This is a genomic window from Alsobacter ponti, assembly GCF_024294805.1.
GTDB classification, from domain to species: domain Bacteria; phylum Pseudomonadota; class Alphaproteobacteria; order Rhizobiales; family Beijerinckiaceae; genus Alsobacter; species Alsobacter ponti.
Window position 1 is genome coordinate 390,747 of record NZ_JANCLU010000001.1, and the last position, 85,934, is coordinate 476,680.

Genomic DNA, 85,934 nt, shown 5'->3' on the forward strand with positions numbered 1-85,934 from the left:
ATCAGGTTCCCCCTAACGATCCCCGCGGGCCCGACCCGGCGCACCGCCCGGGCCAGCCGGGGAGCGAAGACGAGGATCGCGCGCGCGGCGGGGTGCCTTCCCATGTCCCGTCTCACGCCCCGCAATCCGGCCCCTCGGGCGGCGATCGCCGGCCCCGGTCCTCGTGAGCGGGCGCTCCCCGTGACGTTTCGCCGATTTCGATGGAAACGCCGTCCAGGCGGGCTCGCCTTTCGCGCGAAAAACCGTATGGTGCCGCGCATGACATGCACTTCCCCCGCCCGGAGGCGTCGATGACGTCCGGCGCGTCCTTCACCGTATTGCTCGTCGAGGACGAGCCGCTGATCGCGCTGACGCTGGTCGACATCCTCGAGGAGCTCGGCCACGAGACGGTCGAGGCGATGACGGCGCGCGAAGCCGCCAACGCATTCGCGTCCCGCGACGACATCGACCTGCTGATCACGGATATCGGCCTTCCCGACCTGCCCGGCGACCAGCTCGCCGACCAGTTGCGGGGCCTCAGGCCTGACCTGCCGGTCGTCTTTGCGACGGGTCACATCGGCCGGGGCGGCGCGCAGGAGCCGGTTGGCGATCCGCCGACCGCAAGGCTCCCCAAGCCGTTTCAGCTCGACGAATTGAACTCTCTGATCGACCGGTTGATGCAGGGACGCCGGCCGCGCGGGGGGCAGGGCGCCTCAGGCTGAAGAGGCGATGGCGTCGTGCGCGTCGTGCGCCGCGGCGTGGGTCAGCCCCTCGCCGTCGGGCGCAATGCGCAGCACCACCTCTCCGCCGTGGCGGGTATTCCACTCCAGGCGAATGCCGACCTGCCGCGCCAGACTCTCCACAAGGCGCAAGCCGATACCCGTACGGTCGAGCAGAGTCTCCGGGTCGAAGCCCGGACCCGTATCCTGAATCCGGACCGCGACTTCGCCGTCCGGGGTGGCGCCGACGTCGATCGTCACCGTGCCGCCGCCATTGGCGAACGCGTGCCCGAAGCAGTTGGACATCAGCTCTGCGATGATCAGCCCGACGCTCCCGGCGCGGCTCATCTCGATGGTCTCGTTGCGACCCGTAACGCGAATGTCGATGTGCTCGCACTGATGCAGGCGCGCGAGCGAGGGCGAGAGCCGCTCGATATAGGACTTGAGATCGATCCGGCTGACGTCACGGTCCTCGTGCAGCTCCTGCTGCACGAAGGCGAGCGTCTGGATGCGGCGGGCGATGGATTCGAGTTCCTTGCGGCTCGATTCGAGCCCGACCGTGCGGCTGCGCAGCCCGAGAAGGCTGAGGATCACCTGAAGATTGTTCTTCACGCGGTGATGCACCTCGGCCAGCAGCACATCGCGCTGGCGTAGCGCGCGGGTGGCCTCCTCCAGCGCGGAGCGCGCGCGCATCTCGGCCTCCTTGCGCTCGGTGATATCGACGCAGGAGCCGAGATAACCGCCGAACTCGCCGTCCGCGATGTAGATCGGGCGGCCATTGTCGACGAACCAGCGATATTCGCCATCGTGGCGGCGCAGCCGGAAATCCCGCGCGAATGTCGCGCGCTCCTCGAAGGCGGCCGCGAAAATGACCTGCGCGCGTTCGAGATCGTCAGGATGAATGATGGAGGTCCAGCCGTCCCCCAGTTCGTCGTCCAGCGATCGGCCGGTGAATTCGAGCCAGGACTGGTTGACCCAGTTACAGCGCCGATCGGTGCCCGCCCTCCAGATCAGGACAGGCGCGGCGTTCGCCAACTCGTGGAAGTGCTTCCCACTATCCATTTGAAACGTTCGTTCCCGCCGCAGACGTCGCAAGCGGGGCCCCACTCGCGTCTCAGCTCGATGTAACGCGCGGAAACACTTCTGGTTCCAACGTGCGGCGAAATAGCGCGCCAGTCGTTTCAAACAGAACGGGCCCGGCGGAGACCGCCGGGCCCAGAAACTCCGATCCGAAGAGGATCAGAACTTGTAGTTCAGGCCGACGCGAACGACGCCGAACTCGTTGTTGCCGGACTGGCGGGCGACGCCGACCGCGGTCGGGGTCGTGTCGTAGATCGTCCGCGTCCCGGTGCCGCGGTCGAGGCTGACGTAGAGGCCTTCGATCTTGGCGGTCCAGTTGTTCGTGAAGGCGTATTCGAGACCGCCGCCGAGCGTCCAGCCGACATTGGTGTCGTTGCCGCCGAGCTGCTCGCCGACGTTGCCGTAGGCCAGACCGCCCGTCACGTAGAGCAGGGCGCGGTCGAAGGCGTAGCCGACGCGGCCGCGCACGGTGCCGAAGTAGTTGCCGTGGTCCGTCGCGAAGGCGTACGGGCCGAAGCTGGTGGCGTAGGTGCGGTTCTTGCCGAAGTCGGCGTACTGGATGTCGGTCTCGAGGCCGAAGACGATCTGGCCGTACTGCATGTTGTAGCCGAGCTGGCCACCGCCGGTGAACCCGCCGTTGTCGCCCGTGCTGAAGATGTCGACGACGTTGCCGTCGGTCGCGGTGATGTTGTTGCTGTTGGTCCAGCCGTAGCCGGCGTTCAGACCGACATAGAAGCCCGTCCAGGTGAAGACCGGGAGGTAGGTGGTGGCCACCGGAGCCGCCGGAGCCATCGTGCGGCTCGGAAGGTCGGCCGCGAAGGCCGGGGCGGAGACCGCGACGAGAGCCGTCGCGGCGAGGAGAGCGTTACGCATGTGACAATCCTTTGTGTCGTTGGCGAACCGAGAGGCTGGAACCTAAGCCCCACGAAACACTCTCACAACCCGGGTAAAAGAAAAACGAAGCATCGTACATTCAGAAAAGCCTGTATGTGCCTGATCTGCAACAATTGAGGCCATGTTATCGCCATAAGTTGGCTAAGCTCTGGCTTCAATTGCGGCATGAATGCGGTGCCATGAAGGCGATATAGAGCGGCAAGACTGTTTGGGTTGCGATGGTTCGCAGTCGACGGTCTGTGAATTGACTTACATCATCTTTACAGATTCGTGAGAAGGGGCATTTCTCTGCCCGTGGCCTACGCGGGATGACGCGACATGCCGCCCTGACGGACAGGAACGTTGCAGAAGCGCTCGCGTTTGCGAGTCCGGACCCCCGGGCCGGCTGCGTTCACGCGGCGCCCCTGTCGCGAGCGACCCGGGAGCGTCGGTCCGCTGGAGGGTGCCATGGCCCCGCGCGCCAATTGGAAAGGCTATCTGAAGCTCTCGCTCGTCTCCTGCGCCGTGGCGCTGTACCCGGCCGCGAAATCGTCGGCCAGGGTCGCGTTCCACACGCTCAATCGCGCCACCGGCCATCGCCTGAGACGGCAGATGTTCGATCCCGAAACGGGCGACGTCGTCGAGACCGAGGACCAGGTGAAGGGCTACGAGGTCGCGAAGGGCGAGTACGTGATGGTCGAGGACGAGGAAATCGACGCCATCGCCATCGAGAGCACGCACACGATCGACATCGAGCGGTTCGTGCCTCGTTCGGAGATCGACGAGCTCTATCTCGATGCGCCTTATTATCTCGCGCCGGAGGACCGCGTCGCCGAAGAAGCCTTCGCGGTGATCCGCGAGGCGATGCGGAAAACCGGCATGGTCGGGCTGGCGCGCCTGGTGCTGTATCGGCGCGAGCGCATCGTCATGCTCGAGCCGCGCGGAAAAGGCCTGTTCGCCGCGATCCTGCGCTATCCTTACGAGGTTCGCGAGGACAAGCCTTACTTCGAGGAGATCCCGGACGTGACCATTCCGCCGGAGATGCTGGATCTCGCGCAGCACATCATCTCGAAGATGGAAGGTCATTTCGAGCCGGAGACCTTCGAGGACCGGTACGAGAACGCGATGATCGAGCTGGTGAAGGCCAAGCAGAGCGGGCGCGAGGCGGCGCTTCCCGCGCCCGCGGCCCGCCCCAGCAATGTCGTCAACCTGATGGACGCATTGCGCCGCAGCGTGCAGGCGGACGCGGGCGAGCCCGCGCCTTCGTCGTCCTCGCGCGCGAAGCCGCCGGCTCCCGCCAAGTCGAGCAAGCGGGGCGCCGCGCCCTCCGCTAGCAAGTCGGCCAACAGCGCCGCCCGGAGCAAGAAGCCGGCGGCCGCGCCGGCGTCGTCGTCGAAATCGCGGACAGGCAAGCCGGCCGCGCCCGCCGGCAAGGGCGCGGCGGCCAAAAGCGCCGCCGCGAAATCGGCCCCGCAGCGCGGCGGCCGGCTGCGCAAGGTGGGGTGAGCCGTGGCCGAACTCGACGTCTATCGCGCCAAGCGAAACTTCCGCAGCACCAGCGAGCCCGCGGGGGCCAAGCGCCCGACGCGAGCGAAGGGACTGGCGTTCGTCATCCAGAAGCACGCCGCCACAAGGCTGCACTACGACCTGCGGCTCGAACTCGACGGCGTGCTGAAGAGCTGGGCCGTCACGCGCGGCCCGAGCCTTGTGCCCGGCGAGAAGCGGCTGGCGGTCCACGTCGAGGACCACCCGATGGACTATGGCTCGTTCGAGGGCCAGATTCCGGAGGGGAATTACGGCGCCGGCGAAGTGATCGTGTGGGACCGGGGCGAATGGATCCCCGAGGGCGACCCGCACAAGGGCTACGCGAAGGGGCACCTCGACTTCACGCTCAAGGGCGAGAAGCTGTCGGGTGGCTGGCACCTCGTCCGCATCCGCGGAAAGAGCGGCGAAAAGCGCGAGAACTGGCTGCTCATCAAGTCGCGCGACGAGGCCTCGCGCGAGGTCGGCGACCCTGAAATCGTCGACGAGGCGCCCCGCTCGGTAATCAGCGGCCGCACGGTGGAGGACGTGGCCGGGCCGGGCGGAAAGGCCGGGCGTGGCGCGAAGGCCGCCGCCCGCCGCGAGCAGGCCGAGGCCGCGCGCGCGACGCCCGCCCCGAAGAAGGCCCCCGCCAAGGCGGCGACGTCCAAGGCGGCGACGTCCAGGGCCGCGGAGAAGCCCCGGGCGCGCGCGGCGCGCCCCGCCGCGCGCAAGCCGTCCGCTACGAAGGAGGAGGAGGAGTCAGGCGGTGGCACGCTGCCTGCGTTCATCGCGCCCTGTCTGGCGGAACTGCGCAAGGAGACGCCCGACGGGGACTCGTGGGTGCACGAGATCAAGTTCGACGGCTATCGCATGCAGGCCCGCGTCGATCGCGGCCGGGTTGCGCTGAAGACCCGCAGCGGCCTCGACTGGACGGACAAGTTCGGTCGCGCCGAGGCGTTGCGCGAGCTCGCCGCGCTGCCGTGCAAGACGGCGCTCATCGACGGCGAACTGGTGGTGGAGGCCGAATCCGGCGCGTCGGATTTCTCGGCGCTGCAGGCGGACCTCGGCTCCGGCCGCGCCGATCGCCTCGTGTATTTCGCCTTCGACCTGCTGCACCTCGATGGCGTCGACCTCACGCGCCAGAAGCTGCTCGCCCGCAAGGCCAAGCTGGAAGAGTTGCTGGGGCAAGGCCGCGCCGGCGCTCTGCGCTACAGCGAGCACATGGAGGAGGGCGGTCCGACGCTGCTGCGCCATGCCTGCCGGCTCAGCCTGGAGGGCGTGGTGTCGAAGCGCCGCGACGCGCCCTATCGCTCCGGCCGCACCGGCGACTGGGTCAAGTCCAAGTGCGCCGCGCGGCAGGAGTTCGTCATCGGCGGCTACACGCGGTCGACCACCGCGCGGCGCGCGGTGGGGGCGCTCGCCGTCGGGGCGTATCAGGACGGCCGCCTGGTCTACGCCGGGAAGGTCGGATCGGGCCTGTCGGAAGCGGCGTCAGTCGCCCTGTGGGATGAACTGGAGCGCCTGCGGGCCGACGCGCCTCCGTTCGCTGAGCCGCTGCCGGCCGAGGCGAAGCGCGGCGTCCGCTGGGTGCGGCCGACGCTGGTCGCCGAGGTCGAGTTTCGCGGCTGGACTGCCGGCGCCAGCCTGCGCCACCCCGTCTTCCACGGGCTGCGCCGCGACAAGCCGGCCAGCGAAGTGGTTCGCGAACTCGCGGCCGACCCGCCGGCTCCGGCCTCCGTCAATCCGGCTCCGGCCACGCGCATCCGCCTTACCCATCCGGACCGGGTGCTGTGGCCGGACGCGGGCGTGACCAAGCAGGGCCTCGCCGACTTCTATCTCGACGCGTGGCGCTGGATCGCGCCGTTCGTCGTCGATCGTCCGCTGAGCCTGGTTCGCTGCCCGGGCGGGGTCGGGGCCGAGTGCTTCTTTCAGAAACATGCCTGGGCCGGCCTCGACAAGTCGGTCGAGCGCCTGCCGGACGGGCAGGGGGACGTCGTGCTGGTGATCCGCGACGTCGACGGGCTCATGGCGCTGGTGCAGGCCGGCGTGCTGGAGATCCACCCCTGGGGCTCCCGGATCGACGCCATCGAACGGCCCGACATGCTGACCTTCGACCTCGATCCGGCGGAGGACGTCGATTGGGAGCGCGTCATCGCCGGGGCGCTCGCCGTGCGCGACCGCCTCGCGGCGCTGGGCTTGCGCAGCTTCGTCAAGACGACCGGCGGCAAGGGGCTGCACGTGGTCGTACCGATCCGTCCCGAGAACGACTGGGAGACAGCGAAGACTTTCGCGCGCTCCATCGCCGAAGGGCTGGCGAAAGACGAGCCGAACGCCTACACGGCGCAACTCGCCAAGGCGCGCCGCCAGGGGCGGATCTTCGTCGACTTCCTGCGCAACGGCAGGGGCGCCACGGCGATCGGCGCGTATTCGACCCGAGCCCGGCCGGGCGCGCCCGTCGCGACGCCGCTCGACTGGTCGGAGCTCGGGCCGGCGATCCGTCCGGACCGGTTCCGGGTCGGGAACCTGCTGAACCGGCTGGACAGCCTGCGGGCCGACCCGTGGGGCGATTTCTTCAAGGTCGACCAGGCGCTGCCGGCTCCCGGAGCGCGAGCCGCCGCCCCGCGCGGACGCGGGCGGCTCTAGGACGCCCGCGCGGCCTCAGACGAGATGGAGGTGCGGTTCGTTGCTCGACGCGCGCGGCGGGGGTGGCGTCTCGCGGTCGGCCGTCCAGCTCGGCTGCAGAACGCCGGTGTCGAGCCGCAGGCCCGCCGCGGCGAGGCGGCTGCCGAGGCGATGCGCCAGCATCAGCATGGTGCGGGACTGGATGATGTCGAGCTCCACCGCGCACTCCGCCGCGACGCGGTAGTGGCCGGTCTGCATGGCGGCGATCATGCTCAGCAGGGAGAGTTCGTCGGGCGTGGCCTGCGGCGATCCGTCGGGATTGAAACTGAACGCGCCCGACGTGCGCAGCCGCAGCTCGTTGTCGACCATGAGCGCGTCCGACATCACGCCGTCGGCGGAACGTTCGCCGAGCCGCTCGCGGACGCTGGCGTCGGCCGCGTCGAGATGCGCCTGGTCGTAGCCGTGACGGAAGCGGTCGAAGCGGCGAAACAGGTTGACGACGAACAGCGCCGTCGGCGGCAGCAGAACATGGACTTGGGGCGGGAACGCGTGAATGGACATTGTGGCCTCGGGCGACAACGCGACCCTGGGGCCGCCGACAGGCTCTCAGAACGTCATGCTTACGTCATAGTTCCCGGATCGGCCCGCCGCGCTTCGGCGGCCGCGCGGCGCCGGAACCTCGCCCGGATGGTGACGTTGCCCCAGCCCAGGGCGAGGCGCGCCGCGCGCCAAAGCCCATGCGCCAGACACGGGCAAAGAACGGGAGTGTTTCATGGACACGAACCATCAGGCTCGGCCGATCCGCGGCGCGGAGGAGCCGCAGCGAGCGAACGTCAACGAAGCCCGCCAGGCGGTCACGGGACACAACGTACGCTACGTGCTCTTCACGGCTCTCGCGCTTCTGCTTGTGGCGTTCGTCATCCTGTACTTCACCGTCGGCACCAGCTGGCGATAGAGGCCGAGAAGATCGCGCGGATCGGAACCAAGATCGCGTTTGTTCGTTGAAGAAGGCGGGAACACGACCGTTCGCCGCATGCCGCGTTCCGCCTGACAGGGCCTGTGGAGAATGAGCGACAAGAACACGGGCCGACTGGCGACCGGTCGGAGCGCGTTCCGGCTTGCGTCTGGACGGATCCCCGCAGGCGAACGGCTTCAGCTACGTTACGGCGGGCTGTTCTCGGTGATCGGAGTCCTGCTGCTGCTGCTCGCCGCCTTTGCGGTGGGCCTGGCGGTGAACGACACCAATCGGCAGATGCTCAATTTCAGCCGGGCCAACCTCGTGGGGCAGCAGGCCCTGCGCGCCGCCTCGATCCTCAACGAAATGGAAGCCGCCGAACGCGGCTACGTGCTGACCGGCGACGACGGTCTTCGCGGCTCGTTCCGCACTGCCAGCGAGGAGCTGACCCGGCTCGTCGACGGGCTGGAGCCGCTCACCATGGCCGGCGAGCAGCGTCAAAGGCTGGAGCGCCTGCAGGGCCTCGTGCGCGATCAGATCGTCCGGGCCGGACATATCGTCGCGCTGGTGGGGGAGGGCCGCAACGATACGGCGGTCGAACGCCTGCGCCAGGAAGCGCAGGCCGATCCGATGGTCGAATTGAAGGGCGTTCTGGGCGACTTCATCGCCGGCAACGAACGGTCGCGCGAGGCCGCCGAGACCGAGTACGAAACGGCCTCGCGCCGCCAGCTCTACGCGGCCATGGGCGCGGCATTCGCCATTCTCGTCTTCGGCCTCCACCAGGTCACCAACACCTACCGCTTCATGCGCCAGCTCAGTTCCAGCCAGACGCAATTGCGGCAGGCGAATATCGGCTTGGAGGACCAGGTCGCCACGCGGACCGAGGAGCTGGCGGAAACCGTGATGCGCTTCCAGGTGGCGCTGCGGGCCGCCAACGTCGTCGTGTTCTCCCAGGATGCCGAGCGACGATTCACGTGGAGCAGCCGCGACATTCTCGGCGCGTCTCCGTCCTGGGTCATCGGCAAGCGCGAGGAGGAGGTGTTCGACCCCGACGTCGCCGCCGCGGTCGCGCCGGTGAAGGAAGCCGTGCTGGCGACAGAAGAGGCGCAGGATTATCAGTACGGCGCGAGGGTCGATGGCGAGCAGCGCTGGTTCCGCTCGCGCGCCGAGCCGCTGCGCGACGAGGACGGCCGGGTGGTCGGGATCGTCGGCGCAGTGATCGACGTCACCTCCGAGCGGGAGGCCGAGCGCCGCAGCGCGGAGACCAGCCGGGAACTCGCCGAAACGTTGCGGCGTCTCGACGTAGCCATGCGCGGGGCCGACATCTTCGTTTTCACCGAGGGGCCCGACCGCCGGATCACCTTCGCGAGCCCGGATTTCCTGGGCCGACCGGCCGCTTCGCTGATCGGCCTGCGCGACGAGGACTTCCTGCCGGCAGATGTCGCCGCCCGGGTCACGGCCATCAAGGCGAGCGTCGCGCGCGACGGAGAGCCCATCGTCGCGGACCTGCCGGTGCTCCGGCTCGCCGACGGCGCTGAACGATGGATGAAGCTGCGCGTCGAGCGCCTGCGCGACGGCGGGGCCGGACAGACCACGCTCATCGGCTGCGCCGTCGATGTGACGCGCGAGAAAACCTCGGAGCATCGCCTGCGCGCGCTGACGGACGAGCTCGACCAGACCATCCAGCGGTTCCAGATCGCCTTGCGGGGAGCGGACGTCACCGTCTTCACGCAGGATCGCGACCTGCGTTTCACATGGCTCAGCTCCGACACCAAGGGCCCCGACGGCGAGTCCATCGTCGGGCGCACGGAGGACGAGATCCTGGTTCCCGAGCTTGCCTCGAGGATGCGCCAGTTCAAGATGACGGCGTTGAGTTCCGGAGAACCGCAGCACGGGGAATTCCGCTATATCCTTCCCGACGGTGACCGCTGGTATTTCGTGCGCGTCGAGGCGCAGCGCGACGAGATTGGCGAAGTGAACGGCCTGCTCGGCGCGGCGGTGGACGTCACCGAACGGCGTCAACGCGAGCTGCACAATCGCGTCCTCCTGCGCGAGCTGACGCACCGGACCAAGAACCTGCTGGCGGTGGTGCAGGCGATGGCCCGCCAGACGTTGACCGCCAGTTCGTCGGCGCGGGACTTCGAGGCCCGCTTTTCCGGCCGCCTCCTCGGACTGGCGCGGTCGCTCGACATCCTGGTCGACGAGAACTGGGAGGGCGCCCTCGTCGCGGAATTGGTCCGCTCGCAACTCGATCACTACAGCGACGTGATCGGAACGCGGATCGTGCTGGACGGGCCCGAATTGCTGCTCGAGCCGGAAGCGGCGCAGCAGATCGGCCTTGCCCTGCACGAACTGTCCACCAACTCGGCGCGGTACGGCGCGCTGTCCGACGACAAGGGCCGGGTCTTCGTCACCTGGTGGCGAACCACGGGGCCGGGCGAAGGCCGCTTCCACTTCGAGTGGGTGGAGCGCGGCGGCCCGGCGGTGCAGCGGCCAGAGCGGAAGGGTTTTGGCCATGCCGTGCTGGAGCGCCTGGTGCCGCGAGGCCTCGGCGGCGCGGCGACGCTCGACCTTGCTTCCGAGGGGCTGGTGTGGCGGCTCGAGGTGCCCGACACCTATCTGAGCAAGCCGGGCGACGCCCCGCGGCCGATGAAGATATGGGCCGGCTGAGTCAGGGGTTCGTGCTGACCGCGCCCTCGTTGGCGCGGCGTCGGGCTTCCCGCTGCTCGCGGAACTGCTCGCGGCGCTCCACGGCCCACTGATCGTCGGTGGACTCAGGCATCACCAGCGGCACGCCGAGGCACACGCTCTGGGCAGGAAGCACCGTGTTCCAGTCCTCGATGAGCTTGCGGTAGGCGCGCCCCACCGGCCGGATCTTGCGGTCGAGGTCGTAGAGGCCGAGCGGGTTGACGCGACCGTTGGGCTCCCGAAGCGCCGTGTCCCAGTCGACCTGGTCGGTCAGCGAGTACCAGGTGAAGCCCACGATGGGCACGCCGCTGTTGCGAACGCGCAGCACGTTGGCCCACTGCTTCCAAAGCCAGTTCACCGCCTCGTCGCCAAGCTTGCCCTGCGAGATGTTGGTCTCGGTGTGCATCACGGGCAGGCGGTAGCGGTCGTAGTACTGGCGGGTGATCTCGTTGTAGCCGAACACCTCCATGGCGGCGCGGGTGGAGCCGTCGGCCATCACGCGGTGCTCGTTGGTGACGTAGTAGTCGTTCCCCATGATGCAGTGATGCTTGAGGGTGTTGTTCATGAAGAACGCGTACTCGGCCCGCGTCATGCCGTTGTCGAGCAGGAACTCGTACATGTCCGAGTTGACGCGGATGCCGTAGTTCAGGTCCAGCGAGAGAAAGCGCCGGGAGTTCATCGTCTCGGCATGGGCGATGGCCGAAGGGCCTTCGGCGTGGAAATATTCCGACGACTCGCTCTGCACGAAAATCGCGTCCGGCCGCACGTCGAGGATGGCGTGCATGGCGAGCACGTTGGCCTTCACGATGGTCTTCAGCGCCGTCACGAATGGCCCGTCGCCGGTCAGCTGCTCGTTCCACCATCCATAGGCCGCCGAGAAGGTGGCGCAGATGAACATCTCGTTCACCGGCGTATAGAGCTGAACCCAAGGGTAGCGTTCCGCGAAGGCGCGGGCGTACTTGGCGAACGCGCCCGGAAAGTCGGGGTTCTGGAAATTGCCGATCCAGTCGGGCACGCCGAAGTGGCAGAGGTCGACGATCGGCACGATGCCGAGCCGGCGAATTTCCTCGAAGGCCTCGTCGGTGAAGCTCCAGTCATAGCGGTCGGCGGCGGGATTGACGCGGTAGTAGGGCGGTCCGTAGCGCAGCATCTTGACGCCGATTTCCGAAACGAGCGCAAAGTCCTCGCGCCAGTGCTCGTAATGTCCGCACTTCTCCATTTCATCGACGCGGGTGGCCCCGCCGTGGATGGTCGGCTGGCTGTTCTCGATCCCGGTCGCGAACATGAAGAAGGGGGCTACGGCCATGTCAGTCCCGCCGGCCGGCGCGCAGCGCCGCTTTCGGTCTGTCAACGGCCCAGGCCGCGCCGCGTTCCAACAGCGGGACGCGCATACAAACGGCGACAATTTGACTCACCGGGAACAGCGTTCGCGGCTCTCCGTTGTCGGGCAGGTCTCACGCGGAGCGCTTGTCATGGACGACCGGAAGAGGATCGCCCGTTTCGTCGGGATGAATTTCGGGCTGGGCGCGGTCATCGGCTTTGCCTTCGTCGCCGCCATCCTCGTGCTCGACGTGAGCGGGCTGCGCAGCATCGCGGCCACCACGGAGGGCGGCGCGATGGCGGTCATGCTCCTGCTGATGGGGTGCGTGAGCCTTGCGACCGGGGCCATGTTGTCCACCGCGCCGGCCGACGATCCGCGCCCTGTTCCCGTCCGCTCCGGGGCGCGGGACCGCCGCCGCTGAATCCAACCTGTCGGCCGAGGTCGCGCCGTCACCCGGCGCGCCGGGGCTCAGGGGTCAGGCGGCCTCCTCGTCGTTGGCGTGGGCCGCCATGCGGGCGGCCGCAAGCCCGATCAGCCGATGCAGGAGCAGCGTGGCGGTCGGATCTTCGCCGGCGCGATCGCGGAGCACCCGGAAAGTCGACGCGACGAACTTGCCCTTGCCGTAGGCGCGCTCGACCGACAGCGCGACGGGCTTGTGGATCCACCCGATGACCATGCCGGCGTGAACGCGGGAGTGGAAGTCGAGCAGGTTGCAGCCCACCATGACATGGGTGGGAATGACGCGATCGAACGTCTCATCGATCAGCGGGCCGCCGGGGAAATCCGCGAAAGCTCCGCTGCGCACCAGCCAGGCGAAGGTCGACGCCCAGTCGCCCGCCCACAGCGTGCCGTCGCGGGCCACGACCCGGACGTTCTGCCAGTGCGGGAAGAACGGGTAGAGCTGGCCCTCGCCGGTCGGCAGGTAGACGAGGCGGCCGCCCTCGCGCACCCACGCCACGATGGCGCGGTCCACTTCCGTAGCGACCACGAGTTCCGCTTCCCGCATCGAGGGGGCCAGCCGATAGCCGAGCAGGGCGAGGCGCTCGCGGATGTCGGCTTCCGGCGACCACACGACCACGTCGGCGAGCGCGCCGCCCGAAGGGCGGGGATGCAGCGCGGGCGCGATGCGGTTCTCGGCGAGAACCGTTCCCTCGTCGTCGACGAGGCGGAAGTCGAGCGCCACGCCGCGCGCCGAAGTTGCGTCGGGAAGCTGAACGCCGACCACGCCGATGTCCGCCACCTCGCCCGGCGGGAGCGCCGGCACGGCCCAGCTGCGGGCCGACTCTCCGTCAATGCTGAGCTCCACGCGGCAGCCGTCCAGCACGGGGCCGGCGCCGTGGGCGACCGTGAGGTCGATGTTCATCGTCTCGCCCGACCAGTACGACATGCGCTCCCAGCGCGGCACCACGACGGTGTCGGCGTTGATGCGCGCGAACTCGCCGTGGAAGACGCGCGGATTCCGGCGCATGTCGAGCAAGCCGTTCGACTCCCAATGGGCGTCGGTGAACTCGGTGATGACATAGCCGCCGAGCGCCGGCCGGCGGCGCATCGTCTCGATCTCGTATTTCAACGCCCGGTACTGCTGCCACTGCGCGGCCACGACGAAGCCGCGCAGGTCGCCGAACACGCGGTCGAGGCTCCAGTCGGCGAAGCGGTTCTCGATGCCGTGGGCGTACATCACGCCCTCGCCCCAGTCGTGGCCGGTCTCGAACCACCAGGGCTCGCGTCCGTCGGCGTCGCGCAGGTCGTCGGGGTGGGGCAGGCCCCAGTTGCCGAACTCCGAGCACATCAGCGGCTCGCTGCCGCGGATTACGGCGTCTCCCTCCGGGCTGTAGAGCCAGGACGCGCGGCTCGCCAGTTCGTCGACGAAGGCGTCCCAGGCCCGCCTGTTGTCGGGGAAGGCGGCGTAGAAGTGGTAGTCCGCGATGTCCGTCTCGACGTGGAAGCTGGGCGCCAGCGGCGAGTTGTCGACCACGAGGCGCGAGGGATCGTAGGCCTTCAGCCACGCATAGGTGCGCTTCAGCCAGGCGCGATGGTCGCCGTCGTGGACGAGGTCGACGCCCCAGTTCTCGTTGATGATCGTCCAGATGATGATGGAAGGGTGGTTGCCGTCCCTGTCGACAATGCCCTTCAGCAGCGTTTCCTTGCGCTGGCGGGAGCGCTCCGTCGACAGGCCGCCATTCGGCAGCTCGGTCCAGATCAGCAGGCCGATGCGGTCGGCGACCTCGTAATAGCGGGGATCGGCCGCCTTGATGTGGCAGCGCAGGCAGTTCAGGCCCAGCTCCTTCGCCTTGCGGAACTGGTCCTCGAGGAACTCCACCGAGGGGACTGTGCAGATCGTGTCGGGGTAGTAGTCCTGGTCCAGCGCGGCGCGCAGGAAGATCGGCTCGCCGTTGAGGTAGATGCGGCCGTTGCGCGTCTCGACCGTGCGGAAGCCGAAGCGGTCGCTCTTCTCGTCGAGGACCGCGCCGTCCCGGTCGAGCGACGCCTCGAGACGGTAGAGGTTCGGCTTCTCGGGCGACCAGGGGCGCACGTCGGGGACGGTCAGGACCAGCGAGAACTCCTCGTCTCCCGGCATCACCGGCTCGGACGCGGACGCCGCCACGCGGCCATCGGGTCCGACCACCCGCAGCTTCAGCGTGTGCTGGGCGGCCAGCGCGCGATGGAAGAACACGGTGGCGCGGACCTCCCCCGTTCCCAGGTCGGAAGCGATGCGCAGCCGCGACATATGGTCCGGATTGCGCCGCTGGATCGTCACCGACTGCCAGATCCCGGAGAGCGGGCCGTACCAGCTCTGCTTGCCGAACGGGATCTCCGCGAAGGGCGCTTCCGGGAACGCGGCGGGGTTGTCGGTGGGGCTCTCGACGCGGACCTTCAATTCGTTGCGGCCCTCGACGAGGTACTCGCTGACGTCGAAAGCGAAGGGCAGGAAGCCGCCGCGGTGCTCGCCGATCGGCGTGCCGTTGAGCCATGCCTTGGTATGGTGGAACACCGCCCCGAAGTGCAGGAACAGGCGGCCGGACTTGAAGCCCACCGGAACGTCGAACTCGCGCCGGTAGATGCCGATGCCGGCGCGCATGCGCAGATCCGGGAACTGCGCCTGCCAGGGGCCCGGCACGGCGATCCGGCGCACCGTCACCGGCTCCACCTGCCGGTCGTCGGCGACGTACAGGAAGTCCCACTGGCCATCGAGGCAGATTTCGGAAGTCATGAACGGATCCCGGCGGAGTGTCGTGTGCGGAAGGGGGGAGAGGCGTCGGTCGCGCGGGGCGCGTCCCTCAGGAGCGGTGGGCCTGGTAGTAGGCGTCGACCCGCACCCACCAGTCGTCGTCCATCGCCTCGTGATCCGGCAAATAGATCGGCGCGTCGCGCAGCGTCTCGCGGGGCAGGGACACGGTGATGCAGTCGCTCGAGGGGTCGTGCCGGCACGTTTCGAAAGGAATGACGCGGCAGTCGTCGCCCACGCGCGGCATGCTGCCGAAGCAGACCACGGCGAACAGGACGCGGCCGGTCGCGTCGTCGATCACGAGATCGACAAGCTTGCCCACGGCGTGACCGCCGGCGCAGCGCACCGTCTTGTTCAGGCAGGGAGGACACTCTGGCGGGAGCTCGCCGTGGCGCCAGGCCCAGTGGCCGGGCCGCCGTGCCGCAATCATCATTGCCGCCTCCTGGAAGTGCTCAACGTGTCGCAACGGCCAAGGTTCCCTTCGGTCAATCGACGAATAGCGGTCCACGGCGCTCGAGGCCATCCGTGTAAACCCGGCCAGACACAGAAATCTTGCGGCTTTTCAATGACATGGCGAAGTTCAAGCTTGCTTTGGTAAGGATGTGGACGGTCGCGATGAGGCCGTTTTTCCGCTTCGCTTTGGCCCGAGTGCGGGGCTGTTCGGCCGGGAACTTCGCTCCGGCGGCGACGTTAACTCCAAGCCCGCTCGTCCGGGATCAACGCTTCCGGCTTTCCGAGAGCTCGTAAACGCAGGCGCCGTGCGCCTGGGCGTGCAATCTTTTTTTGAATAAGGACAGTGGTCAGCCATGCATAGCGCGACACCGCCCGGTTCCAGCAGCAGCCTTTCCCTTCGTGCAATCGCCCACCCCAAGCCCCTGTTCCTTTGCTTTTCACATTTGCGATGGGATTTCGTCTGGCAGCGGCCGCAGCATCTGCTGAGCCGCGCGGCGAGGACGTACCGCGTCATCGTCTTCGAGGAGCCCATCGTGGAGGCCATCGCCGAGCCCCGGCTCGACATGGCGGCGAAGGGCGGCGGCGTCACGGTCGCGACGCCCGTGTTGCCGGAGGGCCTGAGCGAACGCGGCACGATGGCGGCGCAGCGCAAGCTGCTCGACGCCATGCTGGCCGAAACGGGCCAGCCTTCCGCGCTCTGGTATTACTCGCCGATGGCGATGGCCTTCAGCTCGCACCTCACGGCCAAGGTCGTCGTCTATGACTGCATGGACGAGCTCACCGCGTTCAAGAACGCTCCCGTCCTGCTGCCGCTGATGGAGCGGCGGCTGTTCAAGCAGGCCGATCTCGTGTTCACGGGCGGCGTCAGCCTGTACGAGGCCAAGAAGGGCCGCCACCGCAGCGTCCATGCTTTCCCGTCCAGCATCGACGCGGCCCATTTCGCCCGCGCTCGCCGCGAGGGCCGCGAAGACCCGGCCGACCAGGCTTCGATTCCGCATCCCCGTCTCGGCTTCTTCGGCGTCATCGACGAGCGCATGGATGTCGAGCTCGTGGCCGAGGCGGCGGGGCTGCGTCCGGACTGGCACTTCGTCATGCTCGGGCCGGTGGTGAAGATCGACCCGGCTTCGCTGCCCCGTCGCGACAACATTCATTGGCTCGGCGGCAAGGACTACCAGCGCCTGCCGGACTACCTCGCGGGGTGGGATGTCGGCATCATGCCGTTCGCGCTGAACGAGGCCACGCGGTTCATCAGCCCGACGAAAACGCCCGAGTTCCTGGCCGCCGGCGCGCCGGTGGTCTCCACGGCGATCCGCGACGTGGTTCGGCCCTATGGCGACAACGGCCTCGTGGAGATCGCCGACGGGCCGCGGGACTTCGTCGACAAGGCTGCGATGCTGATGGAGCGGCCACGCGAGGCGTGGCTGGCCAAGGTCGACCGGCATCTCGCGGCCGGATCGTGGGACAAGACCTGGGCTTCCATGCAGAAGATGATGCGCGACGTCGTGCTGGCCAAGAGCGCGGCCGGCGAGCGACGCGGCCAGCGTCCCGCGGCGACGGCGGAAGGCGCGGTCCATGTTTGATTGGCTGATCGTCGGCGCCGGCTTCGCGGGCAGCACGCTCGCGGAGCGCCTGGCGAAGGTGCGCGGGGACAGGGTTCTCGTCATCGACAAGCGGCCCCACATCGGCGGCAACGCCTATGACCGGCATGACGAGGCCGGGCTGCTGATCCACCAGTACGGTCCGCACATCTTCCACACCAACTCGCAGGCGATCTTCGATCACCTCTCGCAGTTCACGCAGTGGCGGTTCTACGAGCATCGCGTGCTGGCGATGGTGGACGGCCAGCTGCTGCCCATCCCCATCAACCTCGACACGGTGAACGGGCTCTACGGCCTGTCCCTCACGGAGGACCAGGTTGAGGACTTCTTCGCCTCGCGCGCCGAGCCCGCTGCGGAGGTCCGCACGTCCGAGGACGTGGTGGTCGGCCGCGTCGGCCGCGATCTCTACGAAAAGTTCTTCCGCGGCTATACGCGCAAGCAGTGGGGGCTCGACCCCTCGCAGCTCGACAAGTCGGTGACGGCGCGGGTGCCGGTGCGGACCAACCGGGACGACCGCTACTTCGGCGACACGTTCCAGTTCATGCCGCTGCACGGCTACACGCGCATGTTCGAGCGGATGCTGGATCACCCCAACATCAAGGTGATGACCCAGACGAGCTACCAGGAGATCCGCGACCTCGTGCCGCACCGCCGGGTGATCTACACCGGCCCGGTCGACGAGTTCTTCGACTTCCGGTTCGGGAAGCTTCCCTACCGGTCGCTGGAGTTCAAGCACGTCACGCTCGACCAGGAGTGGTTCCAGAAGGTGGCGGTGGTGAACTACCCGCAGACCGAGGACTACACGCGCGTCACCGAGTACAAGCACCTCACGGGCCAGAGCCATCCCAAGACGAGCCTGACCTACGAGTACCCGCGCGCGTCGGGCGATCCCTACTATCCGATCCCGATGCCGAAGAACGCCGAGCTCTACAAGCAGTACGAAGCGCTCGCGCGGGCCACTCCGGACGTCTGGTTCGTCGGGCGGTTGGCGACGTATCGCTACTACAACATGGACCAGGTGGTGGGGCAGGCGCTCGCCACGTTCCAGCGGATCCAGGCCGGCGAGCCGGCCACGCGGGAAGGAGCCATGGCGGCGGGCGGCTGACGGCCGCCGCTCAGTCCCGTCGTCTTCCCCGTCTTCTCGGCGCTCCGGGACGCGATTCGCGTCCCGGACCTCCCTGTCTTCGATCTTTTCTTGTCAGGCTTCGACGCGCATGCGGGGCACGCGCGTCAATCGTTCGCGCTCCCGGGGCGTCAGCCCCGGCTGCCGCCCTGCGGGTCGCGCCGATGCGAGGCCTCTCCGCCCTTGCGCCCCGCCTCGGCGGCGAGCTTCGGGTCGCGGGAGAAGCTGCGGGCCTCAGGGGCGACGCTGCGGCCGCCCTTGCGGCCGGCTTCGGCAGCGAGCTTCGGATCGCGCGAGAAGCTGCGCTTCTCGTTGGGCACGCTCTCACCGCCCTTGCGGGCGATTTCGCGCTGCTTGCTTTCGTCCATCGAGGCGAAGCCCCGATTGGACCTCTGCTGCTTGTCTGCCATTCGCGAGGCTCCTCTGGCTTGTAGACTTGCGCAACGCGCGGGCTTCGCCATGAGTTCCGTGGCGCTTACGCTTTGTTTTGTTTCCGCGTCGCCTCGAATTGTGGGCGTGCGCCGGCCGGCGCGGCCCGGCAACCAACGCCTGCCTCGTACGTTCCCCGGCACACGGGCTGGGGCCCGACCGCGAAGGAGGAAACTCGGATGAGGAAGATCGTGCTGGCGGCGTCTGTCGCACTCTCGCTGGGCGCGTGCGCCCAGACCGAAGCCGACAACCGGGCCCTGACGGGAGCCGCGCTGGGAGGCGCGACCGGCGCCGTCGTCGGCGGGCTGGCGACGGGCAAGGCGGGCGGCGCGCTCGCGGGCGGCGCGATCGGCGCGGCCGGCGGCGCCATCCTGGGCGCGGCGACGACGCCCCGGCGCTATGGCGACTGCTACTACGACGGCTGGGGCCGCCGCGTCTGCAATTACTACTGAGACTCGTTCGGCCGCGAGGCCGCAAGACAGCGCCGGCGCAAGTGATTGCGCCGGCGCTTTTGTTTTTGGGGTTCAGCTCCTGGGGAGATCAGCCCTTAGGGGAGATCAGCCCTTAGGGGAGATCAGCCCTTGGCCTTGGTGGCCTTGTGCGCCTTCGCGCCGGTGGTGTTGGAGGTCGACAGCTTCTGGACCGCATCGAGATGCTTCTGCAGGTCCGGAAGCAGCTTCGCGGCGAACTGCTTCAGGGGCGCGCTCTCGCCGCTCATCGAGTAGGTCTTGAACAGCGCCACGGCGTCGGTATGCGCCTTGAGCTGCGCGGCGATGTAGTCCTTGTCGAAGTTCGTCGCGGCGTTGACGCGGTTCAGCGTCGCCTCGTGCTGCGCGTCGAGCTTGGACGTGTCGGGCAGCTGCTCGTTGGCGGCCTTGACCGCCTGGACGAACTCCTGCTCGGCCTTGGTGTGATCGTCGATCATCATCTGCGCGAAGCGCTTCACGTCCTCGCGCTTCGACTTCTGCAGCGCGACGCGGCTCGATTCGATCTCGAACTTGTTGGAGTTCGCGACGGTCGAGACGAAAGCCTTGGCGTCGACCGCCGCGGCCGCCACCGCGGGCTTGGTCGCGGCGGACTGCGCCATGGCGGGGAAGGTGGAAAAGGCGATGGCCGCGACGGCGGCGGCGGACAGGATGGTTTTCACGGTTCGACTCCGGTTGACTGGATTGCGGGCCTGCCCCCCGGAACACCCGCCTCGGAGAACTCGGTGCGAGAGGGGCGGTTCCGGCGCGGCAGCCGGGGCGGCGGGCGCAAAAAAGAGGGCCGGCGCGGGTTTCCCCGGCCGGCCCCGTTCGGGTTGCGGCGCGTGTTACATGGCGTCTTCGTTGACGTCGCCTTCCGCGATTTCGGTGAGAAGACGGTCGGCGTTCTTCTCCTCGTCGAGGGTCTGTTCGAGCAGGTCGATGGCGTCGTCCATCTCCAGTTCCTCGGCCCACGCGATCAGCGTGCCGTAGCGGGAGATTTCGTAGTGCTCGACGGCCTGCGCGGCGGCCAGCATGCCGGCGTCGCGGACCTCGTCGTCCTCGATCTCCTGGATCAGCGACTCGGCTTCCTTGATGATGCCCTCGATGGCGTCGCAGCGCTCGCCCTTCACGGGCTGCTTGACGATGGCGAACACCTTCTCGAGACGCTGCACCTGTTCGCGCGTCTCCTCGAGGTGCTGCTGGAAGGCTTCCTTCAGCTCTTCCGACTGCGCCTTCTCCACCATTTTCGGGAGCGCCTTCAGGATTTGGTTCTCGGCGTAATAGATATCGCCGAGCGTATGGACAAAGAGATCCTGCATCGTTTTGACGGCCATGATGGTGCTCCTGTGAATGAGGTGCCGAGGAACGCCGCGGCGAGTACGGTGGTTCCGGTGTCCCGACCGTCGATGGGAGGAAACGTCATGGCCCTTCAGACTGTCCACGACCCGCCGCAGCGGAGCCGTCCCGGCTGGGTCCGCGCGACCCTCGCCAGCCGCAGGGCGACGCCCCCGGTCCGGACGACGCGACCGACGACATCGATCAGGAGGGCCGCGCGCCACCGCCCGCCGATCCGTCGGGGGAGGAGGGCGCGCAGCCCCGTCGCGGTGACGTCGAGCGCCCGGCTCCCGAGGGCCCGCCGCCCGATGGGCCGACGCCCAAGTCGTGAGCCCCGAATTCCGGTGGCGCTGCAGCTGCCTTCCCCGCCTGCGCGGGACCGGACGCCGTCCTCTGCATGACTTTTGTGCGAACGAGATTCGGAACCCGGCAAGGCCGCGAGCGTTGGTAGGGAGCTTCGGGGCTCACGCATTTCGACCCCTTCCGTAGCCAGGAACGCGCCCATGACATTGTCGCGACTCTTGCCGACGGCGGCCTTCGCCGTGGCGGTTTCCGCCTTCTTCGCCCCGCCGATGTTGACTGCCGCGCGCATCGGCGGCACGCCGCCGGCCCCTCAGCCGCGCCTTAGCGTCGACGTCCGGGAAACGGCGCAGCTCCCGACGGTGCGCCGGCTGACGCGCTCGGCGGATCTGTGCGCTCCGGCGCAGGCTCCGGCCGCGTCGGTTCCAGGGCCCTCCAGCCCGGCTCCGACCTCCGGCGCGCCGGACGGCATGCGCCGGGTCGTGGCGTCGCTCGCGCCGGCGGCGGGCGAGGCCGCGACGCGATAGGGGCGCCGCCGGTTTTTTCGGCGGCGTTCAGGAACCTGCCGGGCGCGGGTCCGTTCTTCTCACGCAAGGCATGGTCTGGGTGTCTGTGCCCCCTCCCGCCCGATCGGATCATGCCTTGGGACCCGCAGCGGCTCAGCCCTGCGGGTCCTTTGATTCCGCGCCCGGGAATCGCGACTTGGGCCGGATTGTGGCCCTCCAAGGAACCTTCGCTTCAGCGGCCGCGTTATCGCTTCGCTAGTGGATTGGTTTTGCTTTGAAATTCGATACGGGCCGAGCGACCGCCGCAGGGGCGGCCGGTCCGCCCGGCACAGGAGGCATCCATGACTATCGGTACTATCCTGCTCATCATCCTGATCCTGCTGCTGATCGGCGCCGTTCCGGCGTGGCCGTACAGCCGCGGCTGGGGCTATGCCCCGTCGGGCATTCTCGGCGTCGTCTTCCTGATCATCCTGATCCTGCTGCTGACCGGACGGATGTGACGGGCAGCGCCGGACGCAAAAAGGGCCGGCTCGCGCCGGCCCTTTTCGCATGGGCGTCCCGATCGATCAGGCAGTGACGGATTCGGCGCGATGCGCCTTGCGCTGGAAGAACAGCGCCTGGCTGATCACCGCCTTCACCGTGTCGGTGAGGAACGGCTTGGTGATCAGGAAAGCAGGCTCGGGGCGCATGCCGGTGAGGAACCGCTCCGGGTAGGCGGTGATGAAGATCACCGGCACTTCGAGCATGCCGAGGATCTCGTTGACCGCCTCCAGGCCCGAGCTGCCGTCGGCGAGCTGAATGTCCGCGAGAATGAGTCCCGGCGTCAGCCTGGCGATCGCGGCTACCGCTTCCTTGTGGGTGCGCGCGACGTCGACGACGCGATGGCCGAGGTCTTCCACCAGCGACTGCAGGTCGAGCGCGATCAGCGGCTCGTCCTCGATGATCAGGACGTCCGTCTTGATCTGGTTGGCGATCTCGCGCCCGGCTTCCTCGACGAGACCGTTGGCCTCATCGAGGCTGCATTCCAGAACCTTGGCGACCTCGGCGTTGGTCATGCCCTCCAGCGAGCGCAGGAGGAACGCGATGCGCGAGCGCGGCGTAACCGCGTCGAGGCTCTTCAGCGCGCCGACCTCGGCGGGGGGGAGGGCGGGGTCGACCTGGGCGTTGATCGGCACGGAGCGCCACACGTCCAGCAGGATGCGATATAACGACAGCCGCACCTCTCCCGCCGGATCGAGGCGGGACGGGTCGGCGACGATGCTCTCCAGCGCCGCCTGCACGTAGATGTCGCCGATACGTTGGTTGCCTGTGAGCGCGCGGGCGAAGCGCCGCAGATAGGGCAAATGCGGCGCAATGGCCTGTGAGATGGGCATGAAGCTCCCCCGATCACCGCGACACGCGAGTGAATTCTACCCAGCCACAACGTTAGGGCGAAAAAAAGGTTCCGTCTCCGCCGGAACTCGGCAGCTTCGGAAACGTTATGAGCCAGAGCGCCCGCACAGCTTCAGGCGGGCGGATCCCGGAGGGTGGCGATGAACCAACGCAGGAGCGCGCAGCCGACACAGCCGGCGGCGCCCAACGAAACCGAGACTGAGCGCGCCCCCCCCGCACTCCAGCCAAACGTACAAGACCACATCGGGCGCCAGCTTCGCGCCATCTACGACGACCTCCTCAGCCAACCCGTTCCCGACCGCTTTCGGGAACTGATGGAAAAGCTCGACAAGTCGACGGGAGAAAGCGAATGAGCAGCATCAGCAGCGGCATCAAGGCCGAACTGCTCGCAGCCATTCCGAGCCTCCGCGCGTTCGCGATGTCGCTGTCCGGCAACATCGATCGAGCGGACGACCTGGTGCAGGAAACGCTGGTCAAGGCGTGGAGCAACCTCGGGTCGTTCACCGAGGGCACGAACATGTCGGCGTGGCTCTTCACGATCCTGCGCAACCTGTTCTACTCCGAGTACCGCAAGCGGCGGCGCGAGGTGGCGGATCCGGAAGGGCAGATCGCGGGCCGGCTCGCTTCGGCCCCGTCCCAGAACGCCCACATGGATTTCCTCGACTTCCGCGAGGCGATGGGCCAGCTCTCGCCGGACCAGCGCGAGGCGCTGATCCTGGTCGGCGCGTCCGGCATGTCCTACGAGGAAGCCGCCGAGATCTGCGGCTGCGCCGTCGGCACCATGAAGAGCCGCGTCAACCGCGCCCGAAACCGCCTGGCCGAGTTGCTCGCCATCGCGGGGCCGAACGAGGACCTGTCCTCCGAGGCCCAGTGGCGCAGCGCCATCGGCGAACACATGCCCCTGATGCGGGCGGTCGGCGAGTAGCGGCTTCCCCGGCGCTTCCATCCGAATTTCGGCAGCTCGGCCCTGTCCGGCCGAGCGCGAACCGCGAGGGAACTCGCGCAGGCCCACCGTCGCGGCCAAGGGCCCAGCCATCGCCGCTCCGATCTGCGGAGCCGCGAGTCCTCCCCTCTTCAGCCAATCGTTCAGGCCATTCGCGGCCGTCATCGCGAGGTCTCCGCCCGGTTCGTGTCGCCAACGTCTCCTCGAAGGACCAGTTCCGTACGGAATCGCCATTAAGGCGGGATTTTGCCGCCCTGCGACGCCCTGCCGCATATGCGGCGGGAATTAGGCGAAATGCCTTCCCGGAAGGGGATTCGAAAAACCCGTTCCCACCGCCTCGCGGCTTGCACTAAAGTCCCGCATCCCCGGGAGCGGAACGGAGTCGCTGCATGTTCGGATTTGGCCAGAAGCCGCGCGTCGAGAACCTCGGCGTCGAGGACATCCGCAAGGGACTGGCGGACAACTCCATCCTGCTCGTCGACGTGCGCGAGCCCAACGAGTGGGAGGCCGGGCACATTCCCGGCTCCATCCTGATGCCGCTGTCGAGCTTCGACGCCGCCGAGTTGCCCGACGCGGCCGGCCGTCGCATCGTCTTCTCGTGCCGCTCCGGCAACCGCTCGATGAAGGCGGCCGCGCAGGCCCAGGACGCCGGCGTGCCCGTCGACGCCCATTACGCGGGGGGATTCCTGGACTGGGTCGCGCAGGGCGGTCCCGTCGAGACGGGCGCCTGACGCAGCCAGCCTTGCGCCGGCCGCATCGCCGACCGGCGCGCCGGGGCTACACGCCGCGCCCGCGCCGGCCTAGTCTCCGCTCCCGCCTAGCCGCATCTCCAGAACGCCAGAACCATAACGCAGTCGAGGAAACTCCATGTCCGTGAAGAAATTCGGGATCGGCCAGCCGATCCGCCGTGTCGAGGACCAGCGCTTCCTGACTGGCGGAGGCCGCTACACCGACGACGTCGTGCCGGAGAAGACGCTCGTCGGCGTGGTGCTGCGCAGCCCCCACGCCCACGCGCGCTTCCGCTTCACCGACCTCGACACCGCCCGCGGCATGAAGGGCGTGCGGCTTGTGCTGACGGCGGACGACCTGACCCATCTGGGCGACGTGCCCTGCCTCGCCCCGCTCGCCAATTCCGACGGGTCCCAGAGCCACGTGGCGCACATCCCGGTGCTCGCCAAGGGCGTGGTCAAGCACGTGGGCGACGCGGTGGCCTTCATCGTCGCCGACACGGCGCTCAACGCCCGCGACGCGGCCGAGGCGATCGGCGTCGACTACGAGACGCTGCCCGCCGCCGTCGACATGCGCCATGCCATCGAGAAGGGCTCGCCGGCCGTGTGGCCGCAGCAGCCGAACAATGTCGCGGTCGACCAGTCGATGGGCGACAAGGCCAAGGTCGACGCCATCTTCGCCAAGGCCGACAAGGTCGTGAAGCTCGAGATCGAGAACAACCGGCTCGTCACCAACTACATGGAGACGCGCGGCTGCATCGGCGAGTACGACGCCAAGACCAAGACCTACAAGCTCACCGCCTCCAGCCAGGGCGTGCACGGCCTGCGCGACACGCTGGCCAACCAGATCCTGAAGGTGAAGCCGGCCAAGGTCCACGTCGTCACCGGCGACGTCGGCGGCGGCTTCGGCACCAAGAGCTTCATGTACCGCGAGTACGTGCTGGCGGTGGAAGCCGCGCGCCTGCTCAAGCGGCCCGTGAAGTGGGTGGCCGACCGCTCCGAGCACTTCGTCGGCGACGCTCAGGGCCGCGACAACGTCGCGCTGGCGGAAGTGGCGATGGACCGCTCGGGCAAGTTCCTGGCGATGCGCTTCGACATCCTCGGAAATCTCGGCGCCTACGCCTCGCAGTTCGGGCCCTACATTCCCTATCTCGGGGCGACGATGATGACGGGCGTCTACAAGACGCCGGCCATCTTCGTGCGCGTGCGTTGCGTCTACACCAACACCGTCCCGGTCGACGCCTATCGCGGCGCGGGCCGGCCGGAGGCCGCCTATCTGCTCGAACGCCTGGTGGACCGGGCGGCGCGCGAGATGGGCATGAAGCCGGACGCCATCCGCCGCAAGAACTTCATCCCGCCGAGCGCGATGCCCTACACCACGCCGATCGCCGACCGGACCTACGACACGGGCGACTTCGACCAGCACATGACGCGCGCCATGGAGGCCGCCGACTGGGCCGGGTTCAAGGACCGTCTCCGGGCCGCCCGGAAGGACGGGAAGATCCGCGGCATCGGCCTCGCCACCTACATCGAATGCACGGCCTGGGGCGACGGCGAGGACGTGGAGGTGCGTCTCGAAACCGATGGCGGCGTGACGATCTTCTCGGGCACGCAGTCGAACGGGCAGGGCCACGCGACCGCCTACGCCCAGTTCGCCGCGCAGCATCTCGACCTGCCGCTCGACCGCATCCGCGTCGTGCAGGGCGACACCGCGCAGGTGAAGACCGGCCACGGCACCGGCGGCTCGCGCTCGATCCCGGTGGGCGGCGTCTCCACCTACGTCGCCGCCCGCAACCTCGCCGAGAAGCTCAAGGACCTCGCCAGCGAGAAGCTGGAGGCGTCCGTCGGCGACCTCGAAATCGTCGACGGCGCGGTGCGTGTCGCCGGCACGGACCGGCGCATCACCTTCCAGGAGATCGCCAACCTGCCGGGCGCGACGCAAGAGGCGCGCACGGGCCAGGGCGAGTTCGTGCCGCCGAACGCCACCTATCCCAACGGCACCCACATCGCCGAGGTCGAGATCGACCCCGAGACCGGCGTCACGCGGATCGTGCGCTACACGATCTGCGACGACTTCGGCATCGCGGTGAACCCGCTGCTGCTCGCCGGCCAGGTGCACGGCGGTGTGGCGCAGGGCATCGGCCAGGCGCTGCTGGAGCGCACCGTGTACGACGACGACGGGCAGCTGGTGACGGCGAGCTTCATGGACTACTGCATGCCGCGCGCCGGCGACCTGCCGTCGTTCCACTTCGAGACCAAGAACGTGCCGTCCACCACCAACCCCCTCGGCATCAAGGGGGCCGGCGAGGCGGGCTCGATCGGCTCGTGCCCCGCGGTGATGAACGCCATGGTCGACGCGCTCGACAGAGCCTACGGAGCGCGCGACCTCGACATGCCGGCGACGCCGGATCGCGTCTTCGCCGCCATCCGCGCGGCGCGGACGATCGCCGCGTGATCACGCCGCACTGACGCAAAGGTGATCTTGCCCCGGTGCAAGCTCATCTTTGCGGTGCGCGAGAACACGGCATGATGAAAGCGCGCTAGCGTGATCCGGGGGCGCCACACCCGGCGCGTTTCAGTGGGAGTGACAGTAGCATGTTGAAGACTCTTCTCGCCGCGTGCGTCGGTTGCACGATCGCGACGGTCGCCGTGGCCCAGGCGGTCCAGCCGATCGCCGAGCGCCAGGGGCTGATGAAGGCGCAGGGACGCGCGACGCGCGACGCCAACGCCATGGCGAAGGGCGAGGCGCCGTTCGACCTCGCGAAGGCGCAGTCGGTCTTCGACACCTATCTCGTCACCACCAGCAAGTTCGCCTCGCTCTTCCCGGCCGACAGCAAGACCGGCGAGACGAAGGCGGGACCGAAGATCTGGGAAGACCAGGCCGCGTTCCGCGCCGCCATCGCCAAGTTCGAGGCCGACGCCAAGGCGGCGAAGGCCTCCACGACCGACCTCGCCACGTTCCGGACGGCGTTCGGCCAGGTCACGCAGAACTGCAACTCCTGCCACGAGACGTTTCGCCTGAAATAGTCGGGGAGGGGGCGATGCGGGTCCGGAGCTGGCTCACCGGCGCGGCGGCGCTCGTCGTGCTGGGGGCGGCCGCGTTCTGGGCGCTCACTGCCCCCGCCACCTTCACCGCGTTGCGCGGTCGCGGCGACGCGCCGCGCGCCGGCGCGCCGGACCTCGACAACGGGCGGACGCTGTTCAACGCGGGAGGTTGCTCCTCCTGCCACGCGCGGCCGGGACAGGACGACCGCACCCTGCTCGGCGGCGGGCTTGAGCTGAAGTCGCCGTTCGGGTCGTTCTACCCGCCCAACATCTCGCCCGATCCGACGGACGGCATCGGCGGCTGGACGGTGGCGCAATTCATCCGCGCCATGCGCGAGGGCGTGTCGCCGGACGGGCGGCATTATTATCCGGCCTTTCCGTACACCACCTATCAGCGCCTGACGGCCGCCGACCTCGGCGACCTCTTCGCCTACATCCGCACGCTGCCGGCCACGCCGGGGCAGGTGCGGGCGCACGACCTGGCGTTCCCGTTCACCGTGCGGCGGGGGCTCGGCCTGTGGAAGCTGGCCTTCCTCGACGGCAAGCCGCTCGCGCCCGATGCCGCCCACGACGCCGAATGGAACAGGGGCCGCTATCTCGTGGAGGCCGCCGGGCACTGCGCCGAGTGCCACTCGCCCCGCAACCTCGCGGGCGCCGTCGACGCATCGCGCCGCTACGCCGGCGGGCCGAATCCCGAGGGCCGCGGCACGGTCCCCAACATCACGCCGGACGAAAGCGGCATCGGGTCGTGGTCGCGCGACGACATCGTCGAGTTGCTGAAGACCGGCTTCACGCCGGAGTTCGACTCGGTCGGCGGGTCGATGGCGGCCGTGGTGCGCAACACCGCCCAGCTGTCCGATGGCGACCGGGAGGCGATGGCCGCCTATCTGAAGAGCCTGAAGCCGCTGCCGAGCGCCGCCCCGAAGGCGAACTGAGCGCCGGGCCGGCTCAGTCCATCACCGCCGCCTTGAGGATGCAGACCATCGTCGCGTGCGCCGGCTTGTCGGAGACGTTGCGGACGATGTGGTGCCGGTCGCAGCGATAGCGCAGCGTCTCCCCGGCCTTGGCCTTCTGCACCACATCGGCGACCTGCACCTCGAACTCGCCCTCGATCACCGACAGGCTTTCGATCGAGCCGCGCTGGTGCGGGTCGGACTCCAGCACGCCGCCCGGCTCGGCGTGGACGTCGTACCATTGCAGCCATTCGACCGTCTTGATCCACCCGAAGATCGCGAGGCGCACCTTGCCGTCGTCGGAGAACAGGACGGGCGTGTCGCCCTTGGTGGTCTTGTCGATGAACGGCTCTTCGTGTCCGGCAGACAGAACGCGCTCGATCGACACGTCCAGCGCCTGGGACAGGCGCCAGATGGTCGCCAGCGTCGGATTCGTCTCGTTGCGCTCGATCTGGCTGATGATCGATTTCGCCACGCCGCTCTGCTCGGCGAGCTCCGAAAGCGAGAGATTATAGGCCTTCCGCAGCCGCTGGATGGTCTTGCCGAGCTGGCCGGAGAGGGCGTGCGCGCCCATGTCGATCGTCCTGGCCCTGTCGCGACCTTCGACGCCCATGACCATGTCTCCCCGATCGCGCCCCGAACTGTTTTGAATAACGAACGCCGCAATGTAAAGCGGGAAGCGCCGACCGGCGGTTGCATCACGCCTGGCGGTGGGAGCCGGCCTCGCGTTCGCGGCGCATCTCGATGCCGAGCTGGCGCTCGCGCCAGATGACGAACAGGCCGGCCGCCACCACCAGCCCGGCGCCGAGCAGCACCAGGGTCTGCGGCACGTCGCTGAACATCACGAAGCCGACGATGAGCGCCCAGAGCAGGGCCATGTAGTCGAACGGCGCGATCACGGAGACCGGCGCGAAGCGGTAGCTCGCCGTCAGCAGGATCTGCCCCACGCCGCCGCAGATGCCGGCCACGATCAGCAGCGTCGCCTCGCGCGGGCTGGGCGAGTTCCAGCCGAAGAAGAAGGTCGACGCGCCGAGCAGCGCGGCCGTGGAGGAGAAATAGAAGACGATGGCGCCGGTCTTCTCCACCTGCGACAGCTTGCGCACCTCGATGGACGAGATGGCCGAGAACACCGTGCCGAGCAGGCCGAACAGCGCCCCCAGCGCCGGCCCGCCGCTCCACGAGAGGGTGGGGTGTCCGGCCCCGAAATAGGGCGTCAGCATCACCAGCATGCCGATGAAGCCGACGACGAGCGCGCTCCAGCGATAGTGCCGCACCCGCTCCTTGAGCACGATGGCGGCGAGCGCTGTGGTCATCAGCGGCGTCGCGTAGCCGATAGCGGTGGCGTCCGGCAGGGGCAAATAGCCGAGCGCGGTAAAGCCGCAGAACATCGCCATCGATCCGCAGATCGAGCGGCGCAGATGTCCCCACGGGCGATGGGTGCGCACCGCCTCGATGAGGTCGCCCCGCCAGGCGAGCCAGGCGAGCAGCGGGATCAAAGCGAAGAACGAGCGGAAGAAGACGATCTGCCCCGTCGGATAGGCGTCGCTGACATATTTGATGATCGTCGCCATCGCCGTGAAGGCGAAGGTCGAGGCGACTTTCAGGAAGATGCCGAGGAGCGTGTTCACCGGAGGACGGGGGCGTGGCGGGGGAGGCGGGGCGGGCTGGGAGACCGGCGCGGCGGCGCGCCGGGAAACCAAAGACCACGATTGCCCGCGATCCGCAAAAGGGAATGTCGCGGGCCGGCGTCCCGCCGGGCGCATGACCGCCCGACGGGCCGGCCCGATTTCAAAAGGCGGACCGGAACGCGCCGCCGTCGATCAGGACGTTCTGGCCGGTGATGTAGCCGGCGTGCGCGCTGGCCAGGAAGGCGCAGAGCTTGCCGAACTCGTCCGGCTGGCCGAAGCGCCCGGCCGGCACCGAGCGCAGGCGCTCGCGCTTGGCGGTCTCGATGTCGATGCCCTGCATCTCGGCCATCTTCCTGGTGCCGCTGGAGAGGCGGTCCGTGTCGAACATGCCGGGCAGGATGGCGTTGATCGTCACGTTCGCCCCGGCCACTTCGCGCGCGACGCCGGCGAGGAAGGCGGTGAGCCCGGCGCGGGCGCCCGACGAGAGGTCGAGCCCGGTGATCGGCGTGCGCACCGAGGCGGAGGTGATGTTGACGATGCGCCCGAAGCGGCGCGCGATCATGCCGTCGATGACGCGCTGGATCAGCTCGATCGGCGTCACCATGTTCTGCACGACGCCTTCCAGCATCGCCTCGCGTCCGATCTCGCGGAAGCCCTTGGGCGGCGGGCCGCCATTGTTGTTGACCAGGATGTCGGGCTCGGGGCAGGCGGCGAGCAGGGCGTCCTGCCCGGCCCGCGTGCTCACGTCGGCGACGACGGGGATGACGCTGCGTCCGGTGGCGTCGGCGATCTCCTTCGCCGTGGCGGCCAGCACCGCCTCGTTGCGGCCGTTGACGACGACGTCGCAGCCCGCCTCGGCCAGCGCGCGGGCGCAGCCCTTGCCCAGCCCGCGGCTCGACGCGCAGACGATGGCCTTGCGGCCGGCGATTCCCAGATCCATGCGGCAGTCTCCGTTCAGCGTTCCTCGCCAGCCCGCTCGCGCCGGCGGGTCGGCCGGGCGGGCACAATGACCCGAACGGGCTCAGACGAAAAGCGCGAGTTTCTGCACGGGATCGAGCGCGTCGATGGCCGCGAACGGCTGGAGCCGCGGGTCCGCGTCCGCCTCGGCGGGACGCAAGGCGGGCGACGGCCGGGGCTCCGGCCTTGTGTCCCGCGCGGGCGGAACCGGAGCGCGCGGCAGCGCCAGCGGCGGCGGGGCGACCGCGAGGTCCTCGACGAAGACGACCCCGCCTTGCTCCTCCGGAACCAGCGCCGCCGCTTCCGCGCGCGGCGAAGCGGCGGACCCGGCCGCGTCCGGCTCGCTGATGAGCGACTGCAGCCGGCCCTCGATGAAGCGCAGCACGCCGATCAGCCTGCGCACCCGCGCGGAGTTGAGCGCGTGCTGGCTGGAGGCGCGATAGATGTCGAGCGCGCGCCGGTCGAGTTCGTCGCAGGCGGGCCCCGCCTGGCCGCTCTCGCGCAGCAACCAGGCGATCTCCTGGACGCGCTCGGCCGCGCCGAACACCTCGCGCTGCGACGCTTCCGCCGACTCGACGAGCGCGTCGTAGAGGGCGCTGCCCGGGTCCATGGCGGCCTGCCCGGCAGGGGCGAAGGTGGCGGCGATCTCGCCGCGCGTGCGCCCGATGGTGTCGGCCATCAGCCGGATTTCGCGGCGCAGCCGCATCGCGTCGCGCGCCGCGTCGCCGGAGGGGGGCGTCTGTTCGCGCACCGTGTCCTCGAGGCGCGAGATGGCGGCGAGCAGCGTCGTCGTGTCGGCGTGGCGGTTGCGCCGCGCGTACTCGGACAGGAACCAGCGCCCCCGCGCCGTCTCCATCACGGCCGCCTCGATCGCCTCGTAGTCCTGCGGCGAGAGCGGCGGCTTGCTGTCTCCATCGGTCATGGCGGGGTCCGGACGGCTCGTGCGGCCCGGCCGAATCGGCCCGGGCCCGAAGTCCAGACTAGCCAATTCGCCGCACCGCCGCGCCGGCCGGCGGCGCTTTGCTGGGGATTCAGCCCCAGAGCGCGGCGGAGGGCGGGTAGACGACGCTGCCCTCGTAGCGCAGCCCGTCCTCGCGGTCGCGCGCCAGCAGCAGCGGCGCGTCGAGGTCCACGAAGCGCGCGCCGCCGGTCAGCAGCATGGCGGGGGCCATCGCCAGCGAGGTGCCGAGCATGCAGCCGACCATGACGCCGAAGCCGAGCTCGCGCGCCTGCGCCGAGAGCTCCAGCGCCTCGGTGAGGCCGCCCGTCTTGTCGAGCTTGACGTTCACCGCGTCGTAGCGGCCGGCGAGCGAGGCGAGGCCGTGCACGCCGTGCACGCTTTCGTCGGCGCAGATGGGGATCGGATGCGGGATGTCGGCCAGCACGGCGTCGTCGTCGGCGGGCAGCGGCTGCTCGATGACTTCCACTCCGGCGGCCACGCAGGCGGCGATCTGGCGGGCGAGGTCGTCGGGCCGCCAGCCCTCGTTGGCGTCGACCAGCAGCGTCGCGTCGGGCGCGGCGGCGCGCACGGCCGCGATGCGCGCGGCGTCCTCGGCCCCGCCGCCCAGCTTCACCTTGAGGATAGGCCGCTCGGCCGCGCGCCGCGCGGCCTCGGCCATCGCCTCCGGCGCGCCGAGGCTGATCGTGAAGGCGGTGGTGGCGGGACGCACCCGGTCGATGCCCGCGAGGACGTGGGCGGGGATGCCGGCCGTCTTGGCCTCGAGGTCCCACAGCGCGCAGTCGAGGGCGTTGCGGGCCGCGCCGGGGGGCAGCACCGCCGCCAGCTCCTGGCGGGAGCCGCCGCGCTCCAGCAGCAGGCGCGCCGTCTCCATCGCCGCCGTCACCGACTCGACGCTCTCGCCGTAGCGCGGATAGGGCGTGCACTCGCCGCGCCCGCGCGCCGAGCCTTCCTCGATCGTCGCCGTGACGACCACGGCCTCGGTGCGCGAGCCGCGCGCGATCGTGAAGGCGCCCGCCACGGGCCAGCTCTCGACGGCGATGGTGAGGCTGCGCTTCATGGCCTGCCTTTCGCTGATGACGGCCCGCGAGCCTCGTCGCCGGCCGCCATCAGCCTGAAAACGCGGGCGTTCCTGTTGGTTCCCGCACGGCGCCGGTTGCCCGACTCGCGGCGGAGCTTCACGATAGAAGCGCGAGGCGACGACCTCAACCGACCATCCCTCACGGAGCCATGCCGCCCGAATGGACGACACGCCCGGGTTCTCAGTCGAGCGAAGCGACGGTGCGCTGCGCCTGTCGCTGACGGGCGCGTGGACCGCGGCCGCGGCGGAAGCCGTGGAGGAGACCGGCGATCGGCTGCCCGCCGAGGCCGGGGACGCGAAGCGCGTGGTGCTCGACCTCTCGGGCGTCAGCCGGCTCGACACGCTGGGCGCGTGGGTGGTCGACCGCGCGCGGGCGCGCCTGGCCGGGGCGGGGGCCTCGGCCGAGTACGACGCGCTGACCGAGCCACAGCGCATCCTGCTGCACGAGACGGCCTGGCACGACCTGACGCCGCAGCAGCGGGCGCGGGGCTCGGTGCTCGTCAACACGCTGTCGGACGTCGGGCAGGCGGTGGTCAATGCCGGCCGCGACGTGGTCGGCGGCGTCGCCTTCCTCGGCGCGCTGGTGGCCGCCATCGGGCGGGTGGCGACCAATCCCAAGCGCTTCCGCATGACCTCGGTGGTGTTCCACCTGGAATCGGTCGGATTCCAAAGCGTGCCGATCATCGCGCTGATCTCGTTCCTGGTCGGCTGCATCATCGCCCAGCAGGGCATCTTCCAGCTGCGGCGTTTCGGCGCGGTCGCCTTCGTCGTCGACCTCACCGGCATCCTGGTGCTGCGCGAGCTGGGCGTGCTGCTGACCTCCATCATGATCGCCGGCCGGTCCGGCTCCGCCTTCACGGCCGAGATCGGCTCGATGAAGATGCGCGAGGAGATCGACGCGCTGCGCGTCATGGGGCTGGACCCGATGGAAGTGCTGGTGCTGCCGCGCATCCTGGCGCTGGTGCTGGCGCTGCCCATGCTGACCTTCCTCGCCGACCTCGCCGCGCTTCTGGGCGGCGGGGTGGTGGCGTGGATCTATGGCGGCATCGGCAAGGAGGTGTTCCTGTCGCGGCTGCAATCGGCCATCGCGCTCAACACCTTCATGGTGGGTCTCATCAAGGCGCCGTTCATGGCGCTGGTGATCGGCGTCATCGCCTCGATCGAGGGCCTGGCGGTGAAGGGCTCGGCCGAGTCGCTCGGCCGGCACGTCACCTCGTCGGTGGTGAAGGCGATCTTCATGGTCATCGTGGTGGACGGGCTGTTCGCCATGTTCTTCGCCGCGATCAAGTATTGAGGCGCGGATGGCGGCGGAGCGCGACGAGCCGGGACGCAACGCGGAGCGGGAGCCGCTCATCAGCGTGCGCGACCTCGTCGTGGGCTTCGGCGACCGCCTGGTGCTGAACGGCCTCAACCTCGACATCATGCGGGGCGAGATCCTCGGCTTCATCGGCCCCTCGGGCTCGGGCAAGTCGGTGCTGACACGCACCGTGCTGGGGCTCACGCCGAAGCAGTCCGGCTCGATCACCACGTTCGGGGTCGACCTCGACGAGGCGTCCCGCGCCGACCGGCGCGCCGTCGAACGGCGCTGGGGCGTGCTGTTCCAGCAGGGCGCCCTGTTCTCCTCGCTCAGCGTCCTGCAGAACGTGCAGGTGCCGATGCGCGAATATCTCAAGCTGTCGGACGGGCTGATGGACGAGCTCGCCATGCTGAAGCTCGAGATGGTGGGCCTGAAGCCGGACGTCGGCGAGAAATCGCCGTCCGAGCTCTCCGGCGGCATGATCAAGCGCGTGGCGCTGGCGCGCGCTTTGGCGCTCGACCCGGACATCGTCTTCCTCGACGAGCCGACCTCCGGCCTCGACCCCATCGGAGCGCAGGACTTCGACGAGTTGATCTCGACCCTTCAGAAGACTTTGGGGCTCACCGTTTTCATGGTAACGCACGATCTCGGCAGCCTCTATTCGGTTTGCGATCGCATCGCGGCGCTTGGCGACGGCAAGATCCTGAAGGCCGGAACCATCGACGAGATGCTGGAGTCCGACGATCCGTGGCTGAAGAGCTATTTCCACGGCAAGCGGGCGCACTCGATGGCCGACGCGGAGGCACGACACTGACATGGAAACCCGCGCCAACTACGCCCTGATCGGCTTGTTCACGCTGGCGGTGGTGGCGGCGGCGTTCGGCTTCGTGTTCTGGTTCTCCGGCAAGGACGCCGGGGCGACGCTGAAGCAGTACCGCATCATCTTCACCGGCTCGGTCTCCGGCCTGCAGCGTGGCGGGCAGGTGCTCTACAACGGTTTGCAGGTGGGCTCCGTCACCAACCTCAACCTGCTCCAGGACGATCCCAGCAAGGTGGTCGCGCTGGTCGAGATCGACGCCACGACGCCGATGAACGTCGACACGCGGGCCCGGCTGGAGTTCACGGGCCTCACCGGCGTGGCCTCCATCCAGCTTACCGGCGGCGCGCCGGGCAGCCCGCCGCTGGTCAGCAAGGACCCGAAGCAGCCGCCGGTGATCCTGGCCGACCGCTCGGATTTCCAGGATCTGCTGGAGAGCGCCCAGCGCCTCGCCAAGAAGGCCGACGACGTGCTGACGCGCGCCGACCAGCTGTTCGCCGACAACGCCGGCTCGATCAGCAACACCGTGCGCAACATCGAGACGTTCTCGGACGCGCTGGCGCAGAACTCGCCGGGCATCGCGCAGTTCATGACCTCGACCGGCAACGCGGCCGACAAGATCGCTTCGCTGGCGGTCGACCTGCAGAAGCTCTCCGACAGCCTCGACCGCGTGGTCAAGGCGATCGACCCGGCCGAGGTGAGCAAGATCGTCTCGGACGTCGGCAAGGTCACCTCCTCGGTCGCCGACCAGAGCGACAAGATCGGCGACATCGTGCGCAATGCCAGCGAGCTGACCGGCCGGCTCAACGACACCTCGGTCAAGCTCGACGAACTGATCGGCGACGCCTCCGCCGCGTTCAAGGCCGTCGACCCGGACAAGGTGGCGCGCGTCGTCGACGGGCTCGACAAGTTCAGCACCACGCTGGGCGAGAACAACCAGCAGGTCGCCGAGGTGATCCGCAACGCCAACGAGCTAACCGCCAAGCTCAACAAGGCGGGCGACCGGATCGACGGCGTCCTCGCCGACGCCGGCTCGGCCCTCAAGAGCCTCGACGCGGCGCTGAAGGGCGTCGACGGGACCAAGGTGGCGCGCACCATCGACAATGTCGACCGCTTCACCACGGCGCTCGGCGCCAACTCGGACAAGGTCGACGAGATCGTCCGCAACGCGCAGGAGCTCTCCGCCAAGCTCAACCGCTCCGCCGACAAGGTGGACGAGGTGCTGACGAGCGCGCAGAACTTCCTCGGCTCCGACAAGACCCAGGGCGCGCTCAACAGCATCACCGACATGGCGAAGTCCATCCGCGTGCTGGCCGACAACCTCGACAAGCGCACCGCGGAGATCACCGCCGGCGTGTCGCGCATCACCGGCCCCGGCCTGCGCGACTTCGAGAGCCTGACCCAGGAGGGCAAGCGCACGCTGGGCGACCTCAGCCGCACATTGCGCAGCCTGGAGCGCAATCCGCAGCAGCTCATCTTCGGCGCCAAGCCCTCCATCCCCGAATATGGTGGGCGCCCGTGACGCCGACGTCCTCCCTCTCCGCGAGCCCCATCCGCGCCATGCACGAGCCGAGCCCCGCGAGCCCCATCGCAAGCCGCCCCGCCCGGGGTTCCGCCATCGCCCGCGCCGGGGCGTGCCTCGCCGGGCTGCTTCTGCTCGCCGGCTGCGCCGGCTCGGGGCCGGTCGCCACCTACGATCTGTCGCTGCCGCGCGGCGCGGCGCGGCAGGCGGCGGGCGGCGCGCAATTGCTGGTGGCCGAGCCCGTCGCGCTGCAGACGCTGGAAGGCGACCGCCTCGTCGTGCGCGGCGAGGACGGCTCGACGAGCTTCCTGGGCGGCGCGCAGTGGTCCGACCGGCTGCCGCGCCTCCTGCAAAGCCGGCTGGTGCAGAGCTTCGAGAACGCCGGCAAGGCCGTGGGCCGCGCCGGCACGGGCCTGACGGCCGACTACGTGCTGGCGGCCGACATCCGTTTCTTCGGCGTCGAGACGCGCGCCGGGGGCGCGCAGGCGGCGATCGAGATTTCCGCCAAGGTCGTCGACAACACGGGCCGCATCGTCGCCTCGCGCGTGTTTCGCGGCGCGGCGCCGCTGGCGGAGGTCGCCGGCCCGCAGGCCGCCACGACGCTCGATGGCGTGATGACGCCGATGCTCACCGAGATCGTCCGCTGGGTGGGCTCGCGCGCCTGAGCGCGGATCGCGGCCGGACCGGACCAGAACGAACCACAAAAAAGGGCGCGGAGCCCGGCTCCGCGCCCTTTTATTTGGCTGGACGCCTTGGGCTCAGCCGAGGCGGCCGCTGGCGTGGGCCAGCATGGTGAAGACCTTGCCTTCCTCCGACGTCATGACGGAGCGGAACATCGGCGAGGCGCGGTCGCCGGGGACGATCTCGTCCAGCAACTCCTCGAACTTGTCGAGATAGGCGTTTACCGTCTCGCGGAAGGCGGCGTCGCGCGCGTAGCGGCGGCGGAAGTCCTCGAAGCGGGCCGCTCCGATCTCCGTGTAGAGCTCGGACGTGAACACGTCCGGCTCGCCGCGGGCGTGGCGGGCCCACATCTGGTCGGCCATGTCCTGGCGAACCATGCCGGCGATCTCGCGCGACAGCGAGCCGAGCGACGGCACCGCGGCGCGCGCGGCGTCCGCCTCCGGCGCGGCCGGCGCGGGGTCCTCGGCCGGCACAGGCGCGGCGGACGGAGCCGAAGCGGGCGCGGGCTGCTCGGCCGGGGCCGGGCGCGCGTTCACCGTCGGCATCGGCTTCTGCTCCTCCTCGTCGCGCGAGGCGCGGGCGAGCAGTTCGGACAGCCACTTGCCGCTGCGCGGCGCGGCCGAAGCCTCGCGCGTCGGGGCGGGGCGCGGGGACGCCGGGCGGGCCGGCGCGGCCGGGGCCTCGGCCGGCTTCTCGGCAGCGCGGGCAGGGGAGGCGACAGGCGCGGGCTTCGGCGCGGCGGCCTGCGGCTCCGGCGTCTCGGACCGGGCAGGCGTGGCCTTCACCGTCACCACCGGGGGACGCGGCGAAGCGTTCGGCGTCTCCGCGCGCGGCGGCGGCGTCACCATCACGGACGGAGCGGCCTGCACGGTGATCGTCGGCTTGGCGAGCGCCGGGGCAGGCGCGATTGGGGCAGGCGCGACTTGGGTAGGCGCGATTGGGGCAGGCGCGACTTGGGCAGGCTGCGCCGCAGTCTCGACGGCCCCGCCGCCGGAGGCGGCGCGGCGCGGCTGCTCGGCCTCGGCGCGCGCCACGTCGGCGCCCGTGTCGGACCGGCGCACCAGCGCGGTGAGTTCGGAGAGCGCGCGGATCTGGTCGGCCACGACGCGGCGCATGGCGGCGGTCGTGTCCTGCGTCTCCTGCGGGATTTCCAGCACGCCCCGGCGCAGCTCGGCGCGGGTGGCGTCCAGTTCCTCCTGCACGCGGGACGTCAGCGAGCGCAGCTCGCCGGCGGCGTCGCGGAAGCGGCCGGTGGCGGCGGACAGCGCCTCGCCGGTTTCGGTGAGCGTCTGCTCCAGTACGGCGCGCAGGGCCGCGGCGGTGCGCTCGCGCTCCGCGGCGGAGGCGGTGCGCAGGTGCTCGAACTGCTCCGTGAAGCGCTCCGCGCCGGTGCGGGTCGCCTCCTCCAGCAGCGTGCCGAGCTGGCGCGCCCGCTCCTCGGCGGCGCGCAGGGCGTCGTCCATGCGGCGGCTGAAATCGGCCGACACGGCCTCGACGGTCTTGGAGCGCTCGGCGATCGCGGCCAGCATCTCCTCGAGGCCGGACCTGCGGGCCTCGAAGGTGGCCGCCACGCGGTGCTCGATCTCTTCCATCGAGGCGGTGGTGTCGGCCAGCGTGCGGGCATGATCGCGCGTCGCGAAGGCGACGGAGCGGCCCTGCTGCTCCAGCCGCTCGAACAGGTTCGCGGCCTCGCTCAGCGTGCTCTCGGAGAGGTTGCGCAGCGCCTCGACCTGGGCGGAGGCGCGTTCGGCCGTGGCGTTGGCTTCGGTGGTGACGGACGCCATCGCCTCCTGCAACGCGGCCAGGCGCTCGCCCAGCGTGCTCTCGACGAGGCCGAGATTGTCGCCGGCCCCGGTCAGCAGCGTCTCGAGCTGCTGGCTGGCCCCAACGATGCGCTCCAGGCTGCCGCCCATCTCGCCGCGCAGGCGCTCGGTGGTGGTGACGAGCCGGCCGATGGCGCGCGACGCTCCGTCTTCCATGGCGGTCTGCAACTGCGCGGTGGAGATCTCCACCGTGCCGGCCAGCGTGGCGCTGCGCTCGCGCAGGGCCTCGGACACGGCGGCGACGCGCTCTTCCAGGGTGCGCGCCAGGCCTTCGCCGGCGGTGGACAGCTCCTGCGTCGCGGCCTGGCTGGCCTCGGCGATGGAGCGGCTGGCGGCTTCGCCCAGTTCGGCGAGGTCGCGCGTCACGGCCTCGCGCGTCTCCGCCAGGCCCTGCGAGGCGGTGTCGCGCAGGGCGGTGAGGCCCAGCGTGGTCGCCTCGCCGAGTTCGGCGAAGCGGTCGGCCGCGGCGCGGCCCTGCTCGGCGATCTGCGAGACGAGGCGCTCGCCCTTTTCGGAGAACAGCGCCTCCAGAGCCTCGGCCTGCTGGCCGAAGGCGGCGCGCACGGCTTCCGTGCCGGTGGCGAGGCGGTTGGCGGCGACGCCGCTGATCGCCTGGAGGTCGCCGACGAGGCGACCGCCCTTCTGGCTGATGACGATGTCGAGCGAGCGCGTCTGTTCGGTGAGCGTCGCCCCGAGGTTCTGCGTTCCTTCCGTCACGGACGCGATCAGCGCCTGCGCCGAGGCTTCGAGCGCGGTGCCGAACTCGGCGCCGCGCTGCTGCAGCGTGGCGGCGACGTCCTGCGTGCCGCGCGCCAGCGTCTCGGAGACGCGGCGCTCGGAGTCGGCGAACAGCGAGCCGAGCTGGCCCGCGCGCTCGTCCAGCGCGCCGGAGAGGGAGGCCGCGCCGCCGTTGATCGTCTCGGCGAGACGGCGCTCGGAGTCGGCGAACAGCGAGCCGAACTGGCCCGCGCGCTCGTCCAGCGCGCCGGTGAGGGAGGTCGCGCCGCCGTTGATCGTCTCGGCCAGACGGCGCTCGGACTCCGCGAACAGCGAGCCGAACCGGCTCGCGCGCTCGTCCAGCGCGCCGCTGAGGGACGTCGCGCCGCCGTTGATCGTCTCGGCGAGACGACGCTCGGACTCGGCGAACAGCGAGCCGAGCTCGTGAGTGCGGGCCGCGAGCGCGCCGGCCATGGCCTCCGCGCCGCCGCCGATCGTCTCGCGCAGCTGCCGTTCCGAGCTGGCGAACAGGTTGCCGAACTCCGTCGTGCGCTCGCCCAGCGCGGTGACCACGGACCCCGCGCCTTCGGTGATGGTGTCGGAGAGCGCGCGGGCGCGCTCGTTGAGCGTCGCGCCGACGCTGTCGAGGCGGTTGACGACGCGCTCCTCGAAGCGGGTGACGCGGCTGTCGAGCGTCTCGGCGATGGCGCTCGCCTGGTTGCCCAGCGTGGCGTTGATCGCGTCGGCGCGCGTCGACAGCATGGAGGCCAGCGCCTCGGTGCGGGTGGCGATGGCGCGTCCCGCCTCGTCGGCCTTGGCCTCGATGGACTGGGTGAGCTCCTTGCCGCCCGTGCCCAGCAGCTGGGCGATTTCGAGCGTGCGGCCGGCCAGCGTCTCGGTGAGCATCTTGGCGCGGGTGTCGAGGCCCTGGTCGATGCGCTGGAAGATGGACTCGAGCGTGCGGGCCACCTGCTCGCCGGACTTGAGGGCGCGGCCCTCGAAACCGTCGATCTGGCTGGCCATCGCGGCGGAGGCGGCGCGCACGCGCTCCTCGACGCGCGAGGCGATGGCTTCCGCGCCTTCGCCCAGCAGCCCCTCGACCGCGCCGAGGCGGCTCTCGACCACGTTGGTGAAGGTCTGGGTGTCGGAGGAGATGCGGGCGACGAGCTCGCCGCCGCGGTCCAGCACGGCCTTTTCGAAGCCCTCCAGCCGCTCGGTGAGCTGGCTGGCGAGCTCGGAACCCTTGTCGAGGACGCCGGCCTCGAAAGTCTCCAGCGCCTTGCCGAGCGATTTCTCGACGGCGGCGGCGCGGCCTTCCAGGCTCGTCTCGAACGCGCCGAGGCGGCTGTCCAGGCTGGCGGCGCGCGCGTCGACGGCGGCGGCGATGGCCTCGGCGCGCGTTTCGAGCGTGCGCTCCAGGGCCTGCGTCTGCTGGCCGATGCCGCGCTCGAACGCGGCGGCGCCGCGCGACAGCGTGTCGGAAAGGGCGGCGGTCTGGCTCTCGATGCCGCGCGTCAGCGCGCCGGCGCGCTCCGCCATCGCGGTTTCGAAGCTGGCGATGCGCTCGGAGACAGCGCCGGTCAGCTCGCCCGCGCGGTCGGCGAGGGCGGCGTCGAGCGTGTCGGTGCGCTGGCGCAGCGCGGCGTCGAGCGCCGCGGCGCGGGCCTCGATGCGCTCGTCGATGCGCGCGGCGGCGCCGGCCAGCGTCTGCTCCAGCGCGTCGGCGCGCTCGCCCAGCGCCTGCTCCAGGCGGCCGCCACGGGCGATGACGGTGTCCTCGAAGCTGGCAAGGCGCGCGGCGAGGCCGCGGTCCAGCTCGCCGCCGCGATGCACGACGGTGGTCTCGAACGCTTCCAGCGTGCGGGCCAGCGACTGGCCGATCTCGGCGCCGCGTACGGACACCGTCTCGGCCAGGCCCTCGACGGAGGCGCGCAGCGTGGTTTCGATGCGGCCGGTCTGGGTGGTGATGTCGTCGAGCACCGCCTGGGCGTGCGTCGACAGGCGGCGCTGCGTCTCCTCGGTGCGCTCGCCGATCAGGCGGGCCGCCGTCTCGGCGCTCTCGGCGAAGGCCTCGCGGGTCGCCTCGACGCGCTCGCCCACGGACTGCGCGATGCGGTGGCCGATGGCCTCCAGCCCCTGCTCGAGGTCGCGGCCCTGCGCGCCGACCGTCTCGTTCAGGCGGTCGCCGGTCTCGGCGATGCGGCGGGCGATCTCCTCGCCACGGCCGGTGATGGTGTCGGCGACGGCGCCGCCGGTCTCCTCCAGGCGGCGCGCGACGAGGTCGCCGCGCTGTCCCAGCTCGGCGGACAGCGTCTCGCCGGTGGAGCGCAGCGTCTCGTTGACCTCCATGGCGCGGCTGGCGATGGCCTCGGCGACGCCCTGGCCGGTCTCGGCGATGGCGCGGGTGACGCGATCGGAGCCGTCGTTGAGGTTGGCGGCCAGCGTGGCGCTGGTGCGGGCGAGGTTCTCCGCGACGCTCTCGCTTACCGTGCCGAGGCGGGCGTTGACCTCTTCGCTCGTCTCGGCGAGCCGCTTGACGAGCTCGCCGCCGCGCGAGGCGATCTCGCCGACCATCTGGTCGGCGGTGCGCGACAGCTGGCCGGTGATCTCCTCGGCCTTGGTCCCGAGCGTCTGGGTGACGCGCGCTCCGGCCTCGCCGACGGCCTGGGCGATGCGCGTGGCGGCGCTGGCCAGGTCCTCGCGCAGCGTCTCGTGCGAGCCGCTGATCGAGGCCTTCACCCGGTCGGCGTTGGTGAGGATGGCCTCGCGCTGCGTGACCAGCTCGTCGATCAGCGCGCGGATGCGGATTTCGTTCTCGCCGTAGGCGCGCTCCAGCGTGGCGATCTCGGAATGGACCAGCGTCTCCAGCTCGCCGGCGCGGGCGAGGGCGCGCTCGATGCCGTCGCCCATGGCGGCGACCTCGCGGCGCACGACGTGCGACAGGCTGACGACGGCATCCGCGCCGACGCCTTCCGGCTCGGCGAGCCGGATGGCCACCTGCGTCATCGAGCGCGCGACGAGGCGCATTTCCTGGGCGCGGGTGAAGAGCTGGGCAAGCACGAAGAAGACGAGGATCGGCGCGAGCGCCGCGAAGGCGGCGACGCCCATCTCCGGGCGCGCCAGCAGCGGGGCGATGGGCTCGCCCGGCATCCAGGTGAGGCCCCAGTGACGCCAGGCGTAATAGCCGATGGCGCCGAGCCACAGCAGCGAGACGAGGAAGGCGAGGAAGAAGGGCTTGCGCGAGGGGCGAACCTGCAGCGCCTGCAGGATCTCGCCGACGGCGCGGCGGTCGTCGTTGGCCGGGCGGCCCGGGGCGGGGCGGCGCGGCTCGCCGGCGCCGTTGCCGTCGCGGCGGCGGTCGCGCGGGCGCTCCACCTTGACCTCGCCGAAGAGGGGAGCGTCCGACGCCTCGGGCAGCTTGCCCGGGCCGGCGCCCGCCTGCGATCCGCCCGAGCCGTTCCCCGCCGCCACCTCGGTGTCGGTCAGGTTGAGCGCTTCCTGGATGGCGGAGAGCGCCGCTTCGGTCGGGTCCGTCGTCTTCGTCTGGGCCATCGGAGCCTCGCATCGATACGCAACAAGCCGCCCACCGTCGGGCGTCCGCGCAGGTGGCGCGGCTTCGCTCCTCCGGTCGCCTCGGGCGGGGGAGCCGGGCGATGAAACCCGGTTAACCAAGACGCAGTGTAGTCGGGGCCGTTCCGGATTCAAACCCGCGGCCCGGCTATTCGCAAAACGTCGTTAACGGCTTGTTCAGGAGAAGTGAAGCGCGGGCTATGCACGGGGCGCGGCACACGCCAGATTGCGCGGTTATCGGCCAAAAGTCGGGGCCAAAGCCTTGCCCTGACATCTTGATCGCGCCCCAATTGCAGCGCTTATGGCAGCGACGCGAAGCCGATTTCTCGCGGGGGACAGGCATGGATTGGGTCAAGACGCCAGGATCGGCGGGAACGACCAGCCCGGTGATCGACATGGCGCTGCTGTCGCGGCACTCCATGGGCGACGACGCCGTGGTGCGCGACGTGCTCTCCCTGTTCCTGGACCAATCCGCCCGCGTGCTGCGCGCCATCTGGGACGCGCCGACCGGTCCGGCGCGCCGGGACGCCGCGCACCTGCTCGTCGGCTCGGCGATGGCGGTGGGCGCGGTGCAGGTGGCCGAGGCCGCCCGCCGGCTGGAAGCCGTCGCCTTGCAGGGGGAGGCGGTCGCCATGGACGCCATCGCGGCGCTGCACGCCGCGGTCGCCGAGGCGCGCGCCGTGGTCGCGGGGCTAATCGAAGGCGGTCCCTCGGGCGGCCTCTAGCCCGTTCGCACTCCTGTTCATCCGGCCCAACCTGTCCTAAATAGGCGCCGTTTCACCCTTCCGGGTCGCCGGCCCCCATCCGCACGGATCGTCCATGACCAAGATCACCTTCGTCGATTTCCAGGGAACGTCCCGCACCGTAGAGGCCGAGATCGGCGCGACGGTGATGGAGACGGCGGTGCGCAACGGCGTGCCCGGCATCGAGGCGGAATGCGGCGGCGCGTGCGCCTGCGCCACCTGCCATGTCTATGTCGAGGAGCAGTGGCGCTCTGCGGTCGGCGAGCCGGCGGCCATGGAGGAGGACATGCTCGACTTCGCCTCCGACGTGCGGCCGAACTCGCGCCTGTCCTGCCAGATCAAGGTGAAACCCGAGCTGGACGGCCTCGTCGTCCACACCCCCGAGCGGCAGGGTTGATTAATTACGTATAATATATGTAATTAGCCCCTATTTCCCAATACGCGTTGCTGAATTAAGAGGGGGCGCGCGGCGGCGAAAGGCCGGCGCGCCGCCGGACCCCTGAATGGCGAGCGCCGAGGATTGGACGCGAGGACATGACCGAGACCATCGAGACGGACGTCGTCATCATCGGAGCCGGCCCGGTGGGGCTTTTCGCGGTGTTCGAGCTGGGCCTGCTCGACATCAAGGCCCACCTCATCGACATCCTGCCCAAGGTGGGCGGGCAGTGCGCCGAGCTCTATCCCGAGAAGCCGATCTACGACATTCCCGGCTTCCCCATCGTCACCGGCATGGGCCTCGTCGACAATCTGATGAAGCAGATCGAGCCGTTCGGCGCGACCTTTCACCTGTCGCAAATGGTGACGGAGGTGACGCCGCTCGGCACGCCCGTCGCGCCGCGCTTCCGCGTCGTCACCGACGCCGGCACGACCTTCGAATGCAAGAGCGTGGTGGTGGCGGCCGGCGGCGGCTCCTTCCAGCCGAAGAAGCCGCCCATCGCCGGCATCGAGGAGTTCGAGGAGAAGAGCGTCTTCTACGCCGTGCGCAAGATGGAGGCGCTGCGCGACCGTTCCATCCTGATCGTCGGCGGCGGCGACAGCGCGCTCGACTGGACGCTCAACCTGCAGCCCATCGCCAGGCGCGTGACGCTGATGCACCGGCGCGACGAGTTCCGCGCCGCTCCGCACAGCGTCGAGCGGATGCGCAAGCTGGTCGAAAAGGGCGAGATGGACCTGCGCATCGGGCAGGTCTCCGGCCTTCGCGGCGCCGATGGCCGCATGGAGGCCGCGCTGTGCAAGGGCAATGACGGCTCGGTCTTCGAGATCGCCTGCGACGCCATGCTGCCCTTCTTCGGGCTGACCATGAAGCTCGGGCCGGTCGCCGAGTGGGGCCTGAACCTGCACGAGAACCTGATCCCGGTCGACACCGAGAAGTTCGAGACCTCGACCCCTGGCATCTTCGCCATCGGCGACATCAACACTTATCCCGGCAAGCTGAAGCTCATTCTGTCCGGCTTCCACGAGGCGGCGCTGGCGGCGCAGAAGGTGCACCGCTACGTCTACCCGGAGAAGAAGCTGCTGTTCCAATACACGACGTCGTCGACCAATTTGCAGAAGAAGCTCGGCGTCGCCTGAGCGCCGCCGCCGCGCCATCCGCTTTTATCGAGAGCCCGTCGCCCGTCCGGCGGCGGGCTTATTCGTGCCGGCGACCCGCGCAACCGACGGGGCGGATTTGCTTGAATGCAGGTTGACTTGCCTCAACGTCCGCCGCCCTCTGGCGTCCTAGGTTGACGCCACGGGCACAGGAGGATTCCCCCATGTTCAAGACCATTCTCGTCCCTGTCGATCTCGCCGAGCCGGAAGTCTCGTCTCCGGCGCTCAAGCGCGCCGTCGCGCTCGGGGCGATCACCGACGCCAACATCGTTCTCGTCTATGTCCGCTCCATCCTGCCCGTGACCTTCATGGAATACGTGCCGCCGTCCTTCGACGAGGAGCAGCAGTCCGACGCCGAGAAGAAGCTGGCGGAGATCGCCGCCGCGCTCACTTTCCCGAAGGAGCGCGTCTCCAGCGTGGTGCGCATGGGCTCGGTGTACAACGAGGTGCTGGCCGAGGCCGCCAAGCAGAAGGCCGACCTCATCGTCATCGGCTCGCACCACCCCGGCATGGCGACGTACCTGCTCGGTTCGAACGCCTCCACCATCGTGCGCCACGCCGACTGCTCGGTGCTGGTCGTGCGTGAGCCGGAAGCCCCGGCGGCCTGAGCCTCGCCGACGCGGCCGCCGCCCCAGCGGCGCTCATCGATCATCCTGCGCGCGGGCGGCCTTTGGGCCGCCCGTGACGTTTGTCCCCTGGCGCGCCGATCCCGCGTCGATCCTCAGCCCGACCGGCCGGGTTTCGGCAGCACCAGCGGCGGGATGGAAGGCGGCGCGAACGGCGTCGGCCGGTTGCGGCGCGCCATCGCCCAAGCCTGTCCCGCCAGCGGGACGAGGAACAAGGCGGTCAGCCCGGCCAGCGGCCATGCCGCGTTGGCCAGCGCCACGGCGAAAGCGACCGCGAGCGCCGCCACCATCGCCGCGCCGGCCAGCGCGCCCAGCGCCCAGATCCAGAACGGCCGCCCCGCCACGCAGGCGAGCTTCGGGTTCGCCGCGGCGACGCGCGCCAGCAGCTCGGTGATGAAGGCGCGATAGGCGTCGTCCTGCCGGTCGGCCTCGAAATAGGTCTTCCACGACAGGTTGCCGAGCCGCAGCGCGCGGCCGTCCTCGATCCGCAAGTCCGCGCGGTAGCCCTGCGAGGTCACGTTGGCCGGGCGGTAGGAGAGGCGGCACGCGACGATCCGCGCATAGGGGATGCGCTCCTGCTTGCGGCCGGTGTCGACGAACAGATGCGCCGGATCGAGCCGGTACGTCACCTCGAAGCCGAACGGCTTCGGGCGCTGGCGGTAGACGGGCGCGTCGGTGTCGTCTGTCATGGCGTGCGGGCTTCCGGCGGGCGCACCCTTATCCGGCCCGGGCGCGGCCTTGGCAAGCCGCGCTTGCCGCGCCTAGCCGAGGTAGTTCACCAGCGACATCTTGGAGAGCATCGAGGTCGTCTCGTAGCTGGCCTGCAAACGGTTCTGCACGGAGAGCAGGGCGGCGACGACGGTGTTGGTGTCGGGCTGCTCGATGCCCGAGAGCGCGTCCTTCAGCGTCCCCTGCGTGTCCCTGTTGCGGGCCTTCGCCGTCGCCACGCGCGCCGAGGCGATGCCGAAGTCCTGCTGAATCTCCTGGAGCGTCTGCGCGCCGGCGGGCGCCTTCGCCCGCGCCACCATCTCGCCGTAGCGCTCGACGCGGTTGGCGTCGCTCGACGGGTAGGTCTCGGTCGCCAGCACGGCGAGCTGCGCCAGCGTCTCGGCGAAGGCGGGCTCGTTGGCCTGCCCGCCGACGCCGACCGGCTGGCCCTCGTCGACGCGCGCCGTCGTCGTGGCGCGCGGATCGGCGCTGGTGTCGCCCCGGTACCAGATCACCGTGTCGGCGGCCGTGCCGGCGGTCGTCGCCGTGGCGCTGGCGAAAGGCGGCCCGACGACGCGCGTCGGGGCCGTGCCGTCGGTGCGGAAGAAGTCGCGCGCCGTCGCCATGGCCGAGGCGGCGGACAGCGCCGTGGCCGCCTTGCGGGCGATCTGCGTGTCGAGCGCGGCCTTCAGATTGGCGGCGGTGTCGGCGGGCGTCGCGCCGATGGCGAAGTCGTCGCCGACGCCGGGGTTGTCGGTGGTGCGCGCGGTCAGCACGATGTCGGTCGTGCCGCCGTCCGGCAGGTTGAAGGTGAAGGTCAGCGTGTCGCCGTCGCGCGGGTCGCCGGCCAGCGTCACGGAGGCGGAGGGCGGCGCGCCGGCGGGCGCGGTCGTCGTCGCGTTGGCGAGGTTGGAGGTGACGGACGCGAGCTTCATGCCGAAGGGCGCGGCGTCCTCCGTCACGCTCACCGTCGCGCCCGCGATGGAGGTCGCGAGGCGGCCCGTCCCCGTGCCGAGGTCCGCCTGCCGCCGCTCGTCGATCAGCGTGCGCAGCCCCGCCTGCGCGCCGACGCCGTCGAGCAGCGTCGCCATCGGCAGCACGGGCTTGGTGTCGCTGGCGCGGCCGGCGAAGAAATAGACGCCGTCGACCTGCTGGTTGAGCATGTCGATGGCCTCGCTCAGCCGGCTGCGCGCGATGTCCTGGCCGACCGTCTGGTTGCTCGACAGAAAGACGGGCCCGGAGGGCGAAAGCTCGTTGCGCAGCGACGTGCGGTTCTTGTCGATCTGGCCGATGAACTGGTCGATCAGCGTCAGGCGCGTCTGCGTCCTGGAGATCGTGTCGGACCAGGTGTCGAAATTGGCGAGGCGGGCGCGCAGGTCGAGGCTGCGGAAGCGGTCGGCCCCGAGGCCCGCCCAGGTGTCGGCGACCTGGCCGGTCGAGAGCTGGCGCTGCAAATCCTCGGCGGTCCCGCGCAATTGCGTGAACATCGAGGCGGTCTGGCGCGTGCGCACGGAATCCTGCGACACGGAGGCGGCGGTGGGCCAGAGAACGGTCATGGCGATGGCCTCACAGTCTCATCAGCACGTCCATCATCTCCTTGATGGCGCTCATGATGCGGGCGTTGGCGGCGTAGGCGTTCTGCACCTGGACGAGGCTGGAGAGTTCCTGGTCGACGCTGACGCCGCTCGCCTTGGAGAAGCGGCTTTCGATGGAGGCCTGCACGACCTGCTGGCCCTCGTTCAGCCGCTGCGCGGAGGCGGCGTTGGCGCCCTGCTGGTCGACGACGCGGCGCAGGAACGCGCCCACCGTGCCGCTGAAGGGCGCGCCCGGCGCGCCGACGCCGCCGACCGGGGCGAAGGCGAATGCGGCGCTGGCGAGCCTGTCGCGCAGCAAGGTGGGCCGAGTCGCGTCGCCCGCCGGCGTGCCGGCGGCGTAGACGACGAGGTCCTGCCCGGTCAGCCCGGCGTTGAGGCGCAGCCGCGCCGACAGGCCGGTCTTCTGCGAACCGGTTTCGAACGAGCCCGTGTAGGCGGCGCCGCCGTCGGTGAACAGCGGCAGCTCCGGCCCCGCGCCGGACGCGCCGGTGTTGGTGATGGAGGCGGAGGCGGCGTTCACGACGGACGCGCCCGCGCCGGCGATGGTGAGCACGCCGCCGGCCTGCGTGACCGTGAACCCCGCGCCCAGCGCGGCCTGGATGGCGGAAGCCGCGCCCGCCATGCCGCCGGCGAAGTCGATCGGCGTCTCGATATCGGTGGGGTCAGCCGTCGCGCCCGAAGGCAGTGCCCCGCTCGCCGCGACGAAGCTGTAGCGCTGGCTCCCGCCGGGCGTGGTGACGTCGACGGTGAGCACGTTGCCGGGCTGCACGCCGGTCATGTCGACGGTGAACCCGCCGGCGACGGGCGCGCCCGCGACGGCGCGGTTGGACAGCGCGGTGGAGAGCCCCGCGGCGAACTCGTCGAGCTGCGCCTGCGCGTCCACCAGCGTGGTGTCGCGCATCTCCAGCAGGGCGGCGATCTCGCCGGAGCGGATCAGCTTCTGCCCCGTCACGTCGGCCGTGCCGCCGCCGGGGAAGGTGGCGACGATGGCGCCGACGCCGGAGCCTGTCGCCGCGCCGAGCAGGCTCGTCGCCGACAAAGTCCCGCGCCCGTCGAAGGAGAGCTTGGTCGGGCCGCTGGCGTCGAGCAGCGTCAGGCCGGCCTGCGTGGACAGGGTGACGCCGCCGTCCGCCCCCTCGGCGACCTTCACGTCGATGAGCCGGGACAGCTCGTTGATCTGCGCGTCGCGCTGGTCGAGCAGAGCGGGGTCCTTGCCGCCGCTGGCCCGCACCTTGGCGTCGCTCGACTGGATGCCGGCCAGCAGCTCGTTGACGCGCTGCACGTCGGAGCCGATCGTCTGCTCGGCGTCCATGCGGAGCTGCTGGATGCCGTTGGCGATGGCGTTGACCGAGTCGGCGAGCGAACCCGCCGCGCTCAGCACGCGGGAGCGCGCCAGGCTGTTCGACGGATCGCCGGTGAGCGTGTCGAGCGACTGCGTGAAGGCGTTGTAGAGCGCGTCCAGCGAGGACGACGAGCCTGGCGTTCCGAAAAGCAATTGCAGCCGGTCCGCGAACGCCGCGCGGGCGGCGCTGTAGCCCGAGCCGCCGCTCTCGGCGCGCAACTCGCGCTGGAGGATCACGTCGAGCAGGCGCTGCGCCCCGCCGAGGCGCACGCCGTTGACGTCGCCGTCGGCGACGGACTCGTTGAGCACCGCGACCCGGCGGGAGTAGCCCACCGAGTCGGCGTTGGCGACGTTGCCCGAGATGATCTCCATCTGGGCCTGCGTGGCGCGCAGGCCCGAGAGGGTGCTCGACAGGGCGGAGGCGAGGCTCATCGTCGGGTTCCGGGGTCAGGCGCGGTCAGCGGATGATGTTGATCGCGTCCTGCAACATCTGCTGCGAGGTGGAGACCACGCGCGTGTTGGCCGAGTAGGCCTGCTGCGTGATGATCATCTTGGAGAACTCCTCCGCGATGTCGGTGTTGGAGCCCTCCAGCGAGCCGGAGATGAAGCTGACGCCGGCGTTGGCGTAGGTCGGCGGGCCGGACTCCAGCGTCTCCGCGAACGCGCCGCCGTCGAGGCGCTTCAGCGCGTTGTCGGCGCTGAACTGCGCCACCGCGATCTGCGCCACGGCGCGCGTCTGGCCGTTCGAGTAGGCGGCCATGATCTGCCCGGAGTCGTTGATGGTGATGCCGTCCAGCGTGCCGGCGGCGTAGCCGTCGGGCCGCACGGTGTTGGATTTGATCTGGCCGCTGATGTCGGCGAACTGCGTCAGCCCGCCCGTGCCGAAGTTCATCGTGATGTTGCCGAGCGTCGTTCCGTCGATGGTCGGCGCGGTCAGCGTCGCGGTGGAGCCGGAGGTGAGCTGGCCCGTGGAGTCGAAGGTGAAGTTGGTCCCCAGATTGGTCCACTTCGTCACCGCCGGCGCCGTGGCCGCCGTCGCGGAGCTGTCGTTCATGTAATAGACGTTCCACGTGTCGACGCCGCCATTGGCGACGCTGTCCGTCTTGCCCCAGCGCAGCTGCAGGGTGATCGGCGTGCCGAGGTCGTCGTAGACGGTCATGCTGCCGCCGGAGACCGTGCGGTCGAGGAAGGCCTGCTCGGCGTTCGAGGCCACCGTCGCCGGGGGAACGGCGGGGGGCGTCACGATCAGCTCGGAATTGGCGGTCGCCGTGCTGGCGTTGCTGGTCTTGGGATAGCTCGGCAGGTTGACCTTGTACTCGATGGAGGAGGTCGCCTTGGCCGGGAACTGGTCGTCGGTGAAGCGCAGCACGTCCGGCGCGCCGGAGCTGATGACGCCCGTGGTGGGGTCGGCGGCGTAGCCCACGAGGTAGTTGCCCGCGCCGTTGACGAGGTAGCCGTTCTTGTCGCGCTCGAAATCGCCGCGCCGCGTGTACAGGTCCTGCGCCGCGAACACCGGCACGCCGGCCGAGTAGGAGACGCGGTCGCGCACCACCACGTAGCCTTCGCCGGAGAGCGCGAAATTGGTGCCGACGCCGGTGCTGGTGATGTTGCCCGCCAGCGTGTTGGTGCCGCGCGAGAACGACATCACCGAGCCGCCGATCTGGCTGTTGAGCGGGAAATCGGGCACCAGCTCCATGAAGCTCGTGTCGACGCGCTTGTAGCCCGTCGTCTGCGAGTTCGCGATGTTGTCGGAGATGTTCTCGAGCGCGAAGGACTGCGCCCGCAGGCCGGCCACCGCCGTGTTCATGGCACCGAATACGCTCATGACGATCCTCGTGAGCCGCGCCGCGGCCCCCCTGGCCCGGACGAACGGCTTGTCGCTTGAGGCGTCGCAAGCCGCGTGCCACGAGGAATGTGCCGCGAAATCAGCGGCTTGGGTGGGCGGGGTAGGTCCGCGCGGGCGGCAGGAAGCGCCCGGCGCGCCGGCTCACCCGGCAGGTTTTGCCGGGCCCTCGCGGTCGAGCAGGAAGCCGGCGACGTCGCCGACGCCCGGCGGCTTCAGCGCCGCGAAGGGCAAAGGCCGGCACACGGCGATGGCCGACAGGCCGACGCGCGCGGTGAGCAGGCCGTTCAGCACGCCTTCGCCGAGCCGCGCCGACAGCCGCGCCGCGACGCCGTGTCCGAGCACCTGCTGCACCAGGCTGTCGCCCGCCGCGACGCCGCCGGTGACGGCGAGGTGCCCGCCCACGGCGCGCAGCAGGCGCAGGAAGCCGAGCATCCCCGGTCGTCCGCCATAGATTTCCGACACGCGGCGCACCAGCCGCAGCGCCTGCGCGGCCACGAAGATCAGGTCGATGGCGGCGCGCGGCGAGATGGCGGTGACGAGCGAGACGCGCCGCGCCGCGCCGGCCACCGCCATGCGCGCCTCGCGGTCCAGCGTCTCCATCAGCTCGCGCTCGGCGAGCCGCACGAGGTCCGCGCCGTCGATGATGTCGTCGCGCGTCTCGGCCAGCCGGCCGCGCGCCCGCGCCGTCTCGGCCCGCGCGGCGTAGAGGTCGTCGAGCGCGGCGAGCACGGCGCGGCCTTCCTCGCGGTCGTCGCTGGCCAGCGTCGCCGCGGCGCGGTCGCGCAGCGCCGCCACCGCCCGCGCGCGCCACACGCCGCGCAGCTCGCGCGCCGCCAGCGCCAGCATGGAGAGCACGGCCAGCGCGGCCAGCGCCAGCGCCAGCCAGCCCAGCGCGGGCTGGCGCACCAGCAGCTCCGACACGTAAGCCTCGACCGAGGTGACGAGCCACAGCGTGAACAGGCCGAACAGCGCGGAAAAGAGCAGCGAGGCCCAGCCGATCCCGGCGCGGCGCGGCGGCGGCGCGGCCGAGACCGGGGCGTCGAACGCGTCCGGGTCGGCCGTCTCGGTGATCACGGTGCCGCCGCGCGCCGCCTCGGCCTCGACGCCGCGCGGGGCCAGTACGACGTTGGGGTCGTCGAGGCGGAAGGCGCGGGGCGCCTTGTGGCCGCGCCCGTGGGCGGTGTCCTTGCCGGTCATGCGAGCCTGTCTCCGAGCAGGAATTCCAGCGTGCGGTCGAGGCGGATCTGCGGCAGCGGGCCGGGCTTGCCGTCGCTGGCCGGCGCGGCCACCGGCGGGCGGAAGCGCACGAAGCGCAGGCCCATCTCGGTCTCGCCCGCCTGCGCCAGCGCCTGCTCGGGATCGGCCGGCAGCTCTCCGGGGAACACGGCGGCCTCGGTCTCCCCGTCGAAACGCTGGTCGCCGATCACCTCGCCCGCGAGCGGCGTGCCGACGATGGCCGGCAGGCGCTCGCGCCCGTGCGCCACGCGGGCTTCGCGCGTCGCGCGCACCGAGGCCACGGCGGCGAGGTCGACGGCGGCGCCGAGCCCGGCGGCGCGCGACCTGGCGCGCTCGACGAGCAGGCCGAGCACCGCCTCCAGCCGGTCGTGGCTGGTGTGGTGCAGATGGTCCGCCTTGGTGGCGGCGAACAGCACGCGGTCGATGCGCGGGCTGAACAGGTGGCTGAGCAGCGAGTTGCGCCCGGTGCGGAACGCCTCCAGCACCTCCTGCAACGCCGTCTGCAAATCCTCCACGGCGGCAGGCCCGGCGTTGAGCGCCGCCAGCGCGTCGACCAGCACCACCTGCCGGTCGAGCCGCGCGAAATGGTCGCGGAAAAAGGGCCGCACGACATGGTCGCGATAGGCCTCGTAGCGACGCTCCATCATGGCGGCGAGCGAGCCGGACCGCGCGACGAAGCCCTCGGGCAGGTCGAGCGGCGCGAAGGTGAGGGCGGGCGAGCCCTCGAGGTCGCCGGGCATCAGGAAGCGGCCGGGCGGCAGGGCGGAGAACGAGAAGGGCTCGCGCCGGGCGGCGGCGAGCGAGGCCTTGAACAGCTCGGAGACGCGGCGCGCGGTCTCCTCGTCGGCTGGCCCGGCCGGGTCGACGCCGGCCAATGCCGCGACGAACTCGGAGGCCACGTCGCGCCGCGCAGGCCCGCGCGAGGCGGCCACGGTGTCGCGCGACCAGCGGGCGAAATCCTTGCCGAGCAGCGCGAGGTCGAGCAGCCATTCGCCGGGATAGTCGACGATGTCGAGAGTGAGCGTGCGCGGCCCGGCGAACCAGCCGCCGCGGCTCTCGTATTCGATCACCAGCCGCAGTTCGGCGATGCGGCGCGTCGACTCCGGCCAGCGCCGGTCCGGGCCGGCCAGCGCCGCCAGATGGTCCTCGTAGGCGAAGCGCGGCACAGCGTCGTCGGGCTGCGGCGTGAGGAAGGCGCGCCTGATGCGTCCCTCGGCGGCGGCGCGGAACACCGGCAGCCGCGCCCCGCGCGACAGCGCGTGGACGAGCGCGGTGATGAACACCGTCTTGCCCGAGCGCGACAGCCCGGTGACGCCCAGCCGCAGCGTGGGATGGCGCATGCCGGCAAGCCGATCCCCCAGCGCGCGGGCGGCGATGCGGGCGTCGTCGACGATTTCGAAGATGGGAGACAAGGACGGCGTCACTCCGGGACCAGCCTCAATCTAGGGATGCGGAGGCCGTCTGACGAGGAGGGGCCGCGACGCGGCTTCGATGCGCCTGGGTGGTGGCCCATCAACTCGGGTCGAAAGCCCGCCGCCGGCAAGACCTTGCGCCGGCCGCAATGGGCGGACGCCAGTCCGCCCGTCCCCGGAATGCCGGAGCGTGAGCGGAGGCATATCCGGGGGCCAGCGCATGGATGTTGCCGCGAAGCGGCGCTCAATCGAAAAGGCCGTAACGACGCGCTGCGCGCGACATATTGCGCTGGACCCCGGATCTGGTTCCGCTTCGCTGCACCAGTCCGGGGACGGGCGGGCCGGAGGCCCGCAACCCCAAGGGCGGGCCGGAGGCCCGTTCCACCCTTTATCGCGCCAGCTCGCGCATGGCGGCGTCGAGGCCGTCCAGCGTGAGGGGGAACATGCGGTTGGCGACGAGCTGGCGGACCATCTGGATGGAGTGGGTGTAGCCCCAGTGCGCCTGCGGCGTCGGGTTGATCCAGGCGGCGTGGGGGAAATGGGCGAGGACGCGGGCGAGCCACGTCTGGCCGGGCTCCTCGTTCCAGTGCTCCACCGAGCCGCCGGGAGCGGCCAGCTCGTAGGGGCTCATCGAGGCGTCGCCGACGAAGACGACGCGATAGTCGGCGGGGTAGGCGCGGATGATGTCCCAGGTCGGCGTCTGCTCCTCGCGCCGCCTTCGATTGGACTTCCACACGCCCTCGTAGAGGCAGTTGTGGAAATAGAAGTGCTCCAGGTATTTGAACTGCGAGCGCGCGGCCGAGAACAGCTCCTCCACCTGGCCGACATGCCAGTCCATCGAGCCGCCGACGTCGAGGAACAGCAGCACCTTCACGGCGTTGCGCCGCTCCGGCCGCAGCCGCACGTCGAGATAGCCGTGATGCGCCGTCTCGCGGATCGTGGCGTCGAGGTCGAGTTCGTCGGCCGCGCCGGTGCGGGCGAACTTGCGCAGCCGGCGCAGCGCCACCTTGATGGTGCGCGTGTTCAGCTCCACCGTGTCGTCGAGATCCTTGAACTCGCGGCGGTCCCACACCTTCACGGCGCGGAAATTGCGGTTCTTCTCCTGGCCGATGCGGATGCCCTCGGGGTTGTAGCCGTCCGCCCCGAAGGGCGACGTGCCGCCCGTGCCGATCCACTTGCTGCCGCCCTGGTGGCGGCCCTTCTGCTCGCGCAGCCGCTCGCGCAGCGTCTCCCAGAGCTTGTCCCAGCCGAGCGCCTGGATCTTCGCCTTCTCCTCGTCGGTGAGGAAGCGTTCGGCGAGCGAGCGCAGCCACTCCTCGGGGATGGCGGCGTCCTCCAGCGGATCGGTGGGCGTGTCCAGCCCCTTGAAGGTGGCGGCGAAGACGCGGTCGAACTTGTCGAGGTTGCGCTCGTCCTTCACCAGGCAGGCGCGGGCGAAAAAGTAGAAATCCTCGACGGAACGCTGCGCGCAGTCCTTCTCAAGCCCCTCGAGCAGGGTGAGATATTCCGGCAGGGTCACGGGCGCCTTGGCCTGGCGCAGATTGAGGAAGAACTGCAGAAGCATGGCGCGAGATTAGAGCACGGCGCGGCGGGGGCAAGGCAAGGCGCGGCCGAAGACCGCGCGCATCGAAGCGTCAGCGCCTGCTGCCGTCGTCCGTCCTGCCGTCGTCGATGACGCGGAAATCGCCCTCGATGACGCCGTCGCGCGCCTGGCGCTCGGCGTAGAGCGTCCGCGCCTCGCGCAGCGCCTTCCTCAGCCGCCAGCGCGCGATCAGCGCGCCGCCGATGGCGATCGGGGCGAGCACCAGCAGCAGGCCGACGCCGAGAACGAGCACGGCGAGCCCGACGGCGAGCGCCGCCGCGCCGCCGAGCGCCACGGCCCAGCCGGGCAGGCGCGCGGCGCGGACCTCCCCGTTGCGGATGTCGATGAAGCGGATCATTCCCTCGGAGGCCTCCATGTCCCTCAGGTGGTCCCGCCCGCCGCGCCTGTCAAGGTGAGGCCCCTTGGCGAGGGGCGGCCTGTGCATGCGGGGCGCGATCCTGTACAGGCTGCGGCAGGAGGCTCCATGCCCGCATCGTTTCACATCGCCGTCATCGGCGCCGGCCCGGCCGGGCTCTTCGCGGCCGAGACGCTGGCGCGCCAGGGCGGCGGCCGCTTCGCCGTCACCGTCTACGACCGCATGCCCTCGCCGGGGCGCAAGCTGCTGATCGCCGGGCGCGGCGGCCTCAACCTCACCCACGCGGAACCGCTCGACGCCTTCCTGCCGCGCTATCGCGGGCCGGCGGCGGAGGCGGTGCGCGAGGCCGTGCGCGCCTTCCCGCCCGCCGAGCTGGTGGCGTGGGCGAACGGGCTGGGGCAGGAGACCTTCGAGGGCAGCAGCGGGCGCGTGTTCCCGCGCGCCATGAAGGCCTCGCCTTTGTTGCGCGCCTGGCTGCGCCGGCTCGACGGGATGGGCGTCCGGCTCGCCCCGCGCCGGCGCTGGCTCGGCTGGGACGCGGACGGGGCGCTGCTGTTCGAGACGGAGGCGGGAGCGCGCGAGCGCGTCGCGGCCGACGCCACGCTGCTGGCGCTGGGCGGCGCGAGCTGGCCGCGGCTGGGCTCCGACGCCGCGTGGACGCCGGCGCTGGCGGAGAGGGGCGTCGCGATGTCGCCCTTCGTCCCGGCCAATTGCGGCTTCGATGTCGACTGGTCGCCGGTGTTCCGCGAGCGCTTCGCGGGCGCGCCGGTGAAGGGCGTGGCGCTCACCCACGGCCGCACGCGGCTGCGCGGCGAGTTCGTCGTCACCGCCCACGGCTTGGAGGGCGGGGCGGTGTACGCGCTCTCCGCCGACATGCGCGACGCCATCGCCGCCGCCGGCGAGGCGCGGCTCTATGTCGACCTCAAGCCGGACCTGCGCGAGGCCGAGCTGGTGGAGCGCCTCGCGGCCAGCACGGTCGGCGGCCGCCAGGGCGAGTCGCTGACCAACCGCCTGCGCAAGGCGGCGGGGCTGTCGCCGGTCGCCATCGGGCTGGTGCGCGAGGCCTGCGGCAATGCGCCGCCGCCGACGCCCAACGGCCTCGCCCGGCTCATCAAGGGCGTGATGCTGCGCTGCGTGGCGACGCGGCCGCTGGCGCGCGCCATTTCCTCCGCCGGCGGCGTGGCGGCCGGGGAGGTCGACGACGCCTTCATGCTGCGCCGCCTGCCGGGCGTGTTCGTGGCGGGGGAAATGCTGGACTGGGAGGCCCCCACCGGCGGTTATTTGCTGCAGGCCTGCTTCGCCACCGGCCACGCCGCCGCTTCGGGGATGGCGGCATGGCTCGACGCGCGCGGCGCGGCGTGACGGGCCCGTCCCCGCTTGCCGCCTTGGCCGCCCTTGCCTAACTTCGCCTCAACCCCGAAGGAGACGCCATGCGGTTCGACGGCACCTCGTCCTATGTCGCCACGGACGACCTGAAAGTCGCGGTCAACGCCGCCATCGTGCTGGAGCGTCCGCTGCTGGTGAAGGGCGAGCCCGGCACCGGCAAGTCCGTGCTGGCGGAGGAGATCGCCGCCGCGCTGGGCGCGCCGCTGATCACCTGGCACGTCAAGTCGACCACCCGCGCGGCGCAGGGCCTCTACGAGTACGACGCCGTGTCGCGCCTGCGCGACAGCCAGCTCGGCGACCCGCGCGTCTCCGACATCGCCAACTACATCAGGCGCGGCAAGCTCTGGGAGGCGTTCGCCAGCGAGGCGCGCCCGGTGCTGCTGATCGACGAGATCGACAAGGCCGACATCGAGTTCCCGAACGACCTGCTGCTCGAGCTCGACCGCATGGAGTTCCACGTCTACGAGACCGGCGAGACGGTGCGCGCCGCGAAGCGGCCGATCGTCGTCATCACCTCCAACAACGAGAAGGATCTGCCGGACGCCTTCCTGCGCCGCTGCTTCTTCCACTACATCCGCTTCCCCGACGTCGAGACGATGGAGAAGATCGTCGAGGTGCATTATCCCGGCCTCAAGAAGCGCCTCGTCGCCGAGGCGCTGCGCCTGTTCTTCGAGGTGCGCGAGGTGCCCGGGCTGAAGAAGAAGCCCTCGACCTCCGAACTGCTCGACTGGCTGAAGCTGCTGATGGCCGAGGACATCGGCCCCGAGACGCTGCGCGAGCGCGACCCGAAGAAACTCATTCCCCCGCTGCACGGCGCGCTGCTCAAGAACGAGCAGGACGTCCACCTGTTCGAGCGCATCGCCTTCATGAGCCGGCGCGAGGCCAGGTAAGAGGGGCGGACGCCGGCCCGGAGCGCCGGTGGGGAGGACACCAGCATGCGTCGTCTCATCATTTTCCGCCACGCCAAGGCCGTGCCGCACGGCGCGGCGCCGGATTTCGACCGGGCGCTGGCCCAACGCGGGCTGGACGACGCCGAGGCGATGGGCCGGATGATGGCCGAGGAGCAGTTGCTGCCCGACCTCGCGCTGGTGTCTCCCGCGCTGCGCACGCGCCAGACCTGGGAGCGCGCCGCGCCGGCGCTCGGCCCGGTCGAGACGCGCGAGGAGGCGGCGATCTACAACGCCGAGACCGACGACCTGCTGCGGCTGGTGCGCGAGGCCCCGGCCAAGGTCCGCACGCTGGTGCTGGTGGGCCACAACCCCGGTGTCTCCGACCTGGCGCGCCGCCTCGTCGGCCACGGCGACCGCTACGCCTTCGCCCGGCTGCGCAAGAAATTCCCCACCGCCGCCATCGCCGTTATCGACTTCCCGGAGGACTGGCCGTCGGTCGCCGACGGCGCCGGCCGGCTCGATCGCTTCGTCGCGCCCGAGGGCGCGGTGGACTGACGGGCAGGGGAGGCCGCTCCGCGCTTGGCGGGCCGGCCCGCCTTCGCCATGATGCGCCCGCTTCGCCCCAGAGGATTCCATGACCGTCATCGACCGCATCGCCGCCTTCCACGACGACCTCGCCGCCCTGCGGCGGGATTTCCACGCCCACCCGGAGATCGGCTTCGAGGAGCACCGCACGTCCGACATCGTGGCGGCGAAGCTCGCCGAGTACGGGGTGGAGGTGCATCGCAACATCGGCGGCACGGGCGTCGTGGGCGTGCTGCGCAACGGCAACTCGCACCGCAGCGTCGGCCTGCGTTCCGACATGGACGCGCTGCCGATCCACGAGGCCACCGGCAAGCCCTGGGCCTCGCTGAAGCCCGGCACGATGCACGCCTGCGGGCATGACGGGCACATGACCATGCTGCTCGGCGCGGCGCGCTACCTGGCCGAGACGCGGGCCTTCGACGGCACGGTGCATTTCATCTTCCAGCCGGCCGAGGAGGGCCTGGGCGGCGCGAAGGCGATGCTGGCCGACGGGCTGTTCGAGCGCTTTCCCTGCGACGCCGTGTTCGGCATGCACAACGCGCCGGGCCTGGCCAAGGGCCGCTTCTCCATCCGCCCCGGCGCGATGATGGCGGGCGGCGCGTTCTTCGACATCGACGTCGCCGGGCGCGGCGCGCACGGGGCGCGGCCGGAGGCCTCGATCGACCCGGTGCTGGCGGCGGCGCACATCGCCACGGCGATCCAGTCGATCGTGGCGCGCAACGTGCCGGCCACAGAGCACGCGGTGCTCAGCGTCACGGCGATCCACTCCGGCGACGCCTACAACGTCATTCCCGACTCGGCGCAGATGCGCGGCACGGCGCGCTGCTTCAGCCATGCCGGCATGGACGTGCTGCGCCGGGGGCTGGAGCGCGTCGCGGTCAACGTCGCGGCGGGGCTGGGCGCGACGGCGGAGGTCGACTTCCGCGAGATCTTCGCGCCGGTGGTCAACGACCCCGCCGAGACGCAGGCCATCGCCGACGTCGCCGCCTCGCTGGTGGGCGACGACGCGGTGTCGCGCGAGCAGCCGCTGATCCTCGCCTCGGAGGATTTCTCCTACATGCTGGAGGCGCGGCCCGGCGCGTTCATCAATATCGGGCACGGCGACTCGGCCCAAGTCCACAACCCGGCCTACGATTTCGACGACGCGGTGATCCCGCTCGGCGCGAGCCTGTGGGCGCGGCTGGCGGAGGCGAAGCTCGGCCGCATGCCGGGCTGAAGCGCGGGCGCGGCGCGGGAGCGGCGCGCGCCTTGCGCCGCGCCCCCCGCCGCTCACTTGTCGAAGGCGAAGATCGTCTTCCAGTCGTCCTTCATGCTCACCACCGTCCAGCGGTTGACGGCGGCGGCCTCGAGCGCTTTGGCGATGCCGCCGAACTGCGCCTGGTTATCGTAGGCGTATTCGCGTCCCGCGTCGGTGTGGTGGATGAGCATGCCCAGGCCTCGGCGGCCGGACATCGTGGCCCATTGCAGCATCTCGATGTCGCCGTCGGAGTTGCCGAAGGCGGCGATCGGTCGCGCGCCGATGCGGGCGGCGATGCCGACCGGCTTGCCGGGGCCGTCGTCGATGAACTCGACCTGCGGCAGGCGGAACAGCTCCGGCCGGCCGTCGCGCATCTGGAACCGCGTCTTGATGATCGAGCCGATCACCTGCTCGGTCGGCACGCCGTAGACGCGCTCCGTCCACGGCCGCATGAACTCCACGCCGCCGCCCGACACGATGTAGGTCTTGAAGCCGTTGGCGCGCAGATAGGCCATCAGCTCCACCATCGGCTTGTAGGCGAGGTCGGTGTAGGGCCGATCGAAGCGCGGGTGGCGGGCCTTGGCGATCCAGTCCTCGACGATGCGCGAGAACTCGGCCGCCGTCATGCCGGCGTGGCTCGCCATCAACAGCTCGACGCCGCCGCGCTCGCCGCTCGCCATCAGCGCGGCCATGTCGCCCTCCAGCACGGCCTTGAAGGGCTGCTTGTCCTTCCAGTCCGGGTTGGCGGGCGCCAGCGCCTTGATGCGGTCCAGCGCGAAGACGAGCTGGGTGTAGACGGGCTGCTCGGGCCACAGCGTGCCGTCATTGTCGAAGGTGGCGATGCGCTCGGCCGGAGGCACGAAGTCCGGGCCGCCCGGAGTGGTCACCGCGGCGACGAAGTCGACGATGGCCTTCTTGGCCGGGCCGTCGTTCCACGAGGCCAGCGGGTCGGCGGTCTGCGCCGAAGCGGGGGCCAGCGCCGCGAACGCGACGAGAGCGAGCGCAAGGCCGGCCCTGAAGATCGAACGGAACATCTCGACCCCTCCCCAGCGTCCAGGGGAGCGGCCCCGGCGCGAGGGCGGGGCCGCTTGTTGCGTCAGTTGCCGGTCGGCAGCGGGATGCGCACGCCTTCGCGCCCGAGCTGCTCGCGGACCCACTGGAACCGCTCGTACTGCGAGATCTCCACCGGGCCGCTGTAACTCTCGCTCTGCTGCTTGCGCGGCGGGTACTTGATGTAGGTCTGCATCAGCTCGCGGATGGCGCCGCTGATGGTGACCATCGTCCAGGTGCGCTCGGTGTAGTTGTTCATGAAGATGTCGTAGCGCTCCTGCGGGTCCTGCCAGAGGTCGAACACCTGCGGCACGGTGGCGACGTATTTCTGCGCGCCCTTCCAGCCGAGATTGCTGTCGACCGCCAGACCGCCGGTGGCCGCGCCGTCGTCGCCGCGCAGGTTGAACACCGCCTTGTAGTTGCCGACGCGGGCGGCGCCGGGCGTCAGCTCGTTCTCGGTGAAGTAGAACCAGCTCTTGCGCGCCGACTTGCCGGTTCCCAGCAGCACAGGGGACATGTCGAAGCTGTCGAAGATGATCGGCTCACCGGCGCGGTCCTTCTCGGGCAGCTTGAGGCCGGCGACGGAAGCGAAGGTCGCCATCAGGTCGAGCCCGCCGACGATGTCGTGGTTCCGGGTCTGCGGCTTCACCTTGCCGGGCCACACCGCGATGGCGGGAACGCGGTTGCCGCCGTCGCGCACGGTGCCCTTGGTGCCGCGGAACGGCGTGTAGCCGGCGTCGGGATACACGTCCTGCCAGGCGCCGTTGTCGGTGGTGTAGAACACCAGCGTGTTCTTATCGAGCCCGGTGGCGCGCAATTTGTCCATGATGCGGCCGATGCGCGTGTCCAGCTCGACGACGCTGTCGGCGTACTTGGACTTCGACATCGACTTCTTGTCGAACTCCGGCGCCGGCAGGTTGGGCTGGTGGACCTTCATGAAGTTGACGTTGATGAAGAAGGGCTGGCTGCCCTTCGCCGCGTCGTCGAGGAACTCCAGCGCCGCCTTCTCGACATAGCCGTCGAAGAACGGGATGCCGACCACGCCCGGCTTTCCGTCCACGGTGGGCGTGTCGACGTACTGGCCGTTGATCTTGAAGTCCTCCACCACGGGCTGTCCGGCGAGGCCGGAGAGCGCGCCCTTGGTGATGCGCTGGAACATGGCGCGCAGATCGGGGTCCATGTCGGGGAACCACGTCGCGTCGCCATAGGTGTAGGCGTTGAGGTGGTAGAGCCCGGCATACTTCATCACGTCGTAGCCCTGGGCGTTGGGCAGCGCATAGTCCGCCTCGCCCAGGTGCCACTTGCCGGTGAAGTAGGTCTTGTAGCCGCCCTGCTTGAGCACGGAGGCCAGCGTCCACTCGGCGGCGGGCAGGCCGCCGCCCTCGCCCTGGAACGCGACGGTGGTCATGCCGCTGCGGTTGGGGATGCGGCCGGTCTGCATGGCGGCGCGGCCGGGCGTGCAGCTCGGCTGGGCGTAGAACGAGAAGAAGGTCATGCCCTCGTTCGCCAGCCGGTCGATGCTGGGCGTCGGCATGCCGCGTCCCTCGCCGCCGCCATAGGGGCCGAGGTCGCCGTATCCGGTGTCGTCGGAGACGATGAGCAGGATGTTGGGCTTGGGCTGCTGCGCCCGCGCCCCGCCGGCTCCGAGAACGATGAGGCCCGCGGCCAACGCGGTCGAGAGTCTCGCGAGGGATAATGCCATCTGACGTCTCCTGTCGGGCGTGACGCCCGTCCACGACCCCGTGCACGCGCAGCCCGTCGCCCGACCGGGCCGGCGGCGCTGGGCCATTGAGCCTTCACTCGCGCGGACCGTCGTTGATATAAGTCATTCAGAACGTCGCGTTACGTAAAGTGACGTCAGCTCCCCCATCCGCCCACCGCCGGAGACATCCTCGCCCGCGGCGACCCCCGTTTCGGAAATCCCTCTCCAAGGCGACCGCCCCGGGGCGGTGACCCCTCGTCGGGGTGCTCGGCCCGGCGTGGCGCCGCGCGGCACGGGGCGGGCGGCGGGCCTGGTCGGCAGCAGGTCGTTCAGCGGTCTTGCGGCGGCGGGGCGAAGCGCCATTTAGGCGTGACGTCGCGCCGGAGGGACTTCATTGTTCCGGGGCGCTCAGCGCGCCCGGCCGGGGACGGCCACGAAACGGAGACGCCGATGTCGTTGCGGATGCCCCAGAGCCTATATGGCGGCGCGCGCCAGCAGACCGGGGTGAACGTGCTCGAGGTCGAGATCGCGCAGCAGAAGGCGCAGACCCTGGGCGACCTCGGCCGAGGCCTCGAACTGGCGCTGTCGCGCCTCGCCGCCTTCGACGCGCAGGCCGCTCCCAATGCCGAAGCGGGGCCCGCCGTCGACGCCGCCCGCGCCGCCTTGCTCGACGCCGCCGCCGACCGCGCCTGGACCTTCATGATCCAGCGCGAACTCTGCGGCCTGCGCAACTGGGACGCCGTCGTCAAATCCTACGCCATCCCCCGCGCCGTCCTGAACCGCATGGGCAAGGTGGGCCGGTAGGGGCCTCACCCCCCGCGTGGCCCCAAAGGGCGGACAAAGTCCGCCCGTCCCCGGAATGCCGGAGCGCCAGCGCAAAGGGCGGACAAAGTCCGCCCGTCCCCGGAATGCCGGAGCGCCAGCGGAGGCAGGTCCGGGGTCCAGCGCATGGATGCTGCCGCGAAGCGGCGCTTCACAAGTCTTTTCCATCAGGACGCGCTGACGCGCGACATGGTGCGCTGGGTCCCGGATCCGGTTCCGCTTCGCTGCACCGGTCCGGGAACGGGCGGGCCGGAGGCCCGCCTCGGACATCGGCCTATCAGCACACCATTCGGGGCGTCGCCCCTCCCTCACCCCCGCGCCGCGCGGCGGGAGGCGAGGGGGACGAGGGCGGTGAGGGCGGCGAGGAGGCCGAAGGCGACGGGGAGGGAGGCGGCGTGGGCGGCGAAACCCATGGCGGCCGGGCCGGCGAGGACGCCCGCATAGCCGGTGGTGGTGACCGCCGCGATGGCCATGCCGGCCGGCATCGCCGTCTGGCGGCCGGCGAGGCTGAACAGCACCGGCACGAGGTTGGACGCCCCCAGCCCGATGAGCGCGAAACCGGCCAGCGCCAGCGCCGCCACCGGCGCGGCGAGCAGCAGCGCGAAGCCCAAAACGGCCAGCAGGCCGCCCCACAGCAGCACGCGTCGATCCCCCAGCGCGGCGACCACGCGGTCTCCCGCCAGCCGGCCGAACGTCATCGCCACGGCGAACAGCATGTAGCCGAGCCCGCCCTGCGCGGCCGCGAGCAGGCCGGCCTCCACCACCAGCAGGGCGCTCCAGTCCAGCACCGCGCCCTCGACCAGGAAGCAGATCGCCGCCAGCGCCGCCAGCAGCAGCACGTGGCCGCGCGGGGCGACGAAGGCGGCGGGCTCGCCGCCGCGCGCCCGCAGCAGGCGCGGCCAGGCGACCGCCATCGCCACGCCGACCACCGCCGCGCCGCCGAGCGCCGCCGCCAAAGGCGACGCGCCCGCCGACAGCGCCAGCGTGACGCCGCCCGCGCCGACGAAGCCGCCGACGCTGAACTGCGCGTGGAAGCCGGACATCAGCGGCCGGCGCGCCGCGCGCCCCACCTCGACCGCGTGGACGTTCATCGCCACGTCGAGCGTGCCCAGCGCCGCGCCGAAGCCGAGCAGGGCGAGCGCCAGCCAGGCGGGGCCGGTCGCCGCCGCCAGCGCCGGCAAGAACAGCACCAGGCCGAAGCCGCCGGCCAGCATCATCGGCTTGCCGCCCCAGCGCGCCGCCAGCCAGCCGGTGAGCGGCATGGCGACGATGGAGCCCACGCCCAGGCACAGCAGCAGCAGGCCGAGCATGGCGTCGTCGGCCCCGACATTGGCTTTCGCGAACGGCACCAGCGGCGCCCAGCAGGCCAGCGCGAACCCGGCGGCGAAGAACGACAGCCGGGTGGCGAGGCGGGTGCTGGGACTGTCGGCGGAGGCGGTCACATTGGTCTCCGGGCTGCGGAAGGGCCGACCCTTGCAGCACGAAACGCGCGCCGCCGGAAGCCCCGGCGGGCATATGAGAGCGGCGACGGACGGGGAGCGGGAGCGGAATTCGACCGGAAGTCGCGATCGAGGCGGACGAAGGCGCGGAAGATGCGATCGAGGCGGAATTTTCGCGTGGAGTTTGGGCCTGAAGACGGCGGTTTCCGGCCGCTTCCAGTGGAACTACGCGGCGTTGCCGCGCAGGCCGGCGGCGAGGTCGCGGTTGATCTTGATGAGGATGGCGAGGCTCTGCGGGCCCGAATTGGGACCGATCGCGAAAGTCCTGTTGAAGATGAAAAGCGCCAGGTTGGCGATGTTCTCGCGGATATGCTTGGGCTGCGGATTGTCCGGCCCGGCGGCCGAGGCGGCCAGCACCGTCCACAGCTTGCGATTGTAGCTCAGTGCGGCGTCCAGGCCGGGCAGTCGGTTGTCGAAGTCGTCGGCGACGTACTGGAGTTGCGCGGCGGCCTTGATGAGAAGGCTGGCCTCCAGCTCGCGGGGAGCGATGGCCTCGCGCGAAACCTTCGCGTAGGCGCTAGCGGCGTGCTGCATAAGACATCAGCTCCAATTCATAATCGATCAATTTTTTGGTCACTTTCAATGCCTTATAGAAGTCTCCACTTAAGATCTGGTTATTGATCTCGGAGATGATCGGCAGCGCCGTGGGCGCGGCCTCGAGAAATTCCCGAACAAGGTTGAAATAGACTTCGTGGTGGGAGCCGATGTCGTCGGACAGGTACATGAGCTGCACGCTCAGGTAGATCTTCTTCGCCGGGGTGTCGGCCGTCTCGGCGGTCAGGATGTCCTTTTCGCGCAGGATCGGCGCGTGCCCGTCGATGAAGAAGCGGATGCGGCTGTCGCTGTTGGTGATGACGACGTTGCCGACGATGATGAGCTCGTGCGGCTTGAGCTCGACCTTGAGGGCCATGGCTTTCCTCTCCGCCGGCCGCGCCCGGCGGCCGAAAAAGCGAGTTATCGGAAGAGCTTGAGGACGTTCTGGTCGGCCTGGGCTGCGAGCGAGAGCGAGTTGGTGGAGAGCTCCTGGCGGGTCTGCAGGGCGAGCAGGCTGGCGCCTTCCTCGTTCTGGTCGGCCAGCGTCAGCATGTCCGCGCCAGTATTGAGCGTGAGGATCGCCTTCTTGGTGAAGTCCTGCCGCGTCTGGACGACGGTAAGATTGGCCCCGAAGGTGGAGGCCTGGGCGCGCAACTGCTTGGTAGCGGCGTTCAACTGGGCCAGCGCGGTATCGACGTCGCTGTCGGCCTGGAAACTGCGCTGCGAGGCGGAAAGGCCAAGTCCCGCGCTGTCGAGGAACACGCCGTAGAGCGTCAGGAACGAGGTGCTTTCCTCGTTGAACTCGACCTTGAGGCTCTCTCCATTGAGGAGGTTGACGCCGTTATAACCGGAATCCTTGGCCAGCTGGTCGATCTGGGCGAGCAGGTCGTCGAACTGCTTGGCGAGCGTGGTGCGGGTGGGGTTCGTCGTCGCCGCGATCACGCCGGACGCCGACGAGCCGGCGGGCACGGCGGTGCCGAACAAGTCGTTGAGAGTGTTGGCGGTTCCGCCGCCGGCATTAGTCACCCCGACGGTCAGCGCGCTGCCGCCGACGGCGTCGATGACGAGGTTGCCGCCGTCGCTCAGCGAGGCGCGCACCGTCGGCGCGCCGGTCGGGTTGAGCGTCGGGTCGATGTTGATCTTGTCGATCAGGTCGCCGATCGTGTCCCCCGCCGCGATCGCGATCGAAACCGGCCCCACACCGCCCACCGTCAGGTCCACAGTGTCCCCGGCGTCGAAGGTCGACGGCGCCGCCGTCCCGCCGGTCAGCGGCGTCGAGAGGCCGGTCGCGGCGAGGGAGACGGTCGAGGACAGCTTGGCGGTGGTGGAGGCCGACTGCTTGACCTGCCGGCAGGTCGCCTGCGCGGTTTCCACGAGCTTGAGAATGCTCGTGATTCCGTTGTTGGCGGCCTGCAGCGTCTGGACCGACTGGCCGATGCTGTCGAGCAGGCGGGAGAGGTCGTTGGCCTTGGCGGAGAAGCCCGAGGCGACGAAGTAGTTGAGGGGGTTGTCGAGCGCCGAGTTGACCTTCTTGCCGGTCGACAGGCGCTGCTGCGTTTCGCTCATCAGGCCAGCCGTGTCCTGCAACGCCAGGAGGTTCTTCCGAATGCCCGAACTCAGAACGATGTCCGACATGCGCCCTCTCCGCAAATGCACGTGCCTGGCGAAACGCCGGCCTACACCACCCAAAGTGGATGGTTAACCTTACCGGAGAGTTAACAAATGCGCGGTTAGGGCGAAAAAAGCGGTGCGAGAACCGTACGGTTGCAGTGCTTCGCCGGGACGAGGAGCGGGAACCCGAACCGGACCGCCGCCTGAAGCGAAAACGTCCCGGCGGAATGTCCGCCAGGACGTGGATGCAAAGAGTTGGAAGCGAGGAATTCGAGGTGTCGGGGATGGCCCGTCAGGCCGGGGCTTCGAGCCCTTGGGCGAGCTCGCGGTCGAGGCGCGCCAGCGGCTCGACCATCTCCCGAAGAGGCTTCGGCTCGCGGGCGTGGATGGCCTCGCAGATCTCGGCCGTCCGCTTGAGCGTGAACAGGCCCGTCGCGGTCAGCCCCTTCTGCAGGTCGGCGGGGAGCGGGCAGTCCGGCTCCTGGACGCAGGTCAGGAAGATGCGCCAGAGGTGGCGGTTGCGTTCCAGCGCGGCCACCAGCAGAGCCGGCTCGTCCGGTCCGGTCTCGACGGCGCGCAGCAGGTCGGCGGCGCAGCGGCTCAGCGCGGCGGCTTCCAGCCGGCGGGTCGGAAGGCCGGTCGCCGCGACGGCCGCGTAGGCTTTCGAGGCTTGGTTCAAGGGCGGTTTTCCCTACGAATTCTTCGAGCGGAACCTTGATCGGCCGCCGGCGAACTTCTGTGCGCCTTGGCGGGCCATTGGGGAAAAGCGGGGGAGAAGCGGGCGGGCCCTCGAACCGGGGCCCGCCTGGAGAGGTTAGCGGAGCAACTGGATGAGGCTCTGCTCGGCCTGCTTGGTGATCGCCATGTTGTTGGTGGCGAAGGACTGACGGTTCGTCAGCGTGGCGAGGTTCGCCGCTTCCAGCGTCGTATCGGCCGCCGTCATCGAGGACGCGCCGGAGGCGAGGGTCGTCTGCAACGACTTGTTGAAGTCGAGGCGCGAGGACATCGCCGTCTTGGCCGCCGCGAGAAGCGCCTGCGTCGACCTCAGAGTCTTCGCCGCCGCGTCGATCTGCGTCAGCGCGGTGGCCATGTCCGCGTCGTTGTTGAAGTTCTTGCCGGTGACGGTGGTCGAGATGTTGCCATTCGAGTCGGAGTAGCCACCGAAACCGAGGTTCAGCGGATCGACGGGCTTGCTGAGCTGAACGATCTGGCTCACGTCGCCGGTGTCGTTCATGTTCACTTTCATCTGCTCGCCGCGCAGAATGTTGGAGTAGCCAGGCAGGTAGGCGTCCTTCATCGTGTTGGCGAGGCCGTAGAGCGTCTGCTTGAACAGGATGGAGGCGTCGAGCCTGGACTGAAGGGCGATGTCGGAGCCAGCGGCGGAGCCGCCCACCGCGCCGTACACCGTCGCGCCATAGGCCGTGCCGGTCGGCGGGGTCGCGGTGCCGGTCAAGCCGGTGGCGTAGGTGATACTGTCGCCCACCGCGGTGGGCCGGGTGCCGTAGGTGGTCGCCGCGGCGTCCTGCTGGCGGCCGAACAACCCCTCGAAGTTGAACATCGCGCCGGCGTCCGTGTTGCCGGCGGGACCCACGGCTGCGTCGAGCGCCTGGAAGAAGGACGCGCTCAGATTGGTGTTCTGCAGGGCGAAGCCCAGCTTGTAGTTGGTCGGCGCGGCTGCGTTGTCCGGCGTCAGCGTCATCTTGATGTTGTCGAGACCGAACGCCCTCTGCATCTGGTCCGACAGGGACTGCAGATCGTTGAACAGCAGGGCGCCGCCGCCGTTCGGGGTGGTGCCCGTCAAGTTGGTGCCCTGGTTGGCCAGACCCGTGTTGGAGCCGTCGCCGGAGAGCCCGAGCGCGGTGGCCGGGTCGGCGGCCCTGAAGTACTTGGTGGTCTTGGCGCCCGTGGAGGCGTCGGTCATGGTGACGCCGAACGCGTCGCCGATCTGGAAGAAAGCCGCGTTGTCACGGCTCGCGAGGGCACCGGCCGCGTCCTGAACGATCTTGCCCTTGAGCGCGGGGGCCGCGCCGGCCGCGGCGACGTTCGCGTACGACATGTCGCCCTGCACGATCGCGGCCTTGACCACCGTGACCGCCTTGGCCTTGGCGTCGCTGACGACCTGCTTGATGTTCTTCAGGTCGGACTGCATGTTCTCCAGCGCCTTGTCGACGAGGTCCATATTGGCGATGGCCTGCGTGATGCCGCTGTTGACGACATTATAGTCGTCAGCCTTCTGGTTGTAGCTCTTGGCCTTGAAGTAGACGGCCATGTTGTCGGACGCCGACGCGACGGCCAGGCCCGAGTTCAACCTGTTCTGGGTTGTCGAGACAGCGTCGTTGATGCTGGTGAGCGCCACAAGGTTCGCCACCATGGACGAAGATATAGCGAGGGGCATTGGATACTCCTGGGAAGCGCCCCCGTACTGGGGAACCAGGAGACTATTCGAGCCAGAACCATAAGAACTAGTTACCATTTTAGCGGCTCCAAACGATAAAAATCGAAATATAAGATCGTCTGAATTGCAAAGATCGTCGAGAACAACCGGAAGTTATCTTGCTTCAGTCTCGCTCTTCATTCGATTCGCGGTTAGATTGCTTTGGGAGAAATCACTACCTGGGGGATGCAATCCCGGGGACCGGGACGGGAGTCCTGCATTCGTCAGGCCTCCTTTCGCGCGAGGGCGCCCGGCGCCGGGGCGGACTCGTCGAGCACCGCGCGGACATAGGCTTTGAGCCGAAGCGCCTCGGCCTCGGGGACCTGCCGCACGACGACGCCACTGTCGGGGTCGACGTACTTGACGACCGGCTCGCGCGTCGTCTCGTCGACCTCGACGTCGCGCTGGAGCTGACGCTCAGCGGCTTCCGTGACCGCCTGGATGCGGCGGCCGGTGTCGGAAATGTCGAGCTTCAGGGACGGCGCGGCGGCGGCCGGCTGGACCGTGGCGACCGCCGGCAGCTCGGTGCGCGCCGCGAGCCGCCCGGCGGCGGCGGCGTCAGGGCCGTTGGCGGGCGTGCCTGCGGCCGGTGCGAGCTTCGAGGTGAGGCCAACGTCCATCGTCGCGTTCCTTCGACTGGCGGCCAGAGTGGCGCCGGTCTTCAGCATCGCGCGGGTCGGCCTAAGGGCGCGTTGGAGATTTGTTTCAAATTTTACGGAATTGGCGCGCGGCGCCGCGGAGGCCCGGAGCGGCCCTCCAACGTCCGTGGATCCGCGGCCGAAGCCTCGGCGCGGAACAGCGGTCGAAGTTTGATTACGGCCGGTAGTTCGGCCGGAATTTCGCTCAGAGAGAGCGCGACACGGCGAGAGGCGTCGCAACGGGCCGAGTGGCGTTCTGGGCCCGTCCGGCGGCACCGTAGGTGGTGAGCGTGCGCGGGGCGGCGACCTCGGCCGCGAGGCTGCGCAGGATGCCCTCGGACACCGAGCGCGCCGTCGCGAGCACTGTCATGTTGAGGCTCACGACGTCGCCGAGCCTCGCCTGCGCGCGCCGGATCTCCCCGACGCGGTCCGGCGCCCACCGGCCCAGCGCGACGGCGTTCGCCTTGACCGGGATCAGCGCCTGCACGTAGACGCGCGCCGCCTCCGATTTCTCGGCGGAGAGCCCCAGCGCCTCCTGGAGCCGGTAGTCCTTCAACAGCGTCGTCTCGCGGTCCAGAACGTCGGCGAGACGCTGGATGGCCACGAGCACCTGCCCGCCGAGTTCGGCTGCCTGGGCGGGGGAAGCGACGTTCGGCGATGTCCTTTCGGAGGCGGTGTGGGTCATGGTCAGCGCCCCTCCTGGAGCCGCACGAGTTCACGATAGACGTTCTGGGCGATGCCGACCCCGCCGGCCGCGGTGACCGACTTGGCATATTGCTGGGACAGCATGCCGCGATAGACGTCGCCGCCGATGCCGCCTTCGCCGAGCGGCCCGTCGTCGCCGAGGCCGGAAGTGAGGTGTTCGAGCATGTTCTCGAAGAACACCGTCTCGAAATCCTGGGCCTGCTTCCAGAGCTTGTCGGCGCCGGCGGACGGCGCGGTCGCCCTCGCCGGGACGACGGAGGAGTAAGGGGCGACGCCGCTCATCACATCACCTCGATTTCGGCCTGGAGCGCGCCGGCCGCCTTGATCGCCTGGAGAATGGAGATCAGGTCGCGCGGGCCGATGCCCAAAGCGTTCAATCCGTCCACCAGCTCGCGCAGGGTGACGCCTTCCTTCACCAGCGCGAGCTTGTTGCCCGCGCCGGTGTCCACCTTGAGCCCGGTGCGGGGAACGACGACGGTCTCGCCGTTCGAGAAGGGCTGCGGCTGGCTGACGACCGGCTGCTCGGTGATGGTGACCGTGAGGTTGCCCTGCGCCAGCGCCACGGTGGAGACCCGCACGTCCTTGCCCATCACGATGACGCCCGAGCGTTCGTCGATGACGACCTTGGCGTTCTGGTCGGGCTCGACCCGCAGCTGCTCGACCTCGGTCATCAGCTGCATCATGTTGCCGGCGTAGCGCGCCGGAACCTGGATCACCACGGTGGAAGGGTCGGTCGGCTCCGCCGTATTGGCGCCCATGAAGTCGTTGATGGCCGCGGCGATCCGGCGCGATGTCGTGAAGTCCGGATTGCGCAACGCGAGACGCAGTTGCTTGAGGTTGCGGAGCTGGGTGTTGACCTCGCGCTCGATGAGCGCGCCGTTGGCGATGCGGCCGACGGTGGGCACGCCCCGCGTCATCTTCGCGGCGTCGCCCTCCGCCGTGAAGCCGGCGATGGCGACCGAGCCCTGGGCGACGGCGTAGATCTCGCCGTCCGCGCCGAGCAGCGGGGTCGCGAGCAGCGTGCCGCCTTGCAGGCTCTTGGAATCTCCCAGCGCCGAGACGGTGATGTCCATACGCGTGCCCTGCGTGGCGAAGGCGGGGAAGTTCGCCGTCACCATCACGGCGGCGGTGTTGGCTGTGCGCAGATTGGCCCCGCGCGTGTTGACGCCCAGCCGTTCCAGCATGGCCTGCAGGCTCTGCTTGGTGAACGGCGAGTTGTTCAGCGTGTCGCCGGTGCCGTTGAGGCCGACGACGAGCCCGTAGCCGATCAACTGGTTCTGCCGGACGCCCTCGACGGCGGCGAGATCCTTGATGCGCGACATCGCGGACGCGGCCGAGGCCGCGACCAGAGCGGCGGACATCGCGAGAACGATGGCGGCGAGGCGGAAGGCTGACGGTTTGCGCATGGCGGGTCCAGGATGATGTCTCGTCCCATTCAGCGAAATCCGTGCCACCGGCTAAATGATTGAAAATATGCGGCTTTGTTCCCGGGGAGGGCAGCCGGCGGGGCAGTCGCGCCGGCCCGTTCCGCGCGGGCAGGGGAAAATCCTGCCGGCCTGTTAACCGCCGGTTAACCATGACGGCGGAGCTTGAGACGCGAGCGGGGCCCACGCCATGCGTATTGAGAATCGATTTTCAGTCGGCCCCGCCCGGTCCGTCGAACGACGGGCGGGGGCGGGACATTTCAGCATCGATGCTTCCAAAGAAGCTTCGTCCGCCCAGACCGCCGCGCCGGTGACGCTGTCGGGCCTGGACGGCCTGCTCGCGTTGCAGGCGGAGGAGGATCCGCTGGCGCGCCGCCGCCGGGCGGCGAGGCGCGGCCATTCCATCCTCGACGCGCTGGACCGCCTCAAGGTCGCCATCCTGTCCGGCCGGCTGGACCCGGCGGAGCTGGGCCGCATCCGCCAGATGCTATCGGAGCGACGGGAGGCCACGGCCGACCCGGCGCTGGACGACGCGCTCGCGCAGATCGAGCTGCGGGCCAGCGTCGAACTGGCGAAGCTCGCGGCCCGGCCCGGACCCGGGGGAGCCTAAACGGCTCCGATTCGGCTCAAACTCATCCCGCACCGCGACGACGGTGGCGAAAATGCTGCGAATAACGGGCGAAATGCCCGCTTCCGTGGCATTTATTGATCGTTGCCCGCGTGTTGACGCATCGCTATAGTCCGCGCCGCCTGAGGGAAGGGACGAAGGCCATGAAAATGGCTGGGAACTTGAAAAGGCAGCAATGGCGAGCATGACCTTGGAGGCCGCTTATCGGCCGACCGACGATGAGCCTTTCATGAACGAGCGGCAGCGGGAGTATTTCCGCCGCAAGCTTCTGGCTTGGAAGGAAGAAATTCTCCGCGAAAGCCGCGAGACCCTCGCGGCCCTCCAGAACGAGAGTGAGAACCACCCGGATCTGGCGGATCGGGCGTCCTCCGAAACCGATCGCGCCATCGAGCTGCGCGCCCGCGACCGGCAACGCAAGCTGATCTCCAAGATCGACGCCGCCCTGGCGCGGATCGAAGACGGCAGCTACGGCTATTGCGAGGAGACCGGCGACCCGATCTCCCTGAAGCGCCTCGAGGCGCGTCCCATCGCGACCTTGTCCATCGAGGCGCAGGAGCGGCACGAGCGCAACGAACGCGTCTATCGCGACGACTGACGTCCAGTTGCTGGACGGGGCGGCGGACATGTCCCCCGCCCCGTCGTGAAAGGTCGCCTTCCGAGCGGGATCGGAAGGCGCTCCGGAGCGGCGGTTTGTGGGGAGCGCCCCGCCATCTCCGGAAAACGGGTCAGAACGGCAGCACGATGTCCATGACCTGCTGTCCGTAGCGCGGCTGCTGCACGTCGGTGATCTGGCCGCGCCCGCCATATGCGATGCGGGCCTGGGCGATCTTGGTCGAGTCGATGGTGTTGTCGGCCTCGATGTCCTCCGGCCGGATGACGCCCGCGACGATGAGTTCGCGAACCTCGAAGTTCACCCGGATCTCCTGCTTTCCTTCCACCACCAGATTGCCGTTCGGCAGCGCTTGGACGACCACCGCGGCGACGTTCGTCGCCAGCTCTTCCGAGCGGCGGATCGAGCCCGCGCCGGCGCTCGCCGCGTCGGACTTGGCGGCCAGCAGCGCGTCGGCCTTGGCGTTGTCCGGCAGCACGGACCCGAGCTCGGCCTCGTAGCCGAACAGGGAGCCCGCCCCGAAGTTCTCGCTGTTCTGGCGCGACCTCTTGCTCGCGTTGTCGAAGTTCGCCTTGTCGGTGAACTTGACGCGGACGGTGACGAGGTCGCCCACCTGCCGGGCGCGCTGGTCCTTGAAGAAGGCCTTGGAGCCCTGCCGCCACAGCGAGTTCGGCGCGTAGTTCACCGGCTCGGGCGTCGGCATCGGCATCTGCACGGGCTTGTAGCCCGGCGAAGCGGTCGGGTCCTCGATGGCGGAGAGGGAAGGCGCCTTGCCGACCTGCGACAGGCGGTCCGCCGCGCCGCAGGCGGCGAGAGAGCCGGCGAGCGCCGAGGCGCAGACGAGGCGGAGGGCGGTTCGGGACAGGGAAGTCGTCATGACGGGACTCCTGGAACTGGGCATCAGCGCACTGCAGCTTCGGCGGCCGCGACCCGGCCGGGTGCGGCCATCACGCTGACGATGCCGGGGCCGATGACCGTGCCCTGCAAGGTGCGCTTGGACTGGATGTTCTGGACGGCGACGATGTCGCCGACGGCTCCGCTCTCCAGCGCCTTGCCGCGCGCGGAGAGGTTGAGGCCGACGGTCTCGAACACGACCTGCACGGCGCCGCCCTTGTCGACGACGGTCTGCCGGGCGAGGTCCGCGTCGCGCAGGATGGCTCCGGCGGACAACTGCACCTTGGCGACCTTGCCCACCAGGGACGCGGCGTCCGCCACGCCGGCGAGCGCTTCGCGGCGGGGGCGGCGCTCCAGGCGGATGTCGCCCTCGCGGAGGACGTCGCCCCGCGACAGGGCGCGCCCCAGCACGGGCGTGGGGACGCTGTCGACGACGCTGGCGCTGACGCGCGCGGGGCGCAGGGTCAGCAGGCGGCTGCCGCCGACCGTGACCTCCGCCTCGACGCGCTGGGCGCGGGGATCGTAGGCGAGGCGCGGCACGCCGACCGGGCCCGTCGCGTCGGTTTCGACGAAGAGCGCCGGGTCGTCGTTCTCCAGCGTCACCGCGATCTCCGCCTGGTCGAGCCCCTGGCGGGCGAGCGCCGCGGCGAGCGCGGCGGCGATCTCGTCCTTCTCCACGCGGCGGGCGGCGCGGGTGACCACGACCTGCGACAGGACGCTCTTGTCCAGCCCGCCGACGCCGGCCGCCGACGCGGCCTCGATGACGCGCACGATCTGGATGGTGCCGGAGCGCCCGGGAGCGGGGGCCCGGAACACCGGCGAGAGCGCCGCCGCGCCGGCGTTGTCGACGAGGTCGCCCAGCAGCACGGTTTCGCCCTGGACCAGGACGTTGGGGCGCACGGCCGGCGCGCCCTGGGCGAGCGCGAGGGCGGGGGCCAGGGCGGCGGCGAGGCCGAGCGCGGCGCGCAGCGCGAATGTCGCGACGGTCATGGCTCAGCCCCGGAACATCTGGGTGGTGGAGGACAGCATCTGGTCGGATGCGGTGATCACGCGCGCGTTCATTTCGTAGGCGCGCTGGGCGGCGATGAGCGAGGAGATCTCCGTCACCGCGTTGACGTTCGCCTCTTCCAGATAGGCCTGCTGGAGCGAACCGAACCCCTCCGACGAGGGATTGCCGGTCACCGCCGCGCCGGAGGCGGACGTCTCGACGTAGAGGTTGTCGCCGATCGACTCGAGGCCGGACTTGTTGACGAAGCGGGCGAGTTGCAGCGTGCCGAGGTCCTGCGGGGCGGTCTGCCCGGGAACCGTGGCCTGCACCTGGCCGGCGGCGCTGATCGAGACGTTCGTAGCGTTCGGCGGCACGACGATCGCCGGATCGACGAGGTAGCCGTCATGCGTGACGAGCTGGCCCGTACCGTCGAGCTCGAACGAGCCGTCGCGCGTGTAGGCGGTTCGCCCGTCCGGCATCTGCACCCGGAAGAAGCCCTCGCCGCGCACCGCGACGTCGTACTGCTTTTCGGTGGCCGTCAGCGTGCCCTGCGACATGACGCGGGCGGTGGACGCCGTCTTCACGCCGGAGCCGATCTGGACGCCGGACGGCACCATGGTCGACTGATCGGACGTGGCGGATCCCGGCCGGCGCAACGTTTCGTAGAGCAGGTCCTGGAACTGGGCCTTCTGGCGCTTGTAGCCGGTGGTGCGGGAGTTCGCGATGTTGTTGGAGATGACCTGGACGTTGAGTTCCTGGGCGGCCATCCCGGTCGCGGCGGTGTAAAGGGCGCGCATCTGGGGGCTCCTCAGGCGGGCGGGGCGGCCAGCTTCTCGATGGCGCTGCGGCGCAGCTCATCGTTCCGCTGGATCATGGACGAGACGCTCTGGTAGGCGCGGTTGACCTCGATGAGGCGGCTCATCTCGGTCACCGCGTTGACGTTGGAGCGCTCCACCGCGCCGCCCTGCACCCGCACGTCGGGCTGGGCGGGCTGCAGGGCCGCCAGCGCGCGGTAGATGTTCGCGCCGACATTCTCCAGCTGCGACGGGCTGTTCACCTGCAGGAGCTTGAGGCGGCCCTTCACGCCGTCGGAGCTGGAGACGGTGCCGTCGGCGGCGAAGGTGATCGCGGTCTCGTTGGCGCCGAAGACCAGCGGCCCGCCGTCGCCGAGAACCTTGTAGCCGTCGCTGGTGACGAGTTCGCCGGCGGCGTTGATCTCGAACGCGCCGTTACGGGTGTAGCGCTCGCCCTCGGGCGTCTGCACCGCGAACACGCCGGGGCCCCGCAGAGCGACGTCGAGCTCGCGGCCCGTCATCTCCAGGGGGCCGGCGCTCATGTCGAGGCCGCTCGCCTTGTCGACGACGTAGGACAAAGGCTGGTCGGGCTTGGCGAAGGCGTCGGCGCTCGCTTCCGGCGCGAGGTATTCCTCGAAGCGAAGCGAGCGGGCCTTGAAGCCCGTCGTCGCCACGTTGGCGACGTTGTTGGCGATCACGTCCAGCTCGCGCGACAGCGCCATCTGTCGCGAAAGGCCAATGAGGAGGGCATTCTCCATCGTCCGGCTCCCGCTTCGCCGGCCCGGAGGCCGACTGTCCGTTCGCGGCGGCCTCGGCGCTCCCCAGCGCGGCCATCGCAACGAGACATCCGCAAGGGGCGTGCCACGCGGGGCGCGATTGGAAAAACTAAAATGGATCAGAGGCTTGGGCCGGTATCGCGGCGGCTCGCCGGGCCGGTCGAAACGCCCGTCGGGCAGGTTCGACCCGGCAAAATCTGCCCCCGGGCCGCTCCGGTTAAAGGACTGTTAACCCTGTTGGCGCAATCTCGGCCTTGTCCGTTTCAGCCAGACATTTTCGAGACTTGGTCCCCCGCTTATGGCGAAAAAACCCAAAGTCGCAAAGCCGGAAGCCGGCGAAGCCACCCCGCCGGAAGGCGAGGCGCAAAAGCCCGCGGGCGGGCGCAAGAAGCTGATTCTCGCCGGCGCGGGGGCGGTGGTTGTGCTGGCCGGCGCGGGCGGCGGCTTCTACTACATGAAGTCGAAGGCCGCGCATGACGGACCCGTCGCGCCGAAGGCGCACGTGGCCTATGTCGACCTCAAGGACATGACGGTGAATCTCACCAGCCCCGGGCAGCAGGGCGGCGTCGAGCGCACCCGCTACCTGAAGTTGAAGGTGAGCCTCGAAGTGTCCGACCCCAAGGTCGTCACCGACGTGCAGCCGCTGCTGCCGCGCATCGAGGATGCGTTCCAGGTGTACACCCGCGAGCTGCGGCCGTCCGATCTCGAAGGCTCGGCCGGCGTCTATCGGCTCAAGGAAGAGCTGCTGCGGCGGGTCAACGTGGCCATTCATCCGGCGCGGGTGGAGGCGGTTCTGTTGAAGGAAATTCTGGTTCAGTGACGCCGCGGCGGGCTCGGCCCGCCGACGATTTCAAACTCGGTTCGGTCGTTCGTTTCAGGAGAGATGATTGCCATGAGCGGCGCGCCCGACAAGGCGGACAATTCCGGAATGTCGGCCGAGTGGTCGGCGATGATCGAGGCGGCGGCCGCTCCGGTGGTGGCCGACGCCGGGATCGACCGGCTGCTGAACCAGGACGAAATCGACAATTTGCTCGGCTTCGCCAATCCCGAGGGCGGGGCGACCAACCAGACAGGGCTGCGCGCCATCGTCGACTCGGCGATGGTCTCCTACGAGCGCCTGCCGATGCTGGAGATCGTCTTCGACCGGCTCGTCCGGCTGCTGACGACGACCCTGCGCAACTTCTTCTCGGACAACGTCGAAGTCTCTCTCTCCGACATCACTTCGGTTCGGTTCGGCGACTACATCAACTCCATTCCGCTGCCCACCATCCTCGCGGTGTTCAAGGCGGAGGAGTGGGACAATTTCGGCCTCATCACCGTCGACACCACGCTGGCCTACTCGGTCATCGACGTCCTGCTCGGCGGCCGCCGCTCGGCGGCGATGGCCCGCCTCGACGGCCGCCCCTACTCGACCATCGAGACCAGCCTGGTGAGACGCCTGCTGGAGATCGTGCTGCAGGACACCGAGCTGGCGTTCAAGCCGCTGTCGGCGGTCCATTTCGCCATCGACCGCATCGAGACCAACCCGCGCTTCGCCTCCATCTCCCGCCCGGCCAACGCCGCCATCCTGATCCAGCTGCGGATCGACATGGAGGGACGCGGCGGAGCGGTCGACATTCTGCTTCCCTACGCCACCATCGAGCCCATCCGCGAGATGCTCCTGCAGAGCTTCATGGGCGAGAAGTTCGGGCGCGATCCGATCTGGGAAGACCACCTCGCCACCGAGATCTGGCAGGCGACGGCGTCCGTCGACGCCATCCTGCACGAGACGCAGTTGCCGCTGCGGCAGATCATGTCGCTGACGGTGGGCGACACCCTGATGTTCGACATGGACCCCGACAGCCCCGTCACCCTGAAATGCGGCGACGTGGAGCTGACGGACGGCCGCATGGGCAGGGCGGGCGACCGCATCGCCATCCGCGTCAACCGCCCGCTGCGGCGATCCAAGACAACCTTCGCGGCCTACGAGGCGAGCGCGACCGTGAAGAAGGACGGCAAATGATCGGGCTGATGATCGAAATCCTGGTGTGCGTGCTGCTGGCGGCGACCATCGGCTGGTCCGTCGTGCTCGACCGCAGGCTGCGCGCGCTCAAAGCCGACGAACAGGCCATGCGCAAGACGATCGTCGACCTCGTCGCGGCCACCGACAAGGCCGAGCGGGCCGTCGCCGGACTGCGTCAGGTCGTCACCGATTGCGACCGCAGCATCGCGGGCCAGTTGCACGAGGCCGAGCGCCAGTCCGTGGCGCTCGCCGCGCAGATCAGGTCGGGCGACGAAGTGATCGCCCGCATCGGCCGCATCGTCGAGACCGCCCGCGGCGCCGCGCCGGCCGCGCCCGAGACGCCTGCGCCCTCGCGGCTGGCCGCGACGCTGGCCGCGGCCCAGGCGCTGGCCGAGCGCGCGCAGCGCCGCGTTCCGGCGAGCGAGGCGGCATGAAGGCCAACGCCGTCCGCCTGTTCCCCGCCGTCGCCGGCGCGGCGGCGGCCCTGCTGCTTCTGAAGGTCGGCGAGATCGCGTTCGCCCCGCGCCAGCACACGACGCTGGACCAGACCATCTCGCGGGTCTTCGTCGACGCAAGGGGCGCGGGCGCGCCGGCGGTGGACCCGGAAACGACGGGCTCCACGGCGTCCGCGCCAGCTCCGCCGAAGGAGGAGCCAAAAGCCCCTCCGGTCGGCACGCCGGTGGACCCGAGCAAGCCGGCGGTGTCGCCGGCCCAGCGCGGCCTGCTCGAACGGCTCGGCGAGAGGCGCGAGCAGATGGAGCAGCGCCAGCGCGAGCTCGACCTGCGCGAGGAGGCGCTGAAGGCCGCCGACAAGAGGCTGGAGCAGCGGCTGAACGAACTGCGCGAGATCGAGACAAAGGGGACGGCGGCCAAGTCGGAGCCGGACGCGAGCCTGCGCAGCCTGGTGACAATGTACGAGACGATGAAGCCGAAGGAAGCGGCGCGCGTGTTCGAAAAGCTCGAACTCCCCGTGCTCGTGCCCGTCGTCACGGCCATGAACGCGCGCAAGATGGCGGAGGTGCTCGCCGCGATGAGCCCGGAATCCGCCAGCCGGCTGACCGTCGAGCTGGCCAAGGGCGCGGCGCGCCCGCCGGCGCCGTCGCCGGTCGCCGGAGCGGCTCTGCCGCCGGGCGAGTTGCAGGCCATCGAGCCCGTCAAGCCCGTGGCGGAGCAGCGGTAATCGCGCGTTAGCCATTCGTGGCGACAATGCCGGGGTCGGCGGAACGTTTTCCGCCGACCGATGGTGCATTTCGATGATGCCGTTTCACCGCAGGCGCTTGCTCGGCCCGCACGGGCTCCGTCCCGGCCGGCTGGCCCGCCTGGCGGGCGTCGCCTGCGCGGCGCTGATCCTCGCCGCCCCGGCGTGGGCGGCGACGGCGCGCATCGCCGGCTCGGAGATGAAGGGTTTCGGGCGCGCCATCCTGCGCTTCGACGACATGCCGAAGGCGACGGCGCGCGTTTCCAACGGAATCCTCATCGTCACCTTCGACCGGCCCGTCGCGCTGAACGCCGACAAGCTGCCGCTCGAAATGCCCGGCTATGTCAGCGTCGTGCGCGTCGATCCCGACCGGAAAGGATTCCGCGCCGCGTTGACACGGCCGATGCGCGCCAACGTGATGGAAGCGGGGGACGACCTCTATCTCGACCTGCTGCCGGAGAACTGGACCGGCGCGCCGCCGCCGCTGCCGGCCGACGTCGTGGCCCAACTCGGCCGCCGCATGCGGGAGGCGGAGGAGGCGGTTCGCCGCCTCACCCCCAAGGCGGCCGAGCCGCGCGACCTCGGCTTCCGCGTCGGCCGCACCTCGGGCTTCACGCGCATCGTCTTCGATGTGCCCGAAGCCGTGCCCGTGCGCGTCGAGCGGCGGGGCGCGACCGCCGACATCGTGTTCGACGCGCCCCTGCGCCTCGATCCGGCCAAGCTGAAACCCGCATTGCCGGGCGGCGTGAAGGGCGTGCGCGTCGAGGGCGGAGCGGAGCGGCTGCGCCTGTCGCTCGACCTCGCCCCCGGAGTCGATGTCGTCGGCTTCCGCGACGACGGCGGCTACGGGATCGACCTGTCCGCGGCCGCTGCCGCTCCGAAAGCCGCTTCAGCCCCGGTCGCCGTCCAGGAACCCGCGAAGCCGGCCGCCGCGCCCGACGCCGCCGGGGCGAAGCCCGGGCCGGTTTCCGAGGCCGGACCCGTCGAGACCGATCCGCCCGTCGCCAGGGCCGCGCGCGCATCGTCCGCGACCGCCGCGGCGACGAAAGAGGCGGAAGGCCCGTCGGCCGTGACGACCGGCGCGCCGCCGCGCGCGCCCAGTCCCGCTCCAACCACTCTGGCGGCGCCCGCGCCGGCCGCCGACGCCGCGCTCTCGGCCAGTCCCTCCGTCGCGGCGGTGACGGACGCCGGCGCAGCGGCCCGGCTCGCGCTGCCGTTCGAGGCGACCACGCCGCTCGCCGTCTTCGAGAAGGACGGCGAGGTGTGGATCGTCGCCGAAGGTGTCCCACCGATGGCGCAACTGACCGGCGCGCCCGACGAATGGCTCGGCGAGGCGAAGACGAGCCGCGTCGGCCGGCTCGCCGTCGCGCGGCTGCCGTTGAAGCGTCCGGCGCTGGTGCGCGCGGCGGTGGAGCGCGGAAGCTGGGTGGTGACGCTCGGCGACGGCGTCGCCGGCGCGGCCGCCGAAATCGGCGTGACCCGCGCCGGGGAGCGCGGCGGCGCGAGCCTGCGGGCCGACACGCCCGAGCTGGGCGGCGTCCATTGGCTCGACGATCCGGCCACGGGCGAACGCCTCGCCGTGGTCACGATGCGCGGCGCGCCGCGACGCGTGACGCGGCCGCTCGCCTTCGTCGAAGCGCGCGTGCTCGCCTCCGCGCAGGGGCTGGTCATCGCGGCGATGGCGGACGATCTCGCGGTGACGGCGGGGCTCGACGAGGTGACGATCGGCCGGCCGGGCGGCCTCGCTCTGTCGATGGAGACGCCGGAGCCGGTCGCGGCCCAGCCCGAGGGCGAAGCGTTGGTCGTCGACGCGCGTCGATGGGCCGAGGACCGCAAGGGCGTCGTTCGCGACAATCTGCGCCGCCTGTCGGAAGCGGCGGCGGACGCGCCGGTGGCTCGACGCGCGGCGGCGCGCCTGCGGCTGGCGCGATTCCAGCTCGCCAACGGTTTCGCGGCCGAGGCGCTGGGCACGCTGGCGGTGTTCGCCGCCGACGACAAGGACCTTGCGGGCGAACGGGAAATGCGTGTGCTCCAGGCCGTGGCGGAAGCCGGCATGGAGCGCTGGGACGACGTGCGCCAGACCCTGGCCGGCGAGGCCATGAGCCGCGATCCCGAGGCAGCGCTGTGGCGCGCGGTCGCGGAGGCGCGCGCCGAGCGCTGGCCGGAGGCCCAGGCCCTGTTCACGGCGAGCGCCGCCGTTCTCGCGGCCTATCCGGACGACCTTCGCGCCCGCCTTCTGCCCGTCGCGGCGCAGGCCGCGCTGCGGGCGGGCGATGTGGCCGGCGGCGAACGGATGCTCGCTTCACTCGAAGCCTTCCCGGCCGACATGGCGGACCGCGACGTGACGGCGCTCCTCGCAGCCGATATCCAGCGCGCCAAGGGCAAGACCGCCATCGCGGACGAGCAGTTGGCGAGCCTCGAGCAGGAGGCGCGCCCCGCCGTCGCCACGCGCGCGGCGCTGACCCGGCTCGAGATGGCGCTCGCCAACCCCAGCCACGACCGCGCCACGATGATCGACCGGCTGGAAGTGCTCGCCATGTCGTGGCGCGGCGACGCGATGGAACTGGAGACGCTGTCGCTGCTCGCCCGGCTCTACGCTGAGGACGAGCGCTGGCGCGACGCCTTCGGCGTGACGCGACTGGCCATGAAGCTCGCGCCCGATGTCGAGATCACGCGGCGTATGCAGGACGAGGCGGCGGCCCGCTTCGAATCGCTGTTCCTCGAAGGCAAGGGCGGGTCCCTGCCCAAGCTGGAGGCGCTGGCGCTCTACTTCGACTTCAAGGAGTTCACGCCGCCGGGACGTCGCGGGGACGAGATGATCCGCCGGCTGGCCGACCGGCTCGTCGAGCTCGATCTCTTAGGCGAGGCGGCCGGGCTGCTGCAGCATCAGGTCGACCACCGGCTCGCCGGCGCGGCGAAAGCCAACGTGGCGGCCACGCTGGCGCTGATCTACCTCTCCGACCACGAGCCCGCGCGGGCGGTCCAGGCCATTCGCGACAGCCGGATGGCGGAGCTTCCCGCCGAGCTGCGCCGCGCCCGCGCCATGATCGAGGCGCGCGCCCTCTCCGAACTGTCGCGGGCGGAACTCGCGCTCGACCTCATCGGCGGCGAGGAGGGGCCCGACATCGAGCGGCTGCGCGCCGACATCCTGTGGCAGGCGCGCGACTGGCGCGCGGCCGGCGAGCAGTTCGAGCGCATCGTCGGCGACCGCTGGCAGCTCAAGGAGCCCTTCGACGAGACCGATCGGCGCGACGTCATGCGCGCCGCGGTGTCCTACGCCATGGCCCGGGACCCGCTCTCGATGGATCGCCTGCGCGGCAAGATGGCCGCCAAGATGGCGGACGGCGAGGACGCGCGGGCCTTCGCCCTGGTCACTTCGGCGGGCGGCGCGGGATTGGCCGAGTTTCGTGATATCGCCCGACGTCTCGCCCAGGCGGATACGCTGGCGGAGTTCGTCGCCGCGCAGCGCCGGCGCATGCAGGCCGAGGACGCTCCGCCGCGCCCCTCCGCGCAAGGCGAGGCTTCCGCCTCGCGGGGCTGAGTCAGAGCCCGTAGCTCTTGACGAGGCTGCCGGCGACGAGATTCCAGCCGTCGACCAGCACGAAGAAGATCAGCTTGAACGGCAGCGCCACGGTCACCGGCGGCAGCATCATCATGCCCATCGACATCAGGATCGACGCCACCACGAGGTCGATGATGAGGAACGGGATGTAGAGCATGAAGCCGATCTCGAACGCCCGACGCAGCTCCGAGATCATGAAGGCGGGAACGAGCGTCGTCAGCGGCGTCGCCTCCGGCGTCGCCGGGCGCGGCTCGCGCGACATGTCCATGAACAGGGCGAGGTCTTTCTCGCGGACCTGGGTCAGCATGAAGCTTCGCAGGGGCTGCGCGCCGCGCTCGAACGCCTGCGTCGCCGTCGCCTGGCCGGCGAGCAGCGGGGCGACGGCGCCGTCATAGACGGTGCGGAAGGTCGGAGCCATCACGAACGCGGTGAGGAACAGCGCGAGGCTCACGATCACCGCGTTGGGCGGCGCGGTGGGTGCGCCGATCGCCGAGCGCAACAGCGACAGCACCACCACGATGCGGGTGAAGGAGGTCACCATCACCACGGCCGCCGGCGCGACCGACAGCAGCGTGACCAGCGCGACGAGCTGCAGCGCGCGCTCGGTGACCCCCGTGCCTTGGCCGAGATCGAGCGTCAGCGTCTGGGCGGTCGCAATCCCGCCCATGGCGGCGAGGGCGAACCCCGCCGCCCCGACCAGGATTGCGGGGCGAATCCATCCGAACATGCCGCCACGCTAGAGGCTCGCGCGCGGCAGGTCATCGCGACCGCGCCACGCGGGGCGCGGCAGCCGCATCCGGCTGTGGAGAACCGCGCCTCAGTCCTTCTTGGCTGCCTGATCGCGGCCGAGCAGCCGCAGCATCTCGGCTTCGAGCGAATCGAAATCGAGCGAGGCCGAGCCCGACGGCTTGCCGGGCGGCGGCGGCACGACGGCCGGAGCAGGGACAGGCGCGGGGGCGGGCGCGGGAGCCGGTCTCGGCGCGGCCACCGGGGCGGGCGGGGCGGGCGGCGTCGCGGCGGGGGCCGGACGCGAGGGCGACAGCTCCAGAACGGCGGCGAGGTCGGGCTCGGGGCGAACGTCGACGTTGGCGCGCTCGGCCTTCGACGGCTCCGGCATGGCCGGCGCTTCGGCGCGGATCTCCGGCTTCGGCTCGGGCCCGGGCTGCGGCTTCGCTTCGGCTTTCGCCGGTTCGGAGCGCGGCGCGGGCGCGACGACAGGCTCCGCAGCGGGCGGGGCGGCGCGGACCGACATTGACGGCTGAACCGGCGGAGCCGCGCGGACGGGCTCCGGAGTCGGGACCGGCGCGGGGGCCGGACGCTTTAGCGCTTCCTCGAGGCGACGGCCCATGTCCGCGACGTCGACGGTGGCGGGCTTGGCCGGCTGCGTCTGCGGGGGCGGCGGCATGGGCGAGGCGGCCGGCTTCGGCGGCGGAGGAGGCGGAGGAGGCGGGGGCGCCGCGGCGCGCGGGGGCGCCGGCGGAGAAACCGGTCGCGGCGGGGCGGGCGGCTGAACCGGCGGCGGCGTCATCATCAACAACCAGATCGGCTTCACCACCTATCCGCGCTATTCGCGCTCCTCGCCCTATCCGTCCGACGTGG

79 protein-coding genes are annotated in these 85,934 nt (G+C 70.2%); 37 read left to right on the forward strand and 42 right to left on the reverse strand.

Annotation, left to right across the window (positions count from 1 at the left end; all coding sequences use genetic code 11):
* Positions 1 to 290 precede the first annotated feature (290 nt).
* Positions 291 to 701 (forward strand): response regulator, encoded by a 411-nt coding sequence (locus NK718_RS01910; protein ID WP_254738003.1) that lies wholly within the window; start codon positions 291 to 293, stop codon positions 699 to 701.
* Here the strand turns inward: NK718_RS01910 and NK718_RS01915 are convergent.
* Both NK718_RS01915 and NK718_RS01920 read right to left on the reverse strand, forming a co-directional pair.
* A complete protein-coding gene (locus NK718_RS01915; protein WP_254738005.1) occupies positions 693 to 1,760 on the reverse strand; it encodes a sensor histidine kinase in 1,068 nt (355 codons plus the stop codon). The two genes, NK718_RS01910 and NK718_RS01915, sit on opposite strands and share 9 nt — an antisense overlap.
* 177 nt (positions 1,761 to 1,937) lie before the next feature.
* Positions 1,938 to 2,651: an outer membrane protein gene (locus NK718_RS01920; RefSeq protein ID WP_254738007.1), complete on the reverse strand. Its 714-nt coding sequence runs from the start codon at positions 2,649 to 2,651 to the stop codon at positions 1,938 to 1,940.
* Positions 2,652 to 3,119: 468 nt separating this feature from the next.
* Between NK718_RS01920 and ku the strand changes: the two genes are divergently transcribed.
* Complete coding sequence (ku, locus tag NK718_RS01925) at positions 3,120 to 4,157, forward strand: non-homologous end joining protein Ku (RefSeq protein ID WP_254738009.1); 1,038 nt, start codon at positions 3,120 to 3,122, stop codon at positions 4,155 to 4,157.
* Between the two features lie 3 nt (positions 4,158 to 4,160).
* On the forward strand, positions 4,161 to 6,818 hold the full coding sequence (ligD, locus tag NK718_RS01930) for a DNA ligase D (RefSeq protein WP_254738011.1): 2,658 nt from the start codon (positions 4,161 to 4,163) through the stop codon (positions 6,816 to 6,818).
* A 15-nt stretch (positions 6,819 to 6,833) separates the two neighbouring features.
* On the opposite strand, the gene NK718_RS01935 is transcribed toward ligD, so the two are convergent.
* A complete protein-coding gene (locus tag NK718_RS01935) occupies positions 6,834 to 7,358 on the reverse strand; it encodes a hypothetical protein (RefSeq protein ID WP_254738013.1) in 525 nt (174 codons plus the stop codon).
* Between the two features lie 211 nt (positions 7,359 to 7,569).
* Here NK718_RS01935 and NK718_RS01940 point away from each other — a divergent pair, with 211 nt between their 5' ends.
* Positions 7,570 to 7,752 carry a hypothetical protein gene (locus NK718_RS01940; protein WP_254738015.1) on the forward strand — a complete coding sequence of 61 codons (183 nt, stop codon included), beginning with the start codon at positions 7,570 to 7,572 and terminating at the stop codon, positions 7,750 to 7,752.
* 225 nt (positions 7,753 to 7,977) lie between these two features.
* Positions 7,978 to 10,422, forward strand: a complete 2,445-nt coding sequence (locus NK718_RS01945; protein WP_254738017.1) for a PAS domain-containing protein — start codon at positions 7,978 to 7,980, stop codon at positions 10,420 to 10,422.
* A 1-nt stretch (position 10,423) separates the two neighbouring features.
* Here NK718_RS01945 and NK718_RS01950 read toward each other — a convergent pair whose 3' ends face one another.
* Positions 10,424 to 11,746 carry a family 1 glycosylhydrolase gene (locus NK718_RS01950; RefSeq protein ID WP_254738019.1) on the reverse strand — a complete coding sequence of 441 codons (1,323 nt, stop codon included), beginning with the start codon at positions 11,744 to 11,746 and terminating at the stop codon, positions 10,424 to 10,426.
* 166 nt (positions 11,747 to 11,912) lie between these two features.
* Between NK718_RS01950 and NK718_RS01955 the strand changes: the two genes are divergently transcribed.
* Entirely contained in the window at positions 11,913 to 12,182 is a 270-nt protein-coding gene (locus NK718_RS01955) for a hypothetical protein (RefSeq protein WP_254738054.1), read from the forward strand.
* Positions 12,183 to 12,236: 54 nt separating this feature from the next.
* On the opposite strand, the gene NK718_RS01960 is transcribed toward NK718_RS01955, so the two are convergent.
* Together NK718_RS01960 and NK718_RS01965 are read right to left on the reverse strand one after the other, a co-directional pair.
* Entirely contained in the window at positions 12,237 to 14,972 is a 2,736-nt protein-coding gene (locus tag NK718_RS01960) for a glycoside hydrolase family 2 protein (protein ID WP_254738056.1), read from the reverse strand.
* Between the two features lie 67 nt (positions 14,973 to 15,039).
* Positions 15,040 to 15,420 (reverse strand): PRC-barrel domain-containing protein, encoded by a 381-nt coding sequence (locus NK718_RS01965; protein WP_254738058.1) that lies wholly within the window; start codon positions 15,418 to 15,420, stop codon positions 15,040 to 15,042.
* Between the two features lie 463 nt (positions 15,421 to 15,883).
* Here NK718_RS01965 and NK718_RS01970 point away from each other — a divergent pair, with 463 nt between their 5' ends.
* A complete protein-coding gene (locus NK718_RS01970) occupies positions 15,884 to 17,020 on the forward strand; it encodes a glycosyltransferase family 1 protein (RefSeq protein ID WP_254738060.1) in 1,137 nt (378 codons plus the stop codon).
* Positions 17,013 to 18,143, forward strand: a complete 1,131-nt coding sequence (glf, locus tag NK718_RS01975; RefSeq protein WP_254738062.1) for a UDP-galactopyranose mutase — start codon at positions 17,013 to 17,015, stop codon at positions 18,141 to 18,143. Before NK718_RS01970 ends, glf begins: the two co-directional genes overlap by 8 nt.
* Before the next feature lie 149 nt (positions 18,144 to 18,292).
* Here glf and NK718_RS01980 read toward each other — a convergent pair whose 3' ends face one another.
* The gene (locus tag NK718_RS01980) at positions 18,293 to 18,571 is read right to left on the reverse strand and encodes a con-10 family general stress protein (RefSeq protein ID WP_254738064.1); all 279 of its coding nucleotides are present in this window, start codon (positions 18,569 to 18,571) and stop codon (positions 18,293 to 18,295) included.
* Positions 18,572 to 18,769: 198 nt separating this feature from the next.
* Here NK718_RS01980 and NK718_RS01985 point away from each other — a divergent pair, with 198 nt between their 5' ends.
* Positions 18,770 to 19,042: a YMGG-like glycine zipper-containing protein gene (locus NK718_RS01985; protein WP_254738066.1), complete on the forward strand. Its 273-nt coding sequence runs from the start codon at positions 18,770 to 18,772 to the stop codon at positions 19,040 to 19,042.
* Between the two features lie 122 nt (positions 19,043 to 19,164).
* On the opposite strand, the gene NK718_RS01990 is transcribed toward NK718_RS01985, so the two are convergent.
* Both NK718_RS01990 and NK718_RS01995 read right to left on the reverse strand, forming a co-directional pair.
* A complete protein-coding gene (locus NK718_RS01990; RefSeq protein WP_254738068.1) occupies positions 19,165 to 19,737 on the reverse strand; it encodes a DUF4142 domain-containing protein in 573 nt (190 codons plus the stop codon).
* A gap of 165 nt (positions 19,738 to 19,902) precedes the next feature.
* A complete protein-coding gene (locus tag NK718_RS01995) occupies positions 19,903 to 20,391 on the reverse strand; it encodes a YciE/YciF ferroxidase family protein (protein WP_254738070.1) in 489 nt (162 codons plus the stop codon).
* A gap of 504 nt (positions 20,392 to 20,895) precedes the next feature.
* Here NK718_RS01995 and NK718_RS02000 point away from each other — a divergent pair.
* On the forward strand, positions 20,896 to 21,219 hold the full coding sequence (locus tag NK718_RS02000) for a hypothetical protein (protein ID WP_254738072.1): 324 nt from the start codon (positions 20,896 to 20,898) through the stop codon (positions 21,217 to 21,219).
* Between the two features lie 320 nt (positions 21,220 to 21,539).
* Positions 21,540 to 21,698 (forward strand): DUF3309 family protein, encoded by a 159-nt coding sequence (locus NK718_RS02005; RefSeq protein ID WP_254738074.1) that lies wholly within the window; start codon positions 21,540 to 21,542, stop codon positions 21,696 to 21,698.
* Between the two features lie 66 nt (positions 21,699 to 21,764).
* Here NK718_RS02005 and NK718_RS02010 read toward each other — a convergent pair whose 3' ends face one another.
* On the reverse strand, positions 21,765 to 22,571 hold the full coding sequence (locus NK718_RS02010) for a response regulator (protein ID WP_254738076.1): 807 nt from the start codon (positions 22,569 to 22,571) through the stop codon (positions 21,765 to 21,767).
* A 159-nt stretch (positions 22,572 to 22,730) separates the two neighbouring features.
* On the opposite strand from NK718_RS02010, the gene NK718_RS02015 reads away from it, so the two are divergent.
* The 6 genes from NK718_RS02015 to NK718_RS02040 all read left to right on the forward strand — a co-directional run bounded on the left by NK718_RS02015 (position 22,731) and on the right by NK718_RS02040 (position 28,241).
* On the forward strand, positions 22,731 to 22,943 hold the full coding sequence (locus tag NK718_RS02015) for a NepR family anti-sigma factor (protein ID WP_254738078.1): 213 nt from the start codon (positions 22,731 to 22,733) through the stop codon (positions 22,941 to 22,943).
* The gene (locus NK718_RS02020) at positions 22,940 to 23,515 is read left to right on the forward strand and encodes a sigma-70 family RNA polymerase sigma factor (protein WP_254738080.1); all 576 of its coding nucleotides are present in this window, start codon (positions 22,940 to 22,942) and stop codon (positions 23,513 to 23,515) included. Before NK718_RS02015 ends, NK718_RS02020 begins: the two co-directional genes overlap by 4 nt.
* 407 nt (positions 23,516 to 23,922) lie before the next feature.
* Complete coding sequence (locus NK718_RS02025) at positions 23,923 to 24,264, forward strand: rhodanese-like domain-containing protein (protein WP_254738082.1); 342 nt, start codon at positions 23,923 to 23,925, stop codon at positions 24,262 to 24,264.
* 136 nt (positions 24,265 to 24,400) lie between these two features.
* Positions 24,401 to 26,716 (forward strand): xanthine dehydrogenase family protein molybdopterin-binding subunit, encoded by a 2,316-nt coding sequence (locus NK718_RS02030; protein WP_254738084.1) that lies wholly within the window; start codon positions 24,401 to 24,403, stop codon positions 26,714 to 26,716.
* Between the two features lie 140 nt (positions 26,717 to 26,856).
* Complete coding sequence (locus tag NK718_RS02035; protein WP_254738086.1) at positions 26,857 to 27,288, forward strand: c-type cytochrome; 432 nt, start codon at positions 26,857 to 26,859, stop codon at positions 27,286 to 27,288.
* Between the two features lie 14 nt (positions 27,289 to 27,302).
* Positions 27,303 to 28,241, forward strand: a complete 939-nt coding sequence (locus NK718_RS02040) for a c-type cytochrome (protein WP_254738088.1) — start codon at positions 27,303 to 27,305, stop codon at positions 28,239 to 28,241.
* Positions 28,242 to 28,254: 13 nt separating this feature from the next.
* Here the strand turns inward: NK718_RS02040 and NK718_RS02045 are convergent, their stop codons facing one another.
* The 5 genes from NK718_RS02045 to dgcA all read right to left on the reverse strand — a co-directional run bounded on the left by NK718_RS02045 (position 28,255) and on the right by dgcA (position 32,862).
* Positions 28,255 to 28,872, reverse strand: coding sequence for a helix-turn-helix domain-containing protein (locus NK718_RS02045; protein ID WP_254738090.1), 618 nt, complete (start codon positions 28,870 to 28,872; stop codon positions 28,255 to 28,257).
* Positions 28,873 to 28,957: 85 nt separating this feature from the next.
* Entirely contained in the window at positions 28,958 to 29,887 is a 930-nt protein-coding gene (locus NK718_RS02050) for a DMT family transporter (RefSeq protein ID WP_254738092.1), read from the reverse strand.
* Between the two features lie 160 nt (positions 29,888 to 30,047).
* Complete coding sequence (locus NK718_RS02055) at positions 30,048 to 30,827, reverse strand: SDR family oxidoreductase (RefSeq protein ID WP_254738094.1); 780 nt, start codon at positions 30,825 to 30,827, stop codon at positions 30,048 to 30,050.
* An 81-nt stretch (positions 30,828 to 30,908) separates the two neighbouring features.
* Positions 30,909 to 31,766, reverse strand: a complete 858-nt coding sequence (locus NK718_RS02060; protein ID WP_254738096.1) for a hypothetical protein — start codon at positions 31,764 to 31,766, stop codon at positions 30,909 to 30,911.
* A gap of 109 nt (positions 31,767 to 31,875) precedes the next feature.
* Positions 31,876 to 32,862 carry an N-acetyl-D-Glu racemase DgcA gene (dgcA, locus tag NK718_RS02065; protein WP_254738098.1) on the reverse strand — a complete coding sequence of 329 codons (987 nt, stop codon included), beginning with the start codon at positions 32,860 to 32,862 and terminating at the stop codon, positions 31,876 to 31,878.
* A gap of 181 nt (positions 32,863 to 33,043) precedes the next feature.
* Between dgcA and NK718_RS02070 the strand changes: the two genes are divergently transcribed.
* Genes NK718_RS02070 through NK718_RS02085 form a run of 4 tightly spaced genes read left to right on the forward strand, consistent with a single transcriptional unit; the run spans position 33,044 to position 37,184 of the window.
* A complete protein-coding gene (locus tag NK718_RS02070) occupies positions 33,044 to 34,177 on the forward strand; it encodes an MlaE family ABC transporter permease (RefSeq protein ID WP_254738100.1) in 1,134 nt (377 codons plus the stop codon).
* A gap of 7 nt (positions 34,178 to 34,184) precedes the next feature.
* On the forward strand, positions 34,185 to 34,994 hold the full coding sequence (locus NK718_RS02075; protein ID WP_254738102.1) for an ABC transporter ATP-binding protein: 810 nt from the start codon (positions 34,185 to 34,187) through the stop codon (positions 34,992 to 34,994).
* 1 nt (position 34,995) lies between these two features.
* Positions 34,996 to 36,519: an MlaD family protein gene (locus NK718_RS02080; RefSeq protein ID WP_254738104.1), complete on the forward strand. Its 1,524-nt coding sequence runs from the start codon at positions 34,996 to 34,998 to the stop codon at positions 36,517 to 36,519.
* Positions 36,516 to 37,184 carry an ABC-type transport auxiliary lipoprotein family protein gene (locus NK718_RS02085; protein WP_254738106.1) on the forward strand — a complete coding sequence of 223 codons (669 nt, stop codon included), beginning with the start codon at positions 36,516 to 36,518 and terminating at the stop codon, positions 37,182 to 37,184. Before NK718_RS02080 ends, NK718_RS02085 begins: the two co-directional genes overlap by 4 nt.
* Before the next feature lie 93 nt (positions 37,185 to 37,277).
* On the opposite strand, the gene NK718_RS02090 is transcribed toward NK718_RS02085, so the two are convergent.
* On the reverse strand, positions 37,278 to 43,292 hold the full coding sequence (locus tag NK718_RS02090) for an apolipoprotein A-IV repeat region-like domain-containing protein (protein WP_254738108.1): 6,015 nt from the start codon (positions 43,290 to 43,292) through the stop codon (positions 37,278 to 37,280).
* A 359-nt stretch (positions 43,293 to 43,651) separates the two neighbouring features.
* On the opposite strand from NK718_RS02090, the gene NK718_RS02095 reads away from it, so the two are divergent.
* The 4 genes from NK718_RS02095 (at position 43,652) to NK718_RS02110 (ending at position 46,251) form a co-directional block, all read left to right on the forward strand.
* Positions 43,652 to 44,035 (forward strand): Hpt domain-containing protein, encoded by a 384-nt coding sequence (locus NK718_RS02095; protein ID WP_254738110.1) that lies wholly within the window; start codon positions 43,652 to 43,654, stop codon positions 44,033 to 44,035.
* A 94-nt stretch (positions 44,036 to 44,129) separates the two neighbouring features.
* On the forward strand, positions 44,130 to 44,450 hold the full coding sequence (locus NK718_RS02100; RefSeq protein ID WP_254738112.1) for a 2Fe-2S iron-sulfur cluster-binding protein: 321 nt from the start codon (positions 44,130 to 44,132) through the stop codon (positions 44,448 to 44,450).
* 137 nt (positions 44,451 to 44,587) lie between these two features.
* Positions 44,588 to 45,625 carry an NAD(P)/FAD-dependent oxidoreductase gene (locus tag NK718_RS02105; protein WP_254738114.1) on the forward strand — a complete coding sequence of 346 codons (1,038 nt, stop codon included), beginning with the start codon at positions 44,588 to 44,590 and terminating at the stop codon, positions 45,623 to 45,625.
* A 182-nt stretch (positions 45,626 to 45,807) separates the two neighbouring features.
* Complete coding sequence (locus NK718_RS02110; RefSeq protein WP_254738116.1) at positions 45,808 to 46,251, forward strand: universal stress protein; 444 nt, start codon at positions 45,808 to 45,810, stop codon at positions 46,249 to 46,251.
* Positions 46,252 to 46,364: 113 nt separating this feature from the next.
* Here NK718_RS02110 and NK718_RS02115 read toward each other — a convergent pair whose 3' ends face one another.
* From NK718_RS02115 to NK718_RS02150, 8 genes are all read right to left on the reverse strand, one after another.
* Positions 46,365 to 46,958 (reverse strand): hypothetical protein, encoded by a 594-nt coding sequence (locus NK718_RS02115; RefSeq protein ID WP_254738118.1) that lies wholly within the window; start codon positions 46,956 to 46,958, stop codon positions 46,365 to 46,367.
* Between the two features lie 72 nt (positions 46,959 to 47,030).
* Positions 47,031 to 48,533, reverse strand: a complete 1,503-nt coding sequence (locus tag NK718_RS02120) for a flagellin (RefSeq protein WP_254738120.1) — start codon at positions 48,531 to 48,533, stop codon at positions 47,031 to 47,033.
* 10 nt (positions 48,534 to 48,543) lie between these two features.
* Complete coding sequence (flgK, locus tag NK718_RS02125) at positions 48,544 to 50,346, reverse strand: flagellar hook-associated protein FlgK (RefSeq protein ID WP_254738123.1); 1,803 nt, start codon at positions 50,344 to 50,346, stop codon at positions 48,544 to 48,546.
* A gap of 25 nt (positions 50,347 to 50,371) precedes the next feature.
* A complete protein-coding gene (locus NK718_RS02130) occupies positions 50,372 to 51,739 on the reverse strand; it encodes a flagellar hook protein FlgE (protein WP_254738125.1) in 1,368 nt (455 codons plus the stop codon).
* A 162-nt stretch (positions 51,740 to 51,901) separates the two neighbouring features.
* Complete coding sequence (locus NK718_RS02135; protein WP_254738128.1) at positions 51,902 to 52,957, reverse strand: YcjF family protein; 1,056 nt, start codon at positions 52,955 to 52,957, stop codon at positions 51,902 to 51,904.
* The gene (locus tag NK718_RS02140; RefSeq protein ID WP_254738130.1) at positions 52,954 to 54,408 is read right to left on the reverse strand and encodes a YcjX family GTP-binding protein; all 1,455 of its coding nucleotides are present in this window, start codon (positions 54,406 to 54,408) and stop codon (positions 52,954 to 52,956) included. The genes NK718_RS02135 and NK718_RS02140 overlap by 4 nt, the downstream gene beginning before the upstream one ends.
* Positions 54,409 to 54,796: 388 nt before the next feature.
* Positions 54,797 to 55,972 carry a vWA domain-containing protein gene (locus tag NK718_RS02145; protein ID WP_254738132.1) on the reverse strand — a complete coding sequence of 392 codons (1,176 nt, stop codon included), beginning with the start codon at positions 55,970 to 55,972 and terminating at the stop codon, positions 54,797 to 54,799.
* Positions 55,973 to 56,042: 70 nt separating this feature from the next.
* The gene (locus tag NK718_RS02150; protein WP_254738134.1) at positions 56,043 to 56,435 is read right to left on the reverse strand and encodes a hypothetical protein; all 393 of its coding nucleotides are present in this window, start codon (positions 56,433 to 56,435) and stop codon (positions 56,043 to 56,045) included.
* 39 nt (positions 56,436 to 56,474) lie between these two features.
* On the opposite strand from NK718_RS02150, the gene NK718_RS02155 reads away from it, so the two are divergent.
* From NK718_RS02155 to NK718_RS02170, 4 genes are all read left to right on the forward strand, one after another.
* A complete protein-coding gene (locus NK718_RS02155) occupies positions 56,475 to 57,728 on the forward strand; it encodes a TIGR03862 family flavoprotein (protein WP_254738136.1) in 1,254 nt (417 codons plus the stop codon).
* A gap of 68 nt (positions 57,729 to 57,796) precedes the next feature.
* Positions 57,797 to 58,642, forward strand: coding sequence for an AAA family ATPase (locus NK718_RS02160; protein WP_254738138.1), 846 nt, complete (start codon positions 57,797 to 57,799; stop codon positions 58,640 to 58,642).
* A 45-nt stretch (positions 58,643 to 58,687) separates the two neighbouring features.
* Complete coding sequence (locus NK718_RS02165) at positions 58,688 to 59,197, forward strand: SixA phosphatase family protein (protein WP_254738140.1); 510 nt, start codon at positions 58,688 to 58,690, stop codon at positions 59,195 to 59,197.
* A 79-nt stretch (positions 59,198 to 59,276) separates the two neighbouring features.
* On the forward strand, positions 59,277 to 60,443 hold the full coding sequence (locus tag NK718_RS02170; protein ID WP_254738142.1) for a M20 aminoacylase family protein: 1,167 nt from the start codon (positions 59,277 to 59,279) through the stop codon (positions 60,441 to 60,443).
* Positions 60,444 to 60,496: 53 nt separating this feature from the next.
* Here NK718_RS02170 and NK718_RS02175 read toward each other — a convergent pair whose 3' ends face one another.
* Together NK718_RS02175 and NK718_RS02180 are read right to left on the reverse strand one after the other, a co-directional pair.
* A complete protein-coding gene (locus NK718_RS02175; protein WP_254738144.1) occupies positions 60,497 to 61,498 on the reverse strand; it encodes an HAD family hydrolase in 1,002 nt (333 codons plus the stop codon).
* A 62-nt stretch (positions 61,499 to 61,560) separates the two neighbouring features.
* Entirely contained in the window at positions 61,561 to 63,216 is a 1,656-nt protein-coding gene (locus tag NK718_RS02180; RefSeq protein WP_254738146.1) for an arylsulfatase, read from the reverse strand.
* A gap of 450 nt (positions 63,217 to 63,666) precedes the next feature.
* On the opposite strand from NK718_RS02180, the gene NK718_RS02185 reads away from it, so the two are divergent.
* On the forward strand, positions 63,667 to 64,020 hold the full coding sequence (locus NK718_RS02185; RefSeq protein ID WP_254738148.1) for a DUF6665 family protein: 354 nt from the start codon (positions 63,667 to 63,669) through the stop codon (positions 64,018 to 64,020).
* A 326-nt stretch (positions 64,021 to 64,346) separates the two neighbouring features.
* Here NK718_RS02185 and NK718_RS02190 read toward each other — a convergent pair whose 3' ends face one another.
* The 10 genes from NK718_RS02190 to NK718_RS02235 all read right to left on the reverse strand — a co-directional run bounded on the left by NK718_RS02190 (position 64,347) and on the right by NK718_RS02235 (position 72,865).
* A complete protein-coding gene (locus NK718_RS02190; RefSeq protein ID WP_254738150.1) occupies positions 64,347 to 65,480 on the reverse strand; it encodes an MFS transporter in 1,134 nt (377 codons plus the stop codon).
* Between the two features lie 222 nt (positions 65,481 to 65,702).
* On the reverse strand, positions 65,703 to 66,071 hold the full coding sequence (gene flaF / locus NK718_RS02195; RefSeq protein WP_254738153.1) for a flagellar biosynthesis regulator FlaF: 369 nt from the start codon (positions 66,069 to 66,071) through the stop codon (positions 65,703 to 65,705).
* On the reverse strand, positions 66,055 to 66,447 hold the full coding sequence (flbT, locus tag NK718_RS02200) for a flagellar biosynthesis repressor FlbT (protein ID WP_254738156.1): 393 nt from the start codon (positions 66,445 to 66,447) through the stop codon (positions 66,055 to 66,057). Before flbT ends, flaF begins: the two co-directional genes overlap by 17 nt.
* Positions 66,448 to 66,491: 44 nt before the next feature.
* On the reverse strand, positions 66,492 to 67,706 hold the full coding sequence (locus NK718_RS02205; protein ID WP_254738158.1) for a flagellin N-terminal helical domain-containing protein: 1,215 nt from the start codon (positions 67,704 to 67,706) through the stop codon (positions 66,492 to 66,494).
* Between the two features lie 268 nt (positions 67,707 to 67,974).
* On the reverse strand, positions 67,975 to 68,361 hold the full coding sequence (locus tag NK718_RS02210; protein WP_254738160.1) for a flagellar biosynthesis regulator FlaF: 387 nt from the start codon (positions 68,359 to 68,361) through the stop codon (positions 67,975 to 67,977).
* A gap of 135 nt (positions 68,362 to 68,496) precedes the next feature.
* A complete protein-coding gene (locus NK718_RS02215) occupies positions 68,497 to 70,077 on the reverse strand; it encodes a flagellin N-terminal helical domain-containing protein (protein ID WP_254738162.1) in 1,581 nt (526 codons plus the stop codon).
* Between the two features lie 263 nt (positions 70,078 to 70,340).
* Positions 70,341 to 70,784, reverse strand: a complete 444-nt coding sequence (locus NK718_RS02220) for a flagellar protein FlaG (protein ID WP_254738164.1) — start codon at positions 70,782 to 70,784, stop codon at positions 70,341 to 70,343.
* A 175-nt stretch (positions 70,785 to 70,959) separates the two neighbouring features.
* The gene (locus NK718_RS02225; RefSeq protein ID WP_254738166.1) at positions 70,960 to 71,439 is read right to left on the reverse strand and encodes a hypothetical protein; all 480 of its coding nucleotides are present in this window, start codon (positions 71,437 to 71,439) and stop codon (positions 70,960 to 70,962) included.
* 2 nt (positions 71,440 to 71,441) lie between these two features.
* Positions 71,442 to 71,741 carry a rod-binding protein gene (locus NK718_RS02230; protein WP_254738168.1) on the reverse strand — a complete coding sequence of 100 codons (300 nt, stop codon included), beginning with the start codon at positions 71,739 to 71,741 and terminating at the stop codon, positions 71,442 to 71,444.
* The gene (locus NK718_RS02235; RefSeq protein ID WP_254738170.1) at positions 71,741 to 72,865 is read right to left on the reverse strand and encodes a flagellar basal body P-ring protein FlgI; all 1,125 of its coding nucleotides are present in this window, start codon (positions 72,863 to 72,865) and stop codon (positions 71,741 to 71,743) included. Before NK718_RS02235 ends, NK718_RS02230 begins: the two co-directional genes overlap by 1 nt.
* Before the next feature lie 208 nt (positions 72,866 to 73,073).
* On the opposite strand from NK718_RS02235, the gene NK718_RS02240 reads away from it, so the two are divergent.
* Positions 73,074 to 73,493, forward strand: coding sequence for a flagellar assembly protein FliX (locus NK718_RS02240; RefSeq protein ID WP_254738172.1), 420 nt, complete (start codon positions 73,074 to 73,076; stop codon positions 73,491 to 73,493).
* A 202-nt stretch (positions 73,494 to 73,695) separates the two neighbouring features.
* Entirely contained in the window at positions 73,696 to 74,106 is a 411-nt protein-coding gene (dksA, locus tag NK718_RS02245) for an RNA polymerase-binding protein DksA (RefSeq protein ID WP_371877198.1), read from the forward strand.
* A 130-nt stretch (positions 74,107 to 74,236) separates the two neighbouring features.
* Here dksA and flgH read toward each other — a convergent pair whose 3' ends face one another.
* Genes flgH through flgF form a run of 4 tightly spaced genes read right to left on the reverse strand, consistent with a single transcriptional unit; the run spans position 74,237 to position 77,555 of the window.
* On the reverse strand, positions 74,237 to 74,998 hold the full coding sequence (flgH, locus tag NK718_RS02250; RefSeq protein ID WP_254738176.1) for a flagellar basal body L-ring protein FlgH: 762 nt from the start codon (positions 74,996 to 74,998) through the stop codon (positions 74,237 to 74,239).
* Positions 74,999 to 75,021: 23 nt separating this feature from the next.
* On the reverse strand, positions 75,022 to 76,005 hold the full coding sequence (gene flgA, locus NK718_RS02255) for a flagellar basal body P-ring formation chaperone FlgA (protein ID WP_254738178.1): 984 nt from the start codon (positions 76,003 to 76,005) through the stop codon (positions 75,022 to 75,024).
* A 3-nt stretch (positions 76,006 to 76,008) separates the two neighbouring features.
* On the reverse strand, positions 76,009 to 76,800 hold the full coding sequence (flgG, locus tag NK718_RS02260) for a flagellar basal-body rod protein FlgG (protein WP_254738180.1): 792 nt from the start codon (positions 76,798 to 76,800) through the stop codon (positions 76,009 to 76,011).
* 11 nt (positions 76,801 to 76,811) lie between these two features.
* Complete coding sequence (gene flgF / locus NK718_RS02265) at positions 76,812 to 77,555, reverse strand: flagellar basal-body rod protein FlgF (protein ID WP_254738182.1); 744 nt, start codon at positions 77,553 to 77,555, stop codon at positions 76,812 to 76,814.
* Positions 77,556 to 77,871: 316 nt separating this feature from the next.
* On the opposite strand from flgF, the gene fliL reads away from it, so the two are divergent.
* The 5 genes from fliL (at position 77,872) to NK718_RS02290 (ending at position 84,314) form a co-directional block, all read left to right on the forward strand.
* Positions 77,872 to 78,393: a flagellar basal body-associated protein FliL gene (fliL, locus tag NK718_RS02270; protein ID WP_254738184.1), complete on the forward strand. Its 522-nt coding sequence runs from the start codon at positions 77,872 to 77,874 to the stop codon at positions 78,391 to 78,393.
* A gap of 72 nt (positions 78,394 to 78,465) precedes the next feature.
* Positions 78,466 to 79,575 (forward strand): flagellar motor switch protein FliM, encoded by a 1,110-nt coding sequence (gene fliM, locus NK718_RS02275; protein WP_371877194.1) that lies wholly within the window; start codon positions 78,466 to 78,468, stop codon positions 79,573 to 79,575.
* The gene (locus NK718_RS02280) at positions 79,572 to 80,009 is read left to right on the forward strand and encodes a DUF6468 domain-containing protein (RefSeq protein WP_254738186.1); all 438 of its coding nucleotides are present in this window, start codon (positions 79,572 to 79,574) and stop codon (positions 80,007 to 80,009) included. Before fliM ends, NK718_RS02280 begins: the two co-directional genes overlap by 4 nt.
* Positions 80,006 to 80,755: a MotE family protein gene (locus NK718_RS02285; protein WP_254738188.1), complete on the forward strand. Its 750-nt coding sequence runs from the start codon at positions 80,006 to 80,008 to the stop codon at positions 80,753 to 80,755. The genes NK718_RS02280 and NK718_RS02285 overlap by 4 nt, the downstream gene beginning before the upstream one ends.
* Positions 80,756 to 80,828: 73 nt before the next feature.
* On the forward strand, positions 80,829 to 84,314 hold the full coding sequence (locus tag NK718_RS02290; protein ID WP_254738190.1) for an AMIN domain-containing protein: 3,486 nt from the start codon (positions 80,829 to 80,831) through the stop codon (positions 84,312 to 84,314).
* A 1-nt stretch (position 84,315) separates the two neighbouring features.
* On the opposite strand, the gene fliP is transcribed toward NK718_RS02290, so the two are convergent.
* Together fliP and NK718_RS02300 are read right to left on the reverse strand one after the other, a co-directional pair.
* A complete protein-coding gene (fliP, locus tag NK718_RS02295) occupies positions 84,316 to 85,062 on the reverse strand; it encodes a flagellar type III secretion system pore protein FliP (protein WP_371877195.1) in 747 nt (248 codons plus the stop codon).
* 90 nt (positions 85,063 to 85,152) lie between these two features.
* Positions 85,153 to 85,452 carry a hypothetical protein gene (locus tag NK718_RS02300; RefSeq protein ID WP_254738192.1) on the reverse strand — a complete coding sequence of 100 codons (300 nt, stop codon included), beginning with the start codon at positions 85,450 to 85,452 and terminating at the stop codon, positions 85,153 to 85,155.
* Positions 85,453 to 85,934: the final 482 nt, after the last annotated feature.

Excerpts from the sequence above, each read along its gene's own strand:
- NK718_RS01910 (WP_254738003.1), top strand. The coding sequence starts at position 291 with ATGACGTCCGGCGCGTCCTTCACCGTATTGCTCGTCGAGGACGAGCCG.
- NK718_RS01915 (WP_254738005.1), bottom strand. The coding sequence starts at position 1,760 with ATGGATAGTGGGAAGCACTTCCACGAGTTGGCGAACGCCGCGCCTGTC.
- NK718_RS01920 (WP_254738007.1), bottom strand. The coding sequence starts at position 2,651 with ATGCGTAACGCTCTCCTCGCCGCGACGGCTCTCGTCGCGGTCTCCGCC.
- ku (WP_254738009.1), top strand. The coding sequence starts at position 3,120 with ATGGCCCCGCGCGCCAATTGGAAAGGCTATCTGAAGCTCTCGCTCGTC.
- NK718_RS01935 (WP_254738013.1), bottom strand. The coding sequence starts at position 7,358 with ATGTCCATTCACGCGTTCCCGCCCCAAGTCCATGTTCTGCTGCCGCCG.
- NK718_RS01940 (WP_254738015.1), top strand. The coding sequence starts at position 7,570 with ATGGACACGAACCATCAGGCTCGGCCGATCCGCGGCGCGGAGGAGCCG.
- NK718_RS01950 (WP_254738019.1), bottom strand. The coding sequence starts at position 11,746 with ATGGCCGTAGCCCCCTTCTTCATGTTCGCGACCGGGATCGAGAACAGC.
- NK718_RS01955 (WP_254738054.1), top strand. The coding sequence starts at position 11,913 with ATGGACGACCGGAAGAGGATCGCCCGTTTCGTCGGGATGAATTTCGGG.
- NK718_RS01960 (WP_254738056.1), bottom strand. The coding sequence starts at position 14,972 with ATGACTTCCGAAATCTGCCTCGATGGCCAGTGGGACTTCCTGTACGTC.
- NK718_RS01965 (WP_254738058.1), bottom strand. The coding sequence starts at position 15,420 with ATGATGATTGCGGCACGGCGGCCCGGCCACTGGGCCTGGCGCCACGGC.
- glf (WP_254738062.1), top strand. The coding sequence starts at position 17,013 with ATGTTTGATTGGCTGATCGTCGGCGCCGGCTTCGCGGGCAGCACGCTC.
- NK718_RS01980 (WP_254738064.1), bottom strand. The coding sequence starts at position 18,571 with ATGGCAGACAAGCAGCAGAGGTCCAATCGGGGCTTCGCCTCGATGGAC.
- NK718_RS01985 (WP_254738066.1), top strand. The coding sequence starts at position 18,770 with ATGAGGAAGATCGTGCTGGCGGCGTCTGTCGCACTCTCGCTGGGCGCG.
- NK718_RS01995 (WP_254738070.1), bottom strand. The coding sequence starts at position 20,391 with ATGGCCGTCAAAACGATGCAGGATCTCTTTGTCCATACGCTCGGCGAT.
- NK718_RS02000 (WP_254738072.1), top strand. The coding sequence starts at position 20,896 with ATGACATTGTCGCGACTCTTGCCGACGGCGGCCTTCGCCGTGGCGGTT.
- NK718_RS02005 (WP_254738074.1), top strand. The coding sequence starts at position 21,540 with ATGACTATCGGTACTATCCTGCTCATCATCCTGATCCTGCTGCTGATC.
- NK718_RS02010 (WP_254738076.1), bottom strand. The coding sequence starts at position 22,571 with ATGCCCATCTCACAGGCCATTGCGCCGCATTTGCCCTATCTGCGGCGC.
- NK718_RS02015 (WP_254738078.1), top strand. The coding sequence starts at position 22,731 with ATGAACCAACGCAGGAGCGCGCAGCCGACACAGCCGGCGGCGCCCAAC.
- NK718_RS02020 (WP_254738080.1), top strand. The coding sequence starts at position 22,940 with ATGAGCAGCATCAGCAGCGGCATCAAGGCCGAACTGCTCGCAGCCATT.
- NK718_RS02025 (WP_254738082.1), top strand. The coding sequence starts at position 23,923 with ATGTTCGGATTTGGCCAGAAGCCGCGCGTCGAGAACCTCGGCGTCGAG.
- NK718_RS02030 (WP_254738084.1), top strand. The coding sequence starts at position 24,401 with ATGTCCGTGAAGAAATTCGGGATCGGCCAGCCGATCCGCCGTGTCGAG.
- NK718_RS02035 (WP_254738086.1), top strand. The coding sequence starts at position 26,857 with ATGTTGAAGACTCTTCTCGCCGCGTGCGTCGGTTGCACGATCGCGACG.
- NK718_RS02040 (WP_254738088.1), top strand. The coding sequence starts at position 27,303 with ATGCGGGTCCGGAGCTGGCTCACCGGCGCGGCGGCGCTCGTCGTGCTG.
- NK718_RS02045 (WP_254738090.1), bottom strand. The coding sequence starts at position 28,872 with ATGGGCGTCGAAGGTCGCGACAGGGCCAGGACGATCGACATGGGCGCG.
- NK718_RS02055 (WP_254738094.1), bottom strand. The coding sequence starts at position 30,827 with ATGGATCTGGGAATCGCCGGCCGCAAGGCCATCGTCTGCGCGTCGAGC.
- NK718_RS02060 (WP_254738096.1), bottom strand. The coding sequence starts at position 31,766 with ATGACCGATGGAGACAGCAAGCCGCCGCTCTCGCCGCAGGACTACGAG.
- dgcA (WP_254738098.1), bottom strand. The coding sequence starts at position 32,862 with ATGAAGCGCAGCCTCACCATCGCCGTCGAGAGCTGGCCCGTGGCGGGC.
- NK718_RS02070 (WP_254738100.1), top strand. The coding sequence starts at position 33,044 with ATGGACGACACGCCCGGGTTCTCAGTCGAGCGAAGCGACGGTGCGCTG.
- NK718_RS02075 (WP_254738102.1), top strand. The coding sequence starts at position 34,185 with ATGGCGGCGGAGCGCGACGAGCCGGGACGCAACGCGGAGCGGGAGCCG.
- NK718_RS02080 (WP_254738104.1), top strand. The coding sequence starts at position 34,996 with ATGGAAACCCGCGCCAACTACGCCCTGATCGGCTTGTTCACGCTGGCG.
- NK718_RS02090 (WP_254738108.1), bottom strand. The coding sequence starts at position 43,292 with ATGGCCCAGACGAAGACGACGGACCCGACCGAAGCGGCGCTCTCCGCC.
- NK718_RS02095 (WP_254738110.1), top strand. The coding sequence starts at position 43,652 with ATGGATTGGGTCAAGACGCCAGGATCGGCGGGAACGACCAGCCCGGTG.
- NK718_RS02100 (WP_254738112.1), top strand. The coding sequence starts at position 44,130 with ATGACCAAGATCACCTTCGTCGATTTCCAGGGAACGTCCCGCACCGTA.
- NK718_RS02105 (WP_254738114.1), top strand. The coding sequence starts at position 44,588 with ATGACCGAGACCATCGAGACGGACGTCGTCATCATCGGAGCCGGCCCG.
- NK718_RS02110 (WP_254738116.1), top strand. The coding sequence starts at position 45,808 with ATGTTCAAGACCATTCTCGTCCCTGTCGATCTCGCCGAGCCGGAAGTC.
- NK718_RS02115 (WP_254738118.1), bottom strand. The coding sequence starts at position 46,958 with ATGACAGACGACACCGACGCGCCCGTCTACCGCCAGCGCCCGAAGCCG.
- NK718_RS02120 (WP_254738120.1), bottom strand. The coding sequence starts at position 48,533 with ATGACCGTTCTCTGGCCCACCGCCGCCTCCGTGTCGCAGGATTCCGTG.
- flgK (WP_254738123.1), bottom strand. The coding sequence starts at position 50,346 with ATGAGCCTCGCCTCCGCCCTGTCGAGCACCCTCTCGGGCCTGCGCGCC.
- NK718_RS02130 (WP_254738125.1), bottom strand. The coding sequence starts at position 51,739 with ATGAGCGTATTCGGTGCCATGAACACGGCGGTGGCCGGCCTGCGGGCG.
- NK718_RS02135 (WP_254738128.1), bottom strand. The coding sequence starts at position 52,957 with ATGACCGGCAAGGACACCGCCCACGGGCGCGGCCACAAGGCGCCCCGC.
- NK718_RS02145 (WP_254738132.1), bottom strand. The coding sequence starts at position 55,972 with ATGCTTCTGCAGTTCTTCCTCAATCTGCGCCAGGCCAAGGCGCCCGTG.
- NK718_RS02150 (WP_254738134.1), bottom strand. The coding sequence starts at position 56,435 with ATGCACAGGCCGCCCCTCGCCAAGGGGCCTCACCTTGACAGGCGCGGC.
- NK718_RS02155 (WP_254738136.1), top strand. The coding sequence starts at position 56,475 with ATGCCCGCATCGTTTCACATCGCCGTCATCGGCGCCGGCCCGGCCGGG.
- NK718_RS02160 (WP_254738138.1), top strand. The coding sequence starts at position 57,797 with ATGCGGTTCGACGGCACCTCGTCCTATGTCGCCACGGACGACCTGAAA.
- NK718_RS02165 (WP_254738140.1), top strand. The coding sequence starts at position 58,688 with ATGCGTCGTCTCATCATTTTCCGCCACGCCAAGGCCGTGCCGCACGGC.
- NK718_RS02170 (WP_254738142.1), top strand. The coding sequence starts at position 59,277 with ATGACCGTCATCGACCGCATCGCCGCCTTCCACGACGACCTCGCCGCC.
- NK718_RS02175 (WP_254738144.1), bottom strand. The coding sequence starts at position 61,498 with ATGTTCCGTTCGATCTTCAGGGCCGGCCTTGCGCTCGCTCTCGTCGCG.
- NK718_RS02180 (WP_254738146.1), bottom strand. The coding sequence starts at position 63,216 with ATGGCATTATCCCTCGCGAGACTCTCGACCGCGTTGGCCGCGGGCCTC.
- NK718_RS02185 (WP_254738148.1), top strand. The coding sequence starts at position 63,667 with ATGTCGTTGCGGATGCCCCAGAGCCTATATGGCGGCGCGCGCCAGCAG.
- flaF (WP_254738153.1), bottom strand. The coding sequence starts at position 66,071 with ATGCAGCACGCCGCTAGCGCCTACGCGAAGGTTTCGCGCGAGGCCATC.
- flbT (WP_254738156.1), bottom strand. The coding sequence starts at position 66,447 with ATGGCCCTCAAGGTCGAGCTCAAGCCGCACGAGCTCATCATCGTCGGC.
- NK718_RS02205 (WP_254738158.1), bottom strand. The coding sequence starts at position 67,706 with ATGTCGGACATCGTTCTGAGTTCGGGCATTCGGAAGAACCTCCTGGCG.
- NK718_RS02215 (WP_254738162.1), bottom strand. The coding sequence starts at position 70,077 with ATGCCCCTCGCTATATCTTCGTCCATGGTGGCGAACCTTGTGGCGCTC.
- NK718_RS02220 (WP_254738164.1), bottom strand. The coding sequence starts at position 70,784 with ATGCTGAAGACCGGCGCCACTCTGGCCGCCAGTCGAAGGAACGCGACG.
- NK718_RS02225 (WP_254738166.1), bottom strand. The coding sequence starts at position 71,439 with ATGACCCACACCGCCTCCGAAAGGACATCGCCGAACGTCGCTTCCCCC.
- NK718_RS02230 (WP_254738168.1), bottom strand. The coding sequence starts at position 71,741 with ATGAGCGGCGTCGCCCCTTACTCCTCCGTCGTCCCGGCGAGGGCGACC.
- NK718_RS02235 (WP_254738170.1), bottom strand. The coding sequence starts at position 72,865 with ATGCGCAAACCGTCAGCCTTCCGCCTCGCCGCCATCGTTCTCGCGATG.
- NK718_RS02240 (WP_254738172.1), top strand. The coding sequence starts at position 73,074 with ATGCGTATTGAGAATCGATTTTCAGTCGGCCCCGCCCGGTCCGTCGAA.
- dksA (WP_371877198.1), top strand. The coding sequence starts at position 73,696 with ATGACCTTGGAGGCCGCTTATCGGCCGACCGACGATGAGCCTTTCATG.
- flgH (WP_254738176.1), bottom strand. The coding sequence starts at position 74,998 with ATGACGACTTCCCTGTCCCGAACCGCCCTCCGCCTCGTCTGCGCCTCG.
- flgA (WP_254738178.1), bottom strand. The coding sequence starts at position 76,005 with ATGACCGTCGCGACATTCGCGCTGCGCGCCGCGCTCGGCCTCGCCGCC.
- flgG (WP_254738180.1), bottom strand. The coding sequence starts at position 76,800 with ATGCGCGCCCTTTACACCGCCGCGACCGGGATGGCCGCCCAGGAACTC.
- flgF (WP_254738182.1), bottom strand. The coding sequence starts at position 77,555 with ATGGAGAATGCCCTCCTCATTGGCCTTTCGCGACAGATGGCGCTGTCG.
- fliL (WP_254738184.1), top strand. The coding sequence starts at position 77,872 with ATGGCGAAAAAACCCAAAGTCGCAAAGCCGGAAGCCGGCGAAGCCACC.
- fliM (WP_371877194.1), top strand. The coding sequence starts at position 78,466 with ATGAGCGGCGCGCCCGACAAGGCGGACAATTCCGGAATGTCGGCCGAG.
- NK718_RS02280 (WP_254738186.1), top strand. The coding sequence starts at position 79,572 with ATGATCGGGCTGATGATCGAAATCCTGGTGTGCGTGCTGCTGGCGGCG.
- NK718_RS02285 (WP_254738188.1), top strand. The coding sequence starts at position 80,006 with ATGAAGGCCAACGCCGTCCGCCTGTTCCCCGCCGTCGCCGGCGCGGCG.
- NK718_RS02290 (WP_254738190.1), top strand. The coding sequence starts at position 80,829 with ATGATGCCGTTTCACCGCAGGCGCTTGCTCGGCCCGCACGGGCTCCGT.
- fliP (WP_371877195.1), bottom strand. The coding sequence starts at position 85,062 with ATGTTCGGATGGATTCGCCCCGCAATCCTGGTCGGGGCGGCGGGGTTC.
- NK718_RS02300 (WP_254738192.1), bottom strand. The coding sequence starts at position 85,452 with ATGCCGGAGCCGTCGAAGGCCGAGCGCGCCAACGTCGACGTTCGCCCC.